The sequence below is a fragment of the Modestobacter versicolor genome (genome assembly GCF_041028285.1).
Lineage (GTDB): Bacteria > Actinomycetota > Actinomycetes > Mycobacteriales > Geodermatophilaceae > Modestobacter > Modestobacter versicolor_A.
In genome coordinates this window covers 1-114,120 of record NZ_JABGDB010000009.1, presented here as the reverse complement: position 1 = coordinate 114,120, position 114,120 = coordinate 1, and the positions used below count along the sequence as shown (strand labels likewise).

Below are 114,120 nucleotides of genomic sequence, written 5' to 3'. Positions count from 1 at the left end.
CCTCTCCGACAACCGGGCGGACCTGCCCGGCGTCGACGTGCCGACCCTCGTGCTGCAGTGCTCCGAGGACGTCATCGCCCCGGAGACCGCCGGCCGGTACGTGCACGAGCACATCCGCGGGTCGACGTTCACCCAGCTGTCCGCGACCGGGCACTGCCCGCACCTCAGTGCCCCCGAGGAGACCACCGCCGCCATCCGGGCCTGGTCGTGACCTCCGCCCGGTTCACGCCGGGGGACCGCCGGCAGGACGAGACCACGCGGGGGGAGCTCGAGCAGCTGCTCGAGGACGACCCGGCCGACCTGTACGAGAACGCGCCGTGCGGCTACCTGTCGACGCTGACCGACGGGACCATCGTCAAGGTCAACCGGACGCTGTGCGCCTGGACCGGCTGGTCCGCCGAGGAGATGCTCCGGACCCGGCTGCGCGACCTGCTCAGCGTCGGCGGCCAGGTCTTCCACGACACCCACCTCACCCCGCTGCTGCGGATGCAGGGCGCGGTGCGCGAGGTGGCCCTGGACGTCGTCCGGGCGGACGGCTCGCTGCTGCCGTGCCTGGTGAACGCCGTCGAGGTGCGCGCGCCGGACGGCACCCCGCTGATGGTCCGGGCCACCCTGTTCGAGGCGACCGCCCGCCGCCGCTACGAGCGGGAGATCCTCTCGGCCCGCCGGGCGGCCGAGGCGTCCGAGGCGCGCTCGCGGACGCTGCAGCAGTTCACCGCCGAGCTCGCCGCGGCGGTCACCGTCGCCGACGCGGCCGCCGTCGTGGTGCACCGCGGGCGGCGCGCCGGGCAGGCCTCGGCGGCGGCGCTGTGGCTGGTCGAGGCCGCGCCGCACGACGCCGACGGGGAGCCGCGGGCCGTCCTCACCGCGGCCGAGGGGATGCCCGCCGACGTGCTCCGCGCCCTGGACGTGACCTCCCCGGGGCGCCTGCAGGAGGTGCTGGGGGCCGGGGTGCGCACCGTGCCGGTCGGTGAGGCGCTCGCCACGTCCTGGCCCGGGCTGGCGCGCGCCGCCCGGGCCGCCGGGTACAGCGACCTGGTCGTCCTGCCGGTCACCGCGGACGACGACCACCTCGGCGCGCTGGTGCTCGCCCTGGACGGTGCGGGCGACGGCGAGCTGATCTCGCTGGCCGAGCCGGGGCTGCACCACGCGCTCAGCGAGGCCGACGCCGACCTGCTGGCAACGCTGGGCCGGCAGGCCGGGCAGGCGCTGGAGCGGGCCCGGCTGCACGAGGAGACCGCGCGCCAGGGGCAGCGGTCGGCGTTCCTGCTGGACGCCGCGCGGCTGCTGGCCGGGGCCACCGGCGTCACCGAGACCGTCGAGCAGCTGGCCGCGATGGTCGTGCCCCGGCTGGCCGACATGTGCGTGCTCGACCTGGTCGTCGAGCACGGGATGGAGCGCGTCGTCGCCCGGCACGGCGACCCGGAGCGGCAGCCGCTGGTCGACGAGCTGCGCGCCTGGGCGCCGCCGTTCCGCGAGCTGCCCGCGCCGGCCCGCGCCGCCCTGACGGCCGGGCGCACCCGCTGGTTCCCCGTGGTCGCCGACGAGTGGCTGGCCGAGGTGGTGCGCGACCCGGCCGAGCTGGCCGCGGTCCAGGGGCTGGAGCTGGCCAGCGTGATCAGCGTGCCGCTGGTGGCCGAGGGCCGGGCGCTGGGCGTGATGACGCTGTCGGCCGACCGCCGCCGCGCGCCGTTCACCTCGGCCGACGTCGAGCTCGCCGAGCAGCTGGCGCTGCAGGTGTCGCTGATGATGGCCAAGGCGCAGCGGTTCGAGCTGGAGGCCCGCACCTCGCACACGCTGCAGGCCACCCTGCTGCCGCCACCGCCGCCCCACGTGCCGGGGATGTCGGTGGCCGTCCGCTACCTCGCCGCCACCTACGGCGTGGAGATCGGCGGCGACTTCTACGACGTGGCGCCGCTGCCCGGTGGCCGGGTGGCCATCGCGGTCGGCGACGTCGTCGGCCACGACATCACCGCCGCCGCCACGATGGGGCAGCTGCGCAGCGTCTACCGGGCGCTGCTGGTCGAGGCGCCCGCCCCGGCCGCGGTGATCGACCGGCTGCAGGCCAGCTGGCCGCTGCTCGGGCTGCAGCGGATGGCGACCGCGCTGTTCGCCACCCTGGAGCTGGCCACCGGGCGGCTGGACGTCGCCTCGGCCGGGCACCCGCCACCGCTGCTCATCGCCGACGGCAGGGCGGAGTTCCTGCCGGTGGTGCCCAGCCGGATGCTGGGTGCGCCGCCGGCCGCGGCCGTCGAGTGGTCGGGCACCGTCCCGCCCGGCGCCACCCTGGTGCTGTTCACCGACGGCCTGGTCGAGAGCCGGACCAGCGACATCGACGCCGGCCTCGACCGGCTGCGGACGTCGGCGCAGCGGCGGGCGACGACCGACCCCGACGAGCTCTGCGACCGGCTGCTCGCCGACCTCGCCGGCACCCACCGCGCCGACGACATCGCCCTGCTCGCCCTCACCCGCGACGCCTGACCCGCCACACCCTCCGGCGCTTTCGCGCGTCTTCCCACGCGTGCTCTCGCGCGTCTCCGGTCCTGGGCGCGGAGCCGGCTGTCGCACCGGCTGTCCCTGGTCGGGCACCCGCAGATGCTGCTGGGCTACCCGGCCGGCGACAGCCAGCCCACCGGACGCCGGCCGGTGGACGAGGTGCTCACCGGCTACTGAGCCGGGTCGGTGAGGCGGTGCAGCTCCGCCGGCAGCTCACCGGGGTACAGCACGGCCAGCCGCTGGGTCGGCCGGGTGAGCGCGACGTAGAGGTCGCTGTGCCCGCGGATGCCCTCGTCGAGCACGCCCTGCGGGTCGACCAGCAGCACCGAGTCGAACTCCAGCCCCTTGGCGTCGGCCGGCACCAGCACCACCGGGCCGGCCGAGGAGTCCGCGGCCGGACCGGAGGACACCGCCGGGAAGGACGCGGACAGGCAGTCGACGACGTCGGCCACCCGGCTGGGCGGCGCGATCACCGCCACCGTCCCGCCGGCCGCGACCAGCTCGGCGGTGACCGCGGCGACCCGGGGGAGCAGGTCGGCGGCGGGTACCTGCTCGGCGGTCGGCGGCACCCCGGTGCTGCGCACCGAGCGCGGCGGCGCGGTCTGCGCGTCGCTCGCCGCCAGCACGTCGGCGGCCACCGCCATGATCTCGGCAGGCGTCCGGTAGTTCACGGTCAGCTGGGCGAGCCGCCACTGCTCGCCGGCGTGCGGCCGGAGCACCGCGCCCCAGTCCGTCGCCCCGGCCAGGCTGCCGGTCTGCGCCAGGTCACCGACCACGGTCATCGACCGGGTGGGGCACTTGCGGGCGAGCAGCCGCCACGCCATCGCCGACAGCTCCTGCGCCTCGTCCACGACCACGTGCCCGAACACCCAGGTCCGGTCGGTGGCGGCCCGCTCGGCCGCGGTCCGGTAGTCGACGTCGGCGTCCCGCTCGGCCAGCTGCTCGGCGTCCAGCAGGTCGCCGGCGGTGAGCTCCTCGCCCTCCTCGTCGTCGTCCAGGTCGGTCGAGCGCGAGCCGTGCAGCAGGTCCAGCGTGTCCTGCGCCTCCTCCCGCGCCGCGCGGCGGCGGCGGGCCTCGCGGGCCCGCTCGGCGCTGTCGTCGTACCCGAGCAGCTCGTCGGCCTCCTCGAGCAGCGGCACGTCGGCCGGCGTCCAGGCGCTGCCCGCCGGGCGGGCGAGCAGCGCGCGGTCCTCGTCCTCCCAGCCCTTGGTCGCACGCCGGACCCGCGCCGGGTCGGCGTACAGGTCGGCGAGCAACCGCTCGGCGGTGAGCACCGGCCACATCTCGTCGACCAGCTGCCGGACGGCGGCCTCCTGCCCGATCTCCGACCGCAGCGCCTCCAGGTCCCGGCTGTCCAGCAGGCCGGACCCGCCCCGGACGTCGGCACCGATCCGGTCCGCGTAACGCTGCGCCACCAGGTCGACGACGGCCCGGGCGAAGGCGCCGCGGCCCAGGTTGTGCTGCCGGGACGCGCGGCGGCCCACGGTGCGGCAGCGGGTCAGGTCGACCGGGCGCAGCGGGATCCGGACGCCGTCGATCACCAGCTCGCGCACCCCGCGGGGCACGGTCTCCCGGTCCCGGACGGCGGCCTTGAGCACGTCGACCAAGCTCAGCCGGCCCTTCAGCTCGGCGACCTGCGGCGACTCGGTGCCGCGGGCGTCCAGCCCGGGGCGCAGCTGGCCGAGCCCGGCGAGCAGCACGCCGGTCTCGCCGAGCGCGGGCAGCACGTCGGCGATGTAGCGGAGGAACGTGGGGGTCGGGCCGACGACGAGCAGTCCGCTGCGGGCCAGCCGCTCGCGGTGGGTGTACAGCAGGTAGGCGGCGCGGTGCAGCGCGACGGCGGTCTTGCCGGTGCCCGGACCGCCCTGCACCACGAGCACGCCGCGGGCGTCGCTGCGGATGATCGCGTCCTGCTCGGCCTGGATGGTCGCGACGATGTCGGTCATCCGCCCGGTGCGCTCGGCGGTCAGCGCCGCCATCAGCGCGGCCTCACCGGTGAGCGGCGGCCCGTCGGTGGCCTCGACGTCGATGGTGAGCACCTCGTCGTTGACCGCGGTGACCGCCCGCCCGCGGGTGCGGATGTGCCGGCGGCGGACCACGCCCTCGGGCCGGAACGGCGTCGCGGTGTAGAACGGCCGGGAGGCCGGCGCGCGCCAGTCCACCAGCGCCGGGTCGCCGGACGGGTCGTCGGCGGCCAGCCCCACCCGCCCGATGTACAGCGGCTGCCGCTCGGTGCCCTCGAGCGCCTCGCGGTCCAGCCGGCCGATGACCAGCCCGTGGTCGGCGGCGTCCAGGGTGGTGATCCGCTGGCCCTGGAACCGGGCGGCCGCCTCCCGCTCGCCGAGGGACTGCGGGTTGATGATCGGCGCCGCCAGCGCCTGCCGGAACCGGGTCACCGCCAGCTCGCGGGCGGCGTCCAGCCGGCGGTAGAGGTCGGTCACGGCGGTCTGCTCCGCGGCCAGCGCAGGGTCCGGGGCGGCGTCAGGGGGCGAGCTGGACAACAGGCGCTGCTCCTCGGGAGGTGTGCGTACGGCGGTGCTCCGCGGCGACTGGCAACCGTACGTGCACCTGGCTGCTTCCCGGGCGAACTGGACTCCCGGGTGGACTGGTCCGCGCCGGTGCCGTCCCCGGCAGGATGCCGGCATGGCCACCGCGCACGCCGGGCACACCCACCGCCTCGACCTCGCCGACGCCACCGTGCGCGAGTGGGACGCCACCGTCATCGGTGTCGACCCGGAGCAGGGGATCGTGCTGGACCGGTCGGCGTTCTACCCCGGCGGCGGCGGGCAGCCCCCGGACCACGGCGTCCTGCTGTGGGGCGGCGTCCGCACCCGGATCGTCGGCACCCGCTCCGGTGACGAGCAGTACCTGGTGCCGGTCGAGGGCGACCCGGTGCCACCGGCCGGGACGGCGGTGCGTGGCGCGCTGGACGACGACCGGCGTACCGCGCTGATGCGCACCCACTCCGGGCTGCACGTGCTCACCGGCGTCGTCTTCCGCGACTTCGGCGCGCTGGTGACCGGCGGGAACATGGAGCCGCTGACCGCCCGGATGGACTTCGACCTACCCGAGGTGCCGGCCGACTTCAAGGACCGGGTGGCCGAGGCGGTCAACACCGAGCTGGCCGCCGACCGCCCGATCCAGGTGCGGGTGCTGCCGCGCGCCGAGGCGATGGCGATCCCCGACGTCATCCGGACGGCCACCGACCTGCTGCCTCCGGACCTGGCGGAGGTGCGGATCGTGGACATCGTCGGGCTGGACACCCAGGCCGACGGCGGCACCCACGTCGCGTCGACGGCGATGGTCGGCCGCGTCGAGGTGGTCAAGATGGAGAACAAGGGCCGCGGCTTCCGACGCCTCCGCGTCCGTATCGTCTGACCCCCGACCCGCCGCCCCGCCCACTCCGCCTGGGGAGCGCTGCGTAGAGGGACGGGTCAGCGGCCGGGGGTGAGGTGCGCGGTGACGACGTCGCCGACGTCGAGCTGCTCGGCCCGGCGGACGGCGTCCTTGAGCGGCAGCAGGTAGGCGCCGTCCTTTGGCCACAGCGATGTCGTCCACGCGGTGCCGCCGATCCGCGCCCGGACCGGCAGCATCCCCCAGCCGTAGCTCAGCGCCGGGGCGACCTCGGCCAGCCGGGCGCTCTCCTCGGGCGGCACGGTCACGAAGTGGAACGGCGCCGGGCCGCGCCAGTGCCAGACGTCGCCGGTGAACTCCAGCTGGAGCCCGAGGTCGCCGGCCCGGTCGGTCGGCACGGTCAGCCCACCGGGAGCCGGCCGACCCGGGGCCGCCAGCCCGCGGGCGGGTCCTCGCCGACCAGCCCGTCGACCGCCTCGCGGAGCAGGTCGGCGTGCCCGGTGTGCCGGCCGTACTCCTCGACCAGGTCGCACAGCAGCCGGCGCAGCCCGGCGTGCCGGCCGTCCGGCCAGGCCATCTCGACGAGCTGGTCCATGCCGCCGGTGGCCAGCACCGCGTCCAGCCGCGCGTGCGACCGGGCCACGGCGTCGTCCCACAGCGCGTAGAGCTGCTCGGGGGAGTCCTCGGCGGCCGAGGTCCACGCCCAGTCGTCCCCGCCGGCCCAGCTGGACTCCCACGGTTCGCCGAGCGGAGCGCCGCTCAGCCGCCGGGTGAACACCTCGTCCTCTACCAGGGCGAGGTGCTTGAGCAGCCCGCCGAGGGTCAGCGACGAGGCGCCGACGCGGGTGCGCAGCCCGTCCGCGTCGAGGTCGGCGGCCTTCCAGCGGAAGGTGGTGCGCAGCCGGTCCAGGGCGCCGAGCAGGTGCTCGCGCTCGCTGCCGGCCAGCGGCGGTTCCCAGGGGACGTCGTCGGTCATGGCGGCACCGTAGGGCCCGGTGCCGACGATCTACAGGCGTGCGGTCGTCGCCTCGTCGCGGGCGCCGCCGAAGAAGCGGTCGAGCACCGCGGCGAACACCGGCTCCTCCGGCGCCACCGCGGCGAACAGCGTCATCGACGAGCGCAGCTTCTGGGCGTCGGTCCCGCCCAGCACGGCGACCGGGTCGTCGCCGTCCAGCGCGGTCAGCGCGGCGGCGCACTCCCGCAGCCGCGGCCCCAGCACGGGGTGGTCCAGGTAGGCGCGCGCCTCGTCGGCGCCGCCGATCGCGTAGCGCTGGGCCATCGCGCTGCGGCCGAGGCCGGCGACCTGCGGGAAGACGAACCACATCCAGTGGCTGCGCTTGTGCCCGGCGCGCAGCTCCGCCAGCGCCTGCGCGTAGGTGCCGCCGTCGTCCTGGGCGTCGACGAACCGGGCGAGGTCGGGGTGTTCGGTCACCCGGCCAGCGTGCCCCGCGGCGGGCGGCTGCGCACCGCGGCAGCACGTCGTCCGGAGGCGTACTCCGCCGGGAGTACCACGGCCGCGGGCGGCGGCAGAGCCACACCCGCAGCACGACGCGACGGGCCCCCGCCGGCCGCGAAGGTCGTGCCATGCACACGACCACCGCCCCGCTCCCGCCCGCCGACCGGCCCCGCCCGGCCGGTTCCCGGCTCACCCGCGCGCTGTACAGCCGGCCCCGCCGCGCCCTGCTGGCCGTCCTGCTCTTCGTGCTCGTCGCCGGTGTCCTCGGCGGCCCGGTCGCCGGGGCGCTCGACGCCGACGGCGGCTTCGCCCCCGCCGACTCCGACTCCGCACTCGCCGTGCAGCGCCTCGAGGACGCCTCCGGCCGGACGCCGTCCGCGGGCGTCGTCGCGGTCGTCGACACCCCCGACGGCGAGGCGGGCGCGGCCGACGTCGTCAGCACGCTCGCCGGGTTGGACGGCGTCGCGGAGGCGCTGCCGGCCGGCACCGCCCGGGACGGCAGCTCCGCGCTGGTCGTCGCCGTCCTCGACGCCGACGCCGACGCCGACGCCGTCGCCGCGGCCGCCGTCGCGGCGTTCGAGGACGACGAGCGGGTGGCCCTCGGCGGGCCGGCCGTCACCGGCCTGCAGATCGGCGAGCGGGTGGGGGAGGACCTCGGCCGCGCCGAGCTGCTGGCCTTCCCGGTGCTCGTGCTGCTGTCGCTGCTGTTCTTCGGTGGCCGGGCCGCCGTGCTCCCGCTGGTGGTCGGGGTGACCACGGTGCTCGGCACGTTCCTCGCGATGGCCGGGATCAACGAGGTCTACGGCCTGAGCGTCTTCGCCCTCAACCTGGTCATCGGCCTCGGTCTCGGGCTGGCCATCGACTACACGCTGTTCCTGCTGAGCCGCTACCGCGAGGAGCTCGACCAGCAGGGACCGACCCTCGGCGCGGTCCTCACCACCATGCGCACCGCCGGCCGGACCGTCGCCTTCTCCGCCGCCACCGTCGCGGTCGCCCTCGCCACCCTCACCGTCTTCCCCATGGGCTTCCTGAAGTCGATGGGCATCGCGGGTGCCGTCGTCGCCGTCGTCGCGGCCCTCGCCGCGCTGGTCGTCTCGCCCGCGGTCTTCGCCCTCTGGGGCCCGCGGCTGGCGCGCCGCCGGCGGCGGGGCACCGCCTCGGCCGGCCGCTGGTACCGCCTCTCGCACGCCGTGATGGCCCGGCCCGGCGCGGTCGCCGCGGTCACCGCGGTCGTCATGCTCGTCCTCGCCGCACCGGCCCTGCGGGCCGAGTGGACGCCGGTGGACAGCAGCGTCGTGCCGACCGACCTGAGCTCCCGCACGGTCGCCGACACCCTCGCGGCCGACTACGCCGGCGCCGGCACCACGCCGGTCCTGGCCGCCGTCCGGGCCGACGACGCCGCCGCGGCCGGCTCCTTCGCCGACGCGGCCTCGCGGCTGCCCGGCGTCCGCACCCCGGCCGACGCGGTCGAGGTCGGACCGGGGACCTGGCAGGTCGACCTGACCGTCGACGGCGGTCCCGAGGGCGACGTCGCCCAGCAGGTCGTCGCCGAGGTCCGCGCCCTGGCCGCCGACCGGGACGCCGACGTCCTGGTGGGCGGTGCGGCCGCCGAGTTCGTCGACCAGCAGGCCGCCATCGGCGACGCCCTGCCGCTGGCCGCGGGGCTGCTCGTGCTGCTCACCGTGCTGGTGCTGTGGCTGATGACCGGTTCGGTCGTGCTCCCGGTCAAGGCGGTCGTGATGAACACCCTCACCGCGGGGGTGGCCCTGGGCGCGCTCACCTTCGTCTACCAGGACGGCCGGCTCACCGGCCTGCTCGGCTACACGCCCAACGGCGGGGTCGAGCCGACCAACTTCCTGGTCGCCGCGGCGGTGGTCTTCGCGCTGTCCACCGACTACGGCGTCTTCCTGCTCGGCCGGATCAAGGAGGCGAGGGAGGCGGGGCTCACCGAGCGCGAGGCGGTCGCGACCGGCCTGGGCCGCACCGGCAGCGTCGTCACCGCCGCTGCGATCCTGCTGGCCGTGGCGATCGGCGCCTTCAGCACCAGCTCGATCTCGTTCATCCAGCAGATCGGCATCGCGACCGCGGTCGGCGTGCTGGTCGACGCGTTCGTCGTCCGGTCGTTCCTGGTGCCCGCGCTGATGGGCCTGCTCGGCAAGTGGAACTGGTGGGCGCCGATGCCGCTGCGCAGGCTGCACGACCGCATCGGGCTCTCCGAGGGCGAGCCGGCCGGCACCGCTTCGGAGTCGCCGCGGGTGCTGGCGAGTACTCCCTGAGGACGACGACCGCCGGTCCCGCCGCCGCTACCGTCGTGGCGTGACCCGCCTCCCGTCGCTGCCGCCACGCGTCCTGGACGTCGTGGCGGCAGCCGCGTGCGTGGCGTCGATGTGCGTGGAGCTCGCCCGCAGCACCAAGTCGGACCCGAGCGTGGCCGCCGTCGTCGCCATCGTCGTCGCCAGCCTGCCGGTGCTGCTGCGCCGCGACCGGCCGGTGCTGGCCATGACCGCCGCGATGACCACCCTGCTCGCGGTCATCAGCACCGCCGACATCTACCAGACCATCCCGATCCCGGCGGTTCTCTGCGCCTACACGCTCGCCGACCGGCTCGGCCGGCGCGCGGCGCTGTGGACCGGGGCGGCGACGGCACCGGTGGTGGTGGCCTTCCTGCAGACCTACAGCCCGCACTCGCTCCTGGACTGGAACACCGCCCGCAACCTCGGCGTGGTGGCGCTGCCCCTGGCGCTGGGCGTCGCGGCCCACGAGCGGCGCGGCTACACCGCGGCCCTCGTCGACCGCGCGGAGACCGCCGAGCGCAACCGCGAGGAGGAGGCGCTGCGCCGGGTGGGCGAGGAGCGCCTGCGGATCGCCCGCGACGTCCACGACGTCGTCGCGCACGCCATGGTGGCGATCAACGTGCAGGCCGGGGTGGGCGCGCACCTCCTCGACCGGGACCCCGACCAGGCCCGCGCGACGCTGCGCGACATCAAGCGGGTCAGCGGCGAGGCGCTGGGCGACCTGCGCTCGATGCTCGGCCTGCTCCGGGACGACGAGCACGACAGCCCGGTCCGGCCGGTCCAGGGCCTGGCCGAGATCGACGACCTGCGGGAGGCGCTGGGGTCGGCCGGGATCGCGCTCGACGTGCGGGTCGACCCCGAGGCGACGCACGTCCCGGCGTCGGTGGGGGCCACCGGCTACCGGATCGTCCAGGAGGCGCTGACCAACGTGATGCGGCACGCCGGACCCACGACGGCGCGGGTGCACGTCAGCCGGACGGCCGACGTCGTCCGCATCGAGGTCGAGGACGACGGCGGCGCGGCCCCGGCGGCGCTGGACGGCACCGGGTCGGGCAACGGGCTGCGCGGCATGCGGGAGCGGGCGACCGCGGCCGGCGGCTCGCTGGAGGCGGGCCCGCGCCCCGGGGGCGGCTGGCGGGTCGCGGCGGCCCTGCCCGTCTCCCTGCCCGTGCGCGCCCCGGAGCCCCTGCCGGTGGCAGCGTCGTGAGCGCCGCCATCCGGGTGCTGCTCGTCGACGACCAGACGCTGGTGCGCGCCGGCTTCCGGGCGCTGCTGGACTCCGAGCCGGACATCGAGGTCGTCGGCGAGGCGGTCGACGGCGGGCAGGCGGTGACGCTGGCCGTGGCGACGCGGCCGGACGTCGTCCTGATGGACGTCCGGATGCCGCGGGTCGACGGCCTGGAGGCCACCGCCCGGATCACCGGCGACGCCCGGCTCCGGGGCACCCGGGTCGTGGTGCTGACGACCTTCGAGCTGGACGAGTACGTCTTCGGCGCCCTGCGGGCCGGGGCGTCGGGGTTCCTGCTCAAGGACATCGAGCCGGTGGCGCTGATCGAGGCGGTGCGGCTGGTCCACGACGGCCAGGCGCTGCTGGCGCCGCAGGTGACCCGGCGGCTGATCGAGGCCTACGTCGCCGCCGGGGTGCCGCAGCCGGTGGCCGCGCCGGCGCCCGACCCGGGCCGGCTCGCCGACCTGACCCCGCGCGAGCGGGAGGTGCTCGGCCTGGTGGGGCGGGGGCTGTCCAACCACGAGATCGCCGAGCACCTGGTGCTCTCGCCGCTCACGGCCAAGACGCACGTGTCCCGGCTGTTCCTCAAGCTCGGCGCGCGCGACCGCGCGCAGCTCGTGGTCACCGCCTACGAGACAGGGGTGGCCGGCGGCGCGACGCCGGACGAGCCCGCGCCGGGCCGCCGGTCTTGAGCGCCGTCGTCCGGCCGTACCGCCCGGCCGACCGGGCGGCGGTCTACGAGATCTGCGTGCGCACCGGGGACGCCGGTGGCGACGCGACCGGGCACTTCTCGACCGACGACCTGCTGCCCGACCTGTTCGCCGGCCCCTACGTCGACCTCCAGCCGGAGCTCGCGTTCGTGCTGGACGACGGCGGGCAGGTGGTCGGCTACGTGATCGGCACCGCCGACACCGCCGCCTTCGCCGGGCTGCTGCGCGCGGAGTGGCTGCCCCGGCTGGCCGGCCGGTACCCGCGGCCGCCGGACCCGCCGCGCGGGCGGGAGGACGAGCTGGTCGGGCTGCTGTACCGGCCGGAGCGGCTGCTGGTGCCCGAGCTCGCGGCCCACCCCGCGCACCTGCACGTCGACCTGCTGCCCAGCCACCAGGGCGCCGGGCACGGCCGGGCGTTGATCGACACCTTCCGCGCCGCGGCGGCCGCGGCCGGGGCGCCGGCGCTGCACGTCGGCGTCTCGCCGGACAACCGCCGGGCGCTCGGCTTCTACGCCCGGCTGGGCTTCACCCCGATCCCGGTCGCGGGCCGGGCCGTCCACCTCGGCCTGCCGACGTCCTGATTGCTGGGCGTTGATGATCCACTTATCCGGTTGCGGGAAAGTCATCATCTTCAGATGGGCCGTCGACGAGCAGATCAACGACTTCGCCTGGAATCTTGAAGCCAGCGGCTTTCACGTCGACGTACACAGGCTGCAGCATCGGTGTGACACCTGCCTGGACGATACCGGCCTCCTGCAGGTCTTTGGTGATCCGATTTACCGGCCGGGTGTACCCGCGCAGCATCCTCTCGTCGTTGTACCGGGCAATCTCATAAATGGCCGCACGCTCAACAAAGCCGAAATTCTCAGCGGCGTGGCGGATGACGTCACCATGCTTCCATCCTTCCGAGTCAAGGCGGCGTAGCAGCTCCTCCACGCCTTCCATGCTCCACTGGGCCGCCCCTGTCGACCGGCTACTAACTCGCTCTGCGTCGTCGAGGCTCTCGTCTCGAACTCGTACGTTCAGTGCGTCCGCATGCAGTAGTAGATCGCTGGGACGAAAAGCAAATAGTCTATGTCCGGCCGACAGTGCTCTGAACTCGTCGAAAAGCTCGACTCTTGGCCCGAGAAATTCGCCTCGGTGACGTCGCCACCAGTCTTCCTTCTCGTCTCCCGTTACGATTACGAGGTCTAGTCCCCGACGGCATGCCTCAGTCGTAGCCTGCTTCCACACCAGATAATCGCCAGCGGCGCCTTCGGGGTTGTCGCTGGTGTCAACCTTCTGCGCGTCCATGTAGCCAGGCGGTTCGGATGCCTCGATGCGTCGGTGCGCTTCCGCCACGGCTGCATCAAAGTCTGCCTGCGCCATAGGTTGTCCGCACTTGCCATCAAGGATGATTTCCAAGCGAGCCAGAACTCGGTCGCTACCGGTGCTCGTATTACCCCCTGCACCTGGTTCGCGGTCCTTCACGCGGCCTGCAAGCTTGTCGTGGAGGCCGTTCACCTCACTTCTTAGGCCGTCCAGTTCTCCCGGATCCAGAGCTATCTGCTTTGCCCATCCTTCTAGGGTGCTGACTGTCGCCCGGCGCTGCTTCTCCAGAGCATCAATGGCCTGCTGCACTGTCGTGCTAGGACTGCCTAGCGCATTGAGTCGTCTCCTCCAGAACTCGTGTAGAGCCTGATGCGGGACATGTAGTCTGTCGCCGAGCTTCTCGAGCACCTGAAAGAGGTCGTCTCGCGTTGTGGCGTTGTAGCGGTAGACATTAAGTAGGACGTTGGCGTCTAAGGCCACCAGGCTCGTCCGCAACGACTCGCCGAGTTCCGCGGCGGAGGAGCTCCGATAGCTTTCAAAGTCTCGGTAGATGCTCACTGTCTCCCCGAAGTAGACGATCCACCAAAGGCCGAAAGCGACGCGGCCATGAGCGAATGCATGCTGTCTGTGCTTGAACCGTGACTCAGACGGTCTGAGGGATGCGGAGGTGGGCGACCGCCAGGTCGAGCTCGGCGACCTCGGTGATCCGCCCGCCCAGCTGACGGGCGTAGTCGGCCTGCAGCGCGTCGGCCTGCTGGCCGGCGGCCAGCATCGCCTCGCGGTCGACGTAGGTGACCGCGGCGACGGCCCGGCCGGCGAGCCGGTCGACCATCAGGCTGACGCTGGAGAAGCCGACCAGCTCCTCGATCCGCGGCAGCAGCGTCATCCGGAAGGTCGCGATGTCCTCGTCCATCGTCGCCGGGTCGCGCAGGGCGCTCCAGGTCACCCGGGCCGAGGACCGCTCGCCGGACGGCCGCGCCCGGTGCATGACTGCGACCTCCCACTGACCCACCACCGGCACCGCGCCCAGCAGCTTGCCCAGCCGGGCGCGGTGGGCCCGCATGCCGTCGGCGCTGGCGAGCATGGTCTGCTCGGTCTCCCAGCCGGTGGTGACGATGCAGCGGCCCGAGCCGCGGCCCACCAGCATCGACAGGCCGGTGCAGCCCTCCAGGTCCGACGTCGATGGCAGCCACTCGTCGCGGACGAAGGCGACTGCCTGGTCCACGGCTGCCGGCCGGCCGCGCAGGGTGGCGGTTCTCGCGTACATCCGCGTTCCTCTCGAGGGGCGACGCCCCGGCAGCATCGCCGTAGGGCGACTCTGCGCCCACGGGTCCGTCCGTGGTCGGCTGCCGGTGGACAGCGGGTCCTGCCGGTCGGCGCGTCTGCGCACTGCGGGGTCGGACGGTGACGCAGCGGCAGGACCGCCGCGGGGGCGGTCCTGCCTGCCGCGTTCAGCCGAGCAGCACGTCGCGCACGACCTCGTGCAGCCGGGTGTTCGGGTAGTACCCGGTGAGCTCCTCGCTGCCCGGGCCCTCAGCGGTCACCGGCGTCGGCGCGCCGGTGTGCCCGGTCGTCGTCCAGTCCAGCGCGAAGTCGTAGCTGCCGCCGGTGCCGGCCACCAGGAACGGCCCGTCCTCGCCGGACTCCGTCGTCCCGGCGATCGCGGCGTCCTGCGGCAGCGTCCCGCCGGGGCCGCTCTCGTCCTCGGGGTCGACGTCCTCGATGGTCAGGCCGCCGCACTCGTGGTCACCGGTGACGACCAGCAGGGTGTCCGGGTGCTCGGCGACGAAGGCACGGGCGACCTCGACGGCGGCGTCCAGCGACCGCATCGACTCCAGCATCCGGCCGCCGTTGTTGTTGTGGCTCATCTCGTCGACCGCCTCCTCCTCGACGAGCAGGAAGAAGCCGTCCTCGTCCTGGGACAGGATCTCCAGCGCCCGGGTGGTCATGTCGGCCAGCGGGACGACGGGGTCGAACGAGTCGCCCTGGCCCTCGGGCCGCTGCTGGAACATCTCCTCGTTGGCGAAGAGGCCGAGCAGCTGGTCGCCCTCGGCGGCGGCGAACTCCTCGGGGGTGCTCACGTACTCGTAGCCCAGCTGCTGGGCGCGGGCGACCAGGTCGCCCTGGGTGCTCCGGGAGACCTCCGGGTCCTCGGGGTCGCCGGTGCGCGGCGGGTAGGTGCCCTCGTCGCCGGCGGGCAGCCACCAGTCCTCCCCGCCGCCGAGGACCACCTGGGGCTTCGTGACCTCGAGGTACTGGCGCGCGATGTCGTCCTGGGCGCTGCGGTCCACCGAGTTGCTGAAGAACGCGGCCGGGCTGGCGTCGGTGACCTGCGCCGTCGTCACCAGGCCGGTGGCCAGCCCGGCCGCCTGCGCCTCCCCGCCGATCACCGGCAGCGGGTTGCCGTCGACGTCGACGCTGATCGCGCCGTTGTAGGTCTTGACCCCGGTCGCCCACGCGCTGGCGCTGGCCGCCGAGTCGGTGACGGTGTCCTCGGGGTCGCGGGCGTCCGTGGTCTGCAGACCGGCGACGGGCAGCGAGTCCATCGCCAGCTGCCCGTCGAAGCCCTCCTGGTCGAGGCGGGCGGCCTCGCGGTGCGCGGCGGCCATGCCGTCGCCGTTGACGAAGATGACGCTGCGCGGGTGGTCGCCGTGGTCCTCCGGCTCGCCGCCGGCGGAGGCGGCGGAGGGGCCCAGGACGACGACCCCGCCGACGAGCGTGGCGGTCAGGGCGATCGGCAGGGTGCGGCGGCGGGTGCTGGACGGGTGCATCGGACTCTCCCTCGGTGCGGGCACCGTTGCCCGCGGTCGGCGGATCGAGCTGGGAGCAGCCTGCGAGCCCGCTGTGCCGACACGCCAGACCCGTCGATGACTTCCCGACGGTCCGCCGGTCCCTGCTGCATGACGATGACGACGCCGCTCGACCTCGGTCCTGCCGTCGCGACGACGAACCGCGTGGTCGCCGGCGTGCGGGACGACCAGCTGACCGGCCCGACGCCGTGCGCGGACACCACCGTGGCCGCGCTGCTGGACCACGTGCACGGTCTGGCGCTCGGCTTGCGGCAGGCCGCGCTCAAGCAGCCCACCGGGGAGCCCGTGGCCGCGGCCGAGACGCTGCCGACCGACTGGCGCACCCGGATCCCGCCGGAACTGGACGACCTGGCGGCCGCGTGGCGCGACCCGGCGGCGTGGGCGGGGGAGTCCGAGGCGGGTGGGGTGCCGCTGCCGGCGTCCTGGGCCGGCCGGGTCGCGCTGAACGAGGTGCTGGTGCACGGCTGGGACCTGGCCGTCGCGACCGGGCAGCTGTACGAGCCCGACCCGGCCGCGGTCCAGGCGTGCCTGGACTACGCGTACGAGTTCGCCGCCGCGGCGCCCGAGGGCCGGGACACCATCTACGGCCCGGTGGTGCCGGTGCCCGACGACGCCCCGGTCTTCGACCGGCTGCTCGGCCTGACCGGCCGCGACCCCTCCTGGACGCCCCCCAACTGACCCGGCGCGCGCTTTCGCGCGCCTTTCCACGCGCGCTTTCGCGCGCCTTTCCACGCGCGCTTTCGCGCGCCTTCCCACGCGTGGTTTCGCGCGTCTTCCCACGCGCGTGGTTTCGCGCGTCTTTGCGCGCGCGGAAAGACGCGCGAAAGCGTGAGGGGGAGGGGGTCAGGCGGGGAGGGCGGTGGCGGGGGAGTGCTGCCACTCGTCGGTGGCGCGGCCGAGGGCGACGGCGGCGGGCAGCCGGAGGGTGGTGACCAGCCAGAGCAGCAGGTCGTGCAGCCGCAATCGGGTCAGCGGGTGCCCGAGCAGCCGGCCCACCTCGTCCTCGAGGGCGCCGAACGCGGCGGCGTTCGCGCGCAGCTCCCGGTGCACGACGGCGGCGACCCCGCTGTCGCCCTCCCGCAGGTGCGGCAGGGCAGGCAACCAGGTGGTGCGGGTGACCAGCGGCACCAGCTCGGGACGGCGGTGGTGCAGCGCGGCCACGACGTAGCGGTCCTGCGGCCCGGGCGGCTCGCCGAGCCCCCGCAGCGCCGCGCCCAGCGTGCCGGGCTCGCCGAGCACCGACAGCTCGTCGTCCGGCAGCTCCCAGAACGGCCGGCCGGCGGCGTGCGCGACGGCGGCGTCCGCGGCCGGCTGCACGTCGTCCAAGGCCCGCCGGACCGCCGCCCAGCCGTCCGGGTCGAGCCGGCCGTGCAGCCCCTCCGCGACCAGCACGTCGTCGTCGCCCAGCGGGCCGGCCGGCACCGGACGGCGGTCGAAGCGCTCGAAGCCGAAGGCCGGCACCTGCACCCAGCGCCCCTCGCGCTCGATCGGCGAGCGGTAGCGCAACGGCCGTCGCCCCCGGGCGTACCCGAGGACGGCGGCCAGGGCGGTGTCCCACGGCAGCGGGTCGGGGCCCGCGGTGGGGAGCTCGAACGCCGGCCGGCCGGGCATCGGGACGGTCAGCCGGCGGGGCTGACGTCGTCCAGGTCGAAGCTGGCCATGCTGGCGCCCCCGGTGGCGAAGGTGGCGACGTCGACACCCGCGGCGCGGCCGGCCTCCGACCCCATCCCGGCCGCCATCGCCTCGGCGGACTCGAAGTCGAGCTCGGCGATCAGGTACGGGCCGGGCGCGGTCGGGTCCATCGAGCGGGGGTGGCCGATGGTGAACCGGACCAGCCCGGGGATCGCCTGGGCGAGCCCGACGTGCACGTCCCGGTAGTGCCGGTCGAACTCGGCCGGGTCGGTCGGCTGGCCGTACTGGACGACGAGTCTGTGCACCACTGCGTTCTCCTCCTCGGTGGCCGGGCTGCGCTGCCCGGACGCGTTGGTCAGCAAAGCAGACCGCCGCGGGTCAGCGGTGACCGATGCCGCCGGGCCCGTGGGCGGCCGGGACCTCCTCGCCGGCGGCGACCGGGCCGGGCGGGGTGCCGTCGCCGAACGGGCTGCCGCCGAGCTCCTCGCGGTGGTGCGGGGTCAGCCAGTTCGAGGTGTCCGGCCCGAGCGGGACGATCTGCGTCGGGTTGATGTCGGCGTGCACCACGTAGTAGTGCTCCTTGATCTGCGGGAAGTCGGTGGTGTCGCCGAACCCCGGGGTCTGGAACAGGTCGCGGGCGTAGGCCCACAGCACCGGCAGCTCGCTGAGCTTCTGCCGGTTGGCCTTGAAGTGGCCGTGGTAGACCGCGTCGAACCGGGCCAGCGTGGTGAACAGCCGCACGTCGGCCTCGGTGATCGTGTCGCCCATCAGGAACCGGCGGGTGGCCAGCCGCTCCTCCAGCCAGTCGATCGCCGTCCAGAGCCGGTCGTAGGCCTTGTCGTAGGCGCGCTGGGAGCCGGCGAAGCCGCACCGGTAGACGCCGTTGTTGACCTCGGTGAAGACCCGCTCGATGACCTCGTCCATCTCCGCCCGCAGCTGCTCGGGGTAGAGGTCGGGGGCGCCGTCGCGGTGGAACTCCCGCCACTCGCTGGAGAAGTCCAGCGTCATCTGCTTGAAGTCGTTGGTGACGACCGCCTTGGTGGGGACGTCGACCATCGCGGGCACCGTGATGCCGCGCGGGTACTGCGGGTCGCGGGCGAAGAACGCCTCCTGCAGCCGCTCGTAGCCCAGCACCGGGTCGCGGCCGCCGGGGTCGAGGTCGAACGTCCAGCTGCGCTCGTCGTGGGTGGGGCCGCAGATGCCCATCGAGATGACCTGCTCGAGCCCGAGCAGCCGCCGGACGATGGTCGCGCGGTTCGCCCACGGGCACGCGCGGGCGACGACGAGGCGGTACCGGCCGGGCTCGACCGGCCAGCCGCTGGAGCCGTCGGCGGTGATCCGGTCGGTGATGTAGTTCTGGTCGCGCTGGTACTCCTGGCCGGGCGCGACGTAGCCGCTGCCGCTCTGTTCGCTGCTCACCGCCCCAGAGTCCTCGGTCGGGGGCCGCAGCGCGACGTGACGCCCGCCCGGCCGGCCGCTCCGGCGCCCTCGTCCACCCGTCGGACGCCGGGACACGTGCTGCCGGGCGCAACCGCGGGGAGGGGCTGCGGTCGCCTAGCCTGGGGGCATGGCCGCTGCTCCGTTCCGCCCGCCCTGGTTCGGCAACGTCGGGGTGCAGGTGCTCGCCGGGGTCGCGGTCGTCTACAACCTGTACCAGCTGGTGACCAAGGTCATCGACGCGCAGTGGGGCGAGGCGTTCCTCAGCTTCGCCTGGACGGTGCTGTTCGGCTACGTGCTGCTGGAGTCGCTGCGCGCGCGCCGGGCCCAGCAGGCCGCCGCCGTCGACGAGGGACAGGCCGGCCCGCCGGACTGAGCGAGCCCGCGCCGACGACACCGGCCCCGTCCCCGCACAGCTGCGGGGACGGGGCCGGCGTGCGTGTCCGGTCAGACGGCGGTGATACGGCCCAGGCCGGCGACCGGGTACTGCTCGGCGGTGACGACGCCGCCGAGGTCCGTGGTCAGGTAGGTCTGGAACGCCTGCTGGTAGGTGACCGGCAGGACGGTGAAGTCCACCCCGGCGAAGGGGTAGCCGTCGCTGCCGCGGAGCAGGAAGTCGATCGTGGCGACCGAGATCGTGCTCAGCGCACCGGTGGGCTGGCCGGCCTGCACCAGCACCGTGCCGTCGTCCAGCACCAGGTCGACGACGCGCGACCCGGCGGGCAGGTCCGGGTCGTAGCTGACCCGGTAGCCGGCCGCCTGGGCGAACGAGCCGGCCGGCTGCAGGACGCCGTCGGTGACGGTGCCCGCGAGGCCGTGCTCGACGCCGGCGATGAACGTCTCGACCGGCATGGCCGGGGCGACGGCGACGAAGTTCGCGAACGGCAGCACCGTGTAGGTGTCCAGCGCGGTGATCGGCCCGGCCGGGATCACGCTGGCGTTCCGGATGCCGCCACCGTTCTGCAGGGCCACGACCGGCGCGGTCACGCCGGCGGCCGCGGCCTCGCGCTGCCCGGCGGCGAGCAGGGCGTCGGTGGCCAAGTCGCCGAGGTTGGTCTCGATGCTCCGGACGTCGTTGCGGATGCCGTTGAGCGCGACCTCGGAGGTGGCGATGACCTGCTGGGCCAGCGAGGAGACGTACTCCTGCACCGGCGCGACGACGTCCCGGGCGACCGCCTCGTCGACGGGCAGCGCGCCCGGTCCGGAGGCGATGACCGGCAGCGGCCGGGAGGCCGCGTCGTCGACCGCCAGGACCTCGCCGGCGGCGTCGAAGGTGACCACGAGGCGCCCGACGTAGCTGTACAGGGCGTTGGTGGTGACGACCGGGACGATCTCGCCGTCGGCGTCGGTCGGGGTCAGCGGGTAGGGGCCGTAGGGCGTCACGCCGTTGGGCACCAGCGGGTCGCCCGGGCTGGCCAGCAGCTCGTGGCCGCCGCCGCCGACGATGACGTCGACGCCGCGCAGCTGGGCGGCGAGCGCGAGCTCGTTGTCGATGTCCTGCAGGTGGGAGACGAGCACGACCTTGTCCACGCCGGCCGCGGCGTAGGCGGCGGCCTGGGCGTTGGCGATCTCCGCCAGCGCCGGGTCGACGGTGACGCCGCGTGAGCTGGTCAGCAGCGGCAGGTCCGGGGTGGTCAGCCCGATGATGCCGATCCGCTCGCCCTTCACCTTCTCCACGTGCGTGCGGACGATCGTGCCGTCCTCGACCTGGGCCAGCAGGGCGGGCTCGGCGTCGAAGCCGAGGTTGCCCGCCACGAAGGTGGTGCCGTCGCCGACGTCGTCGAGCCAGCGGTCCAGGAAGTCCGGCGTCTGGTCGAAGTCGTGGTTGCCGAGGATCGACACGTCGAAGCCGGCCGCGGCGAAGGCGGTGGCGTCGTAGACCGGCTGGTCCGGGTCCTCGCCGCTGGCGGCGAGCTGCGCGCCCGGGAGGAAGTTGTCGCCGGCGGAGATGGTGAGCACGCCGCGCTTGCCGGCCTGCCCGGCAGCGGGCTTGCCGGTGCCGGCGGCCTGCTGCTCCTGCTGGATCAGCTCGACGAACCGGTCGACCCCGCCGTACAGGGTGGCGGGCGTGGTGACGGTGCCGTCGGGGGCGGTGACGCCGTCGTTCCCGGCGACCGGCAGCAGCGCGGACTCCAGGTCGTTCGCGTGCAGGATCGTCAGGGTGAAGTCGGCTTTCGTGGCCGGCGGCGCGGCGAGGGCGGGGCCGGTCAGCGCGCCGCCGGCGAGGGTGGCCGTCGCAGCGGTGAGGACGACGGCGCTGCGGCGCAGGGACGAGAAGGGCATGACGCTCCGAGGTCGGACGGGCACGGAGCTGGCGACTATGCCATCCGCTCCGGACCGGCATGTGAACGGAGAATGAGTTCCTTGCGCAGGCTCAGTTCAACGCGCGGAGTCACGCAAGGATCACTTACCGTCAGTTTGGTGTTCACGACCCGCTCGTAGCGTCGGACCGTCCTCGACCGAGCAAGCCCTGTGGAAGGACCCTTCGTGCTCCTGCCTCCCGGCAGTCCCCGCACCACCGCGCGACGCGCCGCCGTCGGCGTCGTCGGCGCCTCCCTGGCCGTCGTCGGCCTCCCGGCGGTCGCCGCTGCCGCGCCGCCGGCCACGCCGTACCTGTCCGAGTTCCACTACGACAACGCCGGTACGGACGCCGGTGAGTTCGTCGAGGTGCACCTGCCGCCGGGCACGACGTCGGCCGGCCTGTCCGTCGTCCTCTACAACGGGGGCAACGGCGCCGTCTACGACACCGACGCGCTGCCGGTGGTGACCGCGCCGGCCGACGCGCCCGCGGTGGCCGTCGTCGAGTACCCGGCCAACGGCATCCAGAACGGTGGACCCGACGCCATCGCCCTGGTCGACGCGGCCGGCGCCGTGCTGGAGTTCCTCTCCTACGAGGGCACGATGACCGCCACGGGCGGTCCGGCCGCCGGCACCACCAGCACCGACGTCGGCGTGAGCGAGGCCGGCACCGAGCCGGCGGGGCAGTCGCTGTCCCGCCGGTACGACGCCGCCACCGACGCGCTCGTCTGGTCCGGCCCGGCCGCGGCCACCCCCGGAGCGGTGAACCCGGCAGCCGCCGGCCCGGTGGAGCCGCCGCCGGCCTCCGGCGAGGTCTGCGACGCCGTGGAGACGCACCAGGTCGGCGGGGTCCAGGGCACCGGCGCGACCACCCCGCTGGAGGGCACGACGGTCACCGTGCGGGGCGTCGTCGTCGGCGACGTCCCGGGCCTGTCCGGCTTCTACCTGCAGGACGCCGACGGTGACGGCGACGCCACCACCTCCGACGGGGTCTTCGTCTTCTCCGCCGTCGAGGTGGGCCTGGGCGACACCGTGGCGGTGACCGGCACGGCCCAGGAGTACTTCGGGCAGACCCAGGTCCGCGGCCAGGCGAACGTCGGCATCTGCGCCGACGGCACCGTCGCGGACCTGCCGGCGGCGACCGCGCTGGACCTGCCGGCCGACGACGCCGCGCGGGAGCGCGTCGAGGGGATGCTGGTCGCGCCGGCCGACACCCTGACCGTGAGCGAGGTCTTCGACCTCACCACCTACGGCGAGCTGACCCTGTCCGAGGGCGGGCTGCTGGTGCAGCCGACCGAGCTGGCTCGTCCCGGCGCCGAGGCCGACGCGATCGCGGCGGCGAACGCGCTGCGCAGCATCGTGCTCGACGACGCGGTCAGCACCCAGGTCACCGTCGCCACCGCCCCCTACCTGTCGCCGACCACCCCGGTGCGGGTCGGCGACGAGCTGACCTTCACCGAGCCGCTGGTGCTCGGGTACGGGTTCGACGCCTGGCGCCTGCAGCCGGCCGACGGCACCGCCGACGGCGTCTTCGCTGCGCAGGACACCCGGCCGGCCACGCCCGGCGAGGTCGGCGGTGACGTGCAGCTGGGTGCGTTCAACGTGCTCAACTACTTCCTCACCCTCGGCGGGGCGGGCCGCGGCGCCACCACCCAGGCCGAGCTCGAGGAGCAGGCCGGCAAGATCGTGCCGGCGATCAACGCGCTCGACGCCGACGTGGTGACGCTGATGGAGATCGAGGACTCCGACTCCACCGGCCTGACGCCCGGTGACGCCGACACGGCCCTGGCCGACCTGGTGGACCGGTTGAACGCCGACGCGGGCACCGAGAAGTGGGCCTTCGTGGCGTTCCCCGCGGAGCTCTACGGGGTCCAGCGGGACGTGATCCGCAACGCGATCATCTACCAGCCCGCCGCCGTCACCCCCGTCGGTGCGTCGGTCGGGCTGGTCGACGAGACCGTGTGGTCCAACGCCCGCGAGCCGATCGCCCAGACGTTCACCGCCCAGGGCGACGCGTTCACCGTGGTGGCCAACCACTTCAAGTCCAAGGGCGGCAGCGGCACCGGTGACAACGCCGACACCGGGCAGGGCTCCTTCAACGGCGACCGGGTGCGGCAGGCGGCCTCGCTGGCGACCTTCACCCAGCAGCTGCGGACCAGCACGGGCGACCCGGACGTGGTGCTGATGGGCGACTTCAACGCCTACAGCCAGGAGGACCCGATCGAGGCGCTGCGCACCGCCGGCTTCACCGACCTGGGGGAGCAGTTCGACCCCGGCCGGTACAGCTACGTGTTCGACGCGCTCTCCGGCTCGCTGGACCACGCGCTGGCGACCGCCGAGCTCACCGCCAAGGTCACCGAGGTCGTGCACTGGAACATCAACTCGGTGGAGTCCTTCGCCTACCAGTACAGCGGCGACCCGACGTTGTACGCGGCGGACCCGTACCGCTCCAGCGACCACGACCCGCTGCTGCTCGGCATCGACCTGCGGGGCCCGGTGGTCGAGCCGGAGCCGCAGCTCTGCCAGGGCCTGGTGCCCACGATCGTCGGCACCCCGGGTGACGACGTGATCCACGGCGGCAACGGCGTCGACGTGGTCATGGGGCTGGGTGGCGACGACACCCTCACCGGCGGCAACGGGGACGACGTCCTCTGCGGCGGTGACGGGAACGACGTGATCCGCGGCGGCAACGGCGACGACGTGCTGCTGGGCGGCGCGGGGGACGACACGCTGTACGGCGACAACGGCAGCGACACGCTGACCGGCGGCTCCGGCACCGACGTCCTGGACCAGGGCCGGGGCACCGGCCGCGAGGAGCAGGACGGCGCCGACTACTGAGCTGACCCCCGGCACGACGACGGCGGCGCCCCGCACCCCGGGGCGTCGCCGTCCGTCGTCCGGGCTCAGGCCCGTTCGGCGTCCGGTGCCGGGGTGCTCGGGGCCTCGTCGGGCTGGTCCTTGAGGAACAGGTACCAGTAGGACGTCGACACGAAGACCACCGCGCCGACCAGGTTGCCCACGCCGGCGAACAGCCAGTTGAGCAGCACGTCGCCCCAGCCGAGGTCCGGGACCCCGGCGAAGACCGCCGCCGGCAGGAAGAACATGTTGGCCACCACGTGGTCGAAGCCCATCGCCACGAACGCCATGATCGGGAAGAAGATCGCCAGGATCTTGCCGGAGACGGTCTTGGACGCCAGGGACATCCACACCGCCAGGCAGACCAGCCAGTTGCAGCCCACGCCGCGCAGGAACGTCTGCCACGGCGACTCACCCAGTGCCTTGCCCTCGGCGATGGCGGCCAGCCGCTCGTAGGTGAGCCCGGGGCTGCCGTCGGCTCCGGCGTCGCCGATCACCCCCGTCTGGACGGCGAGGAAGTACGCCACCACCACTGCCCCGACCAGGTTGCCGAGCAGCACCAGGGTCAGGTTCCGGGCGACGTCGCCGACGCTGATCCGCCCGCGCATCGCGCTGAGCGGGACCAGCATCATGTTGCCGGTCGCCAGGTCCGACCCGGCGATCAGCACGAGCACCAGGCCGAGGGTGAACGCCGCGCCCATGAACAGGGTCGGCAGCGTGCCCCAGGTCGCCGGGTCGAGGCCGGAGGAGACGGTGATCGCCACCAGCGCCCCGAACGCGATGTAGGCGCCGGCGAGGAAGGCGCTCACCAGCACCCGGTCCCAGCTGCGGTGGGTCTTCTTGGTGCCGGTCGCGACGGCGGCCTGCGCCATCTCCTGCGGTTCGCGGTCGGACATCGACGCCTCCGGGTGAGTGCCCGCGGCGGCCGGTGCTGAGCCGCCGGGGACAGCGTTCTGGATGCCGGACGATCCTGCCCGTCGAGCTGCCCTCGGCGCGTCCGGCTGGCGCGGCGGCGACGGCCTCGACACGATCGCGGCGTGAAGATCGTGGTGCTCGTCGTGGTCGTCGTCGTGGTGCTGCTGCTCGTCCGCACGTCCCGGAGCCGCGGCCCGGCCCGCGGTGCTGACCGGCGCGCGGACGGCGGTGCGGTGGCGACCGGGGACGGTGGCGGCGCCGCGCCGCACGGCTACGGAGGCGACGGCCGGCCCGACCACGACGGCGGCGGCCACCACGGTGGCGGCGACCACGGGAGCGGCTCCGACGGCGGTGGGGGCTCCGACGGCGGCGGTGGAGGCGGGGGCGGCAGCGACTGAGCCGTCCGGCCGGCGCCGGCGGGGGTGCGGCCGGTCAGTCGTCCGGCTCGCCGGACCGCGGGCGGGCGCGGACGTGCATCCGCTCGCCCTGCGGCCCGAACAGCCCCAGCAGCTCGACCGGTGCCGGGCCGGGGTTGGTCAGCGCGTGCGGCAGGTGGGTGTCGAACTCGACCACCTCGCCCGGGGTGAGGACCAGCTGCTGGTCGCCGAGGTGCAGGACGAACCGGCCGTTGAGCACGTACAGCCACTCGTAGCCCTCGTGCGACCTGAGCTCGAACTCCCCGGCCGGCCAGCCGGGCGGGATGACCAGCTTGTAGGCCTGCAGCCCGCCCGGGCGCCGGGTGAGCGGCAGCAGCGTCATGCCGTTGCGCTCGACCGGCCGGGGGTGCACCCGCGGGTCGGTCGACGGCGGCTCGTCGAGCAGCTGGTCCAGCGGCACCTGCAGCGCCCGGGTGAGCGGCAGCAGCAGCTCCAGCGTCGCCTTGCGCTGCCCGGACTCCAGCCGGGACAGCGTGCTGATCGAGATGCCGGTCGTCTCCGACAGCTGGGTCAGCGTCGTGTCCTTGCGCTGCCGCAGCGCCCGCAGCCGGGGGCCGACCGCCTGGAGCACGCCGTCGATGTCGTCCATCTGAATAGTTTGCCGTCATGGCAACCGCTCTTGTCAACGACGCCATGCCCAGGAGGGTGGTGCCACGACCGGCAGCACCGACCCGCCGGCGGCCAGGTGCAGGCTCCAGGTGCCGTCGATGCCGTCGTCCAGGTCCTCGCGGAGCGCCTCGGCCCACTCGTCGTCGTCCGCGGTGAGCACGCCGGTGCCCGGCCGGCACAGCGCGATCGCCAGGTGGCCGTCGGCGCAGTCGGTCTGCTCGGTGACCGCGTCGTGCAGCGACAGCAGGCCGCGCAGCGTCTCGTGGTCGGGCAGCCGGGGCAGTTCGTCGACCGGGACGACCACCGGGAGCATCCGCCCGTCGCGGTCGAACCAGGCCAGCCACAGGCTGCGGCCGCCGAACACCGGTGGTGCGAGCACGGTGTGCCAGCGCCGGGTCAGGTCGGCGGCGGAGCGGACGGGGACGTCGGAGAGCGGTGTCGTCATGTCGACACCGTGGCAGCGCGCGGCCCCCGCGGGGCGGCCGTCCACAGCCCCCGCCGCCGTCCACAGCGGACCGGCGACCCGGCAGCCGGAACGCGCTGGAGCTGCTAGGAGGCGGCGGCCTCGGACACCGTGATCGCCGCGTTGACCAGCGCCAGGTGCGACAGCGCCTGCGGCAGGTTGCCCAGGAAGTCGCCGGTGGCCGGGTCGAGCATCTCGGCGAGCACGCCCACGTCGTTGGCCGTCGGCATCAGCTCGTCCATCAGCGCCCGCGCCTCGTCCACCCGCCCGCACAGCGTCAGCGCCGACACCAGCCAGTAGGAGCAGGCCAGGAAGACGCCCTCCTCCTCGGCGGCGCCGCTGAACCGGTACAGGTGGGGGCCGTCCCCGAGCTCGGACCGCAGCGCGTCGAGGGTCGAGCTCATCCGCTCGCCGCGGTCGAACCCGCTGATCGCGTGCAGCACGATCGAGGCGTCCAGCTGGTCGCTGCCCGGGTACCAGACGTAGGCGCCGCGGTCGGCGGACCAGCAGTTGTCCGACACCCAGGCGCTGATCCGGGCGGCCTCGCTGCGCCACCGGGCGTCGTCCCCCGGGATCTGCCCGGCCTCGGCGAGCTCGACGGCCTTGGTCAGCGCCATCCAGGCGCCCAGCTTGGAGGTCGTGTAGTGCCGCAGCTCGGGCAGCTCCCACATGCCGGAGTCCTTCGCCTGCCACCGGTCGCAGGCGAGGTCGGCGACCTCGGCGAGCAGCCGGCCGGTCTCGGCGTCGAGCACGTTGCCGTTCTCCACGTACAGCGAGACGATCGCGAACAGGTCGCCGAACACACCGAGCTGCAGCTGCCCGGCGGCGTCGTTGCCGATGGCCACCGGGGACGACCCGCGCCAGCCGGGGACGTCGCGGAACTCCGCCGCCGGCACCGGCCCGCCGTCCAGGGCGTAGACGACCTGCGGCTCCGGGCCGAGCCGGCGCACGGTGGACAGCAGCCAGCTGATCGCGCCGTGCGTCTCCTCGCGCAGCCCGAAGCGGAACAGCGCGGTGAGCGCGTAGGCCGAGTCGCGCACCCAGGCGTAGCGGTAGTCCCAGTTCTTGGCCACCGTCCGGCTCTCCGGGAGCGAGGTGGTCGCCGCCGCGACCATCGACCCGCTCGAGGCGTGGATCAGCTGCTTGAGCAGCAGCGTGCTCCGCCGGACGGCGGTGTCCCACGGGCCGTCCCAGGAGAACTCGGCCATCCAGGCGGTCCAGTTGTCGACGGTGCGGTCGATGCCGCGGTCGACGTCCTCGGCGCGGGGCAGGAACAGCGGCTCGCGCTCGGTGCCGACCAGGCCGAGCAGCTGCCGCGAGCCGGGGGCGGTGGTGAAGGTGACGTCGATCCGCCGGTCGCCGGCGCGCACGTCGTCCGCGCCGAGCGTGCGGACGGCGAGGGTGAGCCCGTCGACGCGGAGCACCGGACCGTGCGCGGTCTGGTGCACCCACGGCGAGGCGGTGCCCAGGCAGGTGCCCGGCCGGACGGCGGCCCGCATCCGCACCGACCCGGTCAGCCCCTCGATGCGCCGGGCGAGCTCCGACCACGGCAGCCGGCCGGCGATGCCGGAGTTGAGCGCGTCGGTGACCCGCACCGTGCCCGAGGTGGTGGTGAACGTCGTGGCCAGCACGTTGGTGTGCTCGACGTAGGACCGGGCGACGGTGAAGTCCTCGTCCGGGCACAGCTCGATGCAGCCGCCGTCCTCGGCGTCCAGCAGCGCGCCGAACACCGGGGTGGCGTCCATCTCCGGCAGCGGCAGCCAGTCGATGCGGCCGTCGCGGGCGATCAGCGCGATGGTGCGGCCGTCGCCGATGGCGGCGTAGGAGCGCAGGTCGGCGTAGCCGGCGGCGTCCCGCTCGTGCACCGGCGCCGGGGCGCCGCCCGCTCCCCAGTGCAGGTGCGGGCGGCGCTCGGCGGAGGTCACGGGGTCGGCATCCCACCGTTGACGTTGAGGGTCTCGCCGGTGACGTAGCTGGACTCCGCCGAGGCCAGGTAGACGTAGGCCGGACCGAGCTCCGCGGGCTGCCCGGCGCGGCCCATCGGGGTCTCCTGGCCGAACTCCGGCAGCGCCTCGGTGGGCTGCCCGCCGGTGGCCTGCAGCGGCGTCCAGAACGGGCCGGGGGCGACCACGTTGACCCGGATGCCCTTGGGGGCGAGCTGCTGGGCGAGCGCCTTGCTCATCGTGTTGATCGCGGCCTTGGTGGTCGCGTAGTCGACCAGGCCGGGGGAGGGCGAGTAGGCCTGGATCGAGCTGGTGTTGATGATCGTCGAGCCCGGGGGCAGGTGCGGCAGCGCCTCCTGCACGATCCAGAACAGCGCGTAGACGTTGGTCTTGAACGTGGCGTCGAACTGCTCGCTGGTGACGTCGGCCAGGTCGTCGACCCAGGTCTGCTTGCCGGCGACGTTGGCCACGATGTCCAGCCCGCCGAGCGCCTCGACGGCGGTGTGCACGAGCGCGCGGGCGGCGGCCTCGTCGGAGATGTCGGCCGGGGCGAGCACCGCCTTCCGGCCGGCCTCCTCCACCAGGCGCGCGACCTCCTCGGCGTCGGACTGCTCGCTGGGCAGGTAGTTCAGGACGACGTCGGCGCCCTCGCGGGCGAAGGCGATGGCCGCAGCGCGGCCGATGCCCGAGTCGGCGCCGGTGACCAGGGCCTTGCGGCCGGGCAGCCGGCCGGTGCCGCGGTAGCTCTGCTCACCGTGGTCGGCGCCGGGCGCCAGGTCCTCGACGAGGCCGGGGGCGTCCTGGTGCTGCTCGGGGAAGCCGTCGGTGCGGTACATCGTGGTCGGGTCGGTGAAGGTGAACTGGTCGGCCATGACCCGGCGGTGCCCGGCCCGGCGGTGTGCCACACACCCGTCGGCTGTGACCCGGGTCAGCCCTCGCCCCGGCCCCCGCCGCGGCCGTCGCCCCGCCCGCCGCGGTCGTCGTCGCCGTCCCCGCCGTCGTCCTCGCCGTCCTCCTCGTCGTTCCCGGGGTCCTCGTCCCCGCCACCGTCGTCCCCGCCGTCGTCGCCGCCGTCGTCCCCGCCGGTGTCCCCGCCGGTGTCCCCGCCGTCCGTCGACGGCGCCGCGGGGGTGGGTGCCGGGGCCGGCTCCGGCGCGGGGGCGGGCGGCGGCGGGGGCGCGACGGCGTGGACGACGGTGACGACGGCGCCCGGCGTGAGCTCGCCGACCGGGTTCACCGTGAGCACCGTGTCGGCGGGCGCGTCCGCGGTCTCCTGCGGCTGCAGCACCACCCGCAGCTGCTGGGCGACCAGCTCGGCCTGCACCTCCGTCACCGGCCGGCCGACCAGCTCGGCCAGCGTGAGGGTGACCAGCTGGACGGTCGGCGGTGCGGACGACGACGTCGCCGGGGCCGCCGCGGGCTGCTCGGGGCGGTCGGCGGCGAGCTGCAGGAAGCCGGCGGTGCCGCCGCCGACGACCAGCAGGGTCGCCAGCGCGGCCGCCAGCCAGGGCCAGCGGCGGCGGGGCTCGGGCTCGTCGTCCTCGAGGGCCCGCAGCTCGCCGAGGTCGTGCACCTCGTCGTCGTGCGCGTCGTCGTCCGGCGGGAGGACGAAGGCCCGGGTGGCGGGCAGCGGTGCGGCAGCGGCCGACGGGGCCACCCGGACGGCGGGCATCAGCGACGTCCGCGCGGTGGCCGGGTCGGCGCCGATCGAGCGTCCGGCCAGCACGTCGTCGATCGCGGCGCGGAAGGCGGCGCCGTCGGGGAAGCGCTGCCGCGGGTCCTTGGCGGTCGCCTGCTCGACCAGCCGGCGGACCGGCTCGGGGACGTCGGCCGGCAGCGGCGGCGGCACCTCGCGGATCTGCCGCATCGCGATCTGGGTAGGGGTGCCGCCGTCGAAGCCGCGGTGCCCGGCGAGGCACTCGTAGCCGACCAGCCCGAGCGCGTAGACGTCGCTGGCGGGGGTGGCGCGGCCGCCCTCAGCCTGCTCGGGGGAGAGGTAGTTGGCGGTGCCGATGACCTCGCCGGCCTGGGTCAGCGGGACGCTGGCGGCGGAGACGGCCACCCCGAAGTCGGTGAGCTTGACCGAGCCGTCCGGGCCCAGCAGCACGTTGCCGGGCTTGACGTCGCGGTGCACGACGCCGGCCGCGTGGGCCGCACCCAGGCCGGCCGCGCTCTGCCGGAGGACGTCGAGGGTGCGGTCGGCGGGCAGCCGGCGCTCGCGGCGGAGCAGCGCGGACAGCGACTCGCCGCGCACCAGCTCCATGACCAGGTAGGCGAGCCGGTCGCCGGACGGGCCGGTGACCTCGCCGTAGTCGAACAGGGTGGCGATGTGCGGGTGCACGAGCCCGGCGGAGTGCTGGGCCTCGGCGCGGAACCGGGCCAGGAAGGTCGGGTCGGCGGTGAGCTCGCTGCGCAGCACCTTCACCGCGACGTCCCGGTTCAGCGTCGTGTCGTGGGCCCGCCACACCTGGCCCATCCCGCCGCTGGCGATGAGCTCGTCGAGCGCGTAGCGCCCACCGATCAGCTGGCCGTCCGGGTGCACCCGCTCATCCTGCCCCGCGCGTCCAGCCGGGCGGGACGTCGTGGTCGCGGGCGGCCGGGGTCAGCCGTTGCCCCGGCCGTTCCCCTTGCCGTTGCCGCCGGCGTTGCCGTTGCCGTTGCCGTTGCCGTTCCCCTGGTTGCCGGTGTCGGGGTCGGCCGGGGTCGCCGGCTGGTCGGCCTGCCCGGTGCCGGGGTCGGTGACCGTGGTCGTCGCGGTGTCCGGGACCGGTGCGGGCGCGGGTGCCGGCGGGGCGACGGCGTGGGTGACGGTGACCGGGCTTCCCGGGGCGAGGTCGCCCGCCGGGTCGAGGGCGATGACCTCGCCGTCGGGGACGTCGGCGGTCTGCAGCGGCCGGAGGGTGACCAGCAGCCCGCGGGCGGTCAGCTCGGCCTGCACCTCGGCGACCGGCCGGCCCACGTGGTCGGCGGTGGCCAGCCGGACCAGCTGTGGCGACGGGGCGGCGGTGCTGGGCGGCGGCGTGCTGCTCGGCGCCGTGGTGCCGGCCGCCGCCTCGCCGTCCCCACCGCCACCGGCCAGCAGCAGCCCGCCGGCCACCGCCGCCGCGGCGGCCACGGTGAGCGCGGACGCCAGCAGCCGGCGCCGCCGCGGGGGCCGATCCGGATCGACCGCCGGCTCGGGCGGCAGCGGGATGGCCGCGGTCGGCGCCGGGAGGTGCAGCGGGCGACCGGCGAGCACGTCGTCGATGGCGTCGCGGAAGGCGGCGCCGTCGGGGAAGCGGGAGGCCGGGTCCTTGACCAGCGCGGTCTCCACCAGCCGGCGGACCGGGGCGGGGACGTCGTCCGGCAGGGGGTCGGGGGTGCCGTGCAGCTGCAGCAGCGCCACCTGCAGCGGGCTCTCCGCCTCGAACACCCGCCGTCCGGTGAGGCAGAGGTAGCCGATGACGCCGAGGGCGTAGACGTCGCTGGCCGGGGTGGCGCGGGCGCCGCCCGCCTGTTCGGGGGAGAGGTAGTGCGGGGTGCCCATGACCTGGCCGGTGCCGGTGAGCGGCACCGACGACCCGGAGACGGCGACCCCGAAGTCGGTGATCTTCACCGTGCCGTCGGTGCCGATCAGCACGTTGCCGGGCTTGACGTCGCGGTGCACGACGCCGGCGGCGTGCGCGGCGGCCAGCCCGTCGGCGCACTGCCGGAGGACGTCGAGGGTGCGCTCGGGGGAGAGGGTGACCGTGCGGTGGAGCAGGCCGGACAGCGACTCGCCGCGGACCAGCTCCATCACCAGGTAGGCGAGGTGCTCGTCGGTCGGGCGGGCGGGCGGCACCTCGCCGTAGTCGAACAGCGTGGCGATGTGCGGGTGCACCAGGCCGGCGGCGAGCTGGGCCTCACCGCGGAACCGGGTGAGGAACGTCGGGTCGCCGGTGTACTCGCTGCGCAGCACCTTCACGGCGACGTCCCGGCCGAGCAGGGGGTCGCGGGCCTGCCAGACCTGGCCCATGCCGCCGGTGGCGATCAGCGCGGTCAGCTCGTACCGACCGCCGACGAGCCGGACGTCGGGGTGCATGCGGCTCCTCGGTCGGGTGCCCTGCTCGCGGTGCGGGGCGGGCTCGGCGTGACCATCACACCAAGCGCGGGCCGCTCCGGCGAGCCGGCACACCCGATCGAGGTGGAACCGCGTCGGTCAGACCAGCTCGGGCACCCGCAGGTGCGCCAGCACCAGGTCGAACTCGCCGACCTCGCTGATCCGCACGCCCATCGCCTCCGCGAACTCCTCGCGCATGTCCGAGCCCGACTCCCGCGACGCCTCGAGGGTCGACCGGCTCTCGTAGGTGACCGCCGCGGTGGACCTGCCGGTGTTCCGGTCGGTCATCAGGCTGACGCTGCAGAAGCCCGGCAGCTGTTCCATCCGTGGCAGCAGGCTCATCCGGAACGCGGTGACGACGTCGTCCATCCCGGCGGCGTCCCCCTCGGCCCAGATGACGCGGCTGCACGCGCCGTCGCCGGCGGGGTGCACGCGGTGCAGGGCGGAGATCTCCCACTCGGTGACCTCGACCAGCTCGGCCCGCAGCGCCTCGGCGGCCCCGCGGCGCAGCTCCCGCACGCTCTCCGTGCTCGCCCGCATCGCCTCGTCGGTGGCCCAGGCGGCGGTGACGATGCACCGGCCCTCACCCCGGTCGGCGAGCATGGACATCCCGACGCAACCGCTCATGTGCTGCAGCGCGGGCCAGACGGTGTCCCGGACGTGGGCGATGCCGTCGTCGACGGCCCGCGGGTCACCCCGGACGGTGGTGGTCCTGGCGTACATGCCAGTGCTCCTCCCTGGCGGTGCCCCGGCGGCATCGCCGCACCGACGACTGTCCTCGCGCGGGCCGCCGATCGGAAGGTGTCCGGATCCGCGCTCTCCCGACGAGCGCCGAACATGGCCATCTTCGGGGTCTCTAGCGGCCCGAAGATGTCCATCTTCGGGACCGCGGGTCAGATGGCGGCGACCAGGGTGGCGAAGACGATGACGTTGTCCCGGTAGTCGCCGGCGTCCTCGTCGAAGCTGCCGCCGCAGGTGATGAGCCGCAGGCCGGCGTGGGGCAGGTCGCCGTAGACCGCGTCCGAGGGGAAGTCATCCTTGGCGTGCTCCTCGACGCGGTCGACCCGGAAGACGGCGGAGGTGCCGTCGGCGCGCTCGACGGCCACCTCGTCGCCGGGCAGCAGGTCGCGCAGGCCGGCGAAGACACCCGGCTCACCGCCCCAGTCGACGTGCCCGGCCAGGACGGCGGGACCGAGCTGGCCGGGGGTGGGGCTGCCGTCGTACCAGCCGGCCGGGAAGCCGCCGGGCGGGACCTCCATGGAGCCGTCGCGCTCGAGGCCGAGGTCCATCACCGCCGAGTCGACCTCCAGCGCCGGGATCCGCACCCGCACCGGTTCGCTCGCCGCCAGCTGCAGGACCGGTGCCGGAGCGGCAGCGGCCGGGACGGGGCCGGCCGGGACGACGGTCGGGACGGCGGACGGGACGGCGGACGCGACGGCGGACGGGACGGTGGCCGGAGCGGCGGCCGCGAGGACCGGCACGTCCCGGCGGGCCGACGCGGGCTCGCCCGGCGGTGCGAGCACGACGGCGGCGACCCCGGCGGCGGCGAGGACGACCGAGGTGCCGGCCCAGACCCGCGCCGGCCGTGGCCGGGCCGCCCGGTGCCGGGTCCGGTCGTACCGGGTGACGCGGGAGCACTGCAGGGCGACGTCGTCGGGGCGGTGCGGCGGCGTCAGCGGCGGGGGATAGGCGCCGGTGATGCGCACCGGGCCGGAGGTCCGGGTCTCGTCGAGACCCGGACCTCCGGCCAGGGGTGCGCGGTGCCGCACGGCTGAGGCGGGTCAGGCCGCGGTGCGGGAGCTGCGACGAGCGGCCACGGCGGCGCCACCGGCACCGGCGAAGGCGAGGCCACCGAGGACGTAGGGCAGCACGCTGCCGCCCTCGGCCGCGCTGCCGTCACCGGCCGCGACGGACCCGGCCGGCCGGTTCGAGACCTGGGAGGCGCCGAGGACCGTGCTGTCCTCGCTGACCGACTGGGTCCCGGCCGCTCCGGGCAGGGTCTCGCACGCGATGCCGTCGCCGTCCTGGTCGAGGCGGTTGGGGTCGCCCGGCGTCGCGTCGTAGGCGGCCTGCGCCTGCGCCTGGCTGGCGAAGTCGCTGCAGTCGAGGTCGGCGGCGTTGGCGGTGCCGGTGAAACCGAAGGACAGGGCGGCGCCGATGAGGACGCTCGCGGCGGCGGTGCTACGGACACGCATGTTGACTCCTGGACGAGAGGGCGGGTGGTGACCCAAGACTCATCCAGTACCGAACGCGCAGGTCGCAGGCAGACGGGCGTGTTCCGATACGGTGCCGCCACATTTCCGTCAGGTGTGGCCCTTGTGGCAGGCCGGGCGGAGCGCGTCAGATCGTCGTCCGAGGCCCCACCGCCGCCGGAGATGGCCATCTTCGCCGGTGGATCCGGGGCGGAGATGGCCATGTTCGCCATCGGGGGTGCGGTCAGGCGGCCTGGAAGGAGCGCTTGGACAGGCCCATCGCGTAGCCGTTGACGGCGGTGACCACCGGCGCCTCCGGGTCGCTGGCCGCACCGAGCGTCACGAACAGCGGCGTGAAGTGCTCCACGGTCGGGTGCGCGTAGGGCATCCCGGGCGCGGCCGTGCGGAACCGGGCCAGCTCGTCGACGTCGCCGCGGGCCAGGGCGTCGGCGGCCCAGTCGTCGAAGTCGCGGGACCACTCGGGGACGACGTTGCCCAGGAACATCTCCCGGGTCAGGAACGGCAGCCCGTGGGTCATGAAGCCGCTGCCGACGACCAGCACGCCGTGCTCGCGCAGCGTCCGCAGCCGGGTGCCCAGGCCGATCAGCGTCGCGGCGTCGTGGGTGGGCATCGACAGCTGCAGCACCGGGACGTCGGCGTCGGGGTACATCACCTTCAGCGGCACCCAGGCGCCGTGGTCGAGGCCGCGGCTGCGGTGCTCGTGCAGCTCCTCGCCGTCCGGCAGCACCGACTTCACCAGCTGGGCGAGCGCGGCGGCGGACGGGGTGTCGTAGCGCATCCGGTAGTACATCGGGTCGAAGCCGCCGAAGTCGTACACCAGCTCGGTGCCGGCCCGGGTGCTGCTGATCGACAGCGGTGCGGACTCCCAGTGCGCGCTCACGATCAGGACCGCGCGGGGCTTGGGGAGCGTTCGGGCCCAGGTGTGCAGCTCGGTCATCCAGGCGGCGTCCTCGAACGTGGGCGGGGCCCCGTGGCTCAGGTAGAGGCTGGGCAGCGCGCCGTCCTCCGGCGTCCAGACCCGTTGCGGCTGCGCCGTCTCGAGGGCCGCGTGGTGCTCGAGGTGGGTCAGGAACGGGTGCGGGGCCATGTCCTCGACCGTACCGCCTTTCCTTGAAAGCTCAAGTACCTGCGCGGCACGGTGACGACGACCACGACGGCTCCCGGCCGCGGCGGCCCGGGGCATCGGCTAGACAGTGGGCATGACCGACGTGAACGTCTCTGATGCCGGCTGGCTCTCCCGCGAGGAGATGGACGCCGCCCGCGAGCGGCTGCCGATCCTCTACGTGGACGCGGTGCCGGTGCGGGTGGACGAGACGGGGACGGTGACGGCCGTCGGGCTGCTGCTGCGGATCGGCTCGGACGGCCAGGTCAAGCGGGCGCTGGTGTCCGGCCGGGTGCTCTACCACGAGCGGGTGCGCTCGGCGCTGCTGCGCAACCTGGAGAAGGACCTCGGCCCGCTCGCGCTGCCCCGGGTGCCGCCGTCGCCGCAGCCGTTCACGATCGCCGAGTACTTCCCGACCCCGGGCGTCACGCCGTTCCACGACCCACGGCAGCACGCGGTGTCGCTGGCCTACGTCGTGCCGGTCGAGGGCGACTGCGCGCCGCAGCAGGACGCGCTGGAGCTGACCTGGTTCACCCCGGACGAGGCCCGCGAGCCGGCGGTGCTGGCCGAGCTGGCCAACGGGCAGAGCACGCTGCTGCTGCAGGCGCTCGCCTCGCTCGGCGTCTGAGTTCACAGCCGCCCGGGGGTACCGACCGGGCGGTGGACGACCGATACCGGATCTGAACAGATCCGGGAGAGGACGTCATCTGCATGAGGGCCCGCAAACGATCCATCGGTGACCGCCTGGCCGAGCTGGCCGGTGCCCGGCTCGACGTGCTCCAGGTCGCGCCGGGGTCACGTGCCAAGCACGTGGCGCTCGGCGGTGTGCTGCTGAGCACCGGTGCGCTGGCCGCGGTGTCGGCCGCGTTCGCCGTCCACATGGCGCTCGGCGCCCCGTGGGCCGTCGCGCTCGTCATCGGCATCGGCTGGGGCCTGGTGATCGTCAACCTGGACCGGATGCTGCTGGTCGGCATGGCGCACGACTCCTCGGTGGTGCGCAACGTCGCCATGGCGGTGCCGCGGATCGCCCTGGCCGTCCTGCTCGGCACGGTCATCTCCACCCCGCTGACGCTGCAGGTGTTCGACAAGGAGATCGACGCGACGATCGTGACGCTGCAGGCCGAGGCGGCGGACGAGTTCACCACCGAGCTGGACGCCGATGCCCGGTACGCGCAGATGCCGGCGCTGCAGGAGCGGATCGCGACCGCGCAGGCCGTGCTCGCCGGCGGCGGGGCGACCGACCCCAACGCCGACCCGCGGGTGACCGCCGCGACCGCCGACCGCGACGCGAAGCAGACCGCCTACGACGCCGCCCAGGCCACCTACCGTGAGATGCAGGCCAAGGCGCAGTGCGAGCTGGACGGCTCGTGCGGCTCCGGCGAGGCCGGCCCGGGCGACGCCTACCAGACCGCCGCGGCCGCAGCCGCGCAGCAGGCGTCCGTCGTCGCCGACGCCAAGGCGCAGCTGGACGACGCCGAGGGCACCCTGCTCGACGCCCGGACGGCGGCCGGCTCCGACGCCGCCAGCAACGGCGCCCGCAGCGTGTCGATGGCCGAGGCCGACCTGGCCACCGACCAGGCCGCGCTGGCCGCGCTGACGTCGTCCCGGGCCGCCGAGGTGGCCGCGTTCGAGGCGCAGAACTCCGAGTCCGACGGGCTGCTCGCCCGGCTGGAGGCGATGGACCGGCTCGCCGAGGACCGGCCCGCCGCCGGCACCGCGCACCTGATGCTGTTCCTGCTCTTCCTGTCCGTCGAGCTGCTGCCGATCCTGATGAAGACGCTGGTCAACTTCTCCGAGCCGACGTCGTACGACAAGCTCGAGAAGATGCGCGACGACGAGGACGTGGCGGCGGAGACCATCCGCCGCGACGGCCGCCAGCGCGCCGTGCAGGCCCGGGCCGACCTGGTGGTCGCCGCGGAGACCGACCGGATGGCGCGGGAGATCATCGAGCGCGAGGCCGCGGCCCGCGAGGAGGCGGCCCGCCGGGAGGCCCGCCGTCAGGCCCGTCGCGGCCGGTTCGCCCGGGCGCTGCGCTCCGTCGTCCCGGGCCGGCCGGCCGAGTCCGAGGTCATCGAGCCGACGCTGGACACCGGCGAGCTCGAGGCCATGATGATCGCCCCGTCCGCGGTGGGCGTCTTCGGGACGTCGGCCGTGCCCGTTCCGCGCCCGGCCGCCGAGCTGCTGCTGCCGCTGCCCGAGAACCGCTGACCGGCCGCACCGACATCTCCGGGACGACGTCCCGGAGCACCCACGCACCACCGATCCACGGGGACCCACATCCATGAAGCCCGCACGCACCAGCCTCCTGGCCAGCACGCTGACCGTGGGCGCCATCGCCCTCGGCGGCCTGGCCTCCCCGGCCCTGGCCGACACGGCCCGGACGACGACCGTCTGCGCCCCGGCCGCCGGCACCTGTGACCACACCACGATCCAGGCTGCCCTCGACGCCGCCGTCGACGGGGACACCGTGCGGGTGGTGGGGGACGTCAGCGTCGCCGGGACCACGACGATCGCGAAGGACGTCACCGTGACCGGGGCGCCCGGCGCGACCGTCACCCAGACCGCGTCGGCGGTCACGTTCTCGATCACCGGGGCCGGCGCCACGCTGTCCGGGCTGACGATCACCAGCGACACGGCCAAGGCCGCGGAGTTCGTCTACCTCGCGGCCGACGGGGTCACGCTGTCGGGCACCACGATCTCCGGGCCCGAGCAGGCCGGGGCGATGTCGACCTGGGTCACCAACCGCGGGTTCGTCACCGCGGGCGGCATCAGCGGCCTCACGGTCAGCGGCAACACGGTCCACTCGGTGCGGTCCGGCGCGTACCTCAACCCGAACGGCCGCGGCGTGATCACCGGCAACACCCTGTACGACACCAAGGGCGACTTCCTGGTCGACAACGCCGCCTTCGCGTTCACCGGCAACCGGGCGGGCGACCCGGACCAGCGCAGCGAGTGGGGCTTCGTCGTCTTCGCGGGCACCGACGCCGGCCGCTACCCGAGCATGGCGGCGCTGAGCGCGGCCAACAACGGCATGACGGCCTGGGACCAGCGCTCGGGTGACCGGTTCGTGCCCCCGCTGGTCGCCGACGACTGCAAGGACGGCGGCTGGAAGACCCTCGACCCCGGTTTCCGCAACCAGGGCCAGTGCGTGAAGTCCGTCGCCGGCAAGTAGCGGCGTACGCCCCGGGGGACCGCAGCACTGCTGCGGTCCCCCGTCGCGTTCCACCGGCCGCCGCCGGTGCCCGAGCCAGGTGTCACCAGTCGTCGGGCGGGGTGAACTGGCTGACGGTGAACTCCGCGCCCTGCGGGTCGCGCAGCAGGGCGTTCCGGGTCCACCGGTCGTCGGTCGACCGGAGCACCGTGGCGCCCAGGCGTTCGGCGGTGGCCGCGCTGTCGTCGCGGTCGGCCACCGAGAAGGTGACGTGCCAGTGCGCCGGTTCGTCGGGGGGCAGGACGAGCAGCCCGCCGATCACGTCGGCGAACCCGGGCGGTGCCATGGCCTGCCGCTCGTGGATGCCGGGATCGGACGTCGCGGCGAGGTGGTCGCCGTACCCGGGGACACGGAGCAACGTCCCGGAACCCTGCCCCAGCTCTGCGGCGACCCAGCCGAAGAGGCGGGTGTAGAACGCCATCGCGTCGTCGCGGTCGGGGGTGTGCAGGTCGCTGAAGTTCCAGGCGCCGGGGGCGTTGACGAGCTGGGCCCCGAGCCGACGGCGGGCCTGCCACAGCCGGAAGGGCGCTCCGACGGGGTCGGTGCAGCCGGCCGCCCGGCCGCCCGGGCCGGCCTCCCAGGGTGCGGCGACGACCGCTCCGCCCGCGTCGGCGACCACGGCCGCGGTGGCGTCGACGTCGTCCACGGCGACGTAGGTGTTCCACGTCGCCGTGCTGCCGGTCGCCGGCCCGAGCGCTGCGACGTCCTGCCCGTCGAGGGTGGCGATCAGGTAGGGCGCGGGCGCGTCCGGTGGCACGGCGTCGGTCAGCGTCCAGCCGAAGAGCCCGGCGTAGAAGCGGGCGGCTGCGTCGAGGTCGGGCTGCTCGCTGTCGATCCAGCAGGTCACGCCGTGGGGGTAGGTCCGCTGTCTGGTCATGGCGCCTCCGTCTCGGGATCGGTCGGCCGCGGGCCGCGGCGACCTCGAGGACGTCCTACGCCTGGGGGCTGACAGGACGCGCCTCGCCCGACCGGGGGCGCGGGGTCAGGCGCTGCGGCGCCCGCGCAGCTGGCCGCCGAGGCCGAAGTAGTGCTTGCCGGTCGCGGCGCCGTCACAGGCGGGACAGCACGCCTCCGCCGGCTCCGCCGAGTCGGCGGCGAGCCGATGTCGCAGCTGGCGGGCGGTGCCCGCGCCCTCGGTCAGGTCGTGCAGCCAGTCGGACAGCCCGCCGTCGTCGGCCGGCATCTCGTCGTTCGAACCTTTGCGAGACCTCATGGTCTCGTTCTCGGCGGGCCGCCAGGCGAGGGTGACCGGAGCGCTGGTTCGGCACCTCACGCACCCCACCGGTCACGCCGAGGGATGATCGCGGCATGCCGCTGCCTGGGGTGCCGCTGGAAGAGCTCGGGTTCCTGACCATCGGGTTGTTCGACGGGGACGACCCGGGGCCGGGCATCGAGTCGACGCTGCAGGTGATCGAGCTGGGCGAGCGGCTCGGCTTCGACAGCGCCTGGCTGCGGCACCGGCACCTGCAGTACGGCATCAGCTCGCCGGTCGCCGTCCTGGCCGCGGCCACCCAGCGGACGTCGCGGATCGCGCTGGGCACCGCGGTGACCCCGCTGGCGTGGGAGAACCCGCTGCGGCTGGCCGAGGACCTGGCCACCGTCGACGTGCTGAGCGGCGGCCGGCTGAACCCGGGCGTCAGCGTCGGCCAGCCGATGCACTGGGACGACGTCAAGGCCGCGCTCTACCCGGACACCGCCGACGTCGAGGACTTCTCCTACGAGCGGGTCGCCCGGCTGCGGCGGCTGGTCGCCGGGGAGCCGGCGTCGTCGTTCCGCGGCAAGGAGGGCGTGGTCGAGGAGTGGTCCGACCGGGTGCAGCCGCACTCGCCGGGGCTGGCCGACCGGCTCTGGTACGGCGGGGCGTCGCTGCGGTCGGCGCAGTGGGCGGGGGAGAACGGGATGCACTTCCTGACCTCCAGCGTGCTGAAGGCCGACACCGACGAGGACTTCGCCACCCAGCAGGCCGCGCAGGTGCAGGCGTTCCGCGCGGCCAACCCCACCGGCCGGGTGTCGCAGGGGCTGGTCGTCATCCCGACCGACTCGGCGTCGCCGGAGCAGGTCGCCCGGTACCAGGCCTACGTCGACGCCCGCACGCCGCGGACCGCCGCACCGCAGGGCCCGGCCCGGATGCTGTTCGCGCGGGACCTGATCGGGTCGTCGGAGCAGATCGCCGAACAGCTGTACGCCCACGCCGGCTTCCGTGAGGTCACCGAGGTGGTGTTCGCGCTGCCGTTCAGCTTCGAGCACGACGACTACGTGCAGATCCTCACCGACACCGCCCAGCACCTCGGCCCGGCGCTGGGCTGGTCGCCCACCGCCTGAGGCCGCTCAGACCGGCACGGTGTGCACGAGCTCGGCGATCTCCCGCTTCACCGCGTTGAAGGCCGGCGAGGTGACGTCGCGGTCGGCTAGCTCCACCGGCACGATCCGGCTGATGTGCCCGGGCACCCCGTGCGAGGCGCCGCCGGTCATCACGACCACCCGGTCGGCGAGGAACACCGCCTCCTCGATCGAGTGCGTCACGAACACGACCGTCGTCCGGGTCTCCACGTGGATCCGCCGGAGCTCGGCCTGCAGGTCGGCGCGGGTGAGCGCGTCCAGTGCCCCGAACGGCTCGTCCATCAGCAGCAGCGACGGGTCGTTGGCCAGCACCCGGGCGATCGCTACCCGCTGCTGCATCCCGCCGGACAGCTGGGCCGGGTACCTGCCGGCGAACCGGGTGAGCCCGACCGCGGCGATGAACCGGTCGGTGACCGCCGCGACCTCGGCCTTGGGCAGCTTCTTCCGCGAGGGCCCGTAGGCGACGTTCTCCCGCACCGACAGCCACGGGAACAGGCCGTAGTCCTGGAAGACGACGCCGCGGTCTGGGCCCGGCCCGGTCACCGCCGTCCCGCCGACCTCGACGACGCCGCCCGAGGGCTGCTCGAAGCCGGCCAGGATGCGCAGCAGCGTGCTCTTGCCGCAGCCGCTGGCGCCGACCACGGCGACGAACTCGCCGGAGGCGATGGTCAGGTCGACGTCGGCCATCGCGGTGACCCCGCCGTCGTAGGTCTTGCTGAGCCCGGCGACCCGGACGTCGGCGGTGCGGCCGGCCGCCAGGTGCTCCGTGGTCGTGACTGACATGGTGGGCTCCTACTTGATCAGCGGTCGGTCGCGGAACAGGACGCGGAAGACCAGCATCAGCAGCCGGTCGGAGAGGAAGCCGGCGACGGCGATGCAGATCATCCCGACGACGATCTGGTCGGTCTGGACGACGTCGCGGGCCAGGAAGATGGTCGAGCCGAGCCCGGTCGGCACCCCGGTGGTCTCGCTGAGCACGAGGATCACCCAGGACAGGCCCAGGCCCACCCGCATGCCGTTGACGATGGCCGGGGCCGCCGCCGGCAGGACGACGCGCAGCAGCGTGCCGACGCCGGAGGTGCCCAGCATCCGGGCCGCCTCCAGCAGCCGCTCGGGCACCTGCCGGGCGCCGCTGATGGTGCCGAGCACGATCGGGAAGAACGCCGACAGGGTGATGAGGAAGATCGACGCCTGGTCGCCGTAGCCGATGAGCAGCGCGACCAGCGGCACCCAGGCGGTCGCCGGGATCGGCCGGAACAGGTTGATCATGGGGTCGAACAGCGCGTTGACGGTGCGGGAGCGGCCCATCAGCACCCCCAGCGGGACGGCGACCGCGGTGGCCAGCGCGAACCCGGACAGCACCCGCAGCGCGCTGGCCGGCAGGTCCTCCCAGAGCAGGTTGCTGAAGGCGTCGTCCCGCGTGCCCACGGCGTAGTTCGCCAGCCCGCGGGCGACGTCGGCGGGGTAGGGGAGGAAGCCCATCCGGATGCCGAAGGGCAGCTCCCAGGCGTTCTCCCGGCCCAGGTGCCACAGCAGCAGGAACAGCAGCGGGACCGGCAGGCCGAGCAGCACGGTGCGCAGCCGGCCGCGGCCCCGTCGTCCCGGGGTGGCGGGCGCCGTGGGGACGGCGGCCGCGACGGGCACGGTGGCGGTGGTCATGGGGCGTTCCTCCCGGGAGGAGGGCGCCGGCGCGGTCCGCGCCGGCGCCCCGGCGGCGATCAGGACTCGGGGGCGAAGGACGCGTCGACGAGCTCGTCGGCGGTCGGCGCGGTGTCGATGAGGCCGAGGTCGACCATCGCGGTGGCGAGCGCCTCGACCTGGCCCTGGTACTCACCGCTCAGGTCCGAGCGCAGCCAGAAGTTCTCCAGCGCCGACTCGAGCACGGCCTGGTCTCCGCCGAACTCCTGCACCATCTCCGGCAGCCACTCGTCGACGTTGTCGGTCATGTACGCGGTGGTCGCCGCGTGCGTGTCGACCACCTTCTGCACCAGTTCCGGGTCGTCGGCGGCCAGCGAGCCGGTGGTGACCAGGCCGATGTTCACCTTGCCGATCGGGGTGTCGTACGGGTCGGTGATCGAGTGGCCGCCGGCCGCGGTGGCCAGCGAGACGGCGATCTCGGTGCCGAAGAAGGCGTCGATCGAGCCGCTGTTGAACGCCGAGGCCATCTCCGGCGGCGGGACGGCGACCAGCTCGAGGCTGCTCGGGTCGACGTCGTTCTCGGCCAGGATCAGCCGCATCGCCACCTCCGGCGCGCTGCCCTGGATGTAGCCGACCTTCTTGCCGGCCAGGTCGGCGACGGTGTCGACGTCGTCCCCGCCGATGAAGCCGGAGCCGCCGTCCGCGGCCGAGGCGACGATGGTCAGGTCGCGGTCCTGGCTGATGCCGGAGATCGTCGCGGTGACGCCGGTGATGGCGAAGTCGACGGTGCCGGAGGAGACCGCGTCGGTCAGCGCCGGGGTGCTGTCCAGGGTGACGACCTCGAACTCCACGCCGTCGACCGCGTTCTCCTCGTAGAGGAACGGTGCGTAGAAGTGCGGCTGGCCGCGCAGCGTGCCGACGGTGACCGTCTGCGTCTCCTCGCTCCCGCCCGACGCCCCCGCCTCGGAGGAGTCGGAGCCGCAGGCGGCGAGGGAGAGGACGGTCGCGGCGACGGCGGTGCCGGCGATCGCACGGCGGACGGCGGTGGGGCTCAACGGGTCTCCTCGGGGCGGCGGTGCGGCGCGCTGGGTGTCGCCGGAGGGGACTCAACAGACCGCCTGGGTGCCGCCCGTGTCCGCGCTGTAACGAGCCCGTGAAGTGACCTCGCCGTGACCTGCCGGGCTCAGCGCTGCGGGCTCCCGCTGCCGGACCCGCCGTTGAGCCGCAACCGCCAGCACAGCAGCGCCAGGTCGAGCGCGGTCCGCACCTCGCGCTGCTCCAGGTCCACCCCGCCCAGCAGCTGCGACATCCGCTCGACCCGCCCGTAGAGCGTCTGCCGCCGGATGCCGAGCATGTCCGCCGCCCGGCTCTTGCTCATGCCGGCCACGAACAGGGTGTCCAGCGTCATCACCAGGCCCGCGCCGGTCCGGGCGTCGTGCTGGAGCAGCGGGCCCAGCTGCGCCAGGGTGAACCGCTCCAGGGCCGCGTCGTCCACCATGGTCAGCAGCAGCTGGTACAGCGCGACGTCCTCCGAGAGCACCAGGTCCGACGCCGTCGCGATGCGCACCGCGAGATCGGAGGTGTCCAGCGCCGACTGGAGCGACCCGGCGAGCGCCGGGACGTCGTCGACCAGCGGCCCGGCGCACACCAGCACGCCGCCCATGGCGCCCAGCCGGGCGTTGAGGTCGGCGGTGAGGGCCGCCAGCTGGCGGCGGGCTCCCGCCCTCGGCACGGCGGCGGCGAGCAGCACGTGCCCGTCCCGCTCAGCCACCATCGTGGCGGGGAGGTGCCGGGCGGAGCGCTCCTGCACCGTCTGCAGCCACCCCGGCAGCGCCGACCGGTGCGACCGCGGCCGCACCACGCACCCGACGACGGCGTGCCCCGGCCGGACGACGAAGCCGACGCCCAGCGCCCGCGACGCCAGGTCGCCGGTCGTGGGGTACCGGCCGGTCATCAGGTCGGTGAGGAGCTGGGCCGCGGACAGCCGGCGACTGCTGGTGCCCGACGGCGACCGCTGCACCTCCAGCGCGACCAGCGGGCCGGCCGCCTCGACCAGGGCCGCGGTGCGCGGGCCGGCCGGGCCGTGCAGGGTGAGCCGGCCCCAGATCCGCCCGCCGACGAGGACGTCCACGCCGTCGCCGGCGCAGCCCTCGGGCACCGCGGACCCGGCGACCAGCTCGCCGTCCGCGGTGACCAGGCTGGCCGGCTGGCCGCTCAGCTGCGCGCAGGCGCCGACCAGCCCGACGACGCCGGGGCTCTCGGCCATGGCCTGCAGCAGCCGGTTGCGCTGCTCGGCGACCTCCCGCAGCGCGGTGACCTCCTGCTCGAGGATCGCGGCGTGGGCGGCCTCGGTCACCTCGATGAAGGGCACCACGCCGTGCAGCAGCACCACCGGGAGCCCGACCCGGGCGGCCTCGTCGAGCAGGGCCGGCGGTGCGGTGGGGAAGCTGCGGCCCAGCTCCAGCAGCAGCGCCGTCACCCCCACCCGGGCGAGCGCGGCGGCGTAGGCGCGGTGCGCCTCGGGGGGCAGCGCGACCAGCCCCAGGCCCGTGGTGAGCAGCGCCTCCCCGCCCTTGAGCAGCGGGGCGATGTCCTGGATCTCGCTGGTGTGGACCCAGCGGACGACGCGCTCGTCGAGCCCGTCCCGGTGCCCGGCCAGCTCCGGGCGGGCGCCCTGCACCGCCGGCAGGGCCAGCAGGTCGCGCAGGGTGAACGGCACGCGCGCACCGTACAGAGCGTCCAGCCTTAACACGGTGGTGACGACGCTCCGTCTCTTGGGCCGACCGCACCGCAGGCCTAGCGTCCTCGCCAGCCGACCGCCCGGGTCGCCACAGGGAGGGAGGGCCCATGCCCTCGATGTCCAGCACGCAGCAGTCCGCCGGCCGACGTACGGGCCGGGCGCGGCCGGGGCTGGTCGCCGGCCTCGCGGTGTCCGCCCTGGTGCTCGCCGCCTGCGGTGGCACCACCGGCGAGGAGGACGGCGGCTCGGCGTCCTCGACGGACGAGGACACCATCTCGGTCTTCGGCGCGTTCGCGACCCCGCTGGAGGAGCCCTGGGACGGCGCCATCCACGCGGCGCTGACCGACGTCGCGGAGGACGGCGAGATCACCTACCAGCACGTCGACGACCTGGGCACCGCGGACGAGATGGAGCGGGCCCTGCGCGACATCATCGCCACCGAGGACCCGGACATCATCGTCGGCGACGCGTTCGCGGCGGAGGAGGCGGTGCGCGAGGTCGCCGCGGAGTTCCCCGACACGGCGTTCGCCTTCGGCTCGGGCGGTGCGGAGCAGGCGCCCAACTTCAGCGTCTTCGACAACTGGCTGCAGGACCCTGCCTACCTGTCCGGGATGCTCGCCGGCGGGCTGACGAAGACCGGCACCATCGGCGTCGTGGGCGCGATGCCCATCCCCGAGGTCAACCGGATCGTCAACGCCTTCACCGCCGGCGCGCAGGAGGTCAACCCGGCCGCCACGGTCACCGTCTCCTTCATCAACTCCTTCTTCGACCCGGCGACGGCCAAGCAGGCCGCCGAGGCGGCCATCGCCGGCGGGGCCGACGTGCTGTTCGCCGAGCGCGACGGGGTGATCGCCGCCGCCGAGGAGAACGGGCTGCCGGTGTTCGGGATGATGGTCGACCAGCAGGAGCAGGCCCCCGAGCACGTGGTGTCCTCGCTGGTGTGGGACATGCGCCCGACCATCGAGGCGGTGGTGGCCGCGGTCGAGGACGGCAGCTACGAGGCCTCGAACCTGGCCGAGTACTCCTTCATGGTCAACGGCGGCAGCTCGCTGGCGCCGATCAACACGGGCACGGCGTTCCCGATCCCGGCCGAGCTGATCGCCCAGGTCGAGGAGCGGCAGGCGGCCATCATGGACGGCAACTTCACCACCCCGGTGGACGAGGACGAGCCGGCCGGCTCGACCACGGTCGGGGAGTGACCCCGGCGGCCGTCGCCCCGGGCGGGGAGGTGTCCCCGCCCCGGGCGGCTCCGCTGGTCGAGCTGCGGGGCATCACCAAGCGGTTCGGGTCGCTGCTGGCCAACGACGCGATCGACCTGTCCGTGGACGCCGGCCAGGTGCTGGCGCTGCTCGGGGAGAACGGCGCGGGCAAGAGCACGCTCACCCGCATCCTCTACGGGCTCAGCCGGGCCGACGCCGGGGAGATCCGGATCGCCGGGGAGCCGGTGACGATGACCTCGCCGGCCGACGCGCTGGCCGCCGGGATCGGCATGGTGACGCAGGAGTTCACCCTGGTCGGGCCGATGACGGTCACCGAGAACCTGATGCTGGCCGGCTCGCCGCTGGGCCGGGTGGACCGGAAGGCGGCCCGCGAACGGGTGCTGGCGGCGTCCGAGCGGCTGGGCGTGCCGGTCGACCCGGACGCCGTCGTCGAGCGGCTGTCGGTGGGGGAGCGCCAGCGGGTGGAGATCCTCAAGGCGCTGCTGGGCGACTGCCGGCTGCTGGTGCTCGACGAGCCCACCGCGGTGCTGGTCCCGGTCGACGTCGATCTGCTGTTCGCCTCCATCCGGCGGCTGACCGCGCAGGGCCTGGCGGTCGTGTTCATCTCGCACAAGCTGCACGAGGTGGTCGACCTCGCCGACCGGATCGGCGTCCTGCGGCGCGGCCGGCTGGTGGCCGACCTGCCGGCCGAGGGGCTGGACCCGGTCGCGATCGCCGCCCTGATGGTCGGTGCTCCGGAGTCAGCCGACGACGCGGCGCTGCCGGACCGCGTCGACGACGAGGCCCTGGCCACCGCCGTCGGCTTGGACGGCGCAGCATCGGCACCGACCGCCGAGGCAGTCGCGCGACCCGACCGGCCCGCCGCCCTCGAGGTCAGCGGGCTCACTCTGGCCGGCGACCCCCGGCCGCGGGTGGACGACGTCTCGCTGACCGTGCGCGCGGGCGAGATCGTGGGCGTGGCCGGGGTGTCCGGCAACGGCCAGACCGAGCTGGTCGCGTTGCTGTGCGGCACCACGCCGCCCACCGCCGGCACGGTGCACGTCGGCGGCGCCGAGGTCACCGGCCTGGACGTCGCCGCGCGGCTGCGGGCCGGGCTGGGCCGGCTGACCGAGGACCGCCGGGGCAGCGTCGTGCTCGGCATGAGCGTGGAGCAGAACCTGGTGGTGGAGGACCTGGACCGGTTCCGCACCGGGCCGTTCCTCAGCCGCCGCCGGGTCCGGGCGCACGCGCAGGCGCTGATCGAGCGCTTCGACATCCGGGCCGCCCCCGGCGACCCGATCCGGTCGCTGTCCGGCGGCAACATGCAGAAGGTGCTGCTGGCCCGGGCCATCGAGCGCGACCCCACGGTGCTGGTCGCCTCGCAGCCCACCCGCGGCCTGGACGTCGGCGCCTGCCAGTACGTCTACGCCCAGCTGCGCGCGCTGCGCGACGCCGGCAGCGGGGTGCTGCTGGTGTCCGAGGACCTCGACGAGCTGATCGGCATCGCCGACAGGGTCGTGGTGCTCTCCGGTGGCCGGCTGGTCGGCGAGGTCGCCGCCGCTGACGCCACCCGCGAGGCGCTGGGCGTGCTGATGACCGGCTCGGGGGAGCGGGCGGCATGAGGTTCGTGCTGCGCTCCCGCGAGCCGCGCTGGCTGGCCCCGGCCGCCGTGGGCCTCGCCGTGCTGGCCACGCTCGCGCTGACCGCCGGGCCGATCCGGCTGGCCGGCGCGGCGCCGGTCTCGGCGTTCGAGCGGTACGTGGTCACCCCGCTGACCACCGGCAACGGCATCGCCGAGGTGCTGCTGGCCGCCACCCCGCTGCTGTTCACCGGCCTGGCCGTGGCCGTCGCCTTCCGGGTCGGCTACTACAACATCGGCGCCGAGGGGCAGTTCCTCGCCGGGGCGATGGCGACCACCGCGGTGGCGCTGGCGCTGCCGGACCTGCCCGCCGGCGCCGCGCTGCCGCTGGCGCTGGTCGGCGGTGCGCTGGGCGGAGCGGCGTGGGCGTTCCTGCCGGCCTTCCTGCGCCGCCGGGCCGGCATCGACGAGGTGGTCACCACCCTGCTGCTCAACCCGGTCGCGGTGCTGCTGCTGCAGGGCCTGCTCAACGGGCCGTGGCGCAACCCGGACACCGGCTTCCCCGACTCGGCGACCTTCGGCGAGGGCTTCCGGCTGCCGGCGCTGTTCGGCAGCCGGGTGCACGCCGGGCTGCTGGTCGGGCTGGTGCTGGTCGCCGTCACGGCTGTCGTCCTGCGGGCCACCCCACTGGGCGTGCGGCTGCGGGCGGCCGGGCAGTCCCCGGCGGCGGCGGAGTTCTCCGGCGTCCCGGTCGGGCTGCTGCAGTGGCGCAGCGCGCTGGTCTCCGGTGGGCTGGCCGGCCTCGGCGGTGCGTCCCAGGTGCTCGGCGTGCAGCACCAGCTGACCGGCAGCCTGGCCGCCGGGTACGGCTACACCGGCGTCGTCGTGGCCACCCTGGGCGGGCTGTCCGCGGTCGGGGTGCTGGCCGTCGCGCTGCTGCTGGGCGACGTCCAGGTCGGGGCGCAGGGCGCCTCGATCGCCCTGCAGCTGCCCAGCCAGATGGGCGGGGTGCTCACCTCGGTGCTGCTGCTGACGGTGGTGGCCGCGCTGTCGGTCCGGCACTTCCGGCTGGTCCGGGGCACACCCCGGACGCCGCGACCGGTGGAGGGCTGAGCCGTGGACTTCCCCGTGATCGCGGTGCTCGCCGCCACCCTGACCATCGCCACCCCGCTGGTGGTCGGCGCGCTCGGCGCGCTGCTCGGCGAGCGGACCGGCGTCCTCAACCTCGGCATCGAGGGCACCCTGTACGCCGGCGCGTTCGTCGGCTTCCTCGTCGCGGCGCGCACCGGCTCGCTGGCCGTGGCGACGCTGGCGGCGGTGGTCGCCGGCGCGCTCGCCGGTGCGCTGATGGCGCTGCTGACCGTGACGCTCGGGGTCAACCAGCACGTCGCCGGCATCGGCACCACCCTGCTGCTGGTCGCCGCCTGCGACTTCACCAACCGGCAGCTGTTCGGCGGCGGCCAGCAGACGGTGACCGCGAAGTTCGACCGGCTGTTCTCCGGCGGCGGCGTCCTCGCGCAGTACCCGATGACCTACGTCGGCTTCCTGCTGCTGGCCCCTGCCGTGTGGTGGGTGCTGCGGTCGACCGGGGCCGGGCTGCGGCTGACCGCGGTCGGGGAGAACCCGGAGGCCGCCGACACCGCCGGCATCTCGGTGGCCCGCACCCGGTGGACGGCGCTGGTCGTCGGGGGGGCGCTGATGGCGCTGGGCGGGTCGTTCCTCACCCTGTCGCTGCTGGGCACCTTCACCCTGGACATCGTCAGCGGCCGCGGGTGGATCTGCATCGCCCTGGTCATCTTCGGCCGCTGGAAGGTGGTGCCGGTGGTGCTGGGCGCGCTGCTGTTCGGCCTGTTCGACGCCCTGCAGCTGCAGCTGGCCATCACCCCCGCGTTCGGCTCGGTCCCCAACGAGCTGCTGATCGCCCTGCCCTACCTCGTCGTCATCGCCGCGCTGGCCGTCCGTGGCCGCGGGGTGCGCTACCCGGGGTCGTACCTGACCGCGTACCGCCGGGCCTGAACCCCACGTCCCCCTGGAGGTCTGCCATGTCGTCCACCCCCGTCGACCTGCTCGCCCACGCCGTCGCCGAGGCCCGGAAGGGCCGCGACGAGGGCGGGGTGCCGATCGGTGCCGCGCTCGTCGTCGACGGGGAGGTGGTCGCCGTCGGGCACAACCGGCGGGTGCAGCAGGGCAGCGCCATCCGGCACGGCGAGACCGACTGCCTGGAGAACGCCGGCCGGCTGCCCGCGGCGGTCTACGCCCGGGCCACGATGGTCACCACGCTGTCGCCGTGCGACATGTGCACCGGGGCGATCCTGCTGTACAAGATCCCGCGGGTGGTGATCGGCGAGAACCGCACGTTCTACGGCGGGGAGGACCTGCTGCGCGCGCGGGGGGTCGACGTCGTGGTGCTCGACGACGCCGAGTGCATCGGGTTGATGGAGGAGTTCATCGCCCGCGCGCCCGAGCTCTGGAACGAGGACATCGGCGAGCCCTGACCCGGGTCAGTCGTCCTCGCGCTCCGCGGCCTGCTTGCGCTCGTCCTGCGCCCGGCGCCGCCGCACCTCGCCGCGGGCCAGGGCGAAGGCGATCAGCACCGGGACGACGTACTTGGCCTTGTCGAGCACCTCGCGGACCCACGCGGGCAGCTCGGGCAGGTCCCAGTCCGGCCAGGGGATCGACAGGTCGGGCCACGGGACGGCCGGCAGGTCCCAGTCCGGCCAGGGGATGGCCGGCAGGTCGAGGTCCGGCCACGGGACGTCGACCCGGGTCAGCAGCCACAGCGCCACGATCGGCAGCAGCACGCCGAGGACGGCGGCCCCGGTGCGCCGGGCCGCGTGCAGGTCGGGATGCGCGCGGATCCACGCCTCCCGCGCGGCGGCCTTCGAGCCCGGTTCCGGGTCGAGGTCGGTGCCGCCCAGTCCGGTGTGCGCCGCGGCGACCGCGCCCAGCTCGGCGTCGGGGGACCACCAGGTGACCCGTCGCGCGGGCCCGGTGAAGGCGGGCAGCCGGACGCCGACCGCGCCGTGCGCACCGCCGTCGAGCACGACCCGCTCGTCGCTGGTGGTCGTGGTCGCGACCGCGGTGCCGTCGACGGTCCAGCCGATCCGGCGGCGGAGCCCGGCCTCGGCGATCTCGACGGAGTGCTCGTGCCCGGCGGAGGTCAGCAGCCACCGCTCGGGGGACTTCTGCGCGCCGGCCCGCGTCATGACGTGAATACTAGAGTGACTGCTCTAGGAAAGGGAGCCCGTGGCGCGCACGATCGACCCGGTCCGGCACGAGGCGCGGCGGACGGCCATCATCGACGCCGCGCTCACCTGCTTCGCCGCCGACGGCTTCGACCGGGCGACCACCGCCGCCATCTGCCGGACCGCGGGGATCGGGTCGGGCACCTTCTTCCACTACTTCCCGACCAAGCTCGACGTGCTGCTGGCGGTCCTGGAACTGGGCACCGCTGAGACCGTCGCCTGGTTCGCCGCCCAGCAGGGCCGCACCGACGTCGGCGGGGTCCTCGTCGACCACGTCGTGCACAGCGCGGCGGAGTTCGCCGATCCCCGGGTCGCCGGCTTCGTCAGGGCGGTCGGCGCGGTGATGAACGACGAGCGGGTCGCCGCCGCCCTGGCGCGGGACGAGGCCGCCGTGCTCGACGGGCTGCTGCCCTGGGTCGAGGCCGCGCAGGCGGCGGGGGAGGTGCGGGACGACGTCCCGGCCGCCCGGCTGTGCGCCTGGGTGCTGGTCGTGCTCGACGGCTTCCTCGGCCGGCTGGCGGGGGAGTCCGGCTTTGCCGCCGCGGCGGAACGCGACATGCTGGTGGACACCGTCCGGCGGCTGCTCGCCCCGGCCGGCTGACCTCCTCCGGGCGGGTGGACACCCGTCTGCACGGTGCTCCTGGCGATCTAGTCTTCGCGCATGGTGAACTCCGAGGACGCGACGTCGACGGCGGACATCCGGGCGGTGGCCCGGGTGGGCCAGGTCTGCGCGTTGTTCGGGCCGGGTGTGGTGGAGCTGTCGGCGGCTGACATCGCCGAGGCGACGGGGTTGAACCGGACGACGGCCTACCGCTACTGCGCCTCGATGGCGGCGGCGGGGATCCTGGAGCGCGGGGAGCGGCGCGGCACGTTCGCGCTCGGGCCGTTGATGCTGGAGCTGGGCATCCAGGCGCTGGGCCGGCGGCGGATCGTGGAGATCGCCGGGCCGCACCTGCAGCGGCTGCGGTCGGCGGTGCGGATGACCGCGGTGCTCAGCGTCAAGGGCGCGTCGGGGCCGGTGGTGGCGCTGGCCGAGGAGGACACCAGCCGGGTCGTGGTGATCACCGTGCACCCGGGCACGAAGCTGGACCCGACGGCGGCGCAGTCGCAGCTGATGCTGGCCTACGGCGACGCCGCGGAGATGGCGGCGGTGACCGCCGGGATGCCGGCGGCGCAGCGGGCGAGGCTGGAGACCGACGTGTACTCCGCCCGGCGGCAGGGCTACAGCGTGGTGTGGAACGACAGCACCGTGGCGGTCGCGGCGCCGGTGTTCGACGACAAGGGCCTGGCCGCCACCATCGCCCTGCTGGGCGCCGGCGAGCTGGACCTCGCGCCCACGCTGGAGGCGCTGCAGGCCACCGCCGCCGACCTCAGCGCGGAGCTGGGGCACGTGGCGGCGCCTCGCGACGTCGGTTGAACAGTTGTTCGCAGAACGACATGTCGTTCTTGTCTGGTGAACAGATGACTGCTTGACTCCCTCAACGACGTAGTGACGGACACGGTGCTGTCCGGCGCGGTCGAGCGCAGGCACCGGGTGGCCGAGCCGCCCGTCCGGCGGACACCGAGGGGGAGCACGGACATGACGACTGCTGCACGCGGGACGGCGTCCGGGACGGTCGACGCGCTCGCCCGGGACGTCGAGCGGGTCGAGTCGCTGCGCGCGGTCAAGGACCTGCAGCGCACGTACGCGCAGCTGAGCCAGCTCGGCGAATGGCAGGCGATGGCGGCGCTGTTCGCTGCGGACGGCACGGTGCACTGGGGCGACGAGGTGGTGACCGGCCGCGAGGCGATCGCCGGGTGGCTGGCCGACCGCGCCGGTGCCATGGACGGCCGGACGCCGGGCACGCTGCACACCGAGGTGGTCGACCAGCCGCTGGCGAACCTGTCGGCGGACGGCCGGACCGCGCAGGTGCGCTGGCAGCAGCTGGTCTTCCTCGGCGACGGCGCCGGCCGGGCGCGGATCGAGGCCGGCGTCCAGGAGGACGAGTACGTCTGCGAGGACGGCCGCTGGCTGATCGCCGCGCTGCGCCACCACCCGCAGTACGAGGGCGACTACGCCACCGGCTGGACCAACGTCGGCGGCGCCGGGCTGCCCATCGTCCCGCCGCACTTCACCGTCGACGAGACCGGCGTGCCGGTGCCCGCGCCGTCCGGGCCCGCGCCGCGCACCGGCGCGAGCCTGGCCGAGCTCGCGGAGCGGATCGACCGGCTGAACGACGAGGACGCCGTCCGCAACCTGCAGCACGCCTACGGCTACTACGTCGACCGGAAGATGTGGACCGACGTCGTCGACCTGTTCACCGCCGACGGCGTCGTCCGGGTCGACGGGCAGCACAGCACCGCCGGCCCCGACGGCGTCCGCGAGGCGCTGGAGCGGATGGGGCCGGAGGGCCTCCGCGACGGGGAGCTGAACGACCGCCTGGTCTTCGACCTGCTCGTCGACGTGCACCCGGGGGGCCGGGAGGCGACCACCCGCGGGATCGAGGTCGCCATGCTCGGCGACGCCGCGCGGCAGCAGGCCGGCTGGGAGTTCTCCGTCCTCGCCGGTCGGGCGGTCCAGGACGACGGCATGTGGAAGCTGGCCGAGGTCCGCCGCACCCCGCTGCTGGCGGCCGACTACGACGAGGGCTGGGCGGACGGCGGCACCGCGGCCGTCGACCCCCGGTCCGCGCCGCCGCAGCTCGACGTCGTCCGCGGCCGGTCGGCGGTGGCCCGCAGCACCGACGCGGACGTGGCCGAGCTGGCCCGCCGGCTGGCTCGCTCGCTCGCCTACGACGGCGTCGAGAACGTGTCGGCGGCCTACGGCTTCTACATCGACGACCTCCAGTGGGCGGAGATGGCGGGCATCATCGCCGTCGACGGCAACAAGTCCTCCCCGTTCGCCGGCTACTACCTCGGCCGCGACCGCATCTACGGCGCGGCGACCGCCTTCTACGGCGGCTCGCAGCCCGCGGACGCGCTGCGCTCGCGGATCTCGTTCCACTGGCGCACCCAGCCGGTGGTCCTGGTGTCCGAGGACGGCCGGTCGGCGACGCTGCGCACGCGGCTGTTCCAGCCCCGCACCGCCGCCACGGTGACGCCGGGCTGGGCCGGGTTCTTCTCCGGCATGTACCCCAACGACCAGGCCGTGCTCGAGGACGGCATCTGGCGGCTGTGGAGCGTGACCATCGACGAGTCCTACATGTCCTCGCCCACCTGGGCGGGCGGCTGGGCGGGCGCGGAGCCCCGACCGGCAGGAGCGCCCAACCCGCCGGGGAGCCGGCTGCTCGACAGCTACCCGCCGGACGTGCCGCTCACCGACCTCGGCCGGCGCGAGGAGGGCTTCCGCGGCGGCACCGGGACGACGATCGAGTGGCCGGGCATCCTGCCGATGTGGTTCCACTACCGGAACCCGGTGAGCGGGCGGGTGCCCGAGCTGTACTGGCCCGACTGCGTGACGGCCGAGCTGCGGCCGGAGACCAGCATGACGGCGCACGGCTACCAGCTGCCGCCGTCCGGGCCGGCGCGCGACGCCCCGGCGACCCGGGGCTGACCCGGCCCCCACCTGCTCCGCTGCGCACGTCGACGACGCGGCGCGGCGGGATCTCGGCACGGCACGGCACCTCGGCAACGAAGCGGAGAACAAGTTGACCAAGAGATCCACGCACGCGCTCGCCCTCCTCGCGGTGGCGGCCCTGGTGGCCGGCTGCGGGTCCGACAGCACGCCGGACACGGCGCCGGCCGCCTCGTCGCCGCAGCAAGGCGGCTCCCTGACGGTGCTGGAGCGCGGCGACTTCGCCGGGTCCTGGCCCACCGGGCTCGACCCCGCCACCAACACCACCGGCGGGGCGAACATGACCCAGATGAACGCCATCTTCGGCGGGCTGTTCGTGCTGACCGCCGACGACGACGGCGGCAACGCCAAGGTCGAGCCGGACCTCGCCAGCGGCTACGAGATCTCGCCGGACGGGATGACGGTGACCATCGAGCTGCGCCCGGACGTCGAGTTCAGCGACGGGACGCCGTTCGACGCCGAGGCCGTGGCGTTCAACTTCGAACGGGCGGTGACGTCGGCGTGCTCGTGCTCGCCGAAGTGGCCGCTGGCGGAGACCGACCCGATCACCACCGAGGGCGACACCACCGTCGTCCTGAGGTTCTCCCGCCCCTACCCGGCGGTGATCAACGCCTTCCCGGTGTCGAACGCGAACTGGATCGCCTCACCGACGGCGCTGGAGCAGATGGGGGAGGAGGCGTTCAGGCTGGAGCCGGTCGGCGCGGGCCCGTTCACCGTGGAGTCCAACTCGCTGAACACCGAGCTCGTGCTGGCGCGCAACCCCACGTACTTCAAGTCCGGCCAGCCCTACCTGGACGAGCTGATCATCAAGACCATCGGCGGTGACCAGCCCGCCTACCAGGCGATCCAGGCCGGCCAGGCGCAGGTCTACGAGAGCATGCAGACCACGCCGCTGGTCGACCAGGCGCGGTCCAACGACAACGTGCAGCTGACCCAGGCGCCGGCGACCTCGCCGTACCTCGTGCAGTTCAACACCGCGATCGCCCCGTTCGACGACCAGCGGGCGCGCGAGGCGATCTACTACGCGACCGACCCGGAGGCCATCAACGAGGGTCTGTTCCAGGGGAAGACCGAGGTCGCGCAGACGTTCACCGGCTCCGGCGGGCTGTTCCACGAGGCCGAGGTGCCGGGCTACCGCACCTACGACCTGGCCAAGGCCAAGGAGCTGGTGGAGGAGCTCGGTGGGCTCAAGGTCGACCTCGGGGTGCTGCAGAGCTACGTCGCCCAGCAGGTCGGCACGGCGCTGGAGACGCAGTGGGAGGAGGCGGGCATCGAGGTGACGATGCACGCCGACCAGCTCAACGTGCTGATCGGCAACTTCAAGGGCAAGCAGTGGCAGGCGATGCTGCAGACCGTCGGGGCCTGGGACCCGGCCGCCGGCACCGGGGTGGACTTCCGGTTCGCCTCGGGCGTCCCGTACAGCGGGGTGGCCGACCCGGAGCTGGACGAGCTGCTCGCGTCGGCGGCGTCCTCGGTCGACGAGGCGGAGCGCCAGTCGCTCTACGACCAGGCCGGCAAGCTGATCAGCGACAAGGCGTACGCGCCGTACATCCTGTCGATCACGCCGTCGAACATCGCGGTCGCGGGCGTGCACGGGCCGGGGCTGACCACGCCGATCCCGCCGCTGGTGGGCGTCAACCCGACCATCCTGTGGGACTCGGTCTGGATGGACCAGTAGCGGGTGCGCTGACACGACAGAGGGGGCCACGACTTCACGTCGTGGCCCCCTCTGTCGTGCCGGTGATCAGCTGCGGATGACCGCGGTGCCGATCGTCTTGGTCGGGAAGCCCAGCGTCTGCACGACCGTGGAGATCCCGGCGTTGGCGGCGCCGGCGACCACGACGATGACGTCGTCCGGGGTGCGGACCGAGGTCACCAGGTCGTCGTCCGCGACCTGGTCGATCCCGGACACCGACTCCTCGTCGAACGCCGAGACGCCCGGCGTGTTCTGGAAGACCGCCGCCATCTCACCGCGACCGGCGGCGCGCAGCGCGCCCGCCGTCCGGCCGCTGTGCTCGGCCAGGTGCTCGCGCACGTCCTGCTTGGACATGCCGTGCTTGGCCAGCAGCTGCGCGTGCTCCGGTCCGATGACCACGCCGACCCGGCGGAACCGGCGGGTCATCGCCCCGATCCGGCCGCAGGTGTCGGCGATGTCGTTGAGGATCGACGCCGGGTCACCGGTGTTGCGGTTGTCGATGTGCTCGGTGCTGCGGGTGTGCAGCGCCGACACGGTGCTCACGCCGGCGTCGTGCCCGAGGGTGACCGACAGCGGCTCCCAGGGGCTCTCCTCCTCGTTCTCCGCGATGCACAGGGAGAACTTGCCGGGGAAGCCCTGGGTGGCCTGGTCGAGCGCGTGCGGCTTGACGCCGTAAGCGTTCATGATGATCAGCCGCATCGCCCGGCCGACCGTCGCGTTGGCCCGGAAGCCGGGGCCGAACACGTTGCCCTTGGCGTTGAAGCCGAGCGGCTCGCGCACCGGGCCGTTGACGATGAGCAGCGGACCGCCACCGGTGGTGCTCTGCCACCCGCCGAGGCCCGGCCAGCCCTCGTCGACGGTCGCCTCGAGGGCGGCCAGCACGACCGGGAAGTGCTCGGGCTTGCAGCCGGCCATCGCCGCGTTGATCGCCGCCGCCTGCACGGTGCAGCCGCGCTTGACCTGCTTCATCGTCCAGATGACGTCGGTCGGCGAGTGGTCGGTGTGCTCCAGGAACCGGTTCACCAGGCTCGGGATCGGCGGGACGACGGGCAGGCCGTCGGTCCAGCCGTTCTCGAAGCACTGCTCGATGGCGGCGACGAGGTCCTCGGCGGTGAGGGCGGTCTGCTGTTCGGTCACGGGGCCTCTCCGCGGAGGATGTTCATCACCTGCGGTGCCGCGAGCTGGGCGACCGCGGCGATGCCGTCGGCGTCCAGGCTGCTCACCGGGTGGGGGACGACGGCGTACCGGTAGTCGGGTGCGCCCTGGATGACCGCCATCGCGTCGGCGCTCATCTTCAGTGCGTCAGTGCAAATAGCCGCGGAAGGAATTCCGCGCTTCTCCATCAGGATGACGTCGGCCACACTGGCCGCGCTGCAGCTGCCCTAATCACCGACCGCTTCGATGACGAGGTCGCACTCCTGGGCGATCTCGTCGAGCATCTCGTCGGCGGCCGGCCAGGTGGCGGGCACCTTCTTCCAGGTCACCGAGGACGGCGAGAGCTCCGGCTCGACGATCGCGAAGACCGCCTCCAGCAGCTCACGGGCGTTGTGCTTGCCGTTGTCCATCAGGACGATGCGCTTGTTCCGCAGGTCGGCCGGCCGCTCGGCGAGCAGCACGGCTGCCCCCTCGGCCTGCACGGTCGGGTCCAGCATCTCGAATGCCACAGGCATGTCCGCTCCCTTGCATAGTGGTCCCGATCACGCTACGCAGAGGTCGCCGGTCGCACAGGGCGTCGTCCCGGAGGGTGGAAGAACTGACCGGTGCTCACCGGCGCGGTGTCCCGTTGACTGGGGGCATGGACGACGTCACTGCTGCGCTTCGCGCGGCGCCGGTTCCGCTGGAACAGGCTCGGGCCGAGGTGCCGGCGGCGCCGGGGCTGTACGCGTGGTGGGGGTCGTTCGGTGCGCTGCCGGGCATCTCCGGGCCGCGGCACCCGACGGCTCCGCTGCAGCTGCTGTACGTGGGGATCGCGCCGAACGGGGTCGTGTCGACGGCGACGCTGCGCAGCCGGGTCGTCGGCGACCACATCCGCGGGACGACCGGATCGTCGACGCTGCGCCGATCGCTGGCCGCGTTGCTCAGCGAGCACCAGGGCTGGCAGAGCCGGTGGACGACTCGGCCGGTGCTGGTCAACCGGGACGAACTGCGGCTGTCGGAGTGGATGGTCGAAAAGCTCTGGCTGACCTGGGCCGAGCACCCAGAACCGTGGACGGTCGAGGCAGCGGTGATCGCCGACCTCGAGCCGCCGCTCAACCAGGCCGAGAACCAGGCCCACCCGCTGCACCCGCGCGTGCGGGACGCGCGGCGGCGCTGGCGGGACGCGGCGAAGGTCGGGGGGAAGTCATGAACGAGGCGGCGGGGGCGGTCTGAGGGCCGGCCCTACTGTTGCGTCGTGCGCAACGACGACAAGGAGCCCCTCGTCCAGCCGGTGCAGTCGGTGGACCGGGCGGCCCAGATTCTGGAGATCCTGGCCCGGCGGGGAGAGGTCGGGGTCACCGAGATCGGCGCCGACCTGGGCGTGCACAAGTCCACCGCCTCCCGGCTGCTGGCCACGCTGGAGGGCCGGGGACTGGTCGAGCAGGCCCGAGCGCGGGGCACGTACCGGCTGGGCGTCGGGTTGATCCGGCTGGCCGGCACCGGAGCAGCGCAGCTGGACGTCGTCCAGGCGGCCCGGCAGGTCTGCGCAGAGCTGGCCGCCGACCTGGGGGAGACGGTCAACGTGGCCGTTCTGGACGAAGGTGCGGCGATGAACGTCAGCCAGGCTCGCGGCAGCGCAGCGGTCGCGGTCCAGAACTGGGTCGGCCGGCGGACGCCGCTGCACGCGACGTCCAGCGGCAAGGTGCTGCTGGCCTACGCGCCGGACGACGTCCGCCGGGACCTCGCCGGGCAGCCGCTGGCGCGCTGCACCCCCGCCACGATCACCGACCACCGGGCACTCGCGGCCGAGCTGGCCGCCGTCCGGGCGCGGGGTTGGGGCGCGACGGAAGGCGAACTGGAGGTCGGCCTGAACGGTGTGGCGGCTCCGGTGCGCACCGCCGCCGGCGAGGTGGTGGCGGCCCTCAGCGTCTCCGGCCCGGCGTACCGGCTCGGCGCGGACCGCTTCCCTGCGGTGGCCGAGCAGCTGGTCGCCGCGGCGACGGAGGCCGGCGCCCTGCTCGGCTGACCCCGCCGGTGCGTGTCGCGGGGGTCAACTCGCCGTAACGGTCGCCGACCGCCGGCTCCGAGGTCTTGACCCGGACCTCACGCGCCTCCACGCTGTTGCGCACAACGCCCACTGTTGCGGTTCACGCAACGTGCTGTTGGGGGGGACGTCATCGCCGGGAAGCCTCGCGTGGTCGTGATCGGCGCCGGGATCGTCGGCTGCTCGCTCGCCGACGAGCTCACCGCGCGAGGCTGGACCGACGTCACCGTGCTCGACCAGGGCCCGCTGTACGCCGCCGGCGGATCGAGCTCGCACGCGCCGGGGCTGGTCTTCCAGACCAGCCCGTCGAAGACGCTGGCCGAGTTCGCGGCCTACACGGTCGGCAAGTTCTCCGGCCTCACGCTGGACGGGGAACCGTGCTTCTGGCAGGTCGGTGGCCTGGAGCTGGCGACGACCCCCGAGCGGATGGCCGAGCTCGCCCGCCGGCACGGCTTCGACCTGTCCTGGGGCATCGACGCCCGGCTCGTCGACCCCGCCGAGTGCGCCCGGCTGCACCCGCTGGTCGATGCCGACGCCGTCCTCGGCGGTCTCCACGTGCCGACCGACGGACTGGCGCACCCCGTCCGGGCCGGCGAGGCGCAGGCCCGACGGGCCATCGAGCGCGGAGCGCGGTTCCTCGCCCGGCGCACGGTCACCGGGGTCGTGCAGGCAGGTGGGCGGGTCAGCGGCGTGCACACCGACGCCGGCCTGGTGCCGGCCGACGTGGTCATCTGCGCGGCGGGCTTCTGGGGCCCGTCGGTCGGTGCGCTCGCCGGGCTGACCGTGCCGCTGCAGCCGCTGGCCCACCAGTACGCCACCACCGCCCCGGTGCCGGCGCTCGCCGGCGCGGCCGCGAACCCGACCGCCCCGATCCTGCGGCACCAGGACCAGGACCTGTACTTCCGCGAGCACGGCGACCGGCTGGGCATCGGTTCCTACGGGCACCAGCCGATGCCGGTGACCCCGGCCGACACCGCGGCGCACGACAACAGCTGCCTGCCCTTCACCCCCGACGACTTCGCCGAGGCGTGGAAGCAGAGCGTGGCGTTGCTGCCCGGGCTGGCCGCCACCACCGTGGAGTCCGGCATCAACGGCGTCTTCTCCTTCACCCCCGACGGCATGCCGCTGCTCGGCGAGCACCGGGAGCTGCCGGGCTTCTGGGTGGCCGAGGCGGTCTGGGTGACGCACTCCGCCGGGGTGGCCAAGGCGATGGCCGAGTGGCTGGTGGAGGGGCAGCCGCGCACCGACGTGCACGAGTGCGACCTGCACCGGTTCGAGGAGTTCCAGCTCGCGCCGGACTACGTGGCGGCCCGCGGCGCCCAGCAGTTCATCGAGGTCTACGACGTCGTCCACCCGCTGCAGCCGATGGAGCAGCCCCGACCGCTGCGCACCAGCCCGTTCCACCCCCGGCAGCAGGAGCTCGGCGCGGTGTTCCTGGAGGCCGGCGGCTGGGAGCGGCCGCACTGGTTCGAGGCGAACGCCGCGCTGGCCGCCGACGAGCAGCTGCCGGAGCGGGACGCCTGGTCGGCGCGGTACTGGTCACCGATCGCCGCCGCCGAGGCGCGGGCCACCCGCGAGCGGGTCGCGATGTACGACCTGACACCCCTGCCACGGATCGAGGTCACCGGACCGGGTGCCGCCGACTTCCTGCAGCGGCTGACCACCAACGACGTCGACCGGCCGGTCGGCAGGGTGACGTACACGCTGCTGCTCGGAGCCGACGGCGGGATCCGCAGCGACCTCACCGTGGCCCGGCTGGCCGCCCAGCGCTTCCAGGTCGGCACCAACGGACCGCTGGACCTGGACTGGTTCCGGCAGCACGCGCCGGCCGACGGCTCCGTGCAGCTGCGCGACACGACCGCGGGCACCTGCGGCATCGGGTTGTGGGGTCCGCGGGCCCGCGACGTCCTGAGCCCGCTGACCCGCACCGACGTCTCGCACGGGGCCTTCGGCTACTTCACCGCCCAGCGGTTGTTCGTCGGCGAGGTGCCGGTGACCGCGCTCCGGGTCTCCTACGTCGGCGAGCTTGGCTGGGAGCTCTACACCGACGCCGCGACCGGGCTGCGGCTCTGGGACACCCTGTGGGCGGCCGGCCAGGAGCACGGGGTGGTCGCTGCCGGGCGCAGCGCCTTCTCGAGCCTGCGGCTGGAGAAGGGGTACCGGGCCTGGGGCGCCGACATGACCACCGAGCACGACCCGGTCGAGGCCGGCCTGGGCTTCGCCGTCCGCACCGGCAAGGGCAACTTCGTCGGCCGGGACGCCCTGGCCCGCCGTCCGCACGACCGCACGCTGACCTGCCTGACCCTCGACGACCCGGCCAGCATGGTGCTCGGCCGGGAGCCGGTGCGGGTCGGCGGGACGCCGGTCGGCTACGTGACCAGCGCCGCCTTCGGCTACACGATCGGCCGGCCGATCGCCTACGCCTGGCTGCCGGCCGACCTGGTCGAGGTCGGCACGGCCGTGACCATCGACTACTTCGGGCGACCGGTCGCCGCGACCGTCGCCGCCGAGCCGCTGGTCGACCCGGGCGGCACCCGGGTCCGGAGCTGAGGAGTCGGGCATGGCGGGTTACGACGTGATCGTGGTGGGGCTCGGCGGTATGGGCAGCGCGGCCGCCGCGCACCTGGCCGCCCGCGGCCAGCGGGTGCTGGGGCTGGAGCGGTTCGGCCCGGCGCACGACCGGGGGTCCAGCCACGGCGGTTCCCGGATCACCCGGCAGTCCTACTTCGAGGACCCGGCCTACGTGCCGCTGCTGTTGCGCTCCTACGAGCTGTGGCACGAGTTGGCCGCCGACTCCGGTGCCGACGTGATCACGCTGACCGGCGGGGTGTTCCTCGGCCGCCCGGACAGCCTGACGGTGGCCGGCAGCCTGCTCGCCGCGCGGGAGTGGGGGCTGCCGCACGAGCTGCTGGACGCCGGGGAGGTCCGCCGCCGGTTCCCGACGCTCTCACCGGCCGAGGACGAGGTGGGGGTGTACGAGACCGCCGCCGGCTTCGTCCGCCCGGAGGTGACGGTCGCCGCGCACCTGGCCCTGGCCGAGAAGCGGGGCGCCGAGCTGCACTACGACGAGCCGGTCACGGAGTGGTCGGAGACCGCGGACGGCGGGGTGCGGGTGCGGACCGCGGCGGGGGAGTACACCGCCGGGCAGCTGGTCATCTGCCCCGGGGCGTGGGCGCCGGAGCTGCTCGCCGACCTGGGCGTGCCCTTCACCGTCGAGCGGCAGGTCATGTACTGGTTCCAGCCCAGCGACGGGGTGGGTCCCTACGCCGCCGATCGGCACCCGATCTACATCCACGAGGCGGCCGACGGCACGCAGATCTACGGCTTCCCGGCGATCGACGGTCCGGACGGCGGCGCGAAGGTGGCGTTCTTCCGCCGGGGCATCCCGTGCAGCCCGGACACCATCGACCGGGAGGTGCACCCGGAGGAGATCGCGGCCATGACCGACCACGTGCGCACGGTGCTGCCCACCCTGCCCGGGCGGTACCTCACCGCGGCCACCTGCATGTACACCACGACGCCCGACCAGCACTTCGTGATCGCCCGGCACCCGGAGCACGCCGCCGTCACGGTGGCCTGCGGCTTCTCCGGGCACGGCTTCAAGTTCGTGCCGGTGGTGGGTGAGGTCCTCGCCGACCTGGCCACCACGGGGACGACGGAGCACCCGATCGCCCTGTTCGACCCGCGCCGGCCGGCCCTGGAGGCCACCCCATGACCACGACGGACCAGGTCCCCACCGCCCCTGCCGCACCGCAGCCGGAACCTCCGGCCGGGAGCCTCATCCCGACCCTGCCCGGCCGGTACTACACCGACCCGGACGTCTTCGCCCGGGAGCAGGACCGGGTGTTCGAGGCGATGTGGTCGTGCGTCGTCCGAGCGGACGAGCTCGCCGAACCCGGCAGCTTCCGGCGGGTGCAGGTGGGCCGGGAGAGCGTGCTGGTCGTGCGGGACCGGACCGGTGGGCTGCGGGCCTTCCTCAACGTCTGCCGGCACCGCGGGGCGCTGCTGTGCACCGAGGAGTCCGGGCAGGTCAAGCGGACGCTGAAGTGCCCGTACCACGCGTGGGCCTACGGGCTGGACGGTGCGCTGGTGGCGGCGCCGAACCTGCGGCACATGCCGGACGTCGACCGGGTCGCGAACGGGCTGGTGCCGGTGCACCTGCGGGAGTGGCTGGGCTACGCCTGGGTGTGCCTGGCCGACGAGCCGCCGTCCTTCGCCGACGATGTGCAGGGCGCAGTGACCGAACGGCTCGGCGACCCGGCGGCGATCGAGGGCTACGGCGTCGAGCGGCTGTTGCTGGGACGGCGGGTCTCCTACGACGTCCGGGCGAACTGGAAGCTCGTCGTGGAGAACTTCATGGAGTGCTACCACTGCGCGACGATCCACCCCGAGCTCACCGACGTGCTGCCGGAGTTCGCCCGCGGGTACGCCGCGCAGTCGTTCGTCGGGCACGGGGCGGAGTTCGCCCCCGCCGTCCAGGGGTTCACCGTCGACGGCAGCGCGGGCTTCCCGGCGCTGCCGGGGATCGGCGCCGACCAGGACCGGCGGTACTACGCGGCGACGCTCAAGCCGACGGTGTTCCTCAACCTGGTGCCCGACCACGTGATCGTGCTGCGCATGACGCCGCTGGCAGTGGACCGCACGCAGGTGGACTGCGACTGGCTGTACGCCCCGGAGGTGGTCGACGCAGGGGAGGACGTCGGGCGGTCGGTCGAGCTGTTCCACCGGGTCAACCTGCAGGACTTCGCCGCCTGCGAGCGCACCCAGCCGGGGATGAGCTCGCGCGCGTACGCGGCCGGCGGGGTGCTGGTGCCGGCCGAACACCACCTGGGCGCCTTCCACTCCTGGGTCCGCGCCCGGATCGACTGAGCCGTGACCGTCTGCTCACGGACTGTTGATGTCCGCGCTCTCACAGGAACCGGTCGGTCTCGGAACTGGGTCCGCTCTTCCGCAGGCGCGCAGCCGGCACCCAGGATGCGGCCATGACGTCAGCAGAGGTGGTCGGCAGCCGGCCGTCCCGTCGCGCGCGGGCCCGGCTGCTGGTGCCGCTGGACGGCTCGGCGGGCAGCACCGCCGAGCTGGTGCGGGCGCTGCGGGACGCCGCGCGGCAGGAGGGCTCGGTGCTGGCCTGCGCCGTGGTCGGCGCGCGGGCCGACGACGTGGAGCGCGCGCTGGCTCGTGCCGCGCTGGAGGAGCAGGTGGCTCGCGCGGTGGAGGCGAGCGGGGTCCGGGGCCGCACGGAGGTCGCGCTGCTCGACGAGGCGGTGTTCGAGGCGCTCTGCGCGACGGCGCGGGGCGGCACGCTGGTGCTCGTCCAGGCGGACCGCCGGGCGGTGCTGCGGTCGGCTCCGCTGCGCGCGCCGGTCCGCCCGATCGCCCGCCACGGCTGAGCGAGGCTCGTCGACCGGCTTCAGGCCGGGATGAGCTCCGGCTGTCGGTCGCGTTCCGGCTGGGGCGTCGCGACGGCGTGCGCGATGCCGGCGGCGACGACGAAGGCGGCGGTGACGGCCGGGAGCGCCAGCGCGGTGGTCGCGCCGAAGGAGTCGACGACGGCGCCGGTGACCGCGGAGGAGACGGCCTGGCCGACGACGACTGCGGAGCCGAGCATCGTCATGGTGGTCGCCGACCGGCCGAACGGGCTGAGCTGGGCGGCGAGGCTGTACTGGCTGACCAGGGTCGGGCCGATGCCGCAGCCCAGGATCGCGAGCGCGATGACGATCGTGAGCTCGTCTCGGGCGCTCGCGTAGAGGACAGCGGCGGCGAGCAAGAGCGAGCCGAAGGTGAGCCAGCGGGCGGTGAGACTGAAGCGCGTGGGGAAGGCGGCGGACCCCAGCGCCAGGGCGGCCGCGCCGATGCCCATGACGCCGTAGAAGAGGCCGGCCCGGTCGCCGTCACCGTCCGCAGCGAGGTAGCCGGTGAGCGAGGTGAGGGTGGCGCCGAAGAAGAGCCCGATGCCGAGCGCGCCGGCGACGACGGTGAGCAGCTTCGCGTGCGCGAGCTCCCGGGCCGGCGCCTGATCTTGGCTGCCCGTGCTGCCGGCCTGGAGTCGGCCGGTGGGGTGCAGCCCGAACCGGGTGACGAAGACGAGCGTCAGGGCGGCGGCGCCGGCGATGGCGAGCCAGGGGGCGATGGCGGTGGCGAGGATGCCGACGAGGAAGGGGCCGACGATGAAGACGGTCTCGTCGGCCGCGGACTCGTAGGCCATCGTCGAGCTGAGCACCTTTTGGCGGTCGGCCGGGCGGATCTTCCGCGTGATGATCGCGACCAGCCGGGTGCGAGACATCGGCGCGACCTGCGGCGCGGTGGCGCCGATGAGCACGGACATCGTGAGGAGCGCGAGGTCCGGCGTGGCACTCCGGACGACGAGGATGAACGCGCCGAGCAAGGTCGCGTTGACCAGCCCGACGGGGACGAGCACCCGCCGCTGGCCCAGCCGGTCGGCGGCCGCGCCGAGGAGCGGACCGGCCAGCGCGGTACCGATGCCGGCGGCGGCGGAGTTGAGCCCGCCGAGGGTGACGGATCCGCGCTCGGCGACGACGAGCGTCAGGACGCCGACGGTCATCATCGCGAAGGGCAGGCGAGCGATGAACGCGAGCGGGAAGTAGGACCACCCGGCGTGCTCGATCAAGGTGTTGCGGCGCGTGTGGAACATGACCTCTGCTGCGGATCAGGCGTGCCGCCTTGCTCCACCGGGATCGCCGGCCGCAGGTTGTTACACACGAGTTACAGGAACCGCACAACGATAACCTACGGTGTTCGGCGACCCTGCCCTCGAAGGCGTCGAAGACCCGTGTTGTAGCTCTCCTCATGAGCAGCGGCCGCCGGCACCGGCCACATCCCTAGGCGCACGGGAGCTGGTGACCGGTCTCAATCAGCCAGAGGCAACCGACCCGCGTGCGAGGTACATCCAGCACCCGTTCGCGCAGCTGATGCGTCTGGGCCTCCGGCGCTACGCGCCCGACGGCGGCAACGACCACACGGGCGACGGAGTCAGGCGGTTGGTGTTCCCAGAACCGGAGAACCGTCCAGCCGAGCGCCTCGAGCTGGGTGGTGGATGCAGCGTCGCGGGCCTTGTTCATGGCGAACTTGGCGAGCCACCACTCGGCATTCGCCTTGGGCAGATGCCAGTGCTGCGGACAGCTGTGCCAGAAGCAGCCGTCGATGTAGACGGCGATCCGACGGCCGACGAGGGCGATGTCCACCGTCCGCCGCCGCTGCCCAGGAATGCGGTACGCCACCCGGTAGCGGAGCCCTGCCGCATACAGCAATCGGCGGACGGCCATCTCCGGCACGTTGTCCCGACGGCGCAGTTGGGACATCTGAACGCGGCGTGCGGTCGTCGATGCGCCGGGATGTGGACCAGGATCGATGATCGCGGGAGACGTCGTGCTGGCGTCGTCGAACGGTGGGTCAGTGCGCATGTCGCTCCCCGGCATCGGAGGCCCGATCATGCCGACGGGCTCCGACGAGAACGGTGGGCCAGGTCCGTCGTCGACCGGATCGGGCACGCTGGGGCGGTGGATGCGCCTAACAGCCGGGCCGCCGCCCGTGGCTTGGGAGCTGGCGCCCTCAGGTGCTGGTCAGGCGACTCGTGCCGCGTGGAAGACGTCGCCGGGCAAGGCGTGGTCGAGCCGCCAGAGGATTCGCATAGGCCGGTTGCCGGTGTGCGACTGGTAGGTCATCGGCCCGGCGTACAGGTACGGCGGTGCTCCGAGCGCACCGTCCGCCGTCTTCGTCTCTCGTACGAAGAGGTGCACCGAGCTCCCCTGCTCCCGGTGGTGCACGTACCGCCGGCCGACGGGGGACGTCTTGGTCGTGGTGTTCTGCGACTCCCACTGGAACAGGGTCGGCGTGATCGCCGAGTCGGCGTACATCGTCGTGGGGGAGAAGTGCCCCTCGGTCTTGGTCAGGGTCACGAAGAACACGTCCGTCTGCTCGTCCTGCACCCACTTCACGCCTGATCCGAACGTGCCGGCCAGGTTGGTCATCCCGAACGCCGCCAGGGCTTCCTCGCGGCTGTACCGCGCGTGTACGTGCAGCGGTCGCGGCCCGGCGTCGAGGGCTGGAGCCACGCGGTGGATTCGCTCTCTCAGCACACCGATGAGCTGGGCCAGTTCGTCCGATCGCGCGCGATCGGCGAGCAGTCGCGCCAGTGACTCCTCGGCCGAGGAGAACGGAGTCCGCGAACCCCACAGCGTGAAATGCAGCATCGCGGCCAGTCGCCGGTCCCGGTCGCTCGATCCGACGGGCCCGCCGGTGAGCACGTGAGCCAGCCGATCGAGTCGCTCGACGTCGTCCAGGTGCAGCATTCGAGCGAAGGCCCCGCGCAGTTGTGCGTCGTCCGGCCCCGGTTCGACGAGGACCGAGCCTGCTGCGCGCTGCAGGTCCAGCCAGCTGCGGCTGGTGCCGCGGTAGAGGTCCTCGACGTCCAGCCCCGTTTCGTCCAAGAACGTGGACAGCTCTGCCCCCGGGGAGGCAGCGAGCTCGTCGGCCAACTGCGGCCACGGCAGCCGCAGCGATTGCCTCACGTTGGCCAGCACCACCTGCTGCGCCACCCGGTCGAGCTGGATGGAGCAGCCGGCCGGCAGCGTCGGGAACCCGAGGTCGATCTCCCGTTCGAGCCCGCGCCTCGAAGTACCGGTCAATGCCCGGAAGCGGAGGTCGAAGCGGAAGCTCCGGTGCTGGGAACCGATGAAGTCCAACACCGTCAGGCACGGCTTGCCCTCAGCCAGCCGTAGGCCGCGGCCGAGCTGCTGCAGGAACACTGTGGCGCTCTCGGTCGGGCGGAGGAAGAGAACGGTGTCGATCTCCGGCAGGTCGAAGCCCTCGTTGAACAGGTCGACGGTGAACAGCACGTTCACCTCGCCATCCCGGAGGGCCGTCAGCGCTGCGGCCCGGGCGTCCGCGCCGTCCCGCGACGTCACTGCGCGACTCGGGATCCCGGCGGCGGCGAACCGGGCAGCCATGAAGACGGCGTGGTCGATGCTCGCGCAGAAGCCCAGGGCCCGCATGCGCGTCGGCTCGGCCACGGTGTCGACCACGGCTTGCAGGACCAGCCGCACCCGGGCGTCGCTGCCGGTGTAGAGGTTGGTCAACTCAGCGACGTCGTAGCCCGAGCCCCGCCGCCAGCGCACCGTGTCCAGCGGGACGGCGTCGTGCTTGCCAAAGTACTGGAACGGCGCGAGCAGCCCCTGCTCCAACGCCTCCCACAGCCGTAGCTCCACCGCTGCACGGCCGCCGAAACGGGCGATCACGTCCCGGCCGTCCGCCCGCTCCGGCGTCGCGGTCAGTCCGACGAGGACCTTCGGGCGTAGGTGGTCGAGCAGCCGCCGATAGGTCGTCGCTTCAGCGTGGTGGAACTCGTCGACCACGACCAGGTCGAAGAGGTCAGGTCTCAGTTCTTCGAGGTCGAGCTGCGCCAGCGACTGCACCGAGGCGAACACGTGTTGCCACTTCTCGGGCTTGGCGCCGTCGACCAGCAGCTCCCCGAAGTCACCGCGGCGGAGCACCTGGCGGAACGTCGATCGGCTCTGGGTGAGGATCTCCTTGCGGTGCGCGACGAACAAGACGGTCTCGACGTTCCCCTGGGCCCGCAGTCGTCGGTAGTCCAGCGCGGACACCACCGTCTTGCCGGTGCCGGTCGCCATCACCACGAGGTTCTGCCACCGGTCGTGCACCAGCCGCTCGGCATCCAGCGCCTCGAGGATCTCCTGCTGGTAGCCGAAGGGGCGGACATCCAGTGAGGTGATCTCGGTGGGAGCGTCGGTCCGCCCACCCCGCTCGATAGCAACGGCGGCCGTGAAGCGCTCGGCGTCGTACGGCTCGAACGCTGCGTCGTGCCAGTAGGAGTCGAACGTCTCGGCGAAGGTCTGCAGCAGGTGGGCTTGTTCCACTGACGACAGGCGGACGTTCCACTCGAGCCCGTCGATGAGCGCCGCCCGGGACAGGTTCGAGGAGCCGACGTAGCCGGTGGAGAAGCCTGAGCGGCGGTGGAACAGCCACGCTTTGGCATGCAGCCGCGTCGTCCTGGTCTCATAGGAGATCCGGACGTCGGCGCCGGCTGCGATCAGCCGCTCGACGGCCCGCGGCTCCGTTGCGCCCAAGTATGTGGTGGTGATGACCCGGAGCCGCACGCCGCGGAGCTGAAGACCATGCAAGGCCTCCTCCAGGACCCGGACGCCGTGCCAGGTGATGAAAGCGCAGATGAGGTCGACGCGGTCTGCGGACGCCAGCTCGCGTTCGACCTCGTAGCCGATCCTGGGCTGACCACGACCGTTGACCAGGAGCGCGCTGGTGCTCAACGGCACTTCCGGACGTGCCGGAAAGGCCACGGGTGCCGGGGTGCCCGAGTGGGTCGCCACGGCGAGCAGCTGCTGAGCGGCTCCGACGACTCGATCGCCGGCCATGACAGCGTCGGGTGCGCTGAGCTCCCCGATGGCGGTCGCGATCCGGTTCGCCAGCTCGATCTGTGCAACCACCTTGTCGCGGTCGCTCCCAGGGACGGATTGCAGTGATCGCGTGATCAGGCTGGCCAGGTGTCGGGTGAGCACGACGTGCGAGTCAGCGGGGTCGATCGGCTCGTACTGCACCAGCTCCTCGGGCGTACTGGTCAGTGCGCCAGCCAGCTCCTCGGTCATCAGCGCCTCGTAGATCCCCGGCGCGACCTCGCTCATGCAGTCTTCCGTCGACCCGGCATCCACGCAGACTTGCACGAGCCTCCAGGCTCCCGAGGGAACGCGCCGGTACAGGCATGTCGAGCAGCAGCCACACTGATCACTGCAGACACCACCGGCTTTGCCGGTCCGCGGCTGCAGACAGGTGACGCCGTCAGTCGCCGCTCGCGTGTGCGGTCGGCCCTTGCCGCTGGCTGGTGCGGGACGTCGACCAGAACCCCCGTCTTTGAGTGCAGCCATGGGTGGCTGTCTCAATCCTCCGCTCCGTTGGTCGAGTGGCTCACGCGCTCGAGCGCGACGGTGAAGCTGTCGTTCCACAGACCCAGGTACGGCCAGCGCGCCTGGACGGCGGCCGTCGCCTGCTCGGCGGTCAGGCCATCGGTCCGGCGCAGCCACGCCCGGAGCACCAGCCCGGTGCGCGACGCCCCGCCGTGGCAGTGCACCAGCACCGGCCGGCCCTCGGCCCGCAGCGCCGCGATGTCGTCGAGGACGTCGGCCAGCACGGCGTCCACCTCGCTGTTCGCGTCGTCGTCCGTCAAGTAGGCGAATCGCTGCACCTCGTGCCCGAACGGCTCCCTGGTCCGGCACAGGGAGACGACGGCGAAGTCCCGCGAGCTGTCCCGCGCACCGTCCAGGTCGGCGGCCCACACACCCGGCAGCACCTCGCGCGGCTCCAGCCGCGGGCTGCGGGCCGCCACGTGCCGGTCGGTCGGGTGGCCGTCCAGCGTCGCGGCCAGGGCGTGCAGGTCGGCGAGGTCCCAGCGCTTGTCGGCGTAGCCCGGCACCCGGCCGTGAACGACCGACGTCCACCGCATCGGGATGCCGGCGATGCCGAACACCGCACCGGCCAACCCACCCGCGACGGCGGCCACCGTGTCGGTGTCTCCACCGAGGTCGATGACCAGACGCATCACCCCGGCGAAGTCGCGGCCGTGGCGCAGCGCCCACACGGACGAGCCGAGCGTCGGCCACACCGCGCCGTTGCTCTCGGTCGCCTGGTCCGGCGTCCAGTCCGGTGCCAGCACGGTCGCCCAGCGGTCGCGGTGCTCCGGCGCCACGAGCTCCAGCGTCGGGGGGATCGTCGCCAGCGGGTCGCCGCCGTCCAGCGCCACTCGGACCAGTTCGTGGAAGATCGCGCAGCCCTCGCCAGTTGACGGGTCGCCGTGGGTGAGGGCGGAGATCCGCCGGGCGGCGTCCATGGTCGCCGCGGTGCTGGACCGGGCGAACCAGATCGCCGCCGGCGTCGTCCGCATCAGCGAGCCGTTGCCGGCCGCGTGCCCGGAGCGGGCGAAGTGCTCCGCCGCGGCGACGTCCCACGGCCGGCCGGAACTCAGGACGGCGCGGGTCTGGTTGCCGATGTCCGGCGGGCTCTCTCCCGCCCAGGTGCGGAACCGGTCGAAGAGGTCGGCCTCGTCCAGGCCACCCCGCTCGACCAGGGACGCCGCCACGAGCAGCCCCATCTGGGTGTCGTCGGTGAACTCACCCGGCTCCCAGTGCAGCGACCCACCGCCGCACATCTCGGTGGCGACTCCGCGGGCCTCGGTGGCGAAGCGGGCGGAGAACTGGCCGGCTGGGCCGAACTCGAACGGGGCGCCGAGGGCATCGCCGACGGCGGAGCCGATCAGCGCACCGGCGACGCGGTGGCTACGGGGCATGGGCTGGGACATCGGGCCTCCTGCAGGGAGTGAGTGCTCGGCCATGGTGCGCCGAAGTGGAGATCGAGGCAGACATGCCGGATGGTCAACCGCCGTGAGTGACGAAGCAGGACAGCCCCATCGGGATCCCGCCCGCCCAGCCGTGGCGGTCGACACGGCTGTCCTGGTGGTGGACGTGGGCAACGGCGCCCTCGGCGTTGTCCAGCATCAGCGACCCGGTGACGGCGAGTGGTCGCTCCCCACGACTTACATGTACGAGGGCGAGACGCTGGCCGATGCCGTGCTCCGCTCGCTGTCGCAGAAGGTAGGCCTCCGTGGCACGCGCCCTCAGCAGCTGCACATCTTCGACGACCCTGACCGCGACGACCGGGGCTGGGTGCTGTCCGTCGCGCACGTCGTCCTGCTGCTCGCCGACGACGTCGACCCGGTGGTCGCGAGCCGCGACGACGTCCGGGTCGTGCCCGCGGACGACGCCGTTGGGCAGCCGTTCGACCGCGCCGTGATTGTGCGCCTGGCCGTGGACCGGGTACGGCAGGACTACGCGCTCCAGCCGGACCCCGCCGGCCTGCTCGGCGAGTCGTTCCCGCTGAAGGCGCTGCAGGCACTGCACGACGCGGTGGCGCCCCGGCCAGGGCCGGGGGAGAGCCGGCCGTCGATCGACACGTTCCGGCGCTACATGGTCGGCAAGGGGCTCATCCAGCCCACCGGGGAGTTCGCGCGCAAGGAGCGGGCGGGCGTCATGGGCAAGCCGGCCGAGCTCTACCGCCGAGCCGGGGAGAGCCGCGACCTGACCGACGTCCTGGGCATCCGCCCGGTGCGCAAGGAGCGGAACCGGGCGGAGCAACCCGTGGACGACGCGGGTCCGGTGCGTACGTTCGGCGAGCTGGGCGAGCACAACGTGGCGCCGGCGATCCAGCGACTGGTGGACGACGCCGGTACGCAGGTGCCGCTGACGCTCACGGTGATGCCGCACTACGTGGCCGTCCGGCCGCCGGGCTCCGAGCGGGTGGCCGCCTACGCCAAGCCGCTGACGCTCTCTGTCGGTCTCGACCCGGACGACGCGGTGGCGCTAGCGGGGGGCAACCCGGACTTTCGGCTCGAGCGCACGTCTGCCGCAACGCACCACGTGCACGTGCCCGCGGCCGCGCTGGATGACCCCGCGCGCCGGCAGGTGGCGCGCGTTGCGCTGGAGCAAGCGCTCGGCCGCATCGCCGGCGCGCGCTGAGGCTCGGGAACTCACCGGGCGTGGATCTCGTCGTCCTGGGGCACAGGTTCGGAGAACGCGGCCGACACCGGCCGCTCAACCGGAGGAGACCACCATGGCAGGCATGATCCGGAAGCTCCTCGTCTCGACCGTCGCGACGAAGCTCATCCAGGAAGCCCGCAAGCCGCAGAACCAGGCGAAGATCAAGAAGGCTGTGTCGGACTTCCAGGCCAAGCGCAGCGGCAAGCGCCCGGGCGGCACCAGCCGCTACTGAGCCCACCCTCGGCTCGGCCGTTCCGTCGGACGTCGCTGTCATCCTCGCCTCGACCGCCGGCCGGCGGTCGGAGCGGGGGACGGCGACGTGGACGACGAACGGTCGGGGCCGGAGGTCCTGTCCGGGATCGCCGAGGCGCTCGACGTGTCCGAGGACGACGTCCTGCGCGCGCTCGGCGGCGGGTGGCGGCCTGTGGAGCTGGCTGCGGATACGCCCGGCCGGCGCCGGCCGCTGATCGGCTGGTTCGTCTCCGGCGAGCCGATGCAGGTGCTGCTCCGGGTCGCCGGGTCGACGTTCACCGTGTCGAGGCTCGACCTGCGCTGGGACGGGCCCGGGACGACCTCGATCCATCCCACCCACGAGCGCGAGTTCGCCCGCGAAGACGTCGAGTTCCAGCCCTCTCTCGTCGCGGAGACGGTCGAGGACCTGGCTGTCCGCAGCCGGCGGACGTTCCGCTGGTGCCGTACCTGCCGCATCGTGAAGCGGCTCGAGCACATGGCGGCACGGCTCGAGTGCATGGCCTGCGCCGCCGACTACCGCGGCGCCCGGTACTGAATCCCTCGTGGCCGTTACCCAGTCCGCGGCGGCGGGTCGACGCCAGCTCGGCTCCCTCCTGACGGTGCGCTGACCCGACCGGAGACCGCGACCCCGCAGGTGTTCGTGGGACGCGGGGGACGGGTGGGCTGCGCGACTTGAGCCCGTCCGCCCCAGGGCCTGTCGGAGCGTCGGTCGGGCGGGAAGCGGAACGACGATGAGTCGGTTCGCTGCTCGACCAACGGGGGTCCGCTCATGTCGTCGTCACATCCATCTGCCGTCGAGGCGCTGCTGGCGCAGTGGCTGCAGCGGAACCCGTCCAGCCCCGTCCGCGACGTCGTCGACCGTGCCGCCGACCTGGGGTTCGCCGTCGTCGCCCCCGCCGGGGCCGCCAAGTACCTGCGGCTCGTCCTCGACGCCCCGACCGGTCGCGGCAGCACCCTCTACGTCGACGCCCTTGGGGTGACGGCGGCCGGCGCAGCGGTCCGGGCCATGACGGCGGACCTGCCGGGTGCCGTCGTCCGCTCGAAGGACGTCCGGCTCACCTACGCCGACGCCGACCCGTTCACCGTCCTGGAGACCGTCTTCAGTGCGACCACCGGCCAGCCGCTCGCCGCCCCGGCGGTCGCGGCGTCCACCTTCGCCGACCAGTCGACGGCACAGTTCGTCCCTGCCCTCAGCCCCGTGCTCCCGGGCTGGGCGCCCCCCGCCCAGCTGCAGCCGGCGAGAGACCGCAAGCCGGTCGCCCTCGCCGTGGCCGCCGCGATCGTGCTCCTGCTGGTCGTCACCGGCGCCGCCACGGGCGGTTTCCCCGGCGTCCTGATGATGCTCGGGCTGTCCGCGCTCGTGCTGGGCGTCGCCGCGGCCGCCATCGGCCGGGCGCAGTGGGCGTTCATCGCCTCGCGCGGCGTCGGCGGCATGGTCGCGGCGGCCGGCGTCGTCGCGCTCACCGTCGGCGGGGCCACCCTGCCGGCCACGGATCCGGCTGCCGCACAGGCCGCGGTCCCGGCGACGCCGGCAGCAGGGACCCCGACGGTCGACCCCGAAGCCGCCATCGTCGCCGCGGAGGCGGCACTGCTCCAGGCCGAAACGGCCGAGGGCGCCACCGCCGCCGGCGCCGTCACCCCCAGCACCGGGCTGCTCAGCGACGCGGCCACCGAGCAGGCCGTCGGCGCCGCCGGCTCGACCACCGCGCTCGCGGCGCTCTCCGCCGTCCCGGTCCAGGGCCGCGCGCCCAAGACCGGCTACGACCGCGCCCTCTTCGGTCAGGCCTGGACCGACATCGACCGCAACGGCTGCGACACCCGCAACGACGTCCTCGCCCGCGACCTCTCCGCGGACGTCTTCAAGCCCGGTACCCGCGACTGCGTCGTGCTCGCGGGCTCGCTCGCCGACCCGTACTCCGGCCGGACGATCGGCTTCCAGCGCGGGCAGGACACCAGCGCCGACGTGCAGATCGACCACGTCGTGGCGCTCTCCAACAGCTGGCAGACCGGGTCGCAGGGCTGGGCCCCCGCCCTCCGCACCACCTTCGCCAACGACCCGCTGAACCTGCTGGCCGTCGACGGACCGCTCAACATGCAGAAGGGCGACGGCGACGCCGCGACCTGGCTGCCGCCGAACAAGGCCTACCGCTGCGCCTACGTCGCCCGCCAGGTCGCGGTCAAGGTCACCTACAGCCTCTGGATGACCCAGGCCGAGCGGAACGCCATCGCCACCGTGCTGAGCACCTGCCCGGACGAGCCGCTGCCTGGCGGCGTCATCGCCAACGTGCCCCCGCGCGCGACGGCAGCCCCCACCACCGCAGCTCCCGCACCGGCGCCGGCGCCCGCGCCCGCGCCCGCGCCCGCGCCGAAGCCCGCACCGGTCGTGGTCGTCCCCGCGCCCGCGCCGGCTCCGGCACCTGCGCCCGCCCCGGCACCCGCGCCCGTGGCCACCTATTACGCCAACTGCGACGCGGTCCGGGCCGCCGGTGCAGCTCCCATCCACGCCGGCGACCCCGGCTGGCAACCGAAGTTCGATCGCGACAACGACGGCGTCGGCTGCGAGAACTGAGCCGGCCATCCCGCCCGGGCGACCGGGACTCCGGCAGCCGCGCCGCCCGCCGGCTTCTACAACGATCCGCAAGACCCGACGATCCTGCGGTGGTTCGACGGTTATCAGTGGACGTCGATGACGAAGCCGGTGAGCTGAGCGCCGACAGCAGGTCGACGGGCGACCGCGAGCCGGCCGACGTCGGTTGAAGGCGCCGTCACCCTGCGCTCGCTGCATCGGCGAGGTCGTGGACGGGTGGTGCAGCGGGGCCGCCCATCACGGCGGTCTCGCCAGGACTCGGCCGTGCGGTCGACGTCGGGCAGATGGGTTGAGCGGGAACGGTGGGCGCCGCACGCACTCAGGAGCACAGCAGGTCGAGTGCCACCTGTCCGTTGCGCCGGGCGTCCGCCGGGAGGAGCAGCCACGCGGACGCCGTGGGGTCCGCCAGGTGCCGCTTCAGGTACAGCAGCCGTGACCGGTCGCTGCCGGACGCCGTGCGTTCCTCAAATGGGTCGACGCAGGCCAGCAGCACCGCGGCGTCGGCCAGGTGGCGTTCGCGGTCGCGGGTGTCCACCCGGTGCGCGGCGGCCTTGAGGATCAGCGCGCCGAAGGCGTCGGGCACGCTGATGGTGGTCGTGTCCGAAGCGGTGATCTGCAGCTCGGCCAGGACCGTCCGCCGGAGTGCCTGGGTGCCCCCCGCCACCTGCACCAGGTCGTACCCCCGGAACCGCTCGAGCGTCCTCGGCGGGGCGTGGTCAGCGGCGACCACGTCGACGACGGAGGGACCCGCCTCGGACGTCACGAGGTCGACGACGGCTCCCTCGCGGACGAACCGGTGTGCCGTGCCCGTGCGTGCGTCGATGCTGGGTCTCAGCTCGTAGCGCAGTTCCTCCAGAGCGCGGGCGACCTGCGCGGCGCGTCCCTGCCCGGTCTCGACGTGCAGCAGGACGTCGACGTCGTTGGTCGGCCGCACGACCGGCAGGCCGGCGAGTGCGCCGTGCAGCTGGACCATCAGCCCGCCGATCAGGGTCCACGCGGTCGCCGGGACGGCGGCAGTCAGTTCGGCGACGTCCGGCCACGGTCGGGCCCAACCGCCGGGTGGGGTCGCCGGGCGGAGGAGGTCAGCCACGCAGGCGCTCCACTGCTCGCTCGAGCAGCCGGTGGCCGGCCGAGCGCTCGCGCGCGTCGGCCGAACCGGCGAGGTCCCACCCGGCCAGCACACGGCGGCGACCGCCCGCCAACTCGGCGACCACGTCGATCGGCATGCCCGTCGCCCGCAGTGTGGCGTTGCCCCCCGGGTCGGGATCCAGCCGGTACTGGGTGACGAGCCGCTGCAGGACGGCGTCGTCGACGTAACCGTCGAGCCGGTCGGTGGCAGTGAGGCCGGCGATGTCCTTGGCCGCGCCTGACGTGATCACCGCCCGGGCCAGCCGGTCGAGGGCGCGCGGGTGTGCGGCGAACCGGTGCACCGCTGCCCGGTTGCGCGCTCGGACGACCAGTTCGGCGGCGGTGGCCCCGGCGAGCGTCGAGCGGAGACGGGACCGCTGCGGCTGCCCCAGCCAGGGCGCCGGCTGGCCCTCGAGGAGGGCGACGGCGGCCCAGGCGGTCGGTTCCTCCCAGGCGCGCACGCGGCTGCCCTGGCGTTGCGCCACCCACTGGGCGACCGACGCGGCGTCGACCCGGTCGGGCCCGATCGCGGTCAGGTCGCCCCCGGCGACCAGCCGCTGTACGTGCCGGACCGAGACGCCGATCCGGTCGGCAGCCTGCTGCGTCGTCATCAGCGCCATGCAGACAGTGTCGCTGAAACGACACTGTCCATCAAGAGGCTCGCCGGAGTCGTGCCATGGGGCTCGAGCAGCTGGAGCGCTAGACCTCCACCGGTGCAGAGCGTGTCGAGGCAGCGGCCACTACGCCGTCCGCGGGTGAGCCGTCAGCTGGGAGATGCGGCCAACGGGGACTGCCGGATCCCACCGGTGGTCGGCGTCGGGAGGGCGCGAGCGGGTTGCGGGCGGGAGAACAGGTAGCCCTGCCCGGAGTCGCAGGCCAGCCGGCGGAGCAGCTCCAGCTGGTCCGGGTCCTCGATGCCCTCGGCGACCACCCGCAGCCCGAAGGCGTGCGCGGCGTCGATCATCAACCGAACCAGTTCGACGGTGCCCGGGCCGGCCGAGTTCACGAAGCTCTTGTCGATCTTCAGCGTGTCCACGTGCAGGTGCTGCAGCTGGCCGATCGAGGTGTAGCCCGTGCCGAAGTCGTCGATGCTGATGCCGACGCCCAGCGCCCGCAGCTCCCGAAGGCGCTCCGCGGTGCTCAGCCGGTCCACCAGGACGGTCTCGGTGATCTCCACTACCAGCGCCGAACCGGGCAGCCCGACCGCGTACAGCGCGGAGGTGACGTCGTCGACGACCCCCGGGCTGGCCAGGTGCCGCCCGGAGATGTTGACCGCCATGGTGAGCCCCGCGGCCGCAGGGTCGTCCCACCGCCACTGCGCGAGCTGCGCGGCGGCGTGGTCGAGCACCCACCGGCCGATGTCGCAGATCAGCGTCGACTGCTCGGCGACGGGGATGAAGTCGTCAGGGGACACGAGCCCGTGTCCGGGCCGCTCCCACCGGATGAGCGCCTCGTAGCCCTCCACCCGCCCGGTGCCGAGGTCCAGCACCGGCTGGTAGTGCAGCAGGAACTCGCCGTTGGCCAGCCCGGTCCGGATCGCCGTCTCGGTGTCGGCCTGGACGTCGAGCTGACGGCGCAGCGCCTCGTCGAACAGCTCGACCCGGCCCCGGCCGGCGGTCTTGGCCCGGTAGGTGGCGGCGTCGGCGTGGTGCAGCAGCGCGTCGGCGTCCGTGCTGCCGTCGGAGCTCACCGCCGCCCCGATGCTGGCGCCGACCGTCACGTCGCGGCCACCGATCGGGATCGGCGCCGAGACCGCGGCGATGAGCCGGCTGCCCAGCTCCAGCAGCTCGGAGGTCTCCTCCAGCGGCTCGATCAGGATGACGAACTCGTCGCCGGAGAGGCGGCCCACCGTGTCACCGGCGCGCACCACCTGGCGCATCCGCTCGGCGACGACGCGGAGCACCTCGTCGCCGGCCGCGTGGCCGAAGGTGTCGTTCACGGCCTTGAAGCGGTCGAGGTCGATGCACAGCAGCGCCAGCTGGCTGCTGCTGCGGCGGGCGCGGTGCATCGCGGCCTCGACGAGCGCGAGCAGGTGCCCGCGGTTGGCCAGGCCGGTGAGGGAGTCGTAGGCGGCCTGGTGGGCGATCTCCTGCTGGAGCTCCGCCCGCTTCCGGCCGGCCGCGACGATCTCCCGGATGGCCAGGTACATCCGGGCGACCACGAGGGAGAACAGCGCGACGGAGGCGATGACCACCGGCCAGCCCTGCACGGTGAGGTCGAAGGCGAGCTGGGTGGCGAGCGCACCGGGGGCGATGAGCACGGCGAGGGTCAGCGCGGCGAGCCGCCCGACGGAGAACGACGGGGCGTCCGCGGTGCCGGGCTCGGTGAGGCCGCGCATCGAGGGGTGCAGAGCGGCCGCCCCCCACAGCACGTAGGAGGCGAGCCAGACGAGGTCGAGGGCGCCGGTGTCGAGGTCCGACTGGGCCGACATGACGGCGAAGGCGCTGTCGGCGAGCAGCAGCGCGCCGACGGCGCCGCCGAGCAGCCGGAAGGACGCGGTGCGGGCCCCGGGGACGGTGACCAGCCGGACGAGCAGGGCCAGCAGCAGGACGTCGCCGACCGGGTAGGCCACCCCGACGATCCGGGTCAGCGCCGGCTCGCCCGAGCCGACGATCGGACCGGCGACCACCAGCCAGGACACCAGGCCCAGGCCGATGGTGACGATGCCGCTGTCGATGAGCCCGGGCAGGTCGAGCTGCTGCCGCCGGACCCGGATGAGAGCCAGGATCCCGCAGCCGAGGATCGGGTAGGCGGCCAGGTAGAACGCGTCGGCGGGGGAGGGGAACGGGCTCACGCCCAGGACGTCGTTGTACCAGGCGTACAGGGCGTCACCGACCACCCAGCTGAGCTGGCCGGCCGCCATGACGTACCAGGCGGCCGGTCGCGCCGGGCGGTGCAGCCGCACCCCGGCCACGATGGCGACGACGCTGGACAGGCCCACCGCGGTGTACACGGCGTCCTGCGGGATCCCGACCGGGAACGCGAGGTACGCCGCGAGGACGACGGCGCCCACCGACAGGTACACGCCCCATGGCCTGGCTCTCATGCCGCCCCATCGGTCCACCGGCGCGTCGCCTTGAGGACGCCGACCGGCAGCGGCGCCGCGCCTGCTGGGGGCCGGGGCGCCCGCAGTGGAGTCGTGCGCCCTCACGGGTGGACCGGCCCGGGTGTCCGACCGACCCACCCCGCGGGGTCGCGGCCACGGCCGTGAGCAGCGCATTCGCGCCTCGGCCCCCGTGTTCGGCGGGCGCCACGGGCAGGCGGGGCGCCGGTACCCGGGACGCGGTGCCGCGCCGGGGCCGCCCGACCGCCCCTCCCCGCCCCCGCGCAGGACTTCCCCCGGACGAGGGAGGTCGTCGCCGTCAGGTTTCGACCATCGACCGCCACGGGCGGGCGGCGAACCGGTCGGTGCCCGCCCGTGCCGCCAGCCCGCGGGCTGCCGCCACCGAGCGGGCCCGCACCTCCGCCTCGGGCACGGTCACCAGCTCACCGCCGGAGACGACGAGCTGCCCGTCGACGTACACCCGGGCCACCTCGTCCCCGCGCTGGCTGTAGACCAGCGACGACACGGCCGCGTGCACCGGCGTCACGCACAGGTTCGACATGTCCAGCACCACCACGTCGGCCCGCTTGCCGGGCTCCAGCGACCCGATGGACGACGCCATCCCGAGCGCCCGGGCGCCGTCGATGGTCGCCATCTCCAGCGCCTTCTCCGCGGTCATGATCTCGGGATCGCGGTGCACGCCCTTGTGCAGCAGCGCGGCGAACTTCATCGCCTGGAGCATCGAGTGGTTCGACGACGACGCCGGCCCGTCCGACGCCAGCCCGACGGTGATCCCGCGCCGCTGCATCTCCGGCACCGGCGCGAACCCCGACCCGAGGTACAGGTTCGAGCACGGGTTGTGCGACACCTTCGTGTCGGTCGCTGCGAGCAGGTCCAGGTCGGTGGCGTCCACCTGCACGCAGTGCGAGGCCAGCAGGTCCGGCCCGAGCAGTCCGGTGTCCGCGGCGAACGGCACGTCCCGCATCCCGAAGCGCCGCACAGACTCCTCGACGTCGAACGGCGACTCCGACAGGTGCATGGTCACCAGCGCCCCGGTCGCGTCGGCCAGTGCCCGGGTCTCGGTCAGCGTCGCCGCGTCCACCGACCAGCTCATGCACGGCGCGAGCCCCACGGTCACCCGCGAGTCGGGCCGGTTCCAGCGACCCACCAGCCGCTCGGCGTCGTGCAGCGCGACGTCCAGCGGCTGCACCAGCTCCGGGGGCACGCCGACGTCCACGCCCGCCGTCATGTAGCCGCGGGCCACCACCCCCCGGATGCCGACGTCGGACATCGCCTGCGCCACCGCGTCGCCCAGGCCCGGCCGCGGGTGCACGTACATGAAGTCCAGCAGCGTCGTCGTCCCGGTGGTCAGCGCCTCCGCGCAGCCGTGCAGCGCGCCGGCGTACACGTCCTCCGGCGTCAGGTGCACCGCCGACGGGCCGGTCATCGAGGTGAACCAGTCCGACAGGACGCGGTCGTCGCCCAGCCCCTTGAGCAGCGTCTGGAACAGGTGGGTGTGGGTGTTCACGAACCCCGGCACGACCACCTGCCCGGCGCAGTCGACGACGTCGGCGTCCGGCAGGTCGGCCCGCACGACGGCCGTCGGACCGACGGCGACGATCTGCCCGGCGTCGCTGAAGGCGACCGCGCCGTCGGTCAGCACCCGGCGCGCCGGGTCCATCGCCACCACCGTCGCCCCGGCCAGCACGGTGGTGCTCATCAGCCGTCCTCCGCGAGCGGCACCAGCGCGAGCACCTTGTCCGGCGTCCACGGACCGTCCGACGTCAGGTTGACCCCGAAGACCGCCAGGGCGTCCTGCAGCGCGCCGACCAGCGCACCCGGCGCCCCGGTCGCCCCGCCCTCGCCGGCGCCCTTCATGCCGTAGGGGTTCAGCGGCGTGGGGCTCTCCATGTGGTCGGTGCGGATCCAGGGCATGTCACCGACGGTGGGGAGGATGTAGTCCTGCAACGTCAGCGGCAGGGGTTGACCGTCGGCGGAGTAGGCCAGCTCCTCCATGAACGTGCCGCCCAGCCCCTGCGCGACGCCGCCGTGCACCTGGCCCTCGACGATGGTCGGGTTGATCACCGTGCCGCAGTCGTGCACGACGACGTAGTCGAGCACCTCCACCTCGCCGGTCTCGACGTCGACGGCGAGCTTGGCCGCGTGCGTCGCGTCGGAGAAGGCGATGCCACCGGCCTGGTGCTGGTAGGTGGCCTCCAGGTTGAACTCCATGCCTCCCGGCAGCGGCGCGTTCCACGCCGTCGCCGCCGACGCCAGCTCACCGAGCGACATCGTCGTCGCCGGCACACCCCGCACGTACGCCGCGCCGTTGCGCCACTCCAGGTCGGCCACGTCGATCTCCAGCACGTGCGCGGCGACCGCCAGCGCCTTGTCCTTCACCGCGCCGGCCGCCTTGCGTGCGGCCGCGCCCCCGATCGCCGCCGACCTCGAGGCGAACGTGCCGACACCGTCGGCGACGACGTCGGTGTCGCCGTACAGGATCGTGATGTCGTCGATGTCCACCTCCAGCTCGTCGGCGACCAGCTGGCTGAACGTGGTCACGTGCCCTTGGCCGTGCGGCGACGAGCCGGTCAGCACGGTCACCTTGCCCGCGCCGTCCACCCGGACGACGGCCGACTCGTAGGGGCCGATGGAGGTCTCCTCGACCAGCGAGGCGATGCCGATGCCCAGGTACCTGCCCTCGGCGCGCGCGGCGGCCTGCTCGGCCGGCCAGTCCGGGGTGAGGCCGATCATCTCCGCAGCCCGGGTGAGGCAGGCCCCGTAGTCGCCGGTGTCGTAGACGACCGGGCCGGCCAGCACGATCGCCGTGCCGCGGTCGCTGGGCAGCTCGGCCGGCGTGAGCATGTTCTGCAGCCGCAGCTCGACCCGGTCGCGGCCCAGGTCGGTGGCGATGGTGTCCATCATCCGTTCCATCACCAGCACCGCCTGCGGGTGGCCGGCACCGCGGTAGACCGCCAGCGGCGTCTTGTTGGTGACGACGCAGTGCGCCCGGGCCCGGTAGTGCGGGATGCGGTAGGGCCCGCGCAGCATCGCGCTGGAGATGGACGCCGGGGTGGTGGCCAGCGTGCAGTACGCAGCGCCGTTCGACGTCCAGGACTGCGCGTCGACCGCCGTCACCGTGCCGTCGTGCTGCACCGCCACCCGCACGATGTGCTTCTGCTCGCGGGCGTGCGAGGAGGCCACCATCGACACCCGCCGGTCCTCGATCCACTTCACCGGCCGGCGCAGCCGCAGCGCGAACAGCGGCGCGAGCACCTCCTCGCAGCAGAACTCGCACTTTGCGCCGAACCCGCCGCCGACGTCGGGGGCCACCACCCGGATCCGGCTCTCCGGCATGCCGAGCACCCCGGACAGGAAGCCGCGGACCAGGTGCGGGAACTGGGTGGAGGTGGTCAGCGTGAGCCGCTCGGTGATCGGGTCGACCTCGGCGACGACGCCGCGGGTCTCCATCGGCATCGGCACGTACCGGTGGATGGTGAAGGTCTCCTCGTACACCCGGTCGGCGGCGGCGAACGCGGCCTCGACGTCGCCGGCGTCCTGGGAGATCGTCGTCATCACGTTGGTGCCGTGCTCGGGGTAGAGCAGCGCCGTCCCGGCGACGGCGTCGTCCAGGTCGACCACCACCGGCAGCGGCTCGTAGGTGACGTCGACCAGCGAGAGCGCGTCCTCCGCGCCGTACTCGGTGCTCGCCACCAGGGCGACCACCGGCTCCCCGACGTAGCGCACGACGCCGTCGGCCAGCGCGGTCTGCAGCACCGGCAGCGAGTCGGTGTACCGGTCGATGCACGGCAGCGGGCCGGCGTCGTCCTTGATGTCGTCCCAGGTCAGGACAGCGAGCACCCGGGGGTCGGCGAGCGCGCGCGAGGTGTCGACGGAGACGATCCGGGCGTGCGCGTGCGGCGACCGGAGGACACCCATGTGGACGGTGCCGGAGAGGTTGATGTCGGCGACGAAGCGGCCGCGGCCGAGCAGCAGCCGGGGGTCCTCACGGCGCTTGACGGCGCCGCCGACGTACTTCGGGCGGGCGGCGACGGGCCCGGCGGTGGGCTCGGTGACGGTCACTGGTCTCCCTCCACGGGTCGGCCGGCGGCCTGGCGGGCCGCCTTGAGGATGTTCTGGTAGCCGGTGCACCGGCACAGGTGGCCGTTGAGCGTGTCGACGAGCGTCTCCTCGCTGGGGGCGGGGTCCTTGGCCAGCAGCCCGGTGAGGGAGCAGACGAAGCCGGGGGTGCAGAAGCCGCACTGCATGCCGTGGTTGTCCTGGAAGGCCTGCTGCACCGGGGTGAGCCGGCCGTCGGGCGAGATCCCCTCGACGGTGGTCAGCGCGCAGCCGTCGACCTGGACGGCGAACTGCAGGCAGGAGCGCACCGCCTCGCCGTCGACCAGGATCGTGCACGAGCCGCAGGTGCCGTGGCCGCAGCCGACGTGGGTGCCGGTCAGCCCCAGCTCGTCGCGGAGGAAGTCGGCCAGCAGCATCCGGCCGGGGACGGCGGCGTCGACGGGCAGCCCGTTGACGGTCAGGCTGATCGGGATCAGCGTCGGGCGGGTGGGGGTCGAGCTGGTCACGGGGCGACCTCCGAGGCAGCGGCGCGGCAGGCGCGGGCGACGACGACCGGCAGCACGCGGCTGCGGTAGTCGGCAGGGGAACGGGTGTTGACCTCGGCGAGCACGTCGGCCCGGGCCAGCCGGGCGGCGTCCCGGACGGCGTCGGGCGTGGCCGGCCCGCCGGTCAGCGCGGCCTCGACGGCCGCCATCCGCACCGGCTGGTGGGTCAGCCCGCTGACCGCGACCCGGGCGGTGGTGACCGCGCCGCCGGTGACGGTGAGCTGGACGGCCGCGGCGATCAGCGCGAAGTCCTTGGCCTTCCGGGTGATCTCGTAGAAGCCGGCGCCGGTGCCGGCCGCGGCCACCGGGAAGGAGACGCCGGTGACCAGACCGCCGGGCGGGACGGCGACGGCGAAGGACTCGAGGAAGAAGTCGGCGGCCGGGACGATCGAGAGGCTGCCGTCGGGGGCGGCCACGGTGAACTCGGCGTCCAGCGCGACGGCGACCGCGGGCATCTCCGAGGCCGGGTCGTGGTGGCACAGGTTGCCGACCACCGTGCCGCGCGCCCGGACCTGGGGATGGGCCACCCGCGTGAGGGCCAGCACCACCAGCGGCAGGGCCGTGCGCACCAGGTCCGAGGTCAGCGCGGCGGCCTGCCGGACGGTGGCGCCGAGGTGCACCCGGCCGTCGCGCTCGACGATCTCGTCCAGCCCCTCGACCCGGTTGATGTCGACGACCACCGGAGGGGTGGCCAGCCGGAGGTTGAGCAGGGGGACCAGGCTCTGCCCACCCGCGAGCACGCGGGCGCCGTCGGCACGGGCCAGGTCGGCCAGGGCGTCGGCGACCGTGGCCGGTCGCCGGTACTCGAACACTGCGGGCTTCATCGCGCTCCTGTCGTGAGCGGGAACCGTGCTGGCCCTCGGGGAGGGCGTGCCGTCATCCTGATCCGCAGGTCCGGTGCCCACCACGGACGTCGTGGTGCGTTCTGGCGCTCGCGACTGGACGTTCTGTCCGCGCCCTGGTCTGCTCCCGGCATGGTCGTGACGCTCGCTTCGGTGCTCCGGATCGACGCGCTGGCCCGGGCGCGCCCGGAGGTTGTCGTGGGGGCCGACCTGCTGGACCGGCCGGTGCGCTGGGTGCACACCAGCGAGCTGGCCGAGGCCGCGTTCCTGCTCAAGGGCGGCGAGCTGCTGCTGACCACCGGGCTGGGGCTGGCCGGCCGGGGTGCGGTGGGGGAGGCGGCCTACGTCGCGGCGATGGCCGAACGCGGCGCGGCCGCGCTCGTCCTCGAGCTGGGCTGGACCTTCCCGGAGGCGCCGCCCGCGATGGTCGAGGCCTGCCGGCGGCACGGCCTGCCGCTGGTCGTGCTCCGCGAGGTGGTGCCCTTCGTCGAGATCACCGAGCAGGCCCAGTCGGCGATCCTGGAGAGCGCGCAGACCGGGCGGCGGCGTGAGCGGGACGTGCGCCAGGTGCTCACCGACGCCCTGCTGGACGGCGCCGGACCCGCGGAGCTCACCACCGTGCTGGCCGAGCTCGCGCACGCACCGGTCACCGTGACGACGGCCGACGGGGCGCTGGTCGCCTCGGCCGGCCTGCCGACGGACAGCTCGGGGCGGCGTGGGCGTCCGGTGGTCCGCCGGGACGTCGTCCTGCTCGAGCGGCACTGGGGGCAGGTCGCCGTGCTGCCCCCGGCCCGCGCCGACGACCCGGCCGTGGCCGACGTCTGCCGGTTCGGCGCCGAGGCCCTGGGCCTGGCACTGCTCCGGTCGGCGTCCGGCGGCGACCTCGACCACCGGCGCGCCCAGCTGCTCACCGACCTGACCGAGCGCCGCTGGCGGGTCCCCGGCGAGCTGGTGGCCCGGGCGCGGGTGCTCGGGCTGCCGTTCACCGCGGAGGGGAGGTACGTCGCGCTGCTGGTCACCGGGCTGCGGCAGGCCGACCTGGACGTCGTCCGGGCGGTCACCGGTGCCCTGCCGACGGGGACCGCCCTGGTCGCCGAGGTCGGCGACGAGGTGGTCGCCGTCGTCCGGACCTCGGGGGCGCTGACCGCGGCGCGGGCGGTGCTGGCCGCCGTGGACCGGCTCGCCACCGACGGGCCGCCGTCGGCCCGGGTGGTGGCCGGGCCGGTGGTCGGGCGGCTGGAGGAGACCGACCGCTCGCTGGCGGCGGCCCGGCGAGCACTGGGGCTGACCCCGGACCGGCTGGTGTCCGCCGGCCAGCTGACCGCGCAGCTGCTGCTCGGCAACGTGGGGCAGGACCCGATGGCCCGGCAGCTGGTGCGGGAGGAGATCGGCCGGCTGGTCGAGCACGACGCCGCCCACGGCACCGAGCTGGTCGCCACCCTGCGGGTCTACCTGGCCAGTTCCTCGTCCAAGGTGCGCACCTCGGAGGCGCTGCGGCTGCGCCGGCAGACCGTGCACGGCAGGCTGCAGAAGATCGAGGAGCTGATCGGCGACGTGCACTCCTCCTCCCGGCACACGGCGCTGGTGGTCGCCCTGGCGCTCGAGCAGGTGCTCCGCTGACGCCGAGCGGGACCGGTCGCCCAGCGAGCTGTGGCACGCTCGGAGGCAGCTGGAGAGCGCGAGGCGCCCGGCGACCCCCAGACCCGAGACGAAGAACGAGGCATGCCCCGATGAGCACCCCCAGCACCGAGCCCACCCCGGCCGTCGAGCCCGAGCCGACGACCGGCGCGACGACCGGCGCCACCACCACCGACGTGACCCACTCCGCCAGCGAGGGCACGCTCGCCAACGTCGAGGCGACCGACACCGAGCCCGGCTGGGTCGCCCGGCACACCGCCACGCTGATCGCGCTGATGGTGGCCGTCATCGTCGCGGCCGTCGCGATCGCCGGCGTGATGGTCTACAAGAACAACGAGGACAGCGCGAACTCCGACACCGAGGCCGCGTTCGCCGCCACCGTGCAGGAGCAGGGCGCCAGCCTGGAGACCGTCGAGTGCAACGGCGGCACCTGCGCCGCGGTCATCAACGGGCAGGCCTACACCGTGCTCGTGCAGGAGGACGACAACGGCGACCAGCACTTCGGCGTGTCCCCGTACACCGGAGACTGACGAGAAGTGTGACGAGCTCTGTCGGCTGACGTAACGAGTCGGAAGCACGAGCCGTGGCACTGTGGAGGTCGTGTCTTCCGCAGTGCCCGGCGCCTCCGCTCCCGGCGTCACCCCACCGCCCGGTCCTCAGGACACCACCGCCCCCCGCAGCGCCGAGCACGCGCGCCTCGCCGAGTCCGGCGACATGGGCGCCCCCTGGCGCACCTGGGGTCCGTACCTCGCCGGCCGGCAGTGGGGGACCGTCCGCGAGGACTACTCCGAGGGCGGCGACGCCTGGGCGTCCTTCCCGTTCGACCACGCCGTCGCCCGCACGTACCGCTGGGGCGAAGACGGACTCGGCGGCATCTGCGACCGCTACGGCTTCCTCAACTTCTCCGTCACGATGTGGAACGGCCAGGACCCGGTCCTCAAGGAGCGGCTGTTCGGCCTGACCAACGGCGAGGGCAACCACGGCGAGGACGCCAAGGAGCACTGGTGGGCCGTCGACGGCACGCCGACGCACTCCTGGATGCAGTGGCTCTACCGCTACCCGCAGGCCGAGTACCCCTACGCCCAGCTGCGGTCGGAGAACGCGAAGCGCTCGCGCCTGGAGCGGGAGTACGAGCTCAGCGACACCGGCGTGCTGGCCGAGGACCGCTTCTTCGACGTCCAGATGACGTACGCGAAGGCCTCACCGGACGACGTCTGCATCACCGTGACGGCCACCAACCACGGCCCGGACGCCGCCCCGCTGCACCTGCTGCCGCAGGTCTGGTTCCGCAACACCTGGTCCTGGGGCCTCGACGACCGCAAGCCCTCGCTGACCCACCTGCCCGACGAGGACGTCGCGACGGTCGTCGCCGAGCACGGCTACCTCGGCCGCTGGGTGCTCGCCGCCGACGGTGCGCCGGAGGTGCTGGCGTGCGACAACGAGACCAACGCCGTCGGCCTGTTCGGCGCCGAGCGCAACAGCACCGAGTACCCGAAGGACGGCATCAACCGCCGCGTCGTCGGTGAGGACAAGTCCGCGGTCAACCCCGACGTCACCGGCACCAAGGCCGCGTTCTGGTACCAGTGGGACGCCGTCGAGCCGGGCGAGACGGTCACGGTGAAGCTGCGGCTGCGCCAGGCCGAGCCCGACCAGCAGATGTTCGGCGCGCAGTTCGACGAGGTGCTCGCCCTGCGCAGGACCGAGGCCGGCGACTTCTACGCCAGCGTCATCCACCCCGGGCTCTCCGACGACGACCGGCACGTGGCCCGCCGCGCCTACGCCGGCCTGCTGTGGACCAAGCAGCTGTACCGCTTCGACGTCGCCCGCTGGCTGGACGGCGACCCCGCCGTCCCGGCGCCGGAGGCCCGCAAGACCCGCGGACGGCGGAACACCGGCTGGCGGCACCTGGCGCTGGCCGACGTCATCTCCATGCCCGACGAGTGGGAGTACCCGTGGTTCGCCGCGTGGGACACCGCCTTCCACACCATCCCGCTGGCGCACGTCGACCCCGACTTCGCCAAGGAACAGCTCGTGCTGATGTGCCGCGAGTGGGCCATGCACCCCAACGGCCAGCTGCCGGCGTACGAGTGGGCGTTCGGTGACGTCAACCCGCCGGTGCACGCCTGGGCCGCCTGGCACGTCTACCGCATCGACGGCTACCGCGACCAGCAGTTCCTCATCCGGGTGTTCACCAAGCTGCTGATGAACTTCTCCTGGTGGGTCAACCGCAAGGACGCCGACGGGTCCAACGTCTTCGAGGGCGGCTTCCTCGGGATGGACAACATCGCGCTGTTCGACCGGTCCGCGCCGCTGCCGCCGGGCTACCGGCTGGAGCAGTCCGACGCGACCAGCTGGATGGCGTTCTACTGCCAGCAGATGCTGAAGATCGCTCTTGAGCTGTCCCAGTTCGACAAGGCGTGGGACGGCACGGTCACCAAGTTCTTCGAGCACTTCCTCGCCATCGCCGAGGCGATGAACGCCTTCGGCTCGCACGGGGTGTCGCTGTGGGACGAGGACGACGGGTTCTTCTACGACGTCCTGGTCGCACCCGACGGGACGCCGGAGCCGCTGCGCGTGCGGTCGATGGTCGGGCTGCTGCCGATCCTGGGCGCAACCGAGATCCCGGCGTGGGTGAGCGACCGGCTGCCGGACGTCGCCGACCGGGTGCGCTGGCTGCAGAAGCGCCGGCCCGCGCTGATGGCCCCGCTGACCGGCCGCCGCGCGCCGGAGGGCCGCAAGCTGCTGCTGTCGCTGGTGGACAAGGCGCGGCTGGAGCGGATCGTGCAGCGGATGTTCGACGAGACCGAGTTCCTGTCGCCGTTCGGCATCCGGTCGCTGTCGAAGTCGACCGGGCAGGTGTTCGCGCACGTCGGTGGGCGGGACGTGTCGATCGAGTACGAGCCGGGGGAGTCGCGCACCGGTCTGTTCGGCGGCAACTCCAACTGGCGCGGGCCGGTGTGGTTCCCGGTCAACGTGCTGCTGGCCGACAAGCTGCGCACGCTGGGCCGGCACTACGGCGACTCGTTCACCATCGAGCTGCCGACCGGGTCGGGGAACCGCTGCACGCTGGTGGACGCCGCGGACCTGATCGACAACTCGCTGACCGCGCTGTTCCGGCCGGTCGACGGCAAGCGGCCCGCGGACGGCGACCGCATCGAGTCCAGCGACTCACCGCTGTGGCGGGAGCACCCGACGTTCAGCGAGTTCTTCGACGGCGACACCGGCGAGGGCCTCGGCGCCACCCACCAGACCGGCTGGACCGCGCTGGTCGCCCACCTCCTCAACCCCCGCCTCCCACCCGACCCCCGCTGGATCTGACCCCTCTCTTCGCAAAGATGGCCATGTTCGCCCTTCCGTCGGGGAGCGAACATGGCCATCTTCGGCGTCAGGGCGGCGTGGTCAGAGGCGGAGGGCGGTGCGGACGAGGTCGGCGACGGGCCGGGACCGGCTGTGCGGCGGCCAGGCGATGACCGTGGTGACCCGCGGTGCGTCCACCACCGGGACGGCGACGAGGTCGTCGTGCAGCTGCGAGCGGCACGACTCCGGCGCGACCATCAACGTCCGGCCGAGGGAGATGAGCTGCAGCAGCTGGCTGTGGCTCTCCACCTCGGGCCCGGGACCGTCCGGGTAGGTGCCGTCGGCAGCGCTGGGCCAGCGGGCGAGCGGCAGCTCCGGCACGTCGGTCAGGTCGTCGAGGTGCAACTGGTCCTTCGCGCTGAGCGGGTGACCGGCCGGCAGGACGGCGACCTGGCCCTCGGTGTGCAGCTCCTCGACGTCCAGCCCGGCGGTGTCGTCGAACGGGTGGTGCAGGACCGCCACGTCGGCGCGGCCGGTGCGCAGCAGCCGTTCCTGCTGACCGGGGCCGCACAGCAGCACCTCGACGTGCACCGACCCCGGCTCGGCGCCGTAGGCGTGCAGCAGCTTGGCCAGCAGCTCGCTCGAGGCGCCGGCCTTGGTGGCGAGGACGATCCCAGCCTGACCGGCAGCCGCCCGGGCCACGCGCCGGGTCCGCTCTTCCGCGGCCTCCATCGCGTCCAGCGCGGCCCGGCCCTCGTGCAGCAGCACCGCGCCGGCCTCGGTGAGCGTCACCGACCGGTTGCTGCGCTCCAGCAGGGGCACGCCCAGACGGCGCTCCAGCTGGCTGATCGCCCGCGACAGCGGGGGCTGCGCGATGCCGAGCCGCTGGGCCGCGCGGCTGAAGTGCAGCTCCTCGGCGACGGCGACGAAGTAACGCAGTTCCCGCGTCTCCACGCCTGCGAGCTTAGGCCCGAGTCATACCTGTGCGGTATCACCGATGACCGAGCCGGTCTTGGACGTCCGTCGTCCCGGCACGAAAGCTCGGTGCATGAGCGAAACGAAGACCGCACTGGTCACCGGGGCGAACAAGGGCATCGGCTACGAGATCGCGGCGGGCCTCGGCGCGCTGGGCTGGCGCGTCGGCATCGGCGCCCGGGACGACGGCCGGCGGGAGGCGGCGGTCGTTCGGCTGCGCGAGGCCGGCGTCGACGCCTTCGGCGTGCCGCTGGACGTGACCGACGACGACAGCGTCGCCGCGGCGGCCGAACTGGTCGCCGAGCACGCCGGCGGGCTGGACGCGCTGGTCAACAACGCCGGCATCACCGGCGGCGGGCCGCAGCAGCCGAGCACCGTCGACCTGGCGCTGGTCCGCCGGGTGGTGGAGACCAACGTGCTCGGCGTCATCCGGGTCACCAACGCGATGCTGCCGCTGCTCCGTCGCTCGGCTGCCCCGCGGATCGTGAACATGTCCAGCAGCGTCGGCTCGCTGACCCGGCAGTCCGGCCCCGGCGGTGAACTCATCACGGGGCCGGTCGCCGTCGCCTACTCGACGTCGAAGACGTTCCTCAACGCGGTCACCGTCCAGTACGTCCGCGAGCTGGCCGGCACCGGCATCCTGGTCAACTGCGCCTGCCCGGGCTTCGTCGCCACCGACCTCAACGGCTTCCGCGGGGTGCGGACCCCGCAGCAGGGCGCCGCGACCGCCATCCGGCTGGCCACCCTGCCCGACGACGGCCCCACCGGCGGCTTCTTTGAGGACGCCGGCGTCGTCCCCTGGTGACGGCACCACGGAAGCATGTTCGCGGGGCGGTGCTCCCAGCGGGGACTGCACGCACTGTGCCAGGGCTACGGCGACTTGGTCCGCCATGGATTGCTGACGGGCGAACTGCTCACCCCCCTATGAGGGCCTTCTTTGGCCTCGTGCCCGCTGTCAGGGCATCGCCTTTGCGCTGCACAGCGCAATCACGTCGCCGAGCCGTGACAACTGGGGCGGTAGGGACGAGCGGTACCGTCGGCGCGAGAAACCTTCCGCTTGGCCCGCGTCACCACTTCCGGCTCGATTAGTGTCCGAAAGACACTGCGAACCGAGAGGTACTACAAGCGTGGCTGAAGAGAGCTGGCACGAGGCGCGACTCATACCGACTTCTGGCATCAACGGGGCAGAAGAGCAGGAACGTCGGGCCACGTCGGCACTGCTCGCCGTCGTCACCGCGGTTCGTGAGTTCGGTCGGGGACTTACTCAGCCGCTGGGAGCTCCCGCAGGCAACATAGAGGCCTACATCGAGGTCCCGTTCATGCTGGGTGACAAGCGCTGCTATCCCGACGGCCTCATCCGGGTATCGCGGGGTCAGCGCACCTGGACTGCGTTGGTCGAGGTGAAGACCGGGACAAGCGAACTGGCCGTCGAGCAGTTGGAGAACTACCTCGACATCGCGCGCGAGAACGGCTTCGACGCTCTCATCACCATCAGTAACGAAATCCCGTCGTCAGCAGGACTGCACCCGACCAAGGTGGACAAGCGCAAGCTCCGCAAGGTCGCGATGCACCACCTGTCGTGGAGTCAGATCCTGGCGGAAGCCGTTGTGCAGAAGGAGCACCGCGGCGTTGCTGACCCCGACCAGGCATGGATCCTCGGCGAGCTGATTCGCTACCTGGAGCACCCGCGGTCGGGTGCACTTGAGTTCGAGGACATGGGCCCTTCATGGGTGGCGGTTCGAGACGCGGTCAATGCCGGGACCTTGCGCACCACAGACAAGGGAGTCGCTGATGTCGCCGCTCGCTTTGACGCCTTGCTGCGATACGTCTCCCTGCGACTGGGCCGGACGCTCGGAACGGAGGTCGTGCCGGCGATGTCTCGCCGGGAGCTGGCCGACCCTGCGCTGCGTACCACCGCGCTGGTCGAGAGTCTGGTCAGGGACGGAAAGCTCACCGGTGCAGTGCGCATCCCCAACGCCGTTGCTCCGCTGAACATCGAGCTGGACCTCCGCGCCAACCGAGTGACTTGCCACGTCGACATTGACGCGCCTAGGGAGGGGCGGCCCACCACGCGGGTGAACTGGCTGGTGCGGCAGTTGAAGGCCGCGCCCGAGACCGTCCGCGTCGAGGCATTCGCGATGCACGCGCGCGGGGCCGGCGCCACGGAACTGTTGAAGGTCGTGCGCGAGGACCCAGCGGCGCTCGTTCAAGACCCGAAGCGGGAGGTCCGCAGCTTCCGGGTTGCTCTCTCCAGTCCCCTAGGGACCAAGCGCGGACGCGGGCGCGGTGCAGCGATCGACTCGGTACTAGATGCGGTTGAGGCCTATTACGGCGAAGTCCTTCAGAACCTGAGGGCGTGGACCGCCGCTGCTCCTAAGATGCGCGAGGTCGCCGAGCTACCGCTCGACAAGGCGCCATCGCTCGCGAGCACGGCGCTGTCCTCTCAAGACGGCATCGAGCTCCCCGACTCCTCTGACGCCCACCCCGACAGCCAAGGCGACGGTGTTAACCCCGTGGAGGCGGTGGAACTCGCCTCGTCGTGAGGTGCCGAGTGGCAGGACGTCGCTTCTACGGGCGTGCTCCGAACCCAACGGGCCACAGCAGCCAACTCGGGGCGGCTGCTGAGTTGAGGTGCTGAAGGCCTGAGTGTTCGTGCTCCTCTCGCGAAGCCCGTTCCTCGATGCCAGGCACGCACCCAGGCGAGGCTGGCCATCTTTGCCCAGGGTGCACTGGCGGTCAGGGGGTGGTGGTGGCGGTGAAAGCCTGTCGGTCCCAGGTGCGGAGGGCGTCGCCGAGGCCGGCGGAGCGGAGGGCCATCGCGGCGGCGCCGATCCAGCCGGCCTCCGACCCCAGCTCGGCCACCCGCACCGGCGGCGCTGGGCGCCAGGCGAGCCCGGCGGCGAGCTGCGTGCGCACCGGCCCGAGCAGCGCCTCGCCGGCGGCGGTGAAGCCGCCGCCGAGCACGATGGTCGTGGGGTCGAGCAGCAGCGTCGCGGTCACCAGCCCCTGCGCCAGCACCGCCATCGCCTCGGCCCACACCACGTCGGCGTCCGGGTCGGCGCCGAGCCGGGCGACCACGTCCTCGGCCGGCAGCGACCGGCCGGACCGGGCCGCGTAGCGCCGGGCCAGGCCGGCGCCGGACACGTAGACCTCCAGGCAGCCGAACTGCCCGCAGGTGCACGCCTCGCCGCCGGGCACCATCGGGATGTGGCCGATCTCCCCGGCCGCGCCGCCGGCCCCGGTCACCGGCCGGCCGTCGGTCACCAGCGCGGCCGCGACCCCGGTGCCGATGGTCACCAGCGCGAAGTCGTCGACCCCGCGCGCCGCGCCCAGCAGCTGCTCGGCCAGCCCCGCCGTCCGGACGTCGTGCCCGGTCGCGACCGGCAGCCCGGTCGCCTCGGTGAGGAGCGCCCGCAGCGGCAGGTCGCGCCAGTCCAGGTTGGACGCGTAGACCACCGTGCCGGTCGCCTCGTCGATCATCCCGGGGGTCACCACGCCGGCGGCCACGACCTCGACGTCCAGGTCCCGCGCGACGAGCGACAGAGCGCGCAGGTGGCCGACGATCGCGCGCACGGTGTCCTCGGCCGGCAGCGTCGGCCAGCGGTCGACGTGCACCGGCCGCCCGTCGCGGGTCACGACCGCGCCCTTCATCGACGTCCCGCCCACGTCCAGCGCGAGCACGGCGGGGGAGCGGGTCATCCGCGCAGCGCCTCGAGCACGGCGCGGATCGGCGCGGCCGAGGTCGCCAGCCGGCGCACGTCGTAGCTGACCGGGGACGACGGCGGGGCCGCCGGGGCGACCGCCTCGGCCGCCCGCAGGTGCACCTCGGGCACCCCGGTGGCGGCCACCAGCGCCGCCACGTTCGCGCCGCGCACCGAGCCAGCGGCCAGGACGACGATCCGTCCGTCGGCCAGCGACACCAGCGAGCGCAGCACCTCGGCGCCCTCGGCGGCCGTCGGCGCGCCACCGGAGGTGAGCACCCGGGCCACGCCCGCGGACACCAGCGCCGGCAGCGCGGCCGGCAGGTCGGGCAGCGTGTCGAACGCCCGGTGGAACGTGACCGGGCACGGCCCCGCGGCCTCGACGAGCCGGGCCAGCACGGCGGTGTCGATCGAGCCGGCCGCGGTCAGCGCACCGACGACGAACCCGACCGGGACGGCGGCCGGCAGCGCCCGGACGGCGGCGATGTCGGCGAGCATCACGTCGACCTCGGCGGGGGAGTAGACGAAGTCCCCGGCGCGCGGCCGCACCAGCACCTGCACGCCGATCCGGGAGACCCGGGCCAGCACGGCCGACACCAGCCCGATCGACGGCGTCGTCCCGCCCTCGGACAGCGCCGCGCACACCTCGACCCGGTCGGCGCCGCACTGCTCGGCGACCGTGGCGCCCTCGACGTCGTCGATGCAGATCTCGACCGCCGTCACGCGGCGGCCAGCCACGCCGCGACGTCCGCACCCGGCTCGATCGCGCCGACGGGCACCCCGCCGCCGAGCACCGGCACCGACGTCCACGCCGCGGCGGCCGACACGTCGACGCCCAGCCCGCCGAGCAGGGTCAGCGCGAGCAGCGTCGTCGCCCGCGGGTTGCCGTCGACGACCTTCATCGCGACCGCCCGGCCGTCCGGACCGGCCACGCCGATCACGCCCTCCGCGCCGCCCTTGGCGACCGTGCCGGGCACCAGCTCCATCACCGCGGTGTTCTGGTGACCGGTGCCGCCGACGTAGAACGGGTGCGTCCGCATGGCGGCCGCGACCTGGGCGCCCGGCCCGTCGGCAGCGAGGGCGAGCGAGCGGAAGGCCGTGGCCAGCCCGCGCACCGACGTCCCGAACAGCGGCGCGCCGCAGCCGTCGATCGCGTCGTGCCGCACCGGCTCCCCGGTCCACTCCGCGGTCACCGCACGCACGTGCTGCTGCAGCGGGTGGCCGGGGTCGAGGTAGGAGTCCAGCGGCCAGCCGTTGACCGCGCTGGCCAGCAGCATCGCCGCGTGCTTGCCCGAGCAGTTCATCCGCACCGTGCTGCGGTCCCCACCGGCGCGGATCAGTCGGAGCCGGGTCTCCTCGTCCTCCGGCCAGTCGACCGGGCAGCGCAGCGCGCCCTCGTCGGCCCCGGCCCGCTCGAGCAGCGACCGGACGACGGCGACGTGCGCGTCCTCGCCGGTGTGGCTGCCGGCGGCGATGGCCAGGGACGGCCCCTCCAGCGGGGCACCCGCGGTCAGGCAGGCGAGCGCCTGCAGCGGCTTGGTGGTCGACCGCGGCAGCACGGTCGCGTCGACGTCGCCGAGCGCCAGCGCGACGGAGCCGTCGGCGTCGAGCGCGATCAGCGAGCCGAGGTGCCGGCTCTCGACCAGTCCGGACCGGCGGACGACGGCCAGTTCGGCGAGGGCATCAGCCACGGGGGAGCTCCAGTTCACGGTCGGCGGCCTGCTCGGCGTCCGCGTCCGGCGGCGCGACCGTGCGCTTCAGCCGGGTCCGCAGCCGCGCGGCGACGTAGGACAGGGCGCCGTTGAAGACCAGGTAGACGAGCGAGACGACCAGGAAGGTCTGGATGAGCAGCCGGTTGTAGGCGCTGAGCACCTGCGCCCGGTAGAGCAGCTCGGTGAACGCCACGACGTAGCCGAGCGAGGTGTCCTTGATCAGGCTGACCAGCTGGGTGACCAGCGACGGCGTCACGTGCCGCAGCGCCTGCGGCAGGACGACGAACCGCATCGTCTGCGCCCGGCCGATGCCCAGGCTCAGCGCCGCCTCGGTCTGCCCGCGCGGCAGGCTGAGCACGCCGGCGCGGACGATCTCGGCGACCACCGCGGAGTTGGCGATGGTCAGCGGGACGACGAGCTTCCAGAGCACCGGCAGGTTGATGCCGTAGGCCGGCAGCCCGAACAGCATGAGGTAGATCAGCAGCAGCACCGGCAGGGTGCGGGCCACCTCGATGTAGCCGGTGGCCAGCCAGCGCACCGGCCGGGTGGGGGACAGCCGGCCGATCGCCAGCAGCACGCCGAACGCACCGGACAGGACGGCGACGATCGCCGCGGCCTGCGCCGTACCGCGCAGCCCGACGAGCAGGTACTCCCAGATCGGCCACTCGAGGAACGGCCTCCACCGGACGGCGTCCAGCTGGCCGCGGGAGCCGAACTGGACCAGGGCCAGGGCCAGCAGACCGAGCAGCACCAGGGCGCTGACGACCGAGCCGAGCATGATCCGCCGCTTGGCCCGCGGGCCGGGGGCGTCGTAGAGGAACGCGCCGCTGTGCGTCATCGGTGGATCGCCACCCTCTTCTCGATCCGGCCGGCGGCCAGCCCGATGGCCAGCGCGAGCGCCATGTAGACCAGCCCGGCGGCGGTGAAGATCGGGATCGGCTGCGCCTCGACGAGGTTCACCTTGTTCACCGCCGAGGTCAGCTCGACCACGCCGACGGTCGCGGCCAGCGCGGTGTTCATCAGCAGCGCGATCATCACGTTGCCCAGCGGCTGCACCACCGCCCGCACGGCCTGCGGGACGACGACGTGCCGCAGCGTCTGCGACAGCCGCAGCCCCAGTGCCCGGGCGGCCTCGACCTGGCCGGACGCGACGGTGTTGATGCCGCTGCGCACCGCCTCGGCCACGTACGCCGCCTCGTAGACGACGAGCACCACGATGACCGTGGTGGTCAGCGGCATGATCAGCCCGGCGTCGGGCAGGGCGAAGACGGCGAGCAGCAGCAGCGCCAGCAGGGGGATGTTGACGAACACCTGCACGTAGGCGAACGCCGCCCCGCGGAGCACCGGGATCGGGCTGACCCGGGCCACGGTGACCAGCACCCCGAGCACCAGGGAGCCGACCGCCGACACCACGAGGATGAGCAGGGTCGTCCCCAGGGCGCGGAGCAGCGGGTCGAGGTTCTCCACTACCGCAGACACGTCGTTCTCCTCCGCTGGCGCTGCTGCATGTCAGTCCGTCCGGGTCAGGAGCCCGGGACCGAGCCGATCTCCGGCGGGGTCGGGGCGTCGCCCTCGACGACGGTGCCCAGGGTCGCCTCGAAGATCTCGGCCCACGAGCCGTCGTCCTCGATCTGCTGCAGCCAGTCGTTCACGAAGTCCTTGAAGTCCTGGTCGTCCGGGGGCAGCCCGATGCCGTAGGGCTCCTCGGTGAACGGCTCGCCGACGACCTTGATGTTGTCGTCGTTCGCAGCCGCCGCGACCAGCAGCGTGTAGTCCTGCACGTAGGCGTCACCGCGGCCCTGCACCAACGCCTGCACCGCCTGCGGGTCGGTGGCGAAGCTGGTCACCTCGGCGCCCGGGGCCACCTCCGGGACGGCGGTCACGGCGGGGGTGTTGGCGCCGACGATCACCGTCTTCCCGTCGAGGTCGTCGACGCCGCTGATGTCGTCGTTGTCCGCGGTCACCGCGATGGCCAGGCCGGAGGTGAAGTAAGGGCCGGCGAAGTTGATCTGCTGCGCCCGCTCCTCGGTGATCGTGTAGGTGTTGAAGACGACGTCGACGGTGCCGTTCTGCAGCAGCGCCTCCCGGGTCTCCGACGCCGGCGGCACAATCTCGATGTTCGGCTCACCGATGATGTAGATCGCCAGCATCTTGGCCAGGTCGATGTCGAAGCCCTCGACGTCGTCGGGGTTGGACGGGTCCTGCTGCGACAGCAGCGGGGCGTCCAGGGCGGCGGCGACGCGCAGCACGCCGCGCTCCTTGATCTCGGCCATCGTCGAGTCGGACAGGATCGCGTCGTCCCCGGCCACCGGGGCGTCGGCGTAGACGGCGTCCAGGCCGGAGTCGCCGCCGCTGGTGGGGACGGCGGACGACGAGTCGTCCGACGAGCCGCCGCACCCCGCGACCGCCACGGAGGCGGTGGCCAGCACAGCGGTGATCAGGGTGAGGCGTCGCCTGGAGAGGCGGGTGTTCCGCATGGCCTTGCCTTTCTCGGGGCCCTGCCGTCGCGCGGCGCCGGGCGTGGGGGTGGGTGGGCGGTCGCCCGCCCGGGTGCGCACGGCCTCAGTGGGCCAGCACGGTCGCGAGGAACGAGCGGGCGCGCTCGCTCCGGGGAGCGTCGAAGAACTGCGCCGGGGGCGCGTCCTCGACGATCGAGCCGGCGTCCATGAACACGACGCGGTCGGCGGCACGGCGGGCGAAGCCCATCTCGTGCGTCACCACGACCATCGTCATGCCGTCGGCGGCCAGCGAGGTCATCACCTCGAGCACCTCGTTGACCATCTCCGGGTCCAGGGCCGAGGTCGGCTCGTCGAAGAGCATCAGCTTGGGCTGCATGGCCAGCGAGCGGGCGATCGCCGCGCGCTGCTGCTGCCCGCCGGAGAGCTGGGCGGGCACCCGGTCGGCCTTGTCGGCGATGCCGACCCGCTCGAGCAGCGCCATGGCCTCGTCCCGGGCCGCCGCCTTCGCCAGCCGGCGCACCTTGAGCGGGGCCAGCATCACGTTGTCGAGCACGCTGAGGTGGCCGAACAGGTTGAACGACTGGAAGACCATGCCGACGTCGGCGCGGAGCCGGGCGAGCTCGGGGCCCTCCACGGGCAGCAGCCGGCCGTCGACCCGGACCTCGCCGCCGTCGATCGGCTCCAGCCGGTTGATCGTGCGGCACAGCGTCGACTTGCCCGACCCGGACGGGCCGATGACGACGACCACCTCGCCGGCCGCGACGTCGAGGTCGATCGAGCGCAGCACGTGCAGGGCGCCGAAGTGCTTGTCGACGCCGCGCATGCTGACCATCGGGGTGCCGGCCGTCGCCGCGTTCGTCGTCACGCCGTACTCCCGTCGTCCAGCCCGCCGGCGTCGCTGCCGTGTCGGTTGGACGAAGGCTAAGTGGCGATCGTTACGCCGAGAAGTCCATCAAGTATTTCCACTTCTGGACGAAGAGCATCGCAGTTGGGCGGGGCTGCGTGTTTCACTGACCGGCATGTCCGCCCCCGTCGCCGACCGGTCGGCCACGTCCCCGAGCGCCGTCCTCGCCCTGGTGCGGCGTGGCCGGGCCACCTCCCGCGCCGACGTGGCCCGGGAGACCGGGCTGTCGGCGACCACCGCCGCCGCACGGGTGGAGATGCTGATCCGCCGCGGCTACCTCGTGGAGACCGGCACCGGCCCGTCGGCCGGGGGGCGGCCGCCACGCCGGCTGGAGCTGCGCGGCGGCGCCGGCCTGGTGGTGGCGGTGAGCCTGGGTGAGCGGCACGCGGCCATCGCCGTGCTGGACGCCGCCGGGCGGCAGGTGGCCGAGCGGCACCTGCCCACCGTCGTCTCCGACGGACCCGAGGCGGTGCTGCGCACCGTGGTCACCGCCGTCGAGGAGGCCGTCGCCGCGGTGGACGACGCCCCGCCCCTGCTGGCGATGTGCGTCGGCGTGCCCGGCCCGGTCAGCGCGCGCACCGGCCTGGTCGTCTCACCGGCCCGGATGCCCGGCTGGAACGGCGCCGACGTCGCCGCGATCGTGCGGCAGTGGCTGCCCGTGCCGGTGATCGTGCAGAACGACGCCAACCTGATGGCGCTCGGCGAGCACGGTGCGGGCGGCTCGCCGACCGAGGACATGGTGTTCGTCAAGGTCGGCTCCGGCATCGGCTGCGGCGTGGTCGCCGGTGGCGTGCTGCACGTCGGCGGCGGCGGGTTCGCCGGCGACATCAGCCACACCACCGTGCCCGGCGCCCCGCCGGTGCCCTGCTCCTGCGGCCGGGTGGGCTGCCTGGACGCCGTGGCCAGCGGCGCCGCGCTGGTCGAGCAGCTGGCCGAGCGCGGGGTCCCCTCCGGCGGCACCGAGGGCATGCTGGACCTGGCCCGGGACGCGCACCCGCTCACCACCCAGCTGCTGCGCGAGGCGGGTGGGAGCACCGGCACGGTGCTGTCGACGATCCTCAACTTCTACAACCCGGCCCGGCTGGTGATCGGCGGGCACCTGAGCAGCGCGGAGGCCTTCGTCGCCGGCGTGCGCTCGGCGATCTACGCGCAGTGCCCGCCGATGATCACCGACACCCTGGAGATCGCGGTCAGCCGGGTCGGCCCGCAGGCCGCCGTGCTCGGCGCCGCCCGCGAGGCGCTCGACCTGGCCTTCTCACCGGCGTCGCTCGCCGCCCGGGCCGCCGCCCGCTGACCGGAGGGGCGCGTGGGGCGGGTGGTGTGACGACCCCGCGACGCGGCCGCGGCGGGACCGTGTCCGGCCCGTGTCGGCGGTCACCGTGCCCCAAGATCCGCGCAGGGACCACCGAGAGGACAGGACGTGGCGGGGATGCGCGGGATCGTCGTGATCGACCAGCCGGTCGAGGACCGGGTCGTCGGTTGGCACGTGCACATCAGCAGGGGCCGGGCCTCCGGCATGGCCGGCGCGTGGGTGCTGGTGGCCGACGACCCGCGGATCCCACGGCTGCTGGACCGCCAGGTGCTGGTGACCACCGACCGGGCCGCCCAGCGGTTCGGCCGCGGGGCCGACGTCCACCACCTCGCCATGGCGATCATCGCCGAGACCAGCGCGATGAGCGCCGCGGTCGCCATGGCCGCCCCGCGGATCCCGACCCGGCCGGTCGCCGCGGTCGCCGCCGACCCGCTGGCCAGCACCGCCCTCACCCTCGCCACCTGGGTCGCCGACCTGCTCGCCGCCTGGGACGCCATCGAGCAGCAGCGCCTCGCCGACCCGCGGCTCGTCGCGCGCGGCGGCCCGACCGCCCGCCCGCTCCCGCCCGGCTGGGCGCCGACGCCGGTGGCCCCGCCGACTGCGACGCCCACCGCACCGGCTGCCGGGGCGGCTCCGCTGGCAGCATGAGCTCCCCGCCGCTCGTGCTCTGCTCACCCTGGTGAGCAGAGCACAAGCGCGGCAGACCCGATCAGCCGAGCGGGTGCTGGGCGAGGAACCCCGCCACCAGCGGCACGAACTCCTCGGCCCGCTCCATCCCCAGCGCGTGGCTCGACCCCGGGCCGGTGAACATCTCCAGCCGCGCCCCGGGGATCGCCGCCGCCACCTGCTCGCCGTGCCACGGCGGGGTCAGCAGGTCCTGCTCGCCGGCGACCACCAGCGTCGGCACCGTGATCGACCCCAGCCGGTCCAACGTGTCGTGCGCCAGGTCGGCGTCCCACTGCTCGGCGCAGGTGGCCATCTGCGCGGGCGTCCGCGGGAACAGCGGCAGCACCTGCTCGATCAGGGCGCCGAACTCCGGGCTGGCCAGCAGCTGCGGTGAGAACGCGACCCCCAGCGCGCCGAGCGCCGCCTCCATGTCGCCGGTCCGCCAGGGGTGCGCCAGACCGGTCAGCATCGCCCGCTGGAACCCGTCGGTGCGCGCCCACGTGCAGTACAGCACCAGCGACGCGACCCGGTCCGGCGCGGCGAGCACCAGCTCCTGGGCGATCGCGCTGCCCAGCGAGTAGCCCAGCACGTGCGCGCGCTCGACCTCCAGGGCGTCCAGCACACCGAGCGCGTCGGCCGCCAGCGAGCCCACGGTGAACGCACCGGCCCCGCGCTCGCTGCCGCCCATGCCCCGCAGGTCGTAGGTGACCACCCGGTACCGGCTCGCCCACGCCTCGGCCATCTCGGTCCAGAACCCCAGCGACTGGCTCGTCCCGTTGATCACCAGCAGCGGCTCGCCGTCGCCGTACTCCTGCACGGCGACGGCGATGTCGCCGACCTGGACGGTGCGGGGCGGGTGCGTCGTCGGTGTGCTCATCAGGTCTCCCGAGCTCGTCCAGGAACGGACCCAGAGCACAGCACAGGACGCGCCGTCGGCGACAGCCCCAATGTGACTCAGGCCACAAGACGCCGTCCGGCGGTGGTAGGAACGACCCGGGACGGCGCACGACGACGTGCGCCCCCACGGGAACTGGGGGATCGGTCATGACGATGACGGACGCGGCTCCGGCGGCGCTGGACGAGCGGGTGGAGCACGTCGACGTGCTGGTCGTCGGCGCCGGCATCTCCGGCATCGGCGCCGCCTACCACCTGCGCGACCACTTCCCGGACCGGGGCGTCGTCGTGCTGGACGCGCTGGAGGGCCATGGCGGCACGTGGTGGACCCACCGCTACCCGGGCGTCCGCTCCGACAGCGACCTGTTCACCTTCGGGTACCGGTTCAAGCCGTGGCGCGGGCCCTCCATCGCGACGTCGGAGGAGATCCTCCGCTACCTCGACGAGGTCGTCGCCGAGAACGGGCTGGACGCCCACATCCGCCACCGGCACCGCGTCACCTCGGCCAGCTGGTCGACCGACGACCGGCGGTGGACCGTCCAGGTCACCCGCACCGACACGGGGGAGGAGCTGACCTTCACCACCGGCTTCCTCTGGATGTGCCAGGGCTACTACCGGCACGACCAGGGCTACACGCCGCAGTGGCCGGGCACCGACCGGTTCCGCGGCGAGGTCGTCCACCCGCAGCACTGGCCGGCCGACCTCGACCTCACCGGCAAGCGGGTCGTCGTCATCGGCTCCGGCGCGACCGCGGCCACGCTCATCCCCGCCATCGCCGACACCGCGGCGCACGTGACGATGCTGCAGCGCTCCCCGACGTTCTTCTACGCCCGGCCCCGGACGCACGAGCTGGCCACCCAGCTCCGCGCGCTGGACGTCCCGGAGGAGTGGACGCACGAGATCCTCCGCCGCGCCTACATCGCCGAGCTCGACGAGCTCACCCGGATCTCCGCCGAGTCGCCGGACCTGGCCCGGGAGTTCCTCATCGAGTCGATGCGCCCGCAGCTCCCGCCGGACGTCGACATCGACAAGCACTTCAACCCGTCCTACCGGCCCTGGCAGCAGCGGATCGCCGTGCTGCCGGACGGCGACCTGTTCACGGCGATGCGGGAGGGCAAGGCGTCGGTCGTCACCGACACCATCGAGACCTTCACCGAGACCGGCATCCGGGTGTCCTCCGGCGAGGAGCTGGCGGCCGACGTCGTCGTCACCGCCACCGGCTTCGACCTCAGCGTCTTCGGCGGCATCGCCTTCACCGTGGACGGCGAGCCGGTCGACGCCGCGCAGACCGTCACCTACCGCGGGCTGATGTTCACCGGGCTGCCCAACCTGGCCTACGTGTTCGGCTACTTCCGGCACAGCTGGACGCTGCGCGCCGACCTGATCAGCGACTTCGTCTGCCGGCTGCTGGCCCACATGCGGGAGCAGGGCGCGACGATGGTCGTCCCGCAGCTCCGGCCCGAGGACGCCGGCATGCCGCTCGGGCCGTGGGTCGACCCGGAGAACTTCAACCCCGGCTACCTGGCCCGCTCGATGCACCTGATGCCCAAGCAGGGCGACCGCGAGCCGTGGACCCACCTGCACGAGTACGCCGAGGAGCGGCACCTGCTGCCCGCCGCCGACCTGGACGACGGGACGCTCGTCTACCGCTGAGGGAGCGCCTGCCCGGCGATCCGGTCCAGCCAGTCACCGAGCATCGTCCGGTGCTCAGCGCGGCGGCCGGCTGAGCCGCCACTCCCGCGGGGTCGTCCCGTACGCCTCCCGGAAGCGGCGGGCGAAGTGGCTGGCGTCGGTGAACCCGCAGGCGGCGGCGGTCGCGGCGATCGACCGCCGCCGTCCGGCCGGCGTGCTCAGCTGGGTGCGGGCCAGCTCGAGCCGGCGCGCGATGACCTCCTGTTCCAGGCTCAGCCCGGCCTCGCTGCACGCCCGGTAGAGCAGCCGCACCGAGACCGCGTGGGCCGCGGCGATCGTCGCCGGCGTCAGCGCCGGGTCGGTCAGGTGCTGCGCGAGGTAGGCCCGCACCCGGGTGACCAGCGTCTGCTCGCGCACCGTCGCCCGCAGCCGGTCGTCCCCGGCCGCCGAGACGATCAACGCCCGCACCAGCTCGACGGTCGCCGTGCCGAGGGCCGCGCTGCCGGCGTCGGACGACCACGCCGCAGCCCGGTTGCACACCTCGTCCAGGTGCCCCCGCACCAGGTCGTGCAGCGGGCTGGCCCGCAGCCGCGGGACCGCCCGCCGGACGACGTCGACCGGGAGGGCGAGGTGGTCGTGCAGCACCTGGAACGAGCGGGAACCCCCGCCGGTCGCGCAGCCGAAGTCGTAGGGCGCGGTCAGGTCGACCAGCATCAGGTCGGCGCCCTGCACCAGCTGCTCGTGGCCGAGCTGCGCGTACTCGCCGCGCCCGGCCTGCTGGAACGCCACCGCGACCACCGGGGGGCTCTCCATCCGCACGTGCCGCGGGGTGCGGACGAGCCGGAAGCCCGACGCGTCGGTGTTGAAGACCGAGGCCCGGCCGAAGGGCACCAGCGTCATCCGGGCCTGCAGCTCGCCGGTCGGCTGCCGGTGCTCGATGCGGCACGGCACCGAGGCCTCGCCCATCGCGACCCGGAAGGCCTCGGCCCGGTCGGCGCGCGGCACGTCGCGGGTGTCGAGCAGCAGCATCGGCGGTCCCTGGGTCGGTGACGTCCCCGTGAGGGTCCTGAGCCTGGCAGCCGACCGCACGCCGGGGAACCACTCCCGGCACCGAGGGACCAGACCCGTGCACGCACAGCCGATCCCCGCCCCGCAGCCGCTGCCAGGGTCCTCGCCACCACAGCCCGTTCCGGCAGCGAGGAGACCACCGTGACCGCGCCCGACACCATCGTCCTGATCCACGGCTTCTGGGTGACCCCGCGGAGCTGGGAGCACTGGAAGGCCCACTACGAGGCCAAGGGCTTCCGGGTGCTCACCCCGACCTACCCCGGCTACGAGGTCGAGGTCGAGGCGCTGAACGCCGACCCGACGCCGATCGCCGAGGCGACCCTGCCGGCGATCGTCGCGCACATGTCCGAGGTCGTCGGCGCGCTGGAGACGCCGCCGATCCTGATCGGGCACTCCGCCGGGGGCACGATCACCCAGATCCTGCTCGACCGCGGGTTCGGCGCCGTCGGCGTCGTCCTGAACTCCGCGCCGACCGAGGGCGTGAACGTCGTCCCGCTGTCGCAGGTCCGGTCCACCTGGGCGGTGCTCAAGAACCCGGCCAACCGGCACCGGGCGGTCGGGCTCACCGAGGAGCAGTGGCACTACGCGTTCACGAACACCTTCAGCGCGGAGGAGTCCCGCGCGCTCTACCTGCGGTACCACGTCCCGGCGGCCGGCCGGATCCTGTGGAACTCGGTGCTGGCCAACCTGATGCCCGGCCCGCAGGACGCGCACGTCGACTACAGCAACGACGCCCGCCCGCCGCTGCTGTTCGTCTCCGGCGGCGAGGACCACATCATGCCGCCGTCGGTGCAGCGCTCGAACGCGAAGCACTACCGCGGCGACACGGTGACCGAGGTCGTGGAGCACCCCGGCTACCCGCACCTGCTGCCCGCGTCGCCGGGCTGGGAACGCATCGCCGACGAGGTGCTGGAGTGGGCGCTCGCGCACGCGACCGGGGCGCAGCGGAAGGTCACCGGCGCCCAGTGAGGCTGACCCACGTCGGCGGGCCCACGCTGCTGGTCGAGGTGGCGGGCTGGCGGCTGCTCACCGACCCGACGTTCGACCCCCCGGGACGGCGGTACGCGTTCGGCTGGGGGACCAGTTCCCGCAAGGTGGCCGGGCCGGCGCTGCAGCCCGCCGAGCTGCCCGACGTCGACGCCGTGCTGCTCAGCCACGACCACCACGCCGACAACCTGGACGACGCCGGCCGCGCCTTCCTGCCCTCGGTGCCGGTGGTCGTGACGACGGCGTCCGGTGCCGTCCGGCTCGGCGGCACGGCGCGCGGGCTGGCGCCCTGGACGACGACGGTGCTGGAGGCGCCCGGCCGGCCGGCGCTGCAGGTGACCGCGACCCCGGCCCGGCACGGCCCGCCGCTGAGCCGCCCGGTCGCCGGCGACGTCGTCGGGTTCGCGCTGCGGGTGGCCGGCAGCGACGACGGCGTGCTGTGGATCTCGGGCGACTCCGTGCTGTTCGGCGGGCTGCGCGAGGTCGCCGAGCGGTTCACGGTCGACACCGCCGTGCTGCACCTGGGCGGTGTCCGGTTCCCGGTCACCGGCCCGCTGCGGTACTCGATGACCGGACGGCAGGCGGTCGAGCTGTGCCGGCTGCTCGACCCGCGCACCGTCGTCCCGGTGCACTACGAGGGCTGGAGCCACTTCGCGCAGGGGCGGGCCGGGGTGGAACGGGACCTCGCCCGGGCGCCGGACGACGTCCGGCGGCGGTTCCGCTGGCTGCCGAGGGGGACGCCGGTCGAACTGGCGCGCGCGGACCGGTGATGTCACGGGGCGGCCGGTGAGATCGTCTCCTGGTCATGGGCATGCGGATGGTGGTGGCCGGCGGGACCGGCGAGGTCGGGAAACACGTCGTCGCGCAGGCGCGAGCGGCCGGGCACGACGTGGTGCCGCTGTCGCGGAGCAGCGGCCAGGACGTCGTCGCCGGCCGGGGGCTGGCCGAGGCGGTGGCCGGGGCGGACGTCGTCGTCGACGTGCTGAGCGTGGCGACGACGTCGGCGGCGAAGGCGACCGCCTTCTTCCGCGCGACGACGCAGCACCTGCTCGACGCCGAGCGGACCGCCGGGGTGGGGCACCACGTCGCGCTGTCGATCGTCGGCATCGACGGGGAGACCCGCGGCTACTACGCGGGCAAGGTCGCCCAGGAGCGGCTGGTGGAGGCGGGCCCGGTGCCCTGGACGGTGCTGCGGGCCACCCAGTTCCACGAGTTCGCGCCGCAGATGGTGCGGCGCACGTCGGTCGGGCCCTTCGTGGTCGTCCCGGCGATGCGCACGTCGACGGTCGCCGCCGCCGAGGTGGCGGCGGCGCTGCTCGCGCTGGCCGAGGGCGCCCCGCGCGGGCGGGCGACGGACCTGCGCGGGCCGGAGGAGTCCGAGCTGGCCGACCTGGTGCGCCGCTGGCTCGCCGCCACCGGACAGCGCCGGCGGGTGCTCCGGGTGCCGCTGCCCGGCGCCTCCGGCCGGCGGGTGCGCGACGGGGCGCTGGTCCCCGGCCCGGGCGCCGACCGCGGCCGGCAGACCTTCGAGCAGTGGCTCACCGAGGCCGTGGCTCAGAGGTAGCCGCCCACCTCGTGCACCGAGCGGCCGCCGGGCAGCGCGCGCTCCTCACGCAGCGCGTAGAGCTCGGCGAGGGTGGACTGCCCGGCCGGCGCCGGGCTGTCCGGCCCCAGCCACGCCTGCGCCTCGGCCTGCGACAGCGGCGCGAACTCCACCGCGCTCAGGCAGCGCCCGGGCCGGGTGATCGCCGGGTGCAGGCTGCCGGCGTCCTCGTTGGTGGTCAGCAGCACGAGCACCTGCAGGCCGTGGCCGAGGATGCCGTCGCACAGGTTGAGCAGCCGCCCCAGCGAGGCCCCGGCGCGGGCCCGGGCATCGGTGCGCAGGTACTCGTCGCAGTCCTCGGCGACGACCAGCCGCCACGGCCGGCCGCCGCGCGGCGTCTCGTCCTCGTCGCCGCCGGCCACCTCGAGCAGGTACTGCGGGTTCACGAAGAGCTGCTCGGGGTCGGTGACGTAGTGCGTCTCGCACCAGTCCGACCACTGCCGGCTCAGCGCGCGGACCGCGGTGGTCTTGCCGGTGCCCGGCGCGCCGTGCCACAGCACCAGCCGGCCGCTGCGGGAACCGAGGTCGTCGAGCCGCATCAGCTGGTCGAGCGCAGCGGCCGTGCCGCCCGGGTAGTTGGCCGCCACCGTCGCCCAGTCCGGGGCGGCCACGGTGCGGCTGGACTCGGCGGGGTGGTCGCCCCCGCCGGACCAGAAGCGCATCCGCACCGAGCCGGCGGGCACCGCGACCGCCTGCCGCGCGGCCTGGACCAGCCGGGCCAGCGTCGCCTCGGCGTCGTCGGCGTCCGGTCCGACCACGGTCAGCGTGGTGATGCCCCAGCGCACGGAGAGGTGCACGAGGCCGCTGCCGACGTCGGCGAGCACGGCCCGCCACTTCTCCGCCCGCTGGTCCAGCCGGACGCGTGCGCCGGCCGGCAGCAGGATGGTCAGGTCCTCCAGCGAGCCGGGCACCTCGGCCGCCCGGTGGTGCGGCATGGCGCCGCTCCACTGCGCCTCGAGCAGCACGGCGTCGCTGATGTCCTCGACGTCCGCCAGCGACACGCTCGGGACGACGGCAGCCGGCCGGGCGGCGGGCAGAGCGGGTGTCACGGGGGGTCTCCTTGTCCGGACGGCGACGAGCCTGCCGGACGGTACGGGGTCGGTCGGACGATCCCGAGTCGTTTCCGAGCCGTTCCCGGCCCGTACCGGCCCCGGTGGTGCCGCATCGGCGCGGCACCACCGGAGCCGGGCGGCGGTCAGGCCAGGCGGCGGGCGGAGTGGAAACCGCCCATCCGGTCGACGTCGACCACGGACACGGTCGAGCCGGCGGTCGGCGCGTGCACCATCTGCCCGTTGCCGAGGTAGATCCCGACGTGGCTGACCGGGCTGTAGAAGAACACCAGGTCACCCGGCTGCAGGTCGCCGCGCGCGACCGGCGTGCCCATCCCGGACTGCACCCGGGACGAGTGGGGGAGCGAGATGCCCGCGGCCGCGAAGGCGTACTGGGTGAGCCCCGAGCAGTCGAAGGAGTTCGGGCCGGCGCCGGCCCAGACGTAGGGCTTGCCCTGCTGGGCGAGCGCAGTGTCCAGGACGGCCTGGGCGGTCGAGCTGGCGGCCGCGACGGAGGTCACCGGTGCGGCGGCCGGGGCGCTGGTGCCGCCTGCGGCCTGGGCGGTCATCGGGGTGAGCACCAGCCCGGCGCCGGTCAGCAGGGCGAGGACCGCCCCGCGGCCGGACCGGACAGGACGGAGGTGTGCGGACGTGCGCATGTGCGGTGTTTCTCCTGGTTCTCCGGAACCGCCTACCGAGTTAGCTGACGGGTTCGGGCGGGGAACTCGCCCGGCTCGGCCCGCACCTGCGTGCGGGCCGCGCTTCACCCCAGAACTGCGATGGGTCCCCGGCCCGGGCGTGCGCTGCTGGTCCAGCAGCGCCCGGTTCGGCGGCGCCTGACGGGTGTCACCACGGGGGCGGTGACGTCGCCCCGGCAGGCTCGACGAACGTAAGCGGGACGGCGCGGACCGGCTGGCGCACGCTCGGTGACCGCGACCGGGCCGCCGACCCGGGGACGCGCGGACCGGACGGCGACTCGCCGAGGTCGACCTGCGGGCCGCTCGATCGCCGGATCAGTCACGCACGGTGATGTGGCGCCCAACGGACCGTGCGACGACTTGATCGGTGGTGCGCGTGCCCTGACGCCGCGTCACCGGAGGCGGACAGCACGGCAAGGCGTCGTCGTCCTCGGGAGGGCCGGGCGGTGGTCGCTCGTTGTCACGGCCGTCCGACGTCCTGAGGTCGGCCCGGACGGTCGTCGAGGGGTTTGCGCATCAGCGCGCGGGTCAGCACCTGGTCGGCCAGGTGCACGGTCTCGACCTCGACCTCGCTGAACCCGCAGCGTTCGAACACCGGCACGGCGCGCCACGACGCGTGGGTGACCAGCGTGCGCACGCCGGCGGCGAGGGCGGCTGCCTCGATCGTCCTGAGCAGCAGGCGGGCGACCCCGCGGCCACCGTGGCGCGGACCGACGAACAGCTGGTCCACCTCGCCGCGCTGCAGGGCGCCGCTGGGCGTCAGGGCGACCGACCCGAAGCCGGCGACGTCACCGGCCGCATCCACGGCGACGAACACGTCGGTCCGCTCGATGAGGTCACGGTGGCCGGCGACCGAGCGGGTCGCCGCCCAGGCAGCCAGCTGCGGCTCGCTGTAGTGCGCGGCGGCAGCCTGCCGGATCGCGGCGGTGCTCAGCTCGCACAGCGCGGCCGCGTCCGCCGGCATCGCCGGCCGCACGGTCAGGTCGGCGCCCACCGTGGTCACCGCGCGGTGCCGGGAGCACCGCCCGGCCGCTGCACCGCGAGCGCCTCGCGGACGCCGGCGACGAACTGCGCGGGCTGCTCCCAGGCGGCGAAGTGCCCGCCGGAGGTCGGCTCCTGCCAGCCGCGGAGGTCGAACAACCGCTCGACGACCGACCGGGGCGCGTGCAGGATCTCGCCGGGGAACTGGCTCACCACGGTCGGCACGTCGATCCGCCCGATCCCCGGGCTCCGCTTCACGTACGGCGCGAACGAGGTGCCGATCGACCCGGTGACCCAGTAGGCGGTCACCCAGGTGAGCACCTCGTCCCGGGAGAAGACCGACTCGACGTCCCCGCCGCAGTCGCTCCAGCTGCGCAGCTTCTCCACGATCCAGGCGGCCAGCCCGGCGGGGGAGTCGCCCAGGGCGACGGCGAGGGTGTGCGGCTTGGTCGCCTGCTCGATCAGGTAGCCGCCCTCGGTGGCCCGCCACTGCAGCATCCGGTCGAGCATCGCGCGCTCCTCGGCGTCGAGGTCCGCGCGGTCGGCGGACAGCATCGACGAGTTGGCGACGTCGGTGAGGTGCAGCGCCGACACCTCACCCGGCCGGCCCGCCGCCAGCGCCGTCGCGACGCCCCGGCCGATGTCACCACCGGAGACGACGTACTGCGCGTACCCCAGCTCGGCCATCGCCGCGGCGACGAGCCCGGCCATGTCGGCCGCCGACAGGTCCCGCGCCGCCAGCGGCGCCGCGAACGGGTAGCCGGGCAGCGCCGGGACGACGACGTGCACGTCGGTGAGCAGCGGGAGGGCCCGCTCGTAGCGCAGCACCGAGTCCGGCCAGCCGTGCAGCAGGACGACGGCCGGTCCGGCCGGGTCCGCCGCCCGCTGGTGCACGACGCGCAGGCCGCCGGCCAGCTGCCACGGCAGCGCGCGGATGCGCTCCTCGTGCGGGCGCCAGTCGTAGTCGGCGGCCCAGGTGGCGAGCAGTTCGTCGAGGTAGCCGTGCTCGGTGCCGCGGTCCCAGCCCGGCGTGCCGGTGCCCTCGACCCGGCGGTACGCCCGGAGCCGGGCGCGCAGGTCGTCGAGCACGGCCTGGTCGGTGCGGGGCGGGGCGGCGTCGCTCACGGGGTCCTCCTCAGCCGGGGGCCAGCCGGAACACCGGCCAGCCGATCTCGGTGCGCCACTCTGCCGCATCGGGGGTGTCCCGCGGGCCGACGAGGTAGGTCTCGCGCACCGGGCCGGCGACCGCGAGCGCGTGCTCGACCACCCAGCTGCCGAGCTCGCCGTAGGTGACCTCGATCGAGCCGTGGTCGCCGGCGTGCGTGGCGACGGCGAGCTCCACGGCGGGCAGCGTCACCGGGTGCACCCGCCCGGTGCGCGGTGGCGTGGCCGTCGGCCGGTACACCAGCACGTGCCCGCGGCCGTCGGTGAACAGCTCGTTGTCGTACAGCCCGCCGGGCACGTGCCGCTCCGGGACGGCGGCGTCCAGCTCCGCCATGGCGCCGGCGTACCACTCCAGGACGTCGGCCAGGTCGACCTCCGCCTCGACCGCGGCGACCGTCGTCGCGGGCACCCGGCGCAGCTCGACGTCCCGGGGCTGGGGGCGGAGCAGCCGCTGGAGGGACACGACCGCCGACCGGGTGCGCTCCAGCTGGTCCTCCAGCCGGCGCAGGTGGTCGGCGACCAGCCCGGCCCGGACCTCCGGGTCGGGGGTGCGCAGGATCCGCTGCACGTCGGCCAGCGGGACGTCGAGCTCGCGCAGCCGGTGGATGACCTGGGCGACCGGGATCTGCTCGGCCCCGTAGTACCGGTAGCCGCTGGCCCGGTCGACCGTGGCCGGCTCGAGCAGCCCGGCGTCGTGGTACCGGCGCAGGGTGCGGACGCTGAGGTGGGTCAGCTGGGAGAACTCGCCGATCGTGAGCACCCCGGCACTCTGCACCCTCCTGCCGGGGGAGGGTCCAGCGCTTGACCTTCTCCCTGCGGGAGGCCGCAGGGTCGGGCCATGGACATCACCTTGCCGGACACGATCCGCAGCTTCCTGACCGCGCACACCCAGCGGGACGCCGACACCGCGCTCCGCTCCTTCACCCCGGACGCCGTCGTCGAGGACGAGGGCCGCACCTTCCGCGGGACCGAGCAGGTGCTCGGCTTCCTGCAGGGCGGCGGCTCGGAGTACACGTACACGACCGAGCTGACCGGGGCGCAGCGCATCGACCACGAGCACTGGGTCGCGGTGAACCACCTGGAGGGCGACTTCCCGGGCGGCGTGGTCGACCTGCGCTACCGGTTCACCCTGCGCGACGGGCTGATCGCGGAGCTGTCGATCGCGCCGTGAGCCACCTGCCCGACGCGCGGTGACGCTCCTGTCAAGGGGCTCCGGACATCTGTGGACAGGCCGCTGACCTGGGGATTCGATTTCTCGTCTGCCTCCTACCGCGGTAGACTTCGCACAAGTGTTCGAAGCGGTGG

102 protein-coding genes, 1 pseudogene and 1 riboswitch (1 of these 104 only partly in view) are annotated in these 114,120 nt (G+C 74.0%); of the genes and pseudogenes, 46 read left to right on the top strand and 57 right to left on the bottom strand.

Annotation, left to right across the window (positions count from 1 at the left end; translation table 11 throughout):
- Positions 1-211: the final stretch of an alpha/beta fold hydrolase gene (locus HL054_RS20825; protein ID WP_369141023.1), read on the top strand. The gene continues 581 nt to the left of window position 1, outside the view; 211 of the gene's 792 nt are visible here — the last part of the coding sequence; its start codon lies off the left edge, out of view; its stop codon occupies positions 209-211.
- A complete protein-coding gene (locus HL054_RS20820; protein WP_369141021.1) occupies positions 208-2,481 on the top strand; it encodes a SpoIIE family protein phosphatase in 2,274 nt (757 codons plus the stop codon). Before HL054_RS20825 ends, HL054_RS20820 begins: the two co-directional genes overlap by 4 nt.
- 185 nt (positions 2,482-2,666) lie before the next feature.
- On the opposite strand, the gene HL054_RS20815 is transcribed toward HL054_RS20820, so the two are convergent.
- A complete protein-coding gene (locus HL054_RS20815; RefSeq protein ID WP_369141020.1) occupies positions 2,667-4,997 on the bottom strand; it encodes a HelD family protein in 2,331 nt (776 codons plus the stop codon).
- A gap of 142 nt (positions 4,998-5,139) precedes the next feature.
- Here HL054_RS20815 and HL054_RS20810 point away from each other — a divergent pair, with 142 nt between their 5' ends.
- On the top strand, positions 5,140-5,874 hold the full coding sequence (locus tag HL054_RS20810; protein ID WP_369141019.1) for an alanyl-tRNA editing protein: 735 nt from the start codon (positions 5,140-5,142) through the stop codon (positions 5,872-5,874).
- Positions 5,875-5,930: 56 nt separating this feature from the next.
- Here the strand turns inward: HL054_RS20810 and HL054_RS20805 are convergent, their stop codons facing one another.
- Genes HL054_RS20805 through HL054_RS20795 form a run of 3 tightly spaced genes read right to left on the bottom strand, consistent with a single transcriptional unit; the run spans position 5,931 to position 7,282 of the window.
- On the bottom strand, positions 5,931-6,248 hold the full coding sequence (locus HL054_RS20805) for a DUF1905 domain-containing protein (protein WP_369141018.1): 318 nt from the start codon (positions 6,246-6,248) through the stop codon (positions 5,931-5,933).
- Positions 6,249-6,250: 2 nt separating this feature from the next.
- Positions 6,251-6,826 carry a mycothiol transferase gene (locus tag HL054_RS20800; RefSeq protein WP_369141017.1) on the bottom strand — a complete coding sequence of 192 codons (576 nt, stop codon included), beginning with the start codon at positions 6,824-6,826 and terminating at the stop codon, positions 6,251-6,253.
- Positions 6,827-6,856: 30 nt separating this feature from the next.
- Positions 6,857-7,282 (bottom strand): DUF1810 domain-containing protein, encoded by a 426-nt coding sequence (locus HL054_RS20795; RefSeq protein WP_369141016.1) that lies wholly within the window; start codon positions 7,280-7,282, stop codon positions 6,857-6,859.
- 152 nt (positions 7,283-7,434) lie between these two features.
- Between HL054_RS20795 and HL054_RS20790 the strand changes: the two genes are divergently transcribed.
- From HL054_RS20790 to HL054_RS20775, 4 genes are read left to right on the top strand one after another with little or no spacing between them, the layout of a single operon-like run.
- Entirely contained in the window at positions 7,435-9,582 is a 2,148-nt protein-coding gene (locus tag HL054_RS20790; RefSeq protein ID WP_369141015.1) for an MMPL family transporter, read from the top strand.
- A gap of 40 nt (positions 9,583-9,622) precedes the next feature.
- Positions 9,623-10,807, top strand: a complete 1,185-nt coding sequence (locus HL054_RS20785; protein ID WP_369141014.1) for a sensor histidine kinase — start codon at positions 9,623-9,625, stop codon at positions 10,805-10,807.
- Entirely contained in the window at positions 10,804-11,520 is a 717-nt protein-coding gene (locus tag HL054_RS20780) for a response regulator (protein ID WP_369141013.1), read from the top strand. The genes HL054_RS20785 and HL054_RS20780 overlap by 4 nt, the downstream gene beginning before the upstream one ends.
- On the top strand, positions 11,517-12,119 hold the full coding sequence (locus HL054_RS20775; protein WP_369141012.1) for a GNAT family N-acetyltransferase: 603 nt from the start codon (positions 11,517-11,519) through the stop codon (positions 12,117-12,119). The genes HL054_RS20780 and HL054_RS20775 overlap by 4 nt, the downstream gene beginning before the upstream one ends.
- Before the next feature lie 22 nt (positions 12,120-12,141).
- On the opposite strand, the gene HL054_RS20770 is transcribed toward HL054_RS20775, so the two are convergent.
- The 3 genes from HL054_RS20770 to HL054_RS20760 form a co-directional block, all read right to left on the bottom strand.
- Positions 12,142-13,407 carry a PIN-like domain-containing protein gene (locus tag HL054_RS20770; protein WP_369141010.1) on the bottom strand — a complete coding sequence of 422 codons (1,266 nt, stop codon included), beginning with the start codon at positions 13,405-13,407 and terminating at the stop codon, positions 12,142-12,144.
- A gap of 85 nt (positions 13,408-13,492) precedes the next feature.
- On the bottom strand, positions 13,493-14,116 hold the full coding sequence (locus HL054_RS20765; protein WP_369141009.1) for a hypothetical protein: 624 nt from the start codon (positions 14,114-14,116) through the stop codon (positions 13,493-13,495).
- A 184-nt stretch (positions 14,117-14,300) separates the two neighbouring features.
- Positions 14,301-15,620, bottom strand: coding sequence for an alkaline phosphatase (locus tag HL054_RS20760; protein ID WP_369141008.1), 1,320 nt, complete (start codon positions 15,618-15,620; stop codon positions 14,301-14,303).
- A gap of 129 nt (positions 15,621-15,749) precedes the next feature.
- Between HL054_RS20760 and HL054_RS20755 the strand changes: the two genes are divergently transcribed.
- Positions 15,750-16,337: a TIGR03086 family metal-binding protein gene (locus HL054_RS20755; protein ID WP_369141007.1), complete on the top strand. Its 588-nt coding sequence runs from the start codon at positions 15,750-15,752 to the stop codon at positions 16,335-16,337.
- 165 nt (positions 16,338-16,502) lie between these two features.
- On the opposite strand, the gene HL054_RS20750 is transcribed toward HL054_RS20755, so the two are convergent.
- From HL054_RS20750 to HL054_RS20740, 3 genes are all read right to left on the bottom strand, one after another.
- Positions 16,503-17,270, bottom strand: coding sequence for a hypothetical protein (locus tag HL054_RS20750; RefSeq protein WP_369141006.1), 768 nt, complete (start codon positions 17,268-17,270; stop codon positions 16,503-16,505).
- 8 nt (positions 17,271-17,278) lie between these two features.
- Positions 17,279-17,599 carry an EthD family reductase gene (locus HL054_RS20745; protein WP_369141005.1) on the bottom strand — a complete coding sequence of 107 codons (321 nt, stop codon included), beginning with the start codon at positions 17,597-17,599 and terminating at the stop codon, positions 17,279-17,281.
- A gap of 70 nt (positions 17,600-17,669) precedes the next feature.
- Entirely contained in the window at positions 17,670-18,710 is a 1,041-nt protein-coding gene (locus HL054_RS20740) for a glutathione S-transferase family protein (protein ID WP_369141004.1), read from the bottom strand.
- Between the two features lie 148 nt (positions 18,711-18,858).
- On the opposite strand from HL054_RS20740, the gene HL054_RS20735 reads away from it, so the two are divergent.
- Positions 18,859-19,104 (top strand): hypothetical protein, encoded by a 246-nt coding sequence (locus tag HL054_RS20735; protein ID WP_369141003.1) that lies wholly within the window; start codon positions 18,859-18,861, stop codon positions 19,102-19,104.
- Positions 19,105-19,175: 71 nt separating this feature from the next.
- Here the strand turns inward: HL054_RS20735 and HL054_RS20730 are convergent, their stop codons facing one another.
- Positions 19,176-21,011, bottom strand: coding sequence for a bifunctional metallophosphatase/5'-nucleotidase (locus HL054_RS20730; protein ID WP_369141001.1), 1,836 nt, complete (start codon positions 21,009-21,011; stop codon positions 19,176-19,178).
- 204 nt (positions 21,012-21,215) lie between these two features.
- On the opposite strand from HL054_RS20730, the gene HL054_RS20725 reads away from it, so the two are divergent.
- Entirely contained in the window at positions 21,216-23,864 is a 2,649-nt protein-coding gene (locus HL054_RS20725) for an ExeM/NucH family extracellular endonuclease (protein ID WP_369141000.1), read from the top strand.
- Between the two features lie 65 nt (positions 23,865-23,929).
- Here the strand turns inward: HL054_RS20725 and HL054_RS20720 are convergent, their stop codons facing one another.
- A complete protein-coding gene (locus HL054_RS20720) occupies positions 23,930-24,778 on the bottom strand; it encodes a formate/nitrite transporter family protein (RefSeq protein ID WP_369140999.1) in 849 nt (282 codons plus the stop codon).
- Between the two features lie 141 nt (positions 24,779-24,919).
- Between HL054_RS20720 and HL054_RS20715 the strand changes: the two genes are divergently transcribed.
- Entirely contained in the window at positions 24,920-25,195 is a 276-nt protein-coding gene (locus HL054_RS20715) for a hypothetical protein (RefSeq protein ID WP_369140998.1), read from the top strand.
- Positions 25,196-25,229: 34 nt separating this feature from the next.
- On the opposite strand, the gene HL054_RS20710 is transcribed toward HL054_RS20715, so the two are convergent.
- The 10 genes from HL054_RS20710 to HL054_RS20665 form a co-directional block, all read right to left on the bottom strand.
- Positions 25,230-25,823, bottom strand: a complete 594-nt coding sequence (locus HL054_RS20710) for a helix-turn-helix domain-containing protein (RefSeq protein WP_369140997.1) — start codon at positions 25,821-25,823, stop codon at positions 25,230-25,232.
- Between the two features lie 33 nt (positions 25,824-25,856).
- Positions 25,857-26,288, bottom strand: a complete 432-nt coding sequence (locus HL054_RS20705; protein WP_369140996.1) for a hypothetical protein — start codon at positions 26,286-26,288, stop codon at positions 25,857-25,859.
- A gap of 104 nt (positions 26,289-26,392) precedes the next feature.
- On the bottom strand, positions 26,393-28,231 hold the full coding sequence (locus tag HL054_RS20700) for a glycoside hydrolase family 15 protein (protein WP_369140994.1): 1,839 nt from the start codon (positions 28,229-28,231) through the stop codon (positions 26,393-26,395).
- Positions 28,228-29,121, bottom strand: coding sequence for a glucose 1-dehydrogenase (locus tag HL054_RS20695; protein ID WP_369140993.1), 894 nt, complete (start codon positions 29,119-29,121; stop codon positions 28,228-28,230). The genes HL054_RS20700 and HL054_RS20695 overlap by 4 nt, the downstream gene beginning before the upstream one ends.
- Before the next feature lie 56 nt (positions 29,122-29,177).
- Positions 29,178-30,791 (bottom strand): protein kinase domain-containing protein, encoded by a 1,614-nt coding sequence (locus tag HL054_RS20690; RefSeq protein ID WP_369140992.1) that lies wholly within the window; start codon positions 30,789-30,791, stop codon positions 29,178-29,180.
- Between the two features lie 60 nt (positions 30,792-30,851).
- On the bottom strand, positions 30,852-32,309 hold the full coding sequence (locus HL054_RS20685; protein WP_369140991.1) for a serine/threonine-protein kinase: 1,458 nt from the start codon (positions 32,307-32,309) through the stop codon (positions 30,852-30,854).
- A 117-nt stretch (positions 32,310-32,426) separates the two neighbouring features.
- Entirely contained in the window at positions 32,427-33,050 is a 624-nt protein-coding gene (locus HL054_RS20680) for a hypothetical protein (RefSeq protein ID WP_369140990.1), read from the bottom strand.
- A gap of 170 nt (positions 33,051-33,220) precedes the next feature.
- Complete coding sequence (locus HL054_RS20675) at positions 33,221-34,033, bottom strand: class F sortase (RefSeq protein WP_369140989.1); 813 nt, start codon at positions 34,031-34,033, stop codon at positions 33,221-33,223.
- Between the two features lie 75 nt (positions 34,034-34,108).
- Positions 34,109-34,522 (bottom strand): excalibur calcium-binding domain-containing protein, encoded by a 414-nt coding sequence (locus tag HL054_RS20670; RefSeq protein ID WP_369140988.1) that lies wholly within the window; start codon positions 34,520-34,522, stop codon positions 34,109-34,111.
- A gap of 241 nt (positions 34,523-34,763) precedes the next feature.
- On the bottom strand, positions 34,764-35,627 hold the full coding sequence (locus tag HL054_RS20665; protein WP_369140987.1) for a dioxygenase family protein: 864 nt from the start codon (positions 35,625-35,627) through the stop codon (positions 34,764-34,766).
- Positions 35,628-35,739: 112 nt separating this feature from the next.
- Between HL054_RS20665 and HL054_RS20660 the strand changes: the two genes are divergently transcribed.
- From HL054_RS20660 to HL054_RS20650, 3 genes are all read left to right on the top strand, one after another.
- A complete protein-coding gene (locus HL054_RS20660) occupies positions 35,740-36,270 on the top strand; it encodes an NUDIX hydrolase family protein (protein WP_369140986.1) in 531 nt (176 codons plus the stop codon).
- Positions 36,271-36,353: 83 nt separating this feature from the next.
- Positions 36,354-37,850, top strand: coding sequence for a DUF4407 domain-containing protein (locus HL054_RS20655; protein WP_369140985.1), 1,497 nt, complete (start codon positions 36,354-36,356; stop codon positions 37,848-37,850).
- A 73-nt stretch (positions 37,851-37,923) separates the two neighbouring features.
- Positions 37,924-38,814: a hypothetical protein gene (locus HL054_RS20650; protein ID WP_369140984.1), complete on the top strand. Its 891-nt coding sequence runs from the start codon at positions 37,924-37,926 to the stop codon at positions 38,812-38,814.
- An 82-nt stretch (positions 38,815-38,896) separates the two neighbouring features.
- Here the strand turns inward: HL054_RS20650 and HL054_RS20645 are convergent, their stop codons facing one another.
- A complete protein-coding gene (locus HL054_RS20645) occupies positions 38,897-39,730 on the bottom strand; it encodes a VOC family protein (RefSeq protein ID WP_369140983.1) in 834 nt (277 codons plus the stop codon).
- 105 nt (positions 39,731-39,835) lie between these two features.
- Complete coding sequence (locus HL054_RS20640; protein WP_369140982.1) at positions 39,836-40,066, bottom strand: hypothetical protein; 231 nt, start codon at positions 40,064-40,066, stop codon at positions 39,836-39,838.
- Between the two features lie 95 nt (positions 40,067-40,161).
- Here HL054_RS20640 and HL054_RS20635 point away from each other — a divergent pair, with 95 nt between their 5' ends.
- Positions 40,162-41,175: an LLM class flavin-dependent oxidoreductase gene (locus HL054_RS20635; RefSeq protein WP_369140981.1), complete on the top strand. Its 1,014-nt coding sequence runs from the start codon at positions 40,162-40,164 to the stop codon at positions 41,173-41,175.
- Between the two features lie 6 nt (positions 41,176-41,181).
- On the opposite strand, the gene HL054_RS20630 is transcribed toward HL054_RS20635, so the two are convergent.
- The 4 genes from HL054_RS20630 to HL054_RS20615 all read right to left on the bottom strand — a co-directional run bounded on the left by HL054_RS20630 (position 41,182) and on the right by HL054_RS20615 (position 45,550).
- Positions 41,182-41,976, bottom strand: a complete 795-nt coding sequence (locus HL054_RS20630; RefSeq protein WP_369140980.1) for an ABC transporter ATP-binding protein — start codon at positions 41,974-41,976, stop codon at positions 41,182-41,184.
- Between the two features lie 9 nt (positions 41,977-41,985).
- The gene (locus HL054_RS20625; RefSeq protein WP_369140979.1) at positions 41,986-42,852 is read right to left on the bottom strand and encodes an ABC transporter permease; all 867 of its coding nucleotides are present in this window, start codon (positions 42,850-42,852) and stop codon (positions 41,986-41,988) included.
- 59 nt (positions 42,853-42,911) lie between these two features.
- Positions 42,912-43,886: an ABC transporter substrate-binding protein gene (locus tag HL054_RS20620; protein WP_369140978.1), complete on the bottom strand. Its 975-nt coding sequence runs from the start codon at positions 43,884-43,886 to the stop codon at positions 42,912-42,914.
- A 128-nt stretch (positions 43,887-44,014) separates the two neighbouring features.
- Positions 44,015-45,550, bottom strand: a complete 1,536-nt coding sequence (locus tag HL054_RS20615) for a PucR family transcriptional regulator (RefSeq protein WP_369140977.1) — start codon at positions 45,548-45,550, stop codon at positions 44,015-44,017.
- Between the two features lie 128 nt (positions 45,551-45,678).
- On the opposite strand from HL054_RS20615, the gene HL054_RS20610 reads away from it, so the two are divergent.
- From HL054_RS20610 to HL054_RS20590, 5 genes are read left to right on the top strand one after another with little or no spacing between them, the layout of a single operon-like run.
- The gene (locus HL054_RS20610) at positions 45,679-46,770 is read left to right on the top strand and encodes a BMP family protein (protein ID WP_369140976.1); all 1,092 of its coding nucleotides are present in this window, start codon (positions 45,679-45,681) and stop codon (positions 46,768-46,770) included.
- Positions 46,767-48,392 (top strand): ABC transporter ATP-binding protein, encoded by a 1,626-nt coding sequence (locus HL054_RS20605; protein WP_369140975.1) that lies wholly within the window; start codon positions 46,767-46,769, stop codon positions 48,390-48,392. The genes HL054_RS20610 and HL054_RS20605 overlap by 4 nt, the downstream gene beginning before the upstream one ends.
- Complete coding sequence (locus HL054_RS20600; protein WP_369140974.1) at positions 48,389-49,462, top strand: ABC transporter permease; 1,074 nt, start codon at positions 48,389-48,391, stop codon at positions 49,460-49,462. Before HL054_RS20605 ends, HL054_RS20600 begins: the two co-directional genes overlap by 4 nt.
- A 3-nt stretch (positions 49,463-49,465) precedes the next feature.
- Entirely contained in the window at positions 49,466-50,365 is a 900-nt protein-coding gene (locus HL054_RS20595) for an ABC transporter permease (RefSeq protein WP_369140972.1), read from the top strand.
- Positions 50,366-50,391: 26 nt separating this feature from the next.
- Positions 50,392-50,844 carry a nucleoside deaminase gene (locus tag HL054_RS20590; RefSeq protein ID WP_369140970.1) on the top strand — a complete coding sequence of 151 codons (453 nt, stop codon included), beginning with the start codon at positions 50,392-50,394 and terminating at the stop codon, positions 50,842-50,844.
- 6 nt (positions 50,845-50,850) lie between these two features.
- Here HL054_RS20590 and HL054_RS20585 read toward each other — a convergent pair whose 3' ends face one another.
- Positions 50,851-51,555 (bottom strand): hypothetical protein, encoded by a 705-nt coding sequence (locus HL054_RS20585; RefSeq protein ID WP_369140969.1) that lies wholly within the window; start codon positions 51,553-51,555, stop codon positions 50,851-50,853.
- Between the two features lie 40 nt (positions 51,556-51,595).
- Between HL054_RS20585 and HL054_RS20580 the strand changes: the two genes are divergently transcribed.
- The 4 genes from HL054_RS20580 (at position 51,596) to HL054_RS20565 (ending at position 56,825) form a co-directional block, all read left to right on the top strand.
- Entirely contained in the window at positions 51,596-52,195 is a 600-nt protein-coding gene (locus tag HL054_RS20580) for a TetR/AcrR family transcriptional regulator (protein WP_369140968.1), read from the top strand.
- 60 nt (positions 52,196-52,255) lie between these two features.
- Positions 52,256-53,011, top strand: coding sequence for an IclR family transcriptional regulator (locus HL054_RS20575; RefSeq protein WP_369140967.1), 756 nt, complete (start codon positions 52,256-52,258; stop codon positions 53,009-53,011).
- 162 nt (positions 53,012-53,173) lie between these two features.
- Positions 53,174-55,126, top strand: coding sequence for a nuclear transport factor 2 family protein (locus HL054_RS20570; protein ID WP_369140966.1), 1,953 nt, complete (start codon positions 53,174-53,176; stop codon positions 55,124-55,126).
- Between the two features lie 94 nt (positions 55,127-55,220).
- Complete coding sequence (locus HL054_RS20565) at positions 55,221-56,825, top strand: ABC transporter substrate-binding protein (protein WP_369140965.1); 1,605 nt, start codon at positions 55,221-55,223, stop codon at positions 56,823-56,825.
- A 66-nt stretch (positions 56,826-56,891) separates the two neighbouring features.
- Here the strand turns inward: HL054_RS20565 and HL054_RS20560 are convergent, their stop codons facing one another.
- Together HL054_RS20560 and HL054_RS22360 are read right to left on the bottom strand one after the other, a co-directional pair.
- A complete protein-coding gene (locus HL054_RS20560; protein WP_369140964.1) occupies positions 56,892-57,980 on the bottom strand; it encodes a hypothetical protein in 1,089 nt (362 codons plus the stop codon).
- A pseudogene (locus tag HL054_RS22360) lies at positions 57,977-58,495 on the bottom strand (UGSC family (seleno)protein). The gene HL054_RS20560 and the pseudogene HL054_RS22360 overlap by 4 nt, the downstream one beginning before the upstream one ends.
- Positions 58,496-58,638: 143 nt before the next feature.
- Between HL054_RS22360 and HL054_RS20545 the strand changes: the two are divergent.
- The 6 genes from HL054_RS20545 to HL054_RS20520 all read left to right on the top strand — a co-directional run bounded on the left by HL054_RS20545 (position 58,639) and on the right by HL054_RS20520 (position 65,414).
- Entirely contained in the window at positions 58,639-59,190 is a 552-nt protein-coding gene (locus HL054_RS20545) for a GIY-YIG nuclease family protein (protein WP_369140961.1), read from the top strand.
- A 45-nt stretch (positions 59,191-59,235) separates the two neighbouring features.
- A complete protein-coding gene (locus HL054_RS20540) occupies positions 59,236-60,006 on the top strand; it encodes an IclR family transcriptional regulator (protein ID WP_369140959.1) in 771 nt (256 codons plus the stop codon).
- Between the two features lie 168 nt (positions 60,007-60,174).
- On the top strand, positions 60,175-62,574 hold the full coding sequence (locus tag HL054_RS20535; RefSeq protein ID WP_369140958.1) for a GcvT family protein: 2,400 nt from the start codon (positions 60,175-60,177) through the stop codon (positions 62,572-62,574).
- A gap of 10 nt (positions 62,575-62,584) precedes the next feature.
- On the top strand, positions 62,585-63,739 hold the full coding sequence (solA, locus tag HL054_RS20530) for an N-methyl-L-tryptophan oxidase (RefSeq protein ID WP_369140956.1): 1,155 nt from the start codon (positions 62,585-62,587) through the stop codon (positions 63,737-63,739).
- Positions 63,736-64,893, top strand: a complete 1,158-nt coding sequence (locus HL054_RS20525; protein ID WP_369140955.1) for an aromatic ring-hydroxylating oxygenase subunit alpha — start codon at positions 63,736-63,738, stop codon at positions 64,891-64,893. The genes solA and HL054_RS20525 overlap by 4 nt, the downstream gene beginning before the upstream one ends.
- A gap of 113 nt (positions 64,894-65,006) precedes the next feature.
- A complete protein-coding gene (locus HL054_RS20520; protein WP_369140954.1) occupies positions 65,007-65,414 on the top strand; it encodes a hypothetical protein in 408 nt (135 codons plus the stop codon).
- 20 nt (positions 65,415-65,434) lie between these two features.
- Here the strand turns inward: HL054_RS20520 and HL054_RS20515 are convergent, their stop codons facing one another.
- The 4 genes from HL054_RS20515 to HL054_RS20500 form a co-directional block, all read right to left on the bottom strand.
- The gene (locus tag HL054_RS20515) at positions 65,435-66,676 is read right to left on the bottom strand and encodes an MFS transporter (RefSeq protein WP_369140953.1); all 1,242 of its coding nucleotides are present in this window, start codon (positions 66,674-66,676) and stop codon (positions 65,435-65,437) included.
- A 187-nt stretch (positions 66,677-66,863) separates the two neighbouring features.
- Positions 66,864-67,532, bottom strand: coding sequence for a very short patch repair endonuclease (locus HL054_RS20510; protein WP_369140952.1), 669 nt, complete (start codon positions 67,530-67,532; stop codon positions 66,864-66,866).
- Between the two features lie 72 nt (positions 67,533-67,604).
- Positions 67,605-70,697 (bottom strand): DUF3427 domain-containing protein, encoded by a 3,093-nt coding sequence (locus HL054_RS20505; RefSeq protein ID WP_369140951.1) that lies wholly within the window; start codon positions 70,695-70,697, stop codon positions 67,605-67,607.
- 251 nt (positions 70,698-70,948) lie between these two features.
- Positions 70,949-72,364, bottom strand: a complete 1,416-nt coding sequence (locus tag HL054_RS20500) for an ADP-ribosylglycohydrolase family protein (protein ID WP_369140950.1) — start codon at positions 72,362-72,364, stop codon at positions 70,949-70,951.
- A gap of 130 nt (positions 72,365-72,494) precedes the next feature.
- Here HL054_RS20500 and HL054_RS20495 point away from each other — a divergent pair, with 130 nt between their 5' ends.
- From HL054_RS20495 to HL054_RS20480, 4 genes are all read left to right on the top strand, one after another.
- A complete protein-coding gene (locus tag HL054_RS20495; protein ID WP_369140949.1) occupies positions 72,495-73,577 on the top strand; it encodes an NUDIX domain-containing protein in 1,083 nt (360 codons plus the stop codon).
- A gap of 94 nt (positions 73,578-73,671) precedes the next feature.
- Positions 73,672-73,830: a hypothetical protein gene (locus HL054_RS20490; RefSeq protein WP_369140948.1), complete on the top strand. Its 159-nt coding sequence runs from the start codon at positions 73,672-73,674 to the stop codon at positions 73,828-73,830.
- Positions 73,831-73,917: 87 nt separating this feature from the next.
- Entirely contained in the window at positions 73,918-74,385 is a 468-nt protein-coding gene (locus HL054_RS20485) for a hypothetical protein (RefSeq protein WP_369140947.1), read from the top strand.
- Positions 74,386-74,619: 234 nt separating this feature from the next.
- On the top strand, positions 74,620-76,419 hold the full coding sequence (locus HL054_RS20480; protein ID WP_369140946.1) for a GmrSD restriction endonuclease domain-containing protein: 1,800 nt from the start codon (positions 74,620-74,622) through the stop codon (positions 76,417-76,419).
- A gap of 337 nt (positions 76,420-76,756) precedes the next feature.
- Here the strand turns inward: HL054_RS20480 and HL054_RS20475 are convergent, their stop codons facing one another.
- From HL054_RS20475 to HL054_RS20445, 7 genes are all read right to left on the bottom strand, one after another.
- Positions 76,757-77,527 carry a hypothetical protein gene (locus HL054_RS20475; protein WP_369140945.1) on the bottom strand — a complete coding sequence of 257 codons (771 nt, stop codon included), beginning with the start codon at positions 77,525-77,527 and terminating at the stop codon, positions 76,757-76,759.
- Complete coding sequence (locus HL054_RS20470) at positions 77,520-78,185, bottom strand: helix-turn-helix domain-containing protein (RefSeq protein ID WP_369140944.1); 666 nt, start codon at positions 78,183-78,185, stop codon at positions 77,520-77,522. Before HL054_RS20470 ends, HL054_RS20475 begins: the two co-directional genes overlap by 8 nt.
- A 143-nt stretch (positions 78,186-78,328) precedes the next feature.
- A complete protein-coding gene (locus HL054_RS20465) occupies positions 78,329-80,611 on the bottom strand; it encodes a putative bifunctional diguanylate cyclase/phosphodiesterase (protein ID WP_369140943.1) in 2,283 nt (760 codons plus the stop codon).
- 316 nt (positions 80,612-80,927) lie between these two features.
- Complete coding sequence (locus tag HL054_RS20460) at positions 80,928-82,328, bottom strand: amidohydrolase family protein (RefSeq protein WP_369140942.1); 1,401 nt, start codon at positions 82,326-82,328, stop codon at positions 80,928-80,930.
- A complete protein-coding gene (locus tag HL054_RS20455; RefSeq protein WP_369140941.1) occupies positions 82,328-84,691 on the bottom strand; it encodes a xanthine dehydrogenase family protein molybdopterin-binding subunit in 2,364 nt (787 codons plus the stop codon). The genes HL054_RS20460 and HL054_RS20455 overlap by 1 nt, the downstream gene beginning before the upstream one ends.
- Positions 84,688-85,194 (bottom strand): (2Fe-2S)-binding protein, encoded by a 507-nt coding sequence (locus tag HL054_RS20450; RefSeq protein WP_369140940.1) that lies wholly within the window; start codon positions 85,192-85,194, stop codon positions 84,688-84,690. Before HL054_RS20450 ends, HL054_RS20455 begins: the two co-directional genes overlap by 4 nt.
- Entirely contained in the window at positions 85,191-86,057 is an 867-nt protein-coding gene (locus HL054_RS20445; protein ID WP_369140939.1) for an FAD binding domain-containing protein, read from the bottom strand. The genes HL054_RS20450 and HL054_RS20445 overlap by 4 nt, the downstream gene beginning before the upstream one ends.
- 150 nt (positions 86,058-86,207) lie before the next feature.
- Between HL054_RS20445 and HL054_RS20440 the strand changes: the two genes are divergently transcribed.
- The 3 genes from HL054_RS20440 to HL054_RS20430 all read left to right on the top strand — a co-directional run bounded on the left by HL054_RS20440 (position 86,208) and on the right by HL054_RS20430 (position 91,031).
- Positions 86,208-87,695: a helix-turn-helix domain-containing protein gene (locus tag HL054_RS20440; RefSeq protein WP_369140938.1), complete on the top strand. Its 1,488-nt coding sequence runs from the start codon at positions 86,208-86,210 to the stop codon at positions 87,693-87,695.
- A 110-nt stretch (positions 87,696-87,805) separates the two neighbouring features.
- On the top strand, positions 87,806-88,243 hold the full coding sequence (locus HL054_RS20435) for a hypothetical protein (RefSeq protein WP_369140937.1): 438 nt from the start codon (positions 87,806-87,808) through the stop codon (positions 88,241-88,243).
- A gap of 70 nt (positions 88,244-88,313) precedes the next feature.
- Positions 88,314-91,031 (top strand): MGH1-like glycoside hydrolase domain-containing protein, encoded by a 2,718-nt coding sequence (locus HL054_RS20430; RefSeq protein WP_369140936.1) that lies wholly within the window; start codon positions 88,314-88,316, stop codon positions 91,029-91,031.
- Between the two features lie 81 nt (positions 91,032-91,112).
- Here the strand turns inward: HL054_RS20430 and HL054_RS20425 are convergent, their stop codons facing one another.
- A complete protein-coding gene (locus HL054_RS20425; RefSeq protein ID WP_369140935.1) occupies positions 91,113-91,964 on the bottom strand; it encodes a LysR family transcriptional regulator in 852 nt (283 codons plus the stop codon).
- A gap of 94 nt (positions 91,965-92,058) precedes the next feature.
- Between HL054_RS20425 and HL054_RS20420 the strand changes: the two genes are divergently transcribed.
- Positions 92,059-92,790: an SDR family oxidoreductase gene (locus HL054_RS20420; protein ID WP_369140934.1), complete on the top strand. Its 732-nt coding sequence runs from the start codon at positions 92,059-92,061 to the stop codon at positions 92,788-92,790.
- Positions 92,791-93,112: 322 nt separating this feature from the next.
- Entirely contained in the window at positions 93,113-94,528 is a 1,416-nt protein-coding gene (locus HL054_RS20415) for a hypothetical protein (RefSeq protein ID WP_369140933.1), read from the top strand.
- A 193-nt stretch (positions 94,529-94,721) separates the two neighbouring features.
- Here HL054_RS20415 and HL054_RS20410 read toward each other — a convergent pair whose 3' ends face one another.
- From HL054_RS20410 to HL054_RS20380, 7 genes are all read right to left on the bottom strand, one after another.
- Positions 94,722-95,684, bottom strand: coding sequence for an ROK family protein (locus HL054_RS20410; RefSeq protein ID WP_369140932.1), 963 nt, complete (start codon positions 95,682-95,684; stop codon positions 94,722-94,724).
- The gene (locus tag HL054_RS20405) at positions 95,681-96,424 is read right to left on the bottom strand and encodes a copper homeostasis protein CutC (RefSeq protein ID WP_369140931.1); all 744 of its coding nucleotides are present in this window, start codon (positions 96,422-96,424) and stop codon (positions 95,681-95,683) included. Before HL054_RS20405 ends, HL054_RS20410 begins: the two co-directional genes overlap by 4 nt.
- Entirely contained in the window at positions 96,406-97,377 is a 972-nt protein-coding gene (locus tag HL054_RS20400; protein WP_369140930.1) for an asparaginase, read from the bottom strand. Before HL054_RS20400 ends, HL054_RS20405 begins: the two co-directional genes overlap by 19 nt.
- Positions 97,370-98,236, bottom strand: a complete 867-nt coding sequence (locus HL054_RS20395) for an amino acid ABC transporter permease (RefSeq protein WP_369140929.1) — start codon at positions 98,234-98,236, stop codon at positions 97,370-97,372. Before HL054_RS20395 ends, HL054_RS20400 begins: the two co-directional genes overlap by 8 nt.
- Positions 98,233-98,877, bottom strand: a complete 645-nt coding sequence (locus tag HL054_RS20390; protein WP_369140927.1) for an amino acid ABC transporter permease — start codon at positions 98,875-98,877, stop codon at positions 98,233-98,235. The genes HL054_RS20395 and HL054_RS20390 overlap by 4 nt, the downstream gene beginning before the upstream one ends.
- Before the next feature lie 44 nt (positions 98,878-98,921).
- On the bottom strand, positions 98,922-99,875 hold the full coding sequence (locus HL054_RS20385; RefSeq protein WP_369140926.1) for a glutamate ABC transporter substrate-binding protein: 954 nt from the start codon (positions 99,873-99,875) through the stop codon (positions 98,922-98,924).
- Between the two features lie 85 nt (positions 99,876-99,960).
- Positions 99,961-100,722, bottom strand: a complete 762-nt coding sequence (locus HL054_RS20380; RefSeq protein WP_440347959.1) for an amino acid ABC transporter ATP-binding protein — start codon at positions 100,720-100,722, stop codon at positions 99,961-99,963.
- A 154-nt stretch (positions 100,723-100,876) separates the two neighbouring features.
- Between HL054_RS20380 and HL054_RS20375 the strand changes: the two genes are divergently transcribed.
- A complete protein-coding gene (locus HL054_RS20375) occupies positions 100,877-102,055 on the top strand; it encodes an ROK family transcriptional regulator (RefSeq protein WP_369140925.1) in 1,179 nt (392 codons plus the stop codon).
- A 126-nt stretch (positions 102,056-102,181) separates the two neighbouring features.
- Entirely contained in the window at positions 102,182-102,721 is a 540-nt protein-coding gene (locus HL054_RS20370; RefSeq protein ID WP_369140924.1) for a hypothetical protein, read from the top strand.
- 61 nt (positions 102,722-102,782) lie between these two features.
- On the opposite strand, the gene HL054_RS20365 is transcribed toward HL054_RS20370, so the two are convergent.
- Entirely contained in the window at positions 102,783-103,616 is an 834-nt protein-coding gene (locus HL054_RS20365) for an alpha/beta fold hydrolase (protein ID WP_369140923.1), read from the bottom strand.
- Between the two features lie 167 nt (positions 103,617-103,783).
- On the opposite strand from HL054_RS20365, the gene HL054_RS20360 reads away from it, so the two are divergent.
- Positions 103,784-105,286, top strand: coding sequence for a flavin-containing monooxygenase (locus tag HL054_RS20360; RefSeq protein WP_369140922.1), 1,503 nt, complete (start codon positions 103,784-103,786; stop codon positions 105,284-105,286).
- Positions 105,287-105,340: 54 nt separating this feature from the next.
- Here the strand turns inward: HL054_RS20360 and HL054_RS20355 are convergent, their stop codons facing one another.
- Complete coding sequence (locus HL054_RS20355) at positions 105,341-106,294, bottom strand: helix-turn-helix domain-containing protein (RefSeq protein WP_369140921.1); 954 nt, start codon at positions 106,292-106,294, stop codon at positions 105,341-105,343.
- A gap of 180 nt (positions 106,295-106,474) precedes the next feature.
- Between HL054_RS20355 and HL054_RS20350 the strand changes: the two genes are divergently transcribed.
- Genes HL054_RS20350 through HL054_RS20340 form a run of 3 tightly spaced genes read left to right on the top strand, consistent with a single transcriptional unit; the run spans position 106,475 to position 108,884 of the window.
- Positions 106,475-107,302, top strand: a complete 828-nt coding sequence (locus tag HL054_RS20350) for an alpha/beta hydrolase (RefSeq protein WP_369140920.1) — start codon at positions 106,475-106,477, stop codon at positions 107,300-107,302.
- A complete protein-coding gene (locus tag HL054_RS20345) occupies positions 107,299-108,090 on the top strand; it encodes an MBL fold metallo-hydrolase (RefSeq protein WP_369140919.1) in 792 nt (263 codons plus the stop codon). Before HL054_RS20350 ends, HL054_RS20345 begins: the two co-directional genes overlap by 4 nt.
- Positions 108,091-108,125: 35 nt before the next feature.
- Entirely contained in the window at positions 108,126-108,884 is a 759-nt protein-coding gene (locus HL054_RS20340; protein ID WP_369140918.1) for an SDR family oxidoreductase, read from the top strand.
- Here the strand turns inward: HL054_RS20340 and HL054_RS20335 are convergent.
- From HL054_RS20335 to HL054_RS20315, 5 genes are all read right to left on the bottom strand, one after another.
- Complete coding sequence (locus HL054_RS20335; protein ID WP_369140917.1) at positions 108,875-109,972, bottom strand: DUF5925 domain-containing protein; 1,098 nt, start codon at positions 109,970-109,972, stop codon at positions 108,875-108,877. The two genes, HL054_RS20340 and HL054_RS20335, sit on opposite strands and share 10 nt — an antisense overlap.
- Before the next feature lie 146 nt (positions 109,973-110,118).
- On the bottom strand, positions 110,119-110,631 hold the full coding sequence (locus HL054_RS20330; RefSeq protein ID WP_369140916.1) for a C40 family peptidase: 513 nt from the start codon (positions 110,629-110,631) through the stop codon (positions 110,119-110,121).
- Positions 110,632-110,646: 15 nt separating this feature from the next.
- Positions 110,647-110,814: riboswitch (cyclic di-AMP (ydaO/yuaA leader) on the bottom strand.
- A gap of 316 nt (positions 110,815-111,130) precedes the next feature.
- Positions 111,131-111,673 (bottom strand): GNAT family N-acetyltransferase, encoded by a 543-nt coding sequence (locus HL054_RS20325; protein WP_369140915.1) that lies wholly within the window; start codon positions 111,671-111,673, stop codon positions 111,131-111,133.
- Positions 111,670-112,776, bottom strand: coding sequence for an epoxide hydrolase family protein (locus HL054_RS20320; RefSeq protein ID WP_369140914.1), 1,107 nt, complete (start codon positions 112,774-112,776; stop codon positions 111,670-111,672). The genes HL054_RS20325 and HL054_RS20320 overlap by 4 nt, the downstream gene beginning before the upstream one ends.
- Before the next feature lie 10 nt (positions 112,777-112,786).
- Positions 112,787-113,575 carry a MerR family transcriptional regulator gene (locus HL054_RS20315; RefSeq protein WP_369140912.1) on the bottom strand — a complete coding sequence of 263 codons (789 nt, stop codon included), beginning with the start codon at positions 113,573-113,575 and terminating at the stop codon, positions 112,787-112,789.
- Positions 113,576-113,653: 78 nt separating this feature from the next.
- Here HL054_RS20315 and HL054_RS20310 point away from each other — a divergent pair, with 78 nt between their 5' ends.
- On the top strand, positions 113,654-113,986 hold the full coding sequence (locus HL054_RS20310) for a nuclear transport factor 2 family protein (RefSeq protein WP_369140911.1): 333 nt from the start codon (positions 113,654-113,656) through the stop codon (positions 113,984-113,986).
- The last annotated feature ends 134 nt before the right edge of the window (positions 113,987-114,120 follow it).

What these genes read in the sequence shown, in the direction of transcription:
- HL054_RS20330 (WP_369140916.1), bottom strand. Translation starts at nt 110,631, where the DNA reads ATGCGCACGTCCGCACACCTCCGTCCTGTCCGGTCCGGCCGCGGGGCG.
- HL054_RS20585 (WP_369140969.1), bottom strand. Translation starts at nt 51,555, where the DNA reads ATGACGCGGGCCGGCGCGCAGAAGTCCCCCGAGCGGTGGCTGCTGACC.
- HL054_RS20680 (WP_369140990.1), bottom strand. Translation starts at nt 33,050, where the DNA reads ATGTACGCCAGGACCACCACCGTCCGGGGTGACCCGCGGGCCGTCGAC.
- HL054_RS20470 (WP_369140944.1), bottom strand. Translation starts at nt 78,185, where the DNA reads ATGGCGCTGATGACGACGCAGCAGGCTGCCGACCGGATCGGCGTCTCG.
- HL054_RS20810 (WP_369141019.1), top strand. Translation starts at nt 5,140, where the DNA reads ATGGCCACCGCGCACGCCGGGCACACCCACCGCCTCGACCTCGCCGAC.
- HL054_RS20645 (WP_369140983.1), bottom strand. Translation starts at nt 39,730, where the DNA reads ATGACCAGACAGCGGACCTACCCCCACGGCGTGACCTGCTGGATCGAC.
- HL054_RS20490 (WP_369140948.1), top strand. Translation starts at nt 73,672, where the DNA reads ATGGCAGGCATGATCCGGAAGCTCCTCGTCTCGACCGTCGCGACGAAG.
- HL054_RS20735 (WP_369141003.1), top strand. Translation starts at nt 18,859, where the DNA reads ATGGCCGCTGCTCCGTTCCGCCCGCCCTGGTTCGGCAACGTCGGGGTG.
- HL054_RS20465 (WP_369140943.1), bottom strand. Translation starts at nt 80,611, where the DNA reads ATGAGAGCCAGGCCATGGGGCGTGTACCTGTCGGTGGGCGCCGTCGTC.
- HL054_RS20545 (WP_369140961.1), top strand. Translation starts at nt 58,639, where the DNA reads ATGGACGACGTCACTGCTGCGCTTCGCGCGGCGCCGGTTCCGCTGGAA.
- HL054_RS20340 (WP_369140918.1), top strand. Translation starts at nt 108,126, where the DNA reads ATGGGCATGCGGATGGTGGTGGCCGGCGGGACCGGCGAGGTCGGGAAA.
- HL054_RS20730 (WP_369141001.1), bottom strand. Translation starts at nt 21,011, where the DNA reads ATGCCCTTCTCGTCCCTGCGCCGCAGCGCCGTCGTCCTCACCGCTGCG.
- HL054_RS20635 (WP_369140981.1), top strand. Translation starts at nt 40,162, where the DNA reads ATGCCGCTGCCTGGGGTGCCGCTGGAAGAGCTCGGGTTCCTGACCATC.
- HL054_RS20520 (WP_369140954.1), top strand. Translation starts at nt 65,007, where the DNA reads ATGACGTCAGCAGAGGTGGTCGGCAGCCGGCCGTCCCGTCGCGCGCGG.
- HL054_RS20395 (WP_369140929.1), bottom strand. Translation starts at nt 98,236, where the DNA reads ATGACGCACAGCGGCGCGTTCCTCTACGACGCCCCCGGCCCGCGGGCC.
- HL054_RS20375 (WP_369140925.1), top strand. Translation starts at nt 100,877, where the DNA reads ATGTCCGCCCCCGTCGCCGACCGGTCGGCCACGTCCCCGAGCGCCGTC.
- HL054_RS20640 (WP_369140982.1), bottom strand. Translation starts at nt 40,066, where the DNA reads ATGAGGTCTCGCAAAGGTTCGAACGACGAGATGCCGGCCGACGACGGC.
- HL054_RS20720 (WP_369140999.1), bottom strand. Translation starts at nt 24,778, where the DNA reads ATGTCCGACCGCGAACCGCAGGAGATGGCGCAGGCCGCCGTCGCGACC.
- HL054_RS20710 (WP_369140997.1), bottom strand. Translation starts at nt 25,823, where the DNA reads ATGGACGACATCGACGGCGTGCTCCAGGCGGTCGGCCCCCGGCTGCGG.
- HL054_RS20760 (WP_369141008.1), bottom strand. Translation starts at nt 15,620, where the DNA reads ATGCACCCGTCCAGCACCCGCCGCCGCACCCTGCCGATCGCCCTGACC.
- HL054_RS20755 (WP_369141007.1), top strand. Translation starts at nt 15,750, where the DNA reads ATGACGATGACGACGCCGCTCGACCTCGGTCCTGCCGTCGCGACGACG.
- HL054_RS20440 (WP_369140938.1), top strand. Translation starts at nt 86,208, where the DNA reads ATGGTCGTGACGCTCGCTTCGGTGCTCCGGATCGACGCGCTGGCCCGG.
- HL054_RS20800 (WP_369141017.1), bottom strand. Translation starts at nt 6,826, where the DNA reads ATGACCGACGACGTCCCCTGGGAACCGCCGCTGGCCGGCAGCGAGCGC.
- HL054_RS20480 (WP_369140946.1), top strand. Translation starts at nt 74,620, where the DNA reads ATGTCGTCGTCACATCCATCTGCCGTCGAGGCGCTGCTGGCGCAGTGG.
- HL054_RS20310 (WP_369140911.1), top strand. Translation starts at nt 113,654, where the DNA reads ATGGACATCACCTTGCCGGACACGATCCGCAGCTTCCTGACCGCGCAC.
- HL054_RS20410 (WP_369140932.1), bottom strand. Translation starts at nt 95,684, where the DNA reads ATGACCCGCTCCCCCGCCGTGCTCGCGCTGGACGTGGGCGGGACGTCG.
- HL054_RS20420 (WP_369140934.1), top strand. Translation starts at nt 92,059, where the DNA reads ATGAGCGAAACGAAGACCGCACTGGTCACCGGGGCGAACAAGGGCATC.
- HL054_RS20650 (WP_369140984.1), top strand. Translation starts at nt 37,924, where the DNA reads ATGAAGCCCGCACGCACCAGCCTCCTGGCCAGCACGCTGACCGTGGGC.
- HL054_RS20670 (WP_369140988.1), bottom strand. Translation starts at nt 34,522, where the DNA reads ATGCGTGTCCGTAGCACCGCCGCCGCGAGCGTCCTCATCGGCGCCGCC.
- HL054_RS20385 (WP_369140926.1), bottom strand. Translation starts at nt 99,875, where the DNA reads ATGCGGAACACCCGCCTCTCCAGGCGACGCCTCACCCTGATCACCGCT.
- HL054_RS20525 (WP_369140955.1), top strand. Translation starts at nt 63,736, where the DNA reads ATGACCACGACGGACCAGGTCCCCACCGCCCCTGCCGCACCGCAGCCG.
- HL054_RS20500 (WP_369140950.1), bottom strand. Translation starts at nt 72,364, where the DNA reads ATGTCCCAGCCCATGCCCCGTAGCCACCGCGTCGCCGGTGCGCTGATC.
- HL054_RS20630 (WP_369140980.1), bottom strand. Translation starts at nt 41,976, where the DNA reads ATGTCAGTCACGACCACGGAGCACCTGGCGGCCGGCCGCACCGCCGAC.
- HL054_RS20355 (WP_369140921.1), bottom strand. Translation starts at nt 106,294, where the DNA reads ATGCTGCTGCTCGACACCCGCGACGTGCCGCGCGCCGACCGGGCCGAG.
- HL054_RS20445 (WP_369140939.1), bottom strand. Translation starts at nt 86,057, where the DNA reads ATGAAGCCCGCAGTGTTCGAGTACCGGCGACCGGCCACGGTCGCCGAC.
- solA (WP_369140956.1), top strand. Translation starts at nt 62,585, where the DNA reads ATGGCGGGTTACGACGTGATCGTGGTGGGGCTCGGCGGTATGGGCAGC.
- HL054_RS20660 (WP_369140986.1), top strand. Translation starts at nt 35,740, where the DNA reads ATGACCGACGTGAACGTCTCTGATGCCGGCTGGCTCTCCCGCGAGGAG.
- HL054_RS20515 (WP_369140953.1), bottom strand. Translation starts at nt 66,676, where the DNA reads ATGTTCCACACGCGCCGCAACACCTTGATCGAGCACGCCGGGTGGTCC.
- HL054_RS20610 (WP_369140976.1), top strand. Translation starts at nt 45,679, where the DNA reads ATGCCCTCGATGTCCAGCACGCAGCAGTCCGCCGGCCGACGTACGGGC.
- HL054_RS20570 (WP_369140966.1), top strand. Translation starts at nt 53,174, where the DNA reads ATGACGACTGCTGCACGCGGGACGGCGTCCGGGACGGTCGACGCGCTC.
- HL054_RS20505 (WP_369140951.1), bottom strand. Translation starts at nt 70,697, where the DNA reads ATGAGCGAGGTCGCGCCGGGGATCTACGAGGCGCTGATGACCGAGGAG.
- HL054_RS20625 (WP_369140979.1), bottom strand. Translation starts at nt 42,852, where the DNA reads ATGACCACCGCCACCGTGCCCGTCGCGGCCGCCGTCCCCACGGCGCCC.
- HL054_RS20360 (WP_369140922.1), top strand. Translation starts at nt 103,784, where the DNA reads ATGACGATGACGGACGCGGCTCCGGCGGCGCTGGACGAGCGGGTGGAG.
- HL054_RS20590 (WP_369140970.1), top strand. Translation starts at nt 50,392, where the DNA reads ATGTCGTCCACCCCCGTCGACCTGCTCGCCCACGCCGTCGCCGAGGCC.
- HL054_RS20600 (WP_369140974.1), top strand. Translation starts at nt 48,389, where the DNA reads ATGAGGTTCGTGCTGCGCTCCCGCGAGCCGCGCTGGCTGGCCCCGGCC.
- HL054_RS20790 (WP_369141015.1), top strand. Translation starts at nt 7,435, where the DNA reads ATGCACACGACCACCGCCCCGCTCCCGCCCGCCGACCGGCCCCGCCCG.
- HL054_RS20705 (WP_369140996.1), bottom strand. Translation starts at nt 26,288, where the DNA reads ATGACGACACCGCTCTCCGACGTCCCCGTCCGCTCCGCCGCCGACCTG.
- HL054_RS20575 (WP_369140967.1), top strand. Translation starts at nt 52,256, where the DNA reads ATGGTGAACTCCGAGGACGCGACGTCGACGGCGGACATCCGGGCGGTG.
- HL054_RS20685 (WP_369140991.1), bottom strand. Translation starts at nt 32,309, where the DNA reads ATGCACCCCGACGTCCGGCTCGTCGGCGGTCGGTACGAGCTGACCGCG.
- HL054_RS20435 (WP_369140937.1), top strand. Translation starts at nt 87,806, where the DNA reads ATGAGCACCCCCAGCACCGAGCCCACCCCGGCCGTCGAGCCCGAGCCG.
- HL054_RS20460 (WP_369140942.1), bottom strand. Translation starts at nt 82,328, where the DNA reads ATGAGCACCACCGTGCTGGCCGGGGCGACGGTGGTGGCGATGGACCCG.
- HL054_RS20765 (WP_369141009.1), bottom strand. Translation starts at nt 14,116, where the DNA reads ATGTACGCGAGAACCGCCACCCTGCGCGGCCGGCCGGCAGCCGTGGAC.
- HL054_RS20655 (WP_369140985.1), top strand. Translation starts at nt 36,354, where the DNA reads ATGAGGGCCCGCAAACGATCCATCGGTGACCGCCTGGCCGAGCTGGCC.
- HL054_RS20665 (WP_369140987.1), bottom strand. Translation starts at nt 35,627, where the DNA reads ATGGCCCCGCACCCGTTCCTGACCCACCTCGAGCACCACGCGGCCCTC.
- HL054_RS20365 (WP_369140923.1), bottom strand. Translation starts at nt 103,616, where the DNA reads ATGAGCACACCGACGACGCACCCGCCCCGCACCGTCCAGGTCGGCGAC.
- HL054_RS20750 (WP_369141006.1), bottom strand. Translation starts at nt 17,270, where the DNA reads ATGCCCGGCCGGCCGGCGTTCGAGCTCCCCACCGCGGGCCCCGACCCG.
- HL054_RS20695 (WP_369140993.1), bottom strand. Translation starts at nt 29,121, where the DNA reads ATGGCCGACCAGTTCACCTTCACCGACCCGACCACGATGTACCGCACC.